The organism is Gordonia crocea (assembly GCF_009932435.1).
GTDB classification, from domain to species: domain Bacteria; phylum Actinomycetota; class Actinomycetes; order Mycobacteriales; family Mycobacteriaceae; genus Gordonia; species Gordonia crocea.
In genome coordinates this window covers 566617-679288 of sequence record NZ_BJOU01000001.1, presented here as the reverse complement: position 1 = coordinate 679288, position 112672 = coordinate 566617, and the positions used below count along the sequence as shown (strand labels likewise).

Below are 112672 nucleotides of genomic sequence, written 5' to 3'. Positions count from 1 at the left end.
ACTGCTCCGAGACGCTGTTCTCTTTCGCGACCGCCGAGATCGGCCGCGAATGCTCGATCACCTCCAACGCGATGGAGGACTTAAACTCAGCAGAATACTTCCGTGGCATACGAATGCTCCCATTCCAGCTCAACCCGACAATAGTCGGGAGACTGTCCAGGAACCGCCGGGCGGGTCAATCACGCTGACTAGGGCGTCGGCGGTGCGTTGGGCCCGGGGACGTGGATCGGGGGAGCCGTCGGGAGCGGGGATCGGTTTCGCCAGGGCGTCTAGCGCGGTGTGGAGTTTCTCCCCAGACAACTGATCCAAATCGGCTTCCAAAGTGACCCGTCCTTCATCAGTCCGGGTGATCGATGCCTGGTTCAACGACGGATTGTCCGCCGGCGGAGTGGATGGCGGATCCAACGGCGCCAACTCGTGGCCCAGTTCGCGGGCCTTCTCCATCACTTGGGCGGGCTGATCGATCCGGGCATGCGCCAACAACGTCGTCGCAGTCTTCTCCCGCATCTCGTCGAAACCAGCGGCACCCATCCGGGTGGCAACGTGGTCGAGACCCCGGATCACCGCATCCGCATGCTCAATACCCAAGTCACCGTCACGGACGTCACGCACCAGGTTCGGCAGATCATTCAAGTGCTGTGCGAGCCGGGCCACCCGGTTGACGGTGGCCGGCGCCAACGGCAACTCCCGCAAGAGGTCCCGGCCGTTCTTCAACCGATGCCGCACCGGGATACCGATGGCCTCGGCGCGAGCGGTCGCCGCGGCCAACAGATACGAGGCGATGTTGCCCATCCGCACCGCGGTGACCATCACCCCCAACAGAGCCTTGTCGTCGGCGATAGCTTCGGCCGAGGCCAACAAGGCACCCACACCGGTACCGGATTCGACCGCGGTCGGCGCCAGGTCATCGGCCAGCGTGGTGACGATGCCAGCGAGTTCGTCGTGGTTCATGAGGCCCCCCATGCGCGGGTTCGCATCATATTGTGCGGACTCGGATTAGAAACTATGTACTGATGATCTTCTATCTACATTCTACACTAGATCAAGAGTCTGACAAGGAGATATTCCGCGGTTGACCTGGTGCGATATAAGATCGCGCCCGCCTTGAACCATGCGCGATTTGTCCGTCTTTGCCTCTCGCGTGACGATCGGTTCGTTCCCAGACAGCCGACGGCGTCCACGGTCCGGCCCAGCGCGCTCTCCGCCTCGGCCGGCGATCCCCCGAGTGGGAGTCTCGGGTGCTAACGTTCCACGCTCGTATCTCGCCCCCTTTCGGGGAATAAGGCACCGGCCCTGGGGGTCGTAACCCGACTATCTGGCGTCTGTGCAGATCAAGCGATACGCAAGGAGTCGGCACCAAGAGGTACGTTGGGCCACGCGGCCTAGATGAGCACGCTGGCGGGCACACTCGCCGAACCCGCGGTATTGCCCGCGGCCCCGAACGGATGACGCGGCCCCCGCCCTTTCACCACCCCGCCGGCGACGGCCGCGTACTCTCCCCGCCCTCTACCGCGAGGACGAACCGGCAGCTCGGCGCATCACACCCCATACCGTCTAGGCGGTCACGGTGTCGTCAGCGGAACGCGTGCGCCGACCCTTGAGGTAATGATCGGCCGCAGCGACCCCCGGCACGGCGAAGCCGACGGCCAGAACCGCGACGGCCAGGACCAAGTTGTACTCCCACCCGTTCTGCTGGATCCAGAATCCGTTCTCGTGATGGCCGTAGTACCCGGCGCCGATCATCGTCGCGGCGAGAAGGACGCCGACGAAGGGCAGCAGCACGCCGACGATGAGCGCGAGTCCGCCGAGGAGTTCGGCCCACGTCGCGAAGTGGGCCGCAGCCGTCGGGAACGGAATGTGCAGATGCTTGTCGAACATCATCGCCGTCTTGTCGACGCCCTTGATGTACAGCTTCTCCCAGCCGTGGGCGACGAAGACGACGCCGAGGGTGATGCGGAACAGGAATTGCGTGATGGTGCGCAGGTTGGTCATCGGATGCCTTTCGGTGATTACCCCTTAGGGCACCCTAACCGGCCTTATCGGGCGGCTACGCACCGGCCTCGTCGACGACGACGGTCCGCGGCTTCCCGACGCGCTTGAACAGGTAGTGGTCGATCGACACGACCCCGGCATTGGCAAAGCCGACCGCGAGAACCCCCGCGGCCAGGGCCAGGACGAACTCGTACCCCTTGTCGGTGTTCCAGAATCCGTTGTCCCAGTGGGCGAAGTGGGCCGCGCCGACCATGTTGAGCGCGAGCAAGGTGCCGAACAACGGCAGCAGCACGCCCAGGATCAGGGCCGCGCCGCCGATGAGTTCGACCCAGGTGGCGAAGAAGGCCGACGCCCGCGGGATCGGTACCCCCATGGCGTCGAAGCCGGCGGTCGTCGCGTCGAGCCCGTTGGAGAACTTCTGCCATCCGTGGGCGATGAAGATGATGCCCAGAATAACGCGGGCAATGAGTAAGGCGGGAGTGCGGAGAAATGCCATCGTCGGTCCTCTCGTCGGGCCGGACGGTCGGCGACCATCCGACTGTCGTCCATCGTGCCAGGTGACGAAGGTTCACACCGGCGCTTGGCACGGTCCGGATCGGGTCCGCCGACGACTCAGCCGGACGGATGAGACGCAGCCGGGTAGCGTTGGGCAGGATCCGGGAACCGCCCGGGATTCGCCGAAGCGAGGGGAGCGCTACGTGCCCGGGAAGTCAGGTGCCCTCCGGCACGGACGACAGGCCCCCGTGCTCGGCAATCCCGACGACATCATCGACGACTACCTGCCGGAGAACGGCAACACCGGCTACCGCGTCTCCCGCTACGATCTCGATCTTCAATACAAGGTGACCACGAACCGGCTGGCCGGAACGGCAATCATCACCGCGACTGCCAAGGCGCATCTGGCCCGTCTTCAGCTGGATTTGGCGCCGACGATGAGCGTCACCCAGGTCCTCGTGAACGGTGCCCGCGCCCGCCACACCCACCGCAAGGGAAAGCTCACCGTCACCCCGACCACCCCGGTGCCGCCGGGCGGCGCCCTGTCGGTGAAGGTGCGCTACGCCGGGAACCCCCGCCCGATCCGCGGACGCTGGGGCGAGGTCGGCTGGGAGGAACTCACCGCGGGTTCGCTGTGCGCCAATCAACCCAACGGCGCACCGTCGTGGTTTCCCTGCGACGACCACCCCGTCTCCAAGGCCAGCTACCGCATCGCGATCACCACCGACTCCCCGTTCTCGGTGGTCGCGAACGGCGTGCTGACCGAGAAACGCACCAAGGCCGCGCAGACACGCTGGGTGTTCGAGCAGACCGAGCCGATGACCACCTACCTCGCCTCGATCCAGATCGGCCAGTACGAGACGGTCTCGCTGGCGAAGTCGCCGGTCCCGGTGGACCTCGTCGCCCCCCGCGCCCTGCGGGCGCAGGCGCGTGCCCGGTTCGAGCCGCAGGTACAGATGCTCGACCTCTTCACCCGGCTTTTCGGCCCCTACCCGTTCCCCCGCTACACCGCCGTCGTCACCGAGGATCCGTTGGACATCCCGCTGGAGGCACAGGGGTTCTCCACGTTCGGGGCCAATCACTGTGAACCGGCAAACGATGCCGAGCGCCTCGTCGCCCACGAATTGGCTCACCAGTGGTTCGGCAACTCGGTCACCCTGGCACGCTGGAAGGACATCTGGCTGCACGAGGGCTTCGCCTGCTACGCCGAGTGGCTGTGGAGCGAGCACAGCGGCGGCCGCAGCGCCGACGAGTGGGCCCACCACTACTACGCCAAACTGGCCGCGTCACGCGGGCGGCGGCCGCTCACCGATCCCGGTCCCGACCTCATGTTCGAGGACTGGGTCTACAAGCGCGGCGCGCTGACCCTGCACGCGCTGCGCTTGCGCATCGGCGACGAATCCTTCTTCGCGCTGCTGCGCCACTGGACCGACAAGTACCGCTACGGCTCGGTCAGCACCGAGGACTTCACGACGTTGGCCGCCGGCCACTCCTCCCAGGCACTCGGCGACCTGTGGCAGGCGTGGCTGCGTGAGCCGGCACTGCCGCCGTTCCCGCTGCGCTCCTAGAGGTAGACAATCTTGCTCACGCAGGGTTTACCCGCGTTGGTACCGATGGTCATGCGACTGACCTGTGCGAAGTACTTCTGTCCCGGCGGCGGAGTCAGACCCAGCGTGCGAGCGACGACGATGACCTCGCCTGGGTTCTTGTCGGGGAAGGCACCGATGACCTCGGTCTTGGTGCCCGGCTGGTGCTGGAGCCGGTCGATCCAGCCAGTGTCTTTCGACTTCTGATATTCCTTCGCGGTTTCCGATCCCGGGCAGGCGGTGGACATGGACTTCTCAAACCACTTCGCGCGCTCGGGCCCCGGCGGGAGCGCATAGACCGGCCCCAGGTCCTGGGTAAAGCCGCGGGCCGCCGCCACCGTGGCCTCCTGCGCCGACTGCTGGGCCTGGATGGAACTCAGCTGGGTCTGGTACTGCGCGCCGTCGTCGGAGGCGCAACCGACCACTGACACGGCCAGGCCCGCGCCGACGGCGGTCACGACCAACGCGCGAACGAGGTGCCGTTGAGACATCGCCCTCACCTCACTGTCGTGTCATGTCTTGCGCGCAGGTGCGACCGCCGTCGGCACCGAGACTGACCCGGATCGCCATGGTCGACTTCTTGGCCTGCGAGTCTTCAGGGAAGCGGTTGGTCGCGACGACCATGACGTTGTTAGGATCCTTCTCGGTCCACGCCCCGACGATCTCGGTCTTCTTGGCCGGGAAGTAGCCGAAGCCCTCCACCTTGCCGTCCGACTTCAGCTTGGCCAATCGCTTCGCGGCCGTCGAACCGGGGCACATCTTGGCGGCCAACGCATCGAACTCCGCCATCCGGGCCGCACCCGCGACGTTGTTGAGGTGCTGGTCCCCCTGGACGATTTCGGTGGCGAACTTCTCGTTGGACTCGGCCGTCGCCTGTTTGGCCTGCACCGAGCTCAACTGGGATTGATAGTTCGCCGCCTCGTCGCTCCCGCAGCCGGTGACAACGGCTCCAGCCGCCACCGCCGCGAGTACCGCCGCCAAACACGCTCCCCTACGGCGCTTTTCGGTCATCGTCATCCTCCTCGACCACCTGCGAGGCCGGGCGCCTACACGGGTAGGCGAACAGTACGCCCGAGACCGACCCAGAGTCTGAACATTCAAGCTTTCAACGGGAAAACTTTCGATAGTGGCGAGACGCAACGAATCCGCCGGTCAGAGCGTCGTCTCTTTCCGCACACAGGTCTTGCCCGCATTCTCGCCTAGTTCCACCCGGAAGACCTTCGACGCCGGCTTCGTCTTCTTAGCCGGATCGACGTCCCGCGCGATCGCGATGACACTGGCGTCCTTCCCTCTCTCCGAGAACACTCCGACAACCTCCGCGTGGACACCGGGGACGTAGGTGAACCGGTCCATCGCCGCCCGGAGGCGGACGAGGTTTTCTGCCGCCGGCGAACCCGGGCACGTCTTGCGGCCGAACTCGTCGACGATCTTTGCCCTGGCGGGCCCGGGCTGCACCGCCGACAACGCCCCGGTCTGCATGTAGTCGCGCATGAACTGCTCGTTGGCCGCCCGTGTGGCCTGGGCAGCCTGCGTGGCGCTCAACGATTCCCGGTACGGTGCAGGGTCCTCCGAGCCACACGCGCCAACAAGGGCCAGTGTCAGCCCCGCGGCCGCCACGCCACCCAAAATCCTCCGACGACGCCTTCCGGCCATGATCGACCTCCACGGTGCGGGTGAAGGCCCACCGCCTCCACGGGTAGGCGAACCGTACGCCCGGGCGACCCCCACCCGCGGTCGATGTCCGAATTGTCGGAATAAGGGCTGCTACTGGTCGAGCAGGGCTCGCTGCGCCAGATAGGCCACGACCGCGTCGTACTCGGGCAACAATCCCTGTTCGCGGGCTTGGGCCAAGGTCGGTGCCGCGGTGTCCTTCGCCGACAACTCGAATGTCAGCCGTGAGCCGTCGCGCGCGGTGGTCGGCCAGTCGATCCCCAGCGCCGGATCCATCGGGTTGACGCCGTGCTCGGCGCCCGGGTTGTAGCCGGTGGAGCACAGATAGGCGACGGTCGAGCCGTCGGCGAGTGAGCAGAACGCATGCCCCAGCCCTTCGGCCAGGTACACCGCGCGGCGGTCGGTGTCGTCGAGGAGAACGGTGTCGTGGTGGCCGAAAGTCGGTGAGCCGACCCGGATGTCGACGATGACGTCGAGCACGGCACCGGCGACGCACGTGACGTACTTGGCCTGTCCGGGCGGCACATCGGCGAAGTGGACGCCGCGCACCGAACCGGCCGCCGACACCGACACGTTGACCTGCGCCAGGTCCAGATCGTGGCCGATCACCTCCGCCAGCAGCGGGGCTTTGAACGCCTCGAGGAACACCCCTCTGCTGTCACCGTGCTGAACCGGCGTGAACTCCCAGGCACCGTTGACGGACAGTTCGCGAATCTCCATGCGCTAGAAGCCTTTTCCCCGTTCCAACAGATCCAGGAGGTAGTCCCCGTAGCCGGACTTGGCGAGGCCGACGGCACGGTGGCGCACCTCCTCGTCGGTGAGCCAGCCCTGGCGCCACGCGATTTCCTCGGGCACGGCGATCTTGAGTCCCTGGCGTTGCTCGACGGTCCGCACAAAGTTCCCGGCGTCGAGCAGCGAGTCGAAGGTACCGGTGTCCAACCAGGCCGTGCCGCGCGGGAGGACCGTCACCTGCAACGCGCCGCGCTGCAGATAGTGCTGGTTGACGTCGGTGATCTCGTACTCGCCGCGCGCGCTGGGCTGCAGCGACCGCGCGATCTCGATGACGTCGTTGTCGTAGAAGTACAACCCGGGGACGGCGAAGTTCGACCGCGGCCGCGCGGGCTTCTCCTCCAACGAGACCGCGGTGCCCGAGTCGTCAAACTCCACCACGCCGTAGGCGCCGGGGTCGGCGACCCAGTAGGCGAAGATGGCGCCGCCGACGAGGTCGCGGTGCGCCGCCAGGCGACTGCCGAGGCCGGGTCCGTAGAAGATGTTGTCCCCCAACACCAGAGCGACCGAGTCACCGCCGATGTGGTCGGCGCCGAGGACGAAGGCCTGCGCCAACCCGTCGGGGGACGGCTGCACCGCATAGTCCAGCGAGATGCCGAACCGGGAGCCGTCGCCCAGTAGGTTTTCGAAGGCCGGCCGGTCCTGCGGCGTGGTGATGATGAGGATGTCGGTGATCCCGGCCAACATCAACGTCGACAGCGGGTAGTAGACCATCGGCTTGTCGTAGACCGGGACCAGCTGCTTGCTCACCCCCTGGGTGATCGGGTGCAGCCGGGAGCCGGTGCCGCCGGCCAGGATGATTCCGCGCATCACCCCAGGCTATCGGCCTACTAGACTGGACCGCGGCAACACTGCCGTCTCGAGCGGGGAGCACCATGCGGGTACTGGTCACCGGGGGCGCCGGATTCATCGGCGTCAACTTCGTGCTCCGCACCCTGGCCACCCGCGACGACGCCGAGATCACCATCCTCGACAAGCTCACCTATGCCGCCGATCCGGGCTCGCTGGATCCGGTTTCCGACCAGGTGCGGCTGGTCGTCGGTGACATCGCCGACGCCGAGCTCGTCGACGGGTTGGTCGGGCAGGCCGACCTCGTCGTGCACTTCGCCGCGGAGTCGCACAACGACAACTCGCTCAACGACCCCTCGCCGTTCGTCACCACGAACCTGGTCGGCACCTTCACTCTGCTGGAGGCCGTCCGCCGCCACGGGGTGCGCTACCACCACATCTCCACCGACGAGGTCTACGGCGACCTCGACCTCGACGATCCGGCCCGGTTCACCGAGGCCACGCCGTACAACCCGTCCAGTCCGTACAGCTCGACCAAGGCCGGGTCGGACCTGCTCGTGCGCGCCTGGGTCCGCTCCTTCGACATCGCCGCGACCATTTCCAACTGCTCCAACAACTACGGGCCCTACCAGCACGTCGAGAAGTTCATCCCGCGCCAGATCACCAATGTGCTGACCGGCGTCAAGCCCCGCGTCTACGGGGACGGGCGCAACGTGCGCGACTGGATCCACGTCGACGACCACAACGACGCGGTGTGGGCGATCATCGACCACGGCCGCATCGGCGAGACCTATCTGATCGGCGCGGACGGCGAGGCGGACAACCGCACGGTGGTCGAAACGATCCTGGAGCTGCTCGGACAGCCGCGCGACGCCTTCGTCTTCGTCACCGACCGGCCCGGGCACGACCGCCGGTATGCCATCGACTCGACCAAGCTGCGCACCGAGCTCCAGTGGCGGCCGCGCTACACCGACTTCACCAGCGGGCTGGCGGCGACCATCGAGTGGTACCGGGAGAACGAGAAGTGGTGGCGTGAGCGCAAAGCCGGGGTCGAGGCGGGTTACGCCAAGAACGAGAAGCTACTCGGCTGACCGACGGCCCGGGTAGCGGATCCACGCGTCCAGCGCGGCCTCCAGCGGCGCGGACACGTCCTTGCCGCCGATTTGGGGCCGACCGTCGAGATATCCAACCTCCGCGTCATCGAAGACGCCGGCCCCGCTCCACAGCGGTGCCCGCGACGGCGAGGGGTCATCGACCACCGGTGGTCGACGCACCGGGATGGCCCGCGCCCCGTCGGTCCACAGGTGTTCGTCGGAGAACACTCCGTGCAGCGTGGGCTCGAACTCGCGGAACGGCAGTTCCGCCGCCGTACACGTCAACCTGGTGACGCAGAAGAACTCGGGCTTGCCGCCCCGGTTGAGCCATCGGGCGAATCCGATCACCGTCGTCGGCCCGATCCATGCCGGGTTGATCCGCGTCTCCTCGCACAGCTCGCGGTTGGCACCGCGCGCGATCACCTCGACGAGCGGCTCCCCCTCGACGACCAGGTCGCGCGGCTCCAACGATCCTGATCCCGACGGTGCCAACAACCCGCGACTGGCCTGCGATTTGCCCGACTGCAGAGTCAGCACCAGGTGGTCGTCGGCGGTGATCGCCAGCGTCGACACGCCGATCCACCCGCTCAGTTGGGACTCACCCAGTCCCCACAACACGCCCCGCCGGTCGACGAGAAAGGTGCGCTGCAACCGCATCGAGTCGCCGCCGTCGGTGACCTCGAAAGCCATGAGTTCGTCAGCGCACATCGACGAGAAGAAGTCGCCGCGCTGCAGTGTCACCGAACCGCCGTCGGCGACCTTGTCGGGGGTGAGGTCGGTCCGCAAACCGAGCAGCGGCCCGTTGAACGGGTGCCGCCCCTTGAACACCTCGTGCAAGACCGACGGCGCCAAGTTGGCCAGGACGTCGGGAACCTCGTAACGACGACGGTCCAGCACCGCGGTGAGCCCCGTGGTCGGTAGCGCCGCATCCACCGCGGGATTGATCAACAGGACTCCGCGCTGGGTCCGCAGCGCCACCGGCAACTCGTCGCAGCGATAAGTGTCGACCACCTCCGGCGGCAATCGTTCGCCGACTTTGCGGCCGGTGAACTGCGTGTAGAGGGCGCCGGTGTCCTTGAGGAAGAGCACGGCACCGAGGACGGCCGCGATCAGCACCACCGGCCCCGACACCCACCATCCTTGGGGCCAGATCATGGGCAGGACACCGACGACGAAGCCGAAGGCGCCCAACGCGTAGGCCCAGACGCTGGTCAGCAGAAAGCGCCAACGGTCCCACAGGCTGCGCAGCCGCGTCCTCATGCCTCGGCGGACCGGTAGCCTTCCGGGTTCCGCTCTTGCCAGCGCCAGTAGTCGCGGCAGGCGCGTTCAATCCCGCATTCGGCCGCCCAGCCCAACTGGGCGTGCGCCTTGTCGGGCAGACAATAGGTGGCCTGGGCGTCCCCCGGCCGACGCGGGGCGTCGACGGTGGGGACGGTCGCCCCGGAGGCGGCCTCGAAAGCCGCGATGAGTTCGAGGACGCTCGACGGCCGCCCGGTCCCCAGGTTGAAGAACGCCATGCCCGGCTCGGCGTTCTCGATGGCCGCGAGGTGGCCTTTCGCGAGGTCGACGACGTGGATGTAGTCGCGCAGCGCGGTGCCGTCGGCGGTGTCGTAGTCGCGGCCGAACACGCTCACCTGCGGCAGGATCCCGGCGGCCACCCGCGCGACGATGGGCATCAGGTTGTTGGGGATACCCTGCGGATCCTCGCCGATCAGTCCGCTGTCATGGGCGCCGATGGGGTTGAAGTACCGCAGTCCGATGAGTCGCTTGTCCGGATCGGTCCGGGCGAAGTCGCGCATGACTTCTTCGCACATCCGCTTGGACTTGCTGTACGGGTTGGGCAGGTCGAGCCCGGTGCGGGAGGTCTCCACAAACGGGAGGTCCTCTTGGTGGGTGTAGACGGTGCCGGTGCCGGAGAACAGGAAGGTGCCGATCCCGTGGTCGCGCATCGCGCCCAGCATGACCAGCGTCGACCCGACGTTGTTCGCGTAGTACTCCAGCGGCATGCTGACCGATTCGCCGATTGCCTTGCGCGCGGCGAGGTGGATGATCGCGTCGAAAGGCCCGGTCTCCTCGATTCCGGCGCGCACGGCGTCGGCGTCGGTCACATCGATCTCGCGGAACGGCACCGTCGTGCCGGTGATCTCGTTGATGCGGCCGATGGCGACCGGACTCGAGCAGGAGAAGTCGTCGAAGATCACCGCCTCATGCCCGGCGGCGACCAATTCGACCGCGGTGTGCGCACCGATGTATCCGGCCCCGCCGGTGAGGAGAACACGCATGGTGGGCAGTCTACGGATTCGTCGCCGCTCGGCGATGGACCCGGCCGCCGACGAGGACGGCAACCAGCCCGACGACGATCATGACCAATCCGAACAGGAAGAACTGCCGGTAGTCCAGCGACGGGTACCGCTGGGCCAGCCAGGCCAGCAGCGCCGGTGAGCCGAAGCCGATGTAGGTGAGCGCGTAGAAGACCGCGGTGAGCCCGCCGAGGTCGTCGGGACCGGCGATGCGCTGCACCTCGAGGAGCCCGCCGATCAGCGCCATCCCGTATCCGCAGCCGAGGACGGCCGCGGCGAACAAGGCGACCGGGATGCTGCGCGTCGCCTCGGCGGCGATCGCCATTCCCAGCCCCGCGGCGAGTACGACCAGCGCCACGACCATGCCGCGCACGCTGTTGGGCCGGTCGATCCGGCGCCCGACGGACTGGATGCCGAATCCGGCGGCCAGCCCGATGACGCAGCACGCCGCGGCGAGCGCGATGGGCATCGAGGTGTGATCGCTCAGCAGGTCGGGCAGGATCGCATACGCGATTGCGCAGGCGCCGAACACCCACGGGGCCACCGGCGCGACGACGAGGAGGAACCGGGCGGTCAGCGCCGAGGGGATCGTCAGGTCGGCGAGGAGGCTGGTGGTCCGCTCCGCGTCGCGGAAACGGGTCTCCGGGACGCGCCACAGCGTTGCGGAGGACACCGCGGCCAGCGCCACGGTCACCATGTAGGGCAGCACCGTCGGCCAGGGGCCCCATTGGGCGGCAACGCCGGCGACGGCGGCCCCGACCCCGAAGCCGGCGGTCAGGCACATCGTGGCGCGGCGGGCACCGACGCCGATCGGGGTGCCGGCGGCGCGGGAGAGCTCGGCCACCCATGATCCGCCGACGGCCATCGCCAGGCCGAGGGCGACACCGCTCAGCAGCCGGCCGATGCTGAGGAGCAGGACCGAGTCGGCGCCCATGGCCAGTGCCACCGACCCGAGGCCGGCCAGGATCGGCGCCGGCAACATCAGCGGCCGCCGTCCCCAGCGGTCCGATGCGGGGCCGCCGATGAGCAACGCCGGCACGATACCGAAGACGTAGACGAAGAGAAGGGTGTCGACGACCACCCCGGACAGGCCGTGCTGCTTGTACATGACCAGCAGCGGGGTGAACTGGTTGCCGCCCCACGCGCTGACGAAGAGCGCTCCGCCGACGGGTACCCAGGCCGCGGCACCGACGGTGCGGGCGGCGGGCGGGGCGGTAGTCGTGGTCACGGCTTTCTATCGTATCGAGCCTCCGAGGACCTGCGGAAATCGTGGTGAGGGCCGTCACCCGCTACCGTCGAGTGGGCCCTCATATCCGCCGAGTGGGCCCTCATATCCGCCGAGTGGGCCCTCAACCCCACCCCGACCACCGGAGGCCGCCATGCCCTTGTTCCACCGCCGCCTCGCTGCCGGCGTCGTCCTCGGGATGGCCCTGCTCGCCCCCACCGCCGTCGCCGCGCCGGCCGGCGCCGCACCGTCCACGACGACCGGCCTGACCCCGCAGTTGGCCACCGCCTACCGGATGGCCAAAGCGCAGGCCACCCGCGAGGGCGTCCCCTTGTGGATCACCTCGGGCAAGCGGTCCTGGGCCGAACAGAACCAGCTGTGGCGCGAGGGCATCGCGACCTACGGGAGTCCGGGGGCCGCGAGCCGATGGGTACTGCCGCCCAACCGGTCGACACATGTGACCGGCCGGGCCATCGATGTCGGACCTCAGCGCGGCGCACTCTGGTTGGCGCGCAACGGCAATCGGTGGGGTCTGTGCCGGACGTATGCCAATGAGTGGTGGCATTTCGAGGTGGCGACCATCCCTCATACCGCTTGCCCGCCGATGCGGCCCAGCGCCGCACATCGTTGACCTGCGAGAAGTGAGGTTCGCTGCCGGGGCCCGGCAGTTGCCCCACCCCGTGGAGACTGGCAAGATCAAACCAGTTGTCTGACACGGGCGGCCCACCACGCCGCCGCAGGCAGGCATGTGGCGCTTGGCAGCTCACCCGCAGCCCCGGCGACCGGACTCCATTCGCACCCATCGTTGTGTGCGTCGGCTTTGATGCGCGCGGGCAATCCCCCAGTACCACCCCGATGACCCCGCGCACGCCCCGCGCAACGAACGAACGATCGGTAAGGAACCATGACCAGCACGGACGAAAGCTCGATGACCACGCCGATCACCGACGAGGAGATCTTCCTCTCCCACGTCGGCGGCAAACTGTCCACGGAGCTCCAATCTCCTCTCAACACCCAGCGCGACCTGTCGATCGCGTATACCCCCGGCGTGGCCCAGGTGTCGCGGGCCATCGCGGCCCAGCCGGAACTGGTCGACCGCTACACCTGGACGAACCGGCTCGTCGCCGTCGTGTCCGATGGTTCGGCGGTCCTCGGCCTCGGCGACATCGGCGCCCGCGCCTCGCTCCCGGTCATGGAGGGCAAGTCGGCGCTGTTCCGCAGCTTCGCCGGCCTGAACTCGATTCCGATCGTGCTGGACACCAACGACCCCGACGAGATCGTCGAGACCCTCATCCGGCTCCGCCCGTCGTTCGGCGCGGTGAACCTGGAGGACATCTCCGCACCGCGCTGCTTCGAGATCGAGCGCCGCGTGATCGAGGCCCTCGACTGCCCGGTCATGCACGACGACCAGCACGGCACCGCCATCGTCGTCCTCGCCGCACTCAAGGGAGCGGTCAAGGTCCTCGACCGCGAGCTGGCCGACTTGAAGGTGGTCATCTCCGGCGCCGGCGCGGCCGGGGTCGCCTGCGCCAACATCCTGCTGGCCTGCGGGATCGGCGACGTCGTCGTCCTCGACTCGAAGGGCATCGTCGCCACCGACCGCACCGACCTCAACGAGTTCAAGGCCGACCTGGCCGGACGCACCAACCCCCGCGCGCTCACCGGCGGGGCCGCCGAGGCCCTCGCCGGCGCCGACGTCTTCCTCGGAGTGTCTGCCGGGACGATCGCCGAGGAACTCATCGCGTCGATGAACGACGGTGCGATCGTGTTCGCGCTGTCCAATCCCGATCCCGAGATCCACCCCGACGTCGCGCGCAAGCACGCCGCCATCGTGGCGACGGGCCGTAGCGACTTCCCCAACCAGATCAACAACGTGCTGGCCTTCCCCGGTGTCTTCGCCGGCGCACTCGACGTCGGTGCTCGGCGGATCACCGAGAACATGAAGATCGCCGCCGCCGAGGCCATCCACTCGGTGGCCGCCGCCGCGCTGGCGCCGGATTACATCGTGCCGAGCCCGCTCGACGACCGGGTGGCACCGGCCGTCGCGAAGGCGGTGGCCGAGGCCGCGCAGGCCGACGGCGTCGCCTGAGGATCGCCTGCTGCCGCGGTCGACCCGGTTTCCCGCAGATCCGGTCGACCGCGGGCACAATGGTGGCCATGCGAATGACCGCCCTCGTCGCCGCCGTCAGCGGTATTGCGGCGTGTGCCGCCCTGTCCGCGGCCCCCGCCTCGGCGGCCCCGTTCCCGGTGACCACCGACGTCCCGGGAGCACTGTCGGCCAACTATCTGGAATCGGCGCAGAGTTCGCCTCCCGGGTCCAACCGGTGGCACTGCCGCTCCGATCGCGACCCGGTGATCCTGCTGCACGGTACGGCGATGAACCAGGCCGCCAACCTCGGCTACCTCGCGCCGATGCTCGCCAACGCCGGCTACTGCGTTTTCAGCGTCACCTACGGGCAGACCAGTTGGAGTGGCAACACCGGCGGGTTGGGTGACAAGGACCGCTCGGCCCGGCAGGTCGCCGGCTTCCTCGACCGGGTCCTGGCCGCCACCGGCGCGCGCCAGGTCGATTTCGTCGGCCATTCCCAGGGCGGCGCCATCGCCCAACTCGTCGCTCAGCTGCGGACGTCGCGCGTCGACACCATCGTCGGCGTCTCCGCCCCCAGCCGCGGCACTAGCCGCATCGGTGGGATCACCGACCGGTTGCCGGCCCGAGCGCCCGGTCAGAACTATTGGGGCCCACGGCAACCCACGGTTCGCTATGTCAACCTGGCGACCCGGAACGACGAGGTGTCCACCCCGTACCCGGTGACCCTCATGCCACCCGGGCCCAACGTCACCAACACCGTCGTCCAGACCGTCTGCCCGCAGTCCCGCGTCGGACACCTCGGCATGGCCTTCTCACCGGTCGTGGGCGCGCTGGTACGCAACGCGCTGGACCCCGCCCATCGTGTGCGCGTCCCGTGTGGGGCACCCGAGTTCAGGGGTTGACGATCAGATTCGACGACCGCGCCGGGGAGTCCGGGCGCTTCCTCTCCCGCATCCACGTCGGCGGCGGACACCCGACCGACGACTACCCCTACACCCTCCCGGTCGTCGAGCACCTGGTGGCGAGCGGCGGGCTGCCCCTCCCTGCCGGCGTCACTTTCTTCGTCGGCGAGAACGGCAGCGGCAAGTCGACGCTGATCGAGGCGATCGCGGTGGCCGCCGGGATGAACGCCGAGGGCGGCAGCCAGAACTACCGGTTCGCCACCCGCCGCTCCGAGTCCAACCTCGCCGAGCACCTGCACCTCACGTGGGGCCCGGTGAAACCGCGCAGCCGCTTCTTCCTGCGCGCCGAATCCTTCTACAACCTGGCCACGGCCTCCGAGGAACTCGGGCCCACACAGCTGGCCGCGGCCTTTGGCGGGGCCTCCCCCCACGAGCGCTCTCACGGCGAGTCCTTCCTGGATCTGATGCGCTCGCGCTTCTCCCCCGGCGGGCTCTACGTGATGGACGAACCCGAGGCCGCCTTGTCCCCGCAGGCATGCCTGGCGGTGCTGGCACTGATGGCGCAGCTCGTCGACAGCGGCACCCAGCTCGTCATCGCCACCCACTCGCCCCTCCTGCTCGCGCTGCCCGGCGCCACGATCTACGAGATCGACGACGAGGGGGCCATCGAGGCGGTCGACTACGACGACGCAATGCCGGTCCGCCTGACCCGCGACTTCCTCGCCGGACCCGAGCGCTACCTGCGCCACATCCTCGCGCCCTCGTAATTGCCGGCGCCGTCGTCGGAACCGGTTTTGGCCTGCCTCCGGTTTGCCGATACACTCGTTCTCGCTGCCCAGCGCGGCACGCCGCCTTAGCTCAGTCGGTAGAGCAATTCACTCGTAATGAATAGGTCAGGAGTTCGATTCTCCTAGGCGGCTCCGATAAGACCAGGTAGACCACCGTTTTTACGGTTGCCTTGAAGTACCCGACGATGGTGCGCTCGCCGAACGGCTGGCCTCAGCTGTGCCGGGGGGAGCGGAGCTGTCGGAGGCCAAGGCCGGCGAGCGACAGGACGGCCCAACAGCCGGGGATCAGGATGTATGAGCCGGCGGCCCAGAAGATCGAAAAGCCGACCACGAACTGCGCTCGCCCGACCCGCTCAGCCCATCCGATACGGCCGGGCATCGCCGTGGCGCATCCCGCCGTCGACGACGACGGTCTCGCCGGTCATCCACGACGACGCGTCCGAGGCGAGGAACTCGACGGCGCTCGCGATATCGTCGGGCTCGCCGATCCGCCCCAGCGCGGTCACGCCGGCGACCTGCGCCTCGTGCTCCTTCCACAGCGCCTCGGCGAGGCGGGTCCGCACCACGCCGGGCGCGACGGCGTTCACCCGGATGCCGGGCGACAGTTCGAGCGCGAGCTGAGTGGTCAGGTAGATAAGCGCGGCTTTGGTCGTGTTGTACAGCCCGATCACCGGTTCGTGGGTCATGCCGCCGATCGAGGCGGTGTTGATGATCGACCCGCCGTGCTCCCCCATCCACCGTTCGGCCACCAGCCGCGTCCACATCAGCGGCGCCCACAGGTTCACCTCGACGATTTTGGTGAAGACGGCGCGGTCCTGCGCGATCAGCGGGCCGTAGGCCGGGTTGGTCGCCGCATTGTTGACCAGGATGTCGACCCCGCCGAAGGTCTCGATCGCGATGTCGACGCACCGCGCCGCCTGCTCCTCCTCGGCCGCGTGCGCCGCGACGCCGAGCGCCGAGCCGCCGATTTCGGCCGCGGCGGCATCGGCGGACTCCTGCTTGCGCGCCGTGACCACGACGTTGGCCCCGGCCGCCGTCAGCGCCCGCGCGCTGGCCAGCCCGATCCCGCGGGAGGCACCCGTGACGATGGCCGTTTTGTTCGTGAGGTCGGTACCGGTCATGTCCGATCATCCCCTTCCAGTCGCGGGCTCTCCGCCCATCCTCCATCGAACTTGATCTTGACGTCAGATTCAAGTTAGGCCACAATGATGGCCACGGGGTGACGCGCGTCACTGCCCCGACATCCGATTCCGCCGTCCGAAAGGGCAATCCCATGAGCACCGTGCAGACCGTCACCGGCCCGGTCGATTCCGCCGACCTCGGCAACGTCCTCGTCCACGAACACATCTTCGTCCTCGGTGAAGAGCACCGGGAGAACTACCAGTTCGACTGGGACGAGGACGAGAAGGTGGCCGACGCGGTCCGCGATCTCAACGAACTGAAGGGGCTGGGAATCGACACGATCTTCGATCCCACCGTCCTCGGCCTGGGCCGCTACATCCCGAGAATCCAGCGGATCGCCGCACAGACCGAGTTGAACATCGTCGTCGCCACCGGGCTGTACACCTACAACGACATCCCCTTCCAGTTCCACTACACCGGCCCCGGCCTGCTCTTCGACTGTCCCGAACCGCTCGTGACCCTCTTCGTCCGCGACCTCACCGAGGGCATCGCCGACACCGGGGTGCGCGCGGCCTTCCTCAAGTGCGCCATCGAGGAGCCGGGCCTCACCCCCGGCGTCGAACGCGCGATGCGCGCCGTCGGGCAGGCCTCGGTGCAGACCGGGGCGCCGATCACCGTGCACACCAACCCGCACACGCAATCCGGCCTGGTCGCCCAACGCGTCTTGCAGGAGGAGGGCGTCGACCTGCGCAAGGTCGTCATCGGCCACTCCGGCGACTGCACCGACATCGACTACCTGATGAAACTCGCCGACGCCGGATCCATCCTCGGCATGGACCGCTTCGGGCTCGACGTCCTCCTCCCCTTCGAGGACCGGATCAACACGATCGTCACCCTGGCCGAGCGCGGCTACGCCGACCGGATGGCCCTGGCGCACGACGCCTCCTGCTTCATCGACTGGTTCGACCCGGGGGCCAAGCGGCAAGCGGTGCCCAAGTGGAACTTCCGCCACATCAGCGAAGACGTCCTGCCGGCGTTGCGCGAACGCGGCGTGACCGACCAACAGATCACGACGATGCTCGTCGACGTTCCCCGCGCCTACTTCGAGTGAGGGCGGAGCGCATGTCGAATCCTGTTGCCGCCCTGTGGCACAACGCCGACGAGGTGCCCGACCGGATCGCGGTCCGCGACGGCGATCGCACGCTGGGCTTTGCCCAGTTGCGCCACCGCGCCGCCGCTGCCGCGGCCCGATTCGCCGACCAGGGGGTCGGAACGGGTGATCGGGTCCTGCTCATCGCCCCGTCGATCCCCGAGTTCGTCATCAACTACTACGGCCTGCACGCCCTCGGCGCGGTCGTCATCACGATGAACGTGATGTCCACCGCCCCCGAGATCGGTTATGTCGTCGACGATTCCGGTACGTCGCTGATCACCGCGTGGGAGGGTTGCGCCGACGCTGCGGAAGCAGTCGCGGCCGATCGCTCGCTGCCCTTCGTCGAACTGGGCGCTTTCGAGGCCGACGCCGACGACGCTCCCGGCGTCGAGGGCTACGCCGAGCGGGACGACGACGACACCGCGGTGATCCTCTACACCTCCGGGACCACGGGCAAACCCAAGGGCGCCCAGCTGACCGTGGCGAATGTGATCGCGGTGCCGGTGGAGTTCCACGACGCCCTGCGACTCGGCGAGCACGAGCGCTGGGCCACCGCCCTACCGCTCTTCCACTGCTTCGGCCAGCTCGTCGTCATGCACGACGCCCTCACCTGGCGCGGCACGCTCTCCCTGTTGAGCCCCTTCTCCCCCGGCGAGTTCATGGACCGGCTGCGCGACGAGCACATCACCATCGCCTGCGGGGTGCCGACGATGTGGAATGCCATGCTGCAGGCCGGCGACGGCCACTCCGCGGCGGACTTCGCCGACCTGCGGCTGGCCTGCTCCGGCGGCGCGTCGCTGCCCGGCGAGGTGATCCGTGCCTTCGAAAACCATTTCGGGGCAACCATTCTCGAGGGATACGGACTCACCGAGACGGCCGGCACCGCAACCTTCGGCAACCTCGCCGTCGACCCCAAGGCGGGCACCGTCGGACGCGGGTTGGCCCACTTCGACGTCGAGATCCGCGACCCCGACGGGAAGCCGTTGCCACCGGACACGGTCGGCGAGGTCTTCCTCTCCGGCCCGACGGTGATGAAGGGCTATTGGAACCGTCCGGAAGCAACGGCGCAGACCCTGCACGACGGTTGGCTCGCGACCGGCGATCTGGGTTCGTTGGACGCCGACGGCGATCTGCGGATCGTCGACCGGAAGAAGGACCTCATCATCCGCGGCGGCTACAACGTCTACCCGCGCGAGGTCGAGGAGGTCCTCTACGGCCACCCCGACATCGTGGAGGCCGCAGTGCTCGGCGTCCCCGACGAACACTACGGCGAGGAGATCGCCGCCGTCGTCGCCCTGCGCACCCCCGACGCCCTCGACGCGGACACCCTGCGACAGTGGTGCAAGACGCAGCTGAGCGCCTACAAGGTTCCGCGGGTGATCGCCTTCGTCGACGAACTCCCCAAGGGGGCGACCGGCAAGATCCTCAAACGGGCGATCGACCGCGACGGCCTCACGGCCGCGGGCCGGTCAGCTTGATGGCGTTGGCCCACAACCGGGTGGCGGTCTCGACCAGTTCGTCCATCTCCGTCTCGTCGCCGAGCGCGAACGCGTTGTAGGCCATCCGGGAGACCATGCCCGACAGCGCCCGCGCCGCCCGGTCCGGGTCGATGTCCGGGTCGGCCAAGCCCCGCGACTGCAACCGCTCGATCTGGCGGGCATTCCGCTCGGAGAACACCTCGCCGCGCTTGCGCCGCCGGTCCCGGAACTCGGGGCTCAACCCGGAGACCTGTTCCAGGACCAGACGCAGTTTGGCGTTGCGCTTGTAGGCCTCGAAGTAGGCCCGGTTGGCCGCTTCGAGCACTGCCACCGGGTCGTCGTCGGAGGCGACGTGCGGCAGTCCCGGATGCAGCATGTCCTCGTGGGCCTTCTCGAATACCGCGTCGAGGATCTCTTCCTTGCTCTGGAAGTAGGTGTAGAAAGTTCCCGTCGAGCAGTTCGCCTCCGCGGTGATGTCGGTCAGCCGGGAGTCGGAGAATCCGTCGCGCTCGAAGACCGTGCGCGCCGCGTCGACGAGGGCCGCACGGGTCCGCTCGCCGCGCGGGGTCAGCGCCTTCTTGCCCGGGGTCTGCGCCTTGTCCATGCGTCGATCATCCCAGCAGGTCCGCAGCGGTGTGCACCCGGCGCGCCGGGCCAACGGCATCGCGCCGGGTGAGGGTCACAGCCCGGCCGAATCGGCGACCTGTGCCGCCTTGGCCACCAGGACGTCGATGACCTCGGGGGTGGGCACACCGGTCCCGGCCCGGTTCTTCGGGTTGTCTTGGGCGCGCCGCAGCACGCCTTCGGCGATGATCGCGACCTTCCACAGACCGAGTGCGTGCCAGTAGCGCAGCGCCCGGGCATCCCGCCCGGTCCGCTCGATGTAGTCGGCGGCCAGGCGGTCGCGGTCGGGGAATCCGTCGAGCAATTCCACCGGCGCCGCCGAGAGCGGCGGGTCCCCGGCGGCCGGCCAGTAGGCCAGGGTGCTGCCGATGTCGGCCAGCGGATCGCCCAGGGTGGACAGCTCCCAATCCAGCACGGCGCGCACCTGTCCCGCCGCCGGGTCGACCATCACGTTGCGGATGTGGAAGTCGCCGTGGACCAGCCGGAGTTCGCGCTGTTCCGGGATCCCGCCGGCCAGGCGGGCGGTCACCTCGTCCAGCGCGGGGATCTCGCGGGTCTTCGACTTCTCCCACTGTGCGCTCCAGCGGCGCAGCTGGCGCTGCGCGTACGGCTTGTGGCTGGCCAGATCGGCGAGGCCGACCTCCTCGAGGTCGACCGCGTGGATCTGCGCGAGGGTGTCGATCATCGACGAGCCCAGGGCGGAGCGCGCCGAGGGCGTCATGGCCTGCGCGGCGGGCAGGTTGTCCAGCACCGTCGCGTCGATGCATTCCATCACCACGAAGGGCACGGGACTGACCGACTCGTCGGCACACACCCCGTACACCTCGGGGACCGGGACGCCGGTGCCGGCCAGCGCCGAGAGGATCCGGGCCTCGCGGGCCACGTCGTGCGCCGACGCCAGCAGATGGCCCAGCGGTGGGCGGCGCAGCACCCAGGCCCCGCCGTCGTCGTCGCTGAGCAGGTAGGTGAGGTTGGACTGCCCGCTTCCCACCCGGCGGGCGCTCAGCTCGCCGGCTGGCTCGATGCCGACACCGGCGAGCCACCCGAGCAGGGCGGCCGGGTCGGTCTCGGGGATCTCCAACTGTCCCGCATCGCCGTCACTCATGGCGCCTCCTCAGTACCGCGCACTGAGCGCGTCGTCGGATACGCCCGCAACCGTCTCCGGCGCCGCGTCCCGGTAGCGCCGCAACTCCCGGCGCGCGATCGCCCGCTTGTGCACCTCGTCGGGGCCGTCGGCCAACCGCAGCGTCCGGATGTGGGCGTAGGCCATGGCCAATGGGAAGTCGTCGGTCACGCCGCCGCCGCCGTGCACCTGGATCGCCCGGTCGATGATCTTCAGTGCGACGTTGGGCGCGGCCACCTTAATCGCGGCGATCTCGGTGGCGGCAGCCTTGTTGCCGACCGTGTCCATCATGTACGCGGCCTTCAAGGTCAGCAGCCGGGTCATCTCGATGTCGATCCGCGATTCGGCGATCCAGTCCTGGATGTTGGCGCGGTCGGCCAGTGGTGCACCGAAGGTCTCCCGACGAGAGGCCCGCTCGCACAACAACTCCAGTGCCCGCTCGGCCATCCCGATGGTGCGCATGCAGTGGTGGATGCGGCCGGGCCCCAGGCGCGCCTGCGCGATGGCGAATCCCTCGCCCTCTCCCTTCAACACATCCTTCGCCGGAACGCGCACGTTCTCGAAGACCAGCTCGCCGTGGCTCTCCCGGTCCACGTAGCCGAAGACCGGCAGGTTCCGCACGACGGTCAGTCCCGGCGCGTCGACCGGGACCACCATCATCGACTGCTGGCGGTGCGTGGGCGCACTCGGATCGGTCTTGCCCATCACGATGAGTACGGCGCAGTCGGGCCGAACGGCGTTGGAGGCGAACCACTTCCGGCCGTTGAGGACATACTCGTCGCCGTCGCGCTCCATTCGTAGTTCGATGTTGGTCGCATCCGAGCTGGCCACCGCCGGCTCGGTCATCGCGAAGGCCGACGCGATCTTGCCGTCGAGGAGCGGCTTGAGGTACTTATCCTTGTGCTCGTCGGTGCCGAACAGCGTCAGCACCTCCATGTTCCCGGTGTCGGGGGCGTTGCAGTTGAAGACCTCCGACGCCCACACGACGCGGCCCATGATCTCGGCCAGGTGGGCGTACTCGAGGTTGGTCAGGCCCGGCCCCCATTCCGGATGGGGATGGAAGAGGTTCCACAGCCCGGCCGCCTTGGCCTCGGCTTTGAGGTCGAGCAGGATCTGCGGCGTCGCATGCGGATTGGCCGACTCGCGCATCTGCTGGTCGTAGACGGCCTCGTTCGGGTAGACCCGGGCTTCCATGAAGTCCAGCAGCCGGCGCCGGTACTGCTCGGCGCGCTCCGAGGGCTCGAAGAGTGAGTCGGTCATCATCGTTCTCCTAGGTCGGGGAGTAGGTCTGTCACATCGGCCGGGTCAGGCGGTGCCGGTGGCGGCGGCGAGGCCCTGCTGGACGCGGCGCATCCCGCGCAACCAGCGGTCGTAGTCGCTGCCCTTCTGCCGGTACATGTCGAGCACTTCCGGGTGCGGGAGGATGAGGAACCGCTCGTCCTCGACGGCATCCAGGACGTCGGCGGCGACCCGCTCGGGGGTCAGCACCTCGCCCGCCGACTCCACCGCGCGCTGCATCAGCTGCGCCTGCGGGTCGTCATCGATGTCGCCCGGGCGCAGCAGCTTGGTGTCCACGCCCATCGGGCACAGGCAGCTCACCCGCACCCCCTGGTCGGCGTAAGTCACGTTGAGCCATTCGGCGAAGCCCACGACGGCGTGCTTGGTGACCGAGTAGGTCGCCGACCCGAGTTGGGTGAGCAGCCCGGCGGCCGACGCGGTGGAGACGAAGTAGCCCTCGCCGCGCTCGACCCACTCGGGCACCAGTCGCCGGGCGGCCCGGATGTGCGCCAACAGGTTCACGTCCAGGGCGGTGGCCCACTCGTCGTCGGTCGCCGCGAGACCGGGGGCGCCCGCGATGCCCGCGTTGGCGAAGTAGAACGCCACCGGACCGAAGCGGTCCTGCGCCAGCGCCACCGCCGCGTCGATGTGGTCGACCGAGGAGGCGTCACCGGCCAGGGCGACCGCGGAGCCCGGGACCCGCGCGGAGAGCGCATCGGCGACCCGCTCGACCGCAACCGCGTCGACGTCGGTGACGACGACCCGCGCGCCCGCATCCACCAGCGCCCGAGCGATGGCCGCGCCGATACCGGCACCGCCTCCGGTCACGATCGCCGTTCGTCCCGCAATCTGCATGCGCTGCCGTCCCTGTCTGTGTCGTCGCCCCGAGGGCCCCCGCCTCGGGGTCATTGCCCCGCTGCCCGTTCCCCTCTCTGTATAGTTGAACCTGGGTTCAAGTTCAAGTGTTGGCGGCAAACGGATACCCGGACAAGGCCCGACGGTTGTTGCGCCGCGCGACTATTTCGTGAGGGACTGGCCGATCTTGGCGACCATCGCGTCGACGGCGAACTTCGGCTTCACGTTGAAATCGAGCACTTCCCGACACTCCAGCACCGCATCCATGCACGCGAGCAATTGGCTGCCCGACGCATAGCCGGCCATCTTTTCCACGAGTTCGACCTGATCGGGATGCATGGCGGTCACGCTTGCCCCCGCCGAGACCACCAGGGCGTCACGGAACAGGCCGGCCAGGTCCATCAGCGCCAGATCCAACACATCGCGGGCGGTCCGCGTGGCCCGGGACTTCTGCCGCTTCTCCAGCTCCTTCAACGCGCCGGCACTGCCCCGCGTCGCCCGGGCGGTGCCCTTGCCGGTCCCACCGGCACCGAAGGCGGTCTTCAGATCCTCGGTCTCGGCCTCGTCGAGCTGCTCGCTGATCGCCTTGGCCGCCGCCTCGGCGGTCCGGACCAACTCTTCGGCCGCCGCATACGCCCGTGCCGGGACGGTCGCCGCCCGCGCGAGCCCGAGGGCGGCGAGGCGTTGATCGCGCGCCCCCTGATCGGCGGCGAGCCGCTTGGCCCGGCCGATGTGGCCGCCGCACACCGAGGCCGCCCAGGCCGCGTTCGCCGGATCGATCCCGTCGCGCTCCACCAACACCCGCTCGATGTCGGCCGCGGGGGCGATCGCCAGCCCCACATGCCGGCACCGCGACTTCAGCGTCACCGAGATGTCCTCGGGATCGACCGACGGCGCACACAGCAGGAAAACCGTGCGCGCGGGCGGCTCCTCGACAACCTTCAGCAAGGCATTCGCCGCCGCCTCGGTCAACCGGTCGGCGTCTTCGACGACGACGATCCGCCACCGCCCGGTCGCCGGGAGCCGGGTGGCCGTTTGCACGAGTTCGCGGATTTCGCCCACGCCGAGGCTGAGTCCCTGTGGCACGACGTGGCGCACGTCGGCGTGGGTGTGATTCATCACAGTCACACAGGCGCGACATTCGCCACAGCCCAGGTCAGACTCGGAATGGCACTGCAAGGCCGCCGCGAAACAGGTCGCGGCCACCGATCGACCGGATCCGGGCGGCCCAGTGAACAGCCACGAATGCGTCATGACGGCACGCTCGGCGGCCCCTGAATCATCATCCTGACCAGCGGATTCACCGAACATGGACACTGCCCCGGCAGCCCGTTCGTCCAGGCGCCGGGCCGTCGCCAACGCCCCGAGCGCCGCCGCCCGCAATTCCTCGACGACGCCGTGCTGCCCGACCAGCCGATCGAATACCCCTGCCACGTGCCCAGCCTAACGGTGCGTTCGGCCGCCCGTGAGACGCAACGAGTGTTTAACAATTGCAAGCACGCCGCTAACCTGGATGTCATGGTCGAAAGACGATCACGATGGTCGCGAGCCGTGCACACCGCACGATGGCTCGCGGGTACCCCGTGGCCGATCCTCGCCCTCGATCTCTTGCGCGCCAACATGATCGGCGCGATCTTCACCTTCGCCTTCCTGCGCTTCGGCATCCCCGCCGACCACGCGCTGACGTTCGGCGACGCCTCGGTGCGCAACCAGATCGTTTTCGCCGTCTATTTGATCGTGGCCGCCGTCGTCGGTGGACTGCTCAGTATCCGGATGTCCATGCCGGTACTCATCTGGCACCGCCGGCGCAGCCGACCCGACAACGGCTTCGCCCGACGCCGCGCACTCGCCCTGCCGCGGATGCTCACCGCCGCCAACATCGGCCTGTGGGTGATCGGCGGAGCACTGCTCACCGTGATGACCGGACTCACCTCGGGTAAGACGGCCATCGTCGTCGCCCTCGGCAGCTGCATCGGCGCCCTGGTCACCGCCGCGCTGAGCTACATGCAGTCGGAGAAGGTGCTGCGCCCGATCACCGTCGCGGCGATGGCCAACGACCCCGACGCCTCCCACGCGCCGAGCGTGTCGACGCGGATCATGCTGTTCTGGGTCATCGTCGTGGTACTGCCCCAGTTCGTCATCATCGGTCTCGCCCTGGCCGTGCCGCTCGGCATCGCCGAGCCCCGAACGGTGATCCGGCCCATCCTGTGGATGGGGTTCGCCGCGGTGGCGTTCGGCATCCTGGCGGTCTACCGACTCGTCAGTGCGATCACCGATCCCATCAAGCAGCTCCGTCGCGCGATGAGCGAGGTCCGCAACGGCAACCTCAACGCCTCGGTGCGCATTTACGACGGCAGTGACGTCGGCCTGCTGCAGGCCGGCTTCAACGGCATGGTCGCCGACCTGCGCGAGCGGAACCAGCTGCGCAACCTCTTCGGCCGTTACGTCGGCGAGGACGTCGCCCGCCGCGCCATCGAGACCGGGACTGAACTCGGCGGCGAAGACCGCTACGTCGGCGTCCTCTTCGTCGACATCGTCGGCTCGACGCGTTTGGCCGTGCAATACGCGCCCCGCGAGGTCGTCGAACAGCTCAACGAGTTCTTCCGCGTCGTCGTCGACGTCGTCGGCCGCCACGGCGGATTCGTCAACAAGTTCCAGGGCGATGCCGCCCTGGCGATCTTCGGGGCGCCCCTCGAGCTGGACAACTTCGCCGGCCGCGCCCTGGCCGCCGCGCGGGAACTGCGCATCGAACTCGAAAGCGCCCTCGGCGACACCGATTTCGGTATCGGCGTCTCCGCCGGGCGCGCCGTGGCCGGCCATATCGGCTCCGAGCAGCGCTTGGAGTACACGGTCATCGGCGACCCGGTGAACGAGGCCGCCCGGCTGACCGAATTGGCCAAGGACGAGCCCACCCGGGTCCTCGGCTCGGCCCGCGCCGTCTTCCTCGGCGACGACGAGGAGGCCGAGCACTGGGAGATCGGCGAGGGCGTCGAACTGCGCGGCCGCGGTATCGAGACGCTGTTGGCCCGCCCGAAGATCGGGCCGATCGCCGAGTTCGCCGACGCGACCACCGAGATCGGCTTCACCGATGACGACGAGGTCGCCGAGGCCGACGCCTGAGCCCCCGCCGCTGCCCGGGTGGTCGGTCCGGGCCGACTACTGTCCGTCAGTCGGCTTGGCGGTCGACTTCTTAGCAGCAGCCTTCTTCGCCGGCGCCTTCTTCGCAGCCGTCTTCTTGGCCGCCTTCTTCGCCGGCGCCTTCTTGGCGGCCTTCTTTGCCGTCTTCTTGGCCGGCCCGCGCGCACGGCGGTCGGCGAGGAGCTCCATCGCCCGCTCCGGGGTGATCGTCGCGACCTCGTCACCCTTGCGCAGGCTCGCGTTGGTCTCGCCGTCGGTCACGTAGGGGCCGAAGCGGCCGTCCTTGATGACCATCGGCTTCTCGCTCACCGAGTCCGCGCCCAACTCGCGCAACGGCGGTGCCGCCGCGGCCCGGCCGCGCCGCTTGGGCTCGGCGTAGATCTTCAGCGCCTCGTCGAGGGTGATCTCGAACAGCTGGTCCTCGGTGGCCAGGGACCGCGAGTCGGCCCCCTTCTTCAGGTAGGGTCCGTACCGGCCGTTCTGGGCGGTGATCTCCTCGTTGGTGGCCGGATCGACGCCGACGACGCGCGGCAGCGACAGCAGGCGCAGCGCGTCCTCCAGCGTCACCGTCGCGATGTCCATGGTCTTGAACAGCGATCCGGTGCGCGGCTTGGGGCCGGCCTTCTTCGCCGCTGCCTTCTTGGCCGCGGTCTTCTTCGCCGGCTTGGTGGCGGTCTTCGTGGAACCAGCCTCGTCCAGCGGGATCGGCGCCTCCCCGCCGTCGAGCGGGATCGGGGCCTCGCCGCCATCGAGCGGGGTCGGCCCGGCCGGGACGGTGAGCGCGGGGGTCTGCCCGTCGTCGCCTTCGTCCTCCTCGGGCAGGACCTCGGTGACGTAGGGCCCGAACCGGCCCTCCTTGACGACGATCTCGTGGCCGGTGGCCGGGTCGACGCCGAGGGTGCGGCCCTCTTGCGGGGTGGCGAACAGCTTCTCGGCCACCTCGAGGGTCAACTCGTCGGGGGTCATGTCTGCGGGCAGGTTCGCGCGCTGCAGTTCCGGTTCGGCGGCGCCGGTCTCGGAGACGGTGCGCTCCAGGTAGGGCCCGAACCGCCCGACGCGCACGTAGACCGGGCGCCCGGCGGAGTCGTCGAAGAGGTGGATCGAGTTCACCGTGCGGGCGTCGATCTCCTCCAGATTCACCCCGACGAGCTTCTTCAGCCCGCCGGCATGGGCGACATCGCCCTTGGATCCGTCGGTCTGGCCGTCATCGCCGAAGTAGAACTCGGTCAGCCACTGGGTCCGGTTCGCCTCGCCGGCCGCGATCTGGTCGAGGTCGTCCTCGAGGGAGGCGGTGAAGTCGTAGTCGACGAGGCTCTCGAAGTAGCCCTCGAGCAGCCCGACGACCGCGAAGGCCACCCAGGAGGGCACGAGCGCGCTGCCCTTCTTGACCACGTAGCCGCGGTCCTGGATCGTGCCGATGATCGACGCATACGTCGACGGACGGCCAATCCCCAAGTCTTCCAACACCTTCACCAGCGACGCCTCGGTGTAGCGCGCCGGCGGATTCGTGGAGTGGCCGTCGGCGGACAGCTCGGCGGCGGTCAGGGTCTGGCCCTCGGTCAGGTGCGGCAGGCGCCGCTCCTCGTCGTCGGCCTGCCCGCCGACCTGCTCGTCGACGGTCTCCACGTAGGCGGAGAGGAAGCCGGGGAACGTGATGGTCCGACCCGACGAGGAGAACGCGACCTGCTCGCCGCCGGTGGCGGTGCCGGTGATCCGGACGCTCATCGTCGTGCCCTTGGCGTCGGCCATCTGCGAGGCGACGGTGCGCTGCCAGATCAGTTCGTAAAGCTTGAACTCGTCGGCGTTGAGCGCCGAGGCGACCTGACCGGGGGTGCGGAAGGTGTCGCCGGCCGGGCGGATCGCCTCGTGCGCCTCCTGCGCGTTCTTGACCTTGCGGTTGTACTGGCGCGGCGACGGGTGCACGTAGCTGTCGCCGTACAGTTCGCGGGCCTGGCTGCGCGCCGCGGTGATCGCCGACTCGCTCAGCGTCGTCGAGTCGGTACGCATGTAGGTGATGTAGCCGTTCTCGTACAGCCGCTGGGCGATCCGCATGGTGCGGTCGGAGGTGAAGCGCAGTTTGCGCCCGGCCTCCTGCTGCAGCGTCGACGTCATGAACGGGGCATACGGGCGCCGCGTGTAGGGCTTCTCCTCCACCGAGGCGACGCTCAGCATGGCCTTGTCCAGGCCGGCGGCCAGCGCCCGGGCCCGCGCCTCGTCGAGGACGACGACCCCGTCGGCCTTGCGCAGCGCCCCGTCGGAGCCGAAGTCGCGGCCGACCGCCACGCGCTGCCCGTCGACGCTGACCAGCCGCGACGCGAAGGTGCGCGGGGAGGCCTCGGCGCCGGCGTCGAGGGTGGCTGCGATGTCCCAGTAGTCGGCGGAGACGAAGGCCATGCGCTCGCGCTCGCGGTCGACGATGATCCGGGTGGCCACCGACTGCACGCGGCCCGCCGACAGCTTCGGCATGACCTTCTTCCACAGCACCGGCGACACCTCGTAGCCGTAGAGGCGGTCGAGGATGCGGCGGGTCTCCTGGGCGTCAACCAGGTCGATGTCGAGTTCGCGCGGGGTTTCCGCAGCCGCCCGGATGGCCGACTCGGTGATCTCGTGGAACACCATCCGTTTGACCGGCACCTTGGGCTTGAGCGTCTCCATCAGGTGCCAGGCGATGGCCTCGCCTTCGCGGTCACCGTCGGTGGCGAGGTAGAGCTCGTCGACGTCCTTGAGGAGGGACTTGAGTTCACTGACGGTGGACTTCTTGTCGGCCGAGACGACGTAGAGGGGCTCGAAGTTGTCGTCGACGTTGACACCCAGTCGCGCCCACGGCTGGCCCTTGTACTTGGCCGGCACGTCGGCGGCACCGCGCGGCAGGTCGCGGATGTGGCCGCGCGACGACTCGACGACGTAATTCGCGCCCAGGTAACCCGCAATCTTGCGCGCCTTGGTCGGCGACTCGACGATGACGAGTCGCCGAATCGGCGATGCGGTGTCGGTCTTAGCCACGGGCGTACCTCGAGTTTCCCTCCGGAGCGCCGGATGCACCCCGATGGTGAGTTTCTACCTTATTAATGGTGTCCGCTGCACATACACGCAAGTCGGCGGGGTGCGCATCGTCGCGGGTTTGTGCGTCGAAAACCGTCGTCACCGCAGGTTATCGGCAACGCACGGGGCATTCAGTCCCTCGGCCAGTTTTCTGCCGCGCCGGGCTCGTCGGGCGGGGCCCCGACCATTTCGACGAAGCGCGCGACCCGACGCTTTCCGGCGATCCGCAGGGCCGGGACGCCGCCGCGCGCACCGGTGAGGATCGGTGCCACCCCCACCCGCATCAGCGCGGTGGCCAACGCCGGATGGGTGTCGGGCGCATGCGGGTCCAGGCCGAGGAAGAACTTGTCCCCGTCGGGCCGGCCGCCGGCGATCGTCCACTGGCGCAGGGCGCGCGCCGTCGGGGTCCAGCCGGTCGGCACGGCCTTGACCGCACCGGTCGACCATTGCGCCCGGAGGTCGTCGAGCAGCGGCGAGGGCATCGTCCGCACCAGCGGCGACCCCTCCTCCGAGCGCGCGATCTCGACGGCGAGACCGATCAGCTCGAGTTCGGCGGCCAGCGCGCGCGCCCGCCACAGCTCGTCGACGACGACCGACACCCGGGTGCCACCGGGCATCGGCACCGCCTGCCCGGTTCCGGCGAGCAGGCCGGCGACATCGGCGACCGAAGGGTCGTCGGTGTCTGCGGAGAAGAACGCGAGCTGGCTCACGCCTGCCATGCTACGGCTCGCCGACAACAAACCGCGCCCGCCGGTCCGGGATGAATCCCAGACGCGACGGGCGCGGCGGTGGTCTCGTTGGTCGCGTTAGCGAAACGAGGTCTTAGACGGCGCGGACGCCGGTAGCCTGCGGGCCCTTGGTGCCCTGGCCGACCTCGAACTCGACACGCTGGTTCTCTTCCAGGGTGCGGAAACCGGATCCCTGGATCTCCGAGTAGTGCACAAACACGTCACCGTTTCCCTCGTCGGGCGCGATGAAGCCGAAGCCCTTTTCCGCGTTGAACCACTTCACAGTTCCCTGTGCCATTACTGCATTCCTTCACATATTTACTGATTGCGACGGGAGGATGTCTCTCGTCGCGGCCGGTTCCGACCGCCATTCCTGCGTGAAAGCCTGCGGTGTTCCGCGAAACCAAACCCAAGTACAACGCTCGCAACAAGATCCGGACTGCGGCGGGGAGATCCCCCGAGACACGGCCAAATCGTGCGACCGCGTTCAGTCAACCACGTTCGGCGGCGAGAGGATAGTCCGACGACCCGATTGGGCATAAGTGTCGGCCGAATGGATAGATTTGTCAGGCAGCAGATTCGACAGCTGCAGGCAGGGTTTGGCGCAATGACCGGTTCGTATGGCGAGGAGCTGTTGCGTGCCGCGCTCGCCGGCACCGACCCCGATTCCTCCCCGGTCACCCACACCGAAGTGATCCCCGCCGCGACCGCGCGCTTCGCCGCGTGGCCCGAGTGGCTCGACCCGCGGATTGTCGCGGCCTACGCCGAAACCGGGCTGTACCGGCCTTGGGAGCACCAGATCGCCGCCGCCGAGCACGCCTTCGCCGGGCGCCACGTGGTCATCGCGACCGGCACCGCGTCGGGCAAATCGTTGGCCTACCAGCTCCCGGTCCTGCAGACCCTGCTGCACGACCACGCGGCCACGGCCCTCTACCTCGCACCGACCAAAGCCCTGGGTGTCGACCAATTACGTTCTCTCACAACCATTCTCGCCACCGATCCGGATTTCACCCGACTCGCCCCATGTACTTACGACGGCGACACCGACGCGCAAATGCGCCAGTGGGCGCGGGCGAACTCGCGGATCCTGTTCACCAACCCGGACATGTGCCACATCGGCATCCTGTCCGGCCACCACCGCTGGCAGCAGTTCCTGCGGCAGCTGCGCTACATCGTCGTCGACGAGTGCCACCACTACCGCGGCGTCTTCGGCGCCCACACGGCGCTGGTGCTGCGGCGCCTGCTGCGGGTGGCCCGCGCGGCGGGGGCCGATCCGGTGGTCATCGCCGCCAGCGCCACCACGGCGGCCCCGGCTGCCACGCTGACCCGGCTGATCGGCGAACCCGCCCACGAGGTGACGCAGGACGCATCGCCGACCGGGGAGAGAACCGTCGCACTGTGGGAGCCGGATTTCCTGCCCGAGGTCACCGGCGAGAACGGCGCGCCGGTCCGCCGCTCGGCCGGCGCCGAGGCCGGGCGCATCCTGGCCGACTTCGTCATCGAGGGGGCGCGCACGCTGTGCTTCGTGCGCAGCCGCCGCGGCGCGGAGATCACCGCCCGCACCGCCGCCGGGCTGTTGGCGTCGACCGCCCCTGAGCTCGCCGGGCGGGTCGCCGCCTACCGCGCCGGGTATCTCGCCGACGATCGGCGGCGGCTCGAGCGGGCCATCGCCGACGGCGAGTTGCTCGGGGTGGCCACCACCAACGCCCTCGAACTCGGCGTGGACATCAGCGGCCTGGACGCGGTGGTCATCGCCGGCTACCCGGGCACGGTCGCCTCGTTCTGGCAGCAGGCCGGGCGCGCGGGTCGGCGCGGGGCCGCGTCGGCGGTGGTCCTCGTCGCCCGCGACGACCCGCTCGACACCTATCTGGTCCACCACCCCGAGGCGCTACTGCGCAAACCTGTCGAGGCCACGGTCTTCGACCCGACCAACCCTTACGTCCTCAAGCCGCACCTGTTGTGTGCCGCCGCCGAACTACCCCTCAAACCCGACGAGGTGGCCCGCCTCGGCGTCGAGGCACAGGTCGACGAATTGACCGCGGAAGGACTGCTGCGCCGGCGGAAGGCCGGTTGGTACCTCGCCGCCGGGGTGGAGCCGCATGCCGACATCGACATCCGCGGCGGGATCGGCGGGCAGATCCTCATCGTCGACACCTCGACGTCGCGCCTGTTGGGCACGGTCGACACGGCGCGGGCCCTCTCCACCGTGCACCCGGGCGCGGTGCACATCCACCAGGGCGCCTCCTACGTCGTCGACGAGTTGGACCTCGACGACGGGCTGGCCCTGGTCCACCCGGAGGAACCGGAGTGGACTACCTCCGCGCGGGACACCACCGAGGTCGAGGTGACCGCGACCGTCGACGCGCAGGACCACGGCCCGCTGCACGTCGCGCTCGTCGAGGCGACGGTGACCTCGCAAGTCATCGGATATCTGCGCAAACTGCCGGGCGGGGAAATCCTCGACTCGGTCCCCCTCGACCTGCCACCGCAGACGCTGCCGACCCGCGCGGTGCAGTACACGCTGACCCCCGAGGCCCTCGCCGAGGCCGGGGTCACCGAGGTATCGCTGCCCGGCGCGCTGCACGCCGCCGAGCACGCGATGATCGGCATGCTGCCGCTGGTGGCGACGTGTGACCGCTGGGACATCGGCGGGCTGTCGACCAACCTGCACGCCGACACCGGCCTGCCGACGGTCTACGTCTACGACGGCTATCCCGGCGGTGCCGGTTTCGCCGATCGCGGCTACGAGGCCTTCGCACAGTGGGTCGAGGCCACCGCGGCGGCGGTGTCGGGCTGCGCCTGCGAGAAGGGCTGTCCCTCGTGTGTGCAGTCGCCCAAATGCGGCAACGGCAACGAGCCGCTGGACAAGGCCGGGGCGATCGCCGTGCTCACGCTGATCGGCCGGACACTGCCGAACCCACCCTGACCGGGTGCCGACCCCCTGGCCGGCGGAATATCAGCGACGGTGGAATATCAGCGATGAGGGGATTGTTGGCCAACGCATGAGCAGCCAACCAGAACTAAGCCCCACCGAGTGGGTCCGCAAGCAGACCGAACAAATCCTCGCCGAGGGCACCACCGACGGCGTGGGCATCAACGGTCGCGCGGTGGTCCTGTTCACCACCACCGGCGCCAAGACCGGCAAGCAGCGGTATGTCCCGTTGATGCGGGTCGAGGAGAACGGCAGCTACGCCATGGTGGCGTCGAAGGGCGGCGCTCCCGACAACCCGTCGTGGTACTACAACGTCAAGGCCAACCCGCGGGTCACCGTTCAGGACGGCGAGCGCGTTTTCGAGTTGACCGCGCGCGAGGTCACCGGCGACGAGCGGGCGCACTGGTGGGAACTGGCCGTCGACGCCTTCCCGCCCTACGCCGAGTACCAGGTGAAGACCGATCGCGAGATCCCGGTGTTCGTCCTGAGCTGACCCGGCATCATCCCGGGCGGAGCGGCGGTCACCGCGGGCGCAGGCGCGTCGCCGGCATCGGCGGCGCGGGCCACGGGGCCGGCTGGTCCGCCGGGTACGGGCCGAACAGCGGCGGCTTGCCGTCGTCGGCCGGGTCGGGGGCGTCGAAGCCGAGTTCGGCCTGATACCGACGGCGGAACTCGACGATCTCGTCGTGGCTGCGACCGACGAAGTTCCACCACATGACGATCTGCTCGTCGAACGGGATCCCGCCCAGGAGGATCACCCGGGCCCCCGCCGGGCCGGCGTCGATCCGCACCGTGTCCGCCCCGGGCGGCACATAGGCCAGCGACCGATGCTCGGCGTGAGCGCCGTTGACGGTGATCGGCGCTGATTCGGCCAGCACCGCGTGCTCGAAGTCGGCGCGCACCGCCAGGCTCACCGACGCCGTCGGCTCCAGCGACAGCTCGGCGCCGAGCAGGTCGGGGGTGCGCGTGCGCACCGGCGACGCCGACCCCAGCAACTCCCCGAGGAACACCAGCGCGGTCAGGCCGGGCGCCTGCACCCTGGGCGGCGCGTAGTGCTCGAAGTGGTTCTCGCTGAACCGCGTCGACTCGGGCAGGGCGTACCAGAGCTGCACCCCGTGCAACGAGCGTGTGTCCGGGGTGCTGATCTCCTGGTGGGTGATGCCGCGCCCGGCGATCATCACGTTCAACTCCCCCGGCCGGACCTCCGCGGCGTTCCCACCGGAATCGAGATGGTCGATGCGGCCGTCGAAGAGCCACGAGACGGTGGCCAGCCCGGTGTGCGGGTGGCGGGGCACCGCCATCCCGCCGGTCTGCGCGACGTCGTCGGGTCCGTAGTGGTCCAGAAAGCACCAGGACCCCACCAGGGGCCGGCGGTGCTGGGGCAGTGTGCGGTAGACGGTCATCGCCCGCGGGCCGCCCAACGGCACCGCGCGGGGCTCGAGGATTTCGGTGGCGGTGCACACCTGCCCCGGCGCCAGGACTGTGACGGCGGGATGGGAATCGGCGTTACTCACCCTTCCAGCATCACCCCGCGGTCACGTTTACGCCGGGGTTCTCACGCAGCCACCGTCTCGGGGTCGTCGAACTGGGTGCGGTAGAGCCGTGCGTAGCGGCCGGCGAGGTCGAGTAGTTCGTCATGGGTCCCCGATTCGACGATGCGCCCGTCGTCGACGACGAGGATCGCATCGGCCTGCCGCACGGTGGAGAGCCGGTGGGCGATGACCAGCGCGGTCCGCCCGTGCAGGGCCTCGGTGAGGGCTTGCGACACGGCGGCCTCCGAGGTCGAGTCGAGGTGGGCGGTGGCCTCGTCGAGGATCACCACCCGAGGTTGGGCCAACAGCACCCGGGCGATCGTCATCCGTTGGCGCTCGCCGCCGGAGAACCGGTAGCCGCGTTCGCCGACGACGGTGTCGAGCCCGTCGGGCAGGGCGACCACGAGCCGGTCGAGCCGGGCCCGCCGCAGAGCGGCCCATAGCTGCTCGTCGGTGGCGTCGGGGGCGCCCAGGGTCAGGTTGGCCCGCACCGTGTCGTGGAACAGGTGCCCGTCCTGGGTGACCACGCCGACCGCGCCGCGCAGCGACTCCGCGCCCAGGTCGCGGACGTCGACGCCGCCGACGCGCACCGACCCGGCATCCACGTCGTACAACCGCGGCACCAGGGCCGCGATCGTCGACTTGCCGGCACCCGAGGCACCCACCAGCGCGACGGTCTGACCGGCGCGCACGGTGAACGAGACATCGTCGAGGACCGTGCTGCCCGCACGGGGGTCCAGCACCGCGACTTCTTCCAGGGACGCCAGCGAGACCCGATCGGCGGCCGGATAGCCGAAGGACACCCCGTCGAACTCGACGTCGAGCGGACCGGGCGGCACGTCGCGGGCATCGGGGGCCTCCCGGATCAGCGGGGGCAAATCGAGGACTTCGAAGACCCGCTCGAAGCTGACCATGGCGCTCATCAACTCCACCCTTGCGTTGGCCAGGGCGGTCAGCGGCGCGTACAGCCGGGTCACCAGCATCGCCAGGGCCACGACCGTCCCGGCCTGCAGGTGGCCGTTGAGGGCGAAGACGCCGCCGAGCCCGTAGATCAGTGCCAGGGCGAGGGCGGAGACCAGCACGAGCGTGACGTAGAAGGTCTCCTGGACCATGGCGCTGCGCACACCGATGTCGCGGACGCGCCCGGCCCGCGCGGCGAACTCCGCCGACTCCCGCCGGGGGCTGCCGAAGAGTTTGATCAGCGTCGCGCCGGGGGCCGAGAAGCGCTCGGTCATGCGGTTGCCCATCGCCGCGTTGTGGCCTGCCTTCTCCCGCTGCAACCCGGCCAGCCGCGCCCCGATCCGACGGGCGGGCAGCAGGAAGACCGGCAGCAGCACCAGCGCCAGCACGGTGATCTGCCAGGACAGGGCGAGCATTGCGACGAGGGCGAGCACCAGCATGACGACGTTGCTGACCAACCCGGCGAAGGTGTCGCTGAAGGCGCGCTGCGCGCCGATGACGTCGTTGTTGAGCCGACTGACCAGGGCACCGGTGCGGGTGCGGCTGAAGAAGGCCACCGGCATGGTCTGGACGTGGTCGTAGACCGCGGTCCGCAGGTCGAAGATGAGCCCCTCCCCGATCGTCGCCGAGAGGCGGCGCTGGAAGAGGCCGAACCCGGCTTCGGCCAGCGCGACCACCGCGATGACCGATGCCAGGACGACGACCGCCGACGGAGCGGCGGCCCGGGTGATGGCGTCGACGACGCGCCCGGCCAGCAGCGGCGTCGCGACGGCCAGGACGGCGACGAGGATGCTCACCGCCGAGAACCACAGGAGGCGGCGGCGATGGGGGCGGGCGAATCCGGCCACCCGCCGCAGCGTCGCGCCGTTGACCGGGCGCCGGTCTTGTTCGGCGTGCATCGCCGCATACATCGAGTTCCACGCGGTGGTTTCCATGCTCATGACCCCACTGTGAAACATCAAGTAAGGTTGAGGTCAAGTGAGAGGATGTCCGGTGGCCGAGAACCCGAAGTGGAACCAGCGCGAACTCACCGTCGGCGAGCTCTCCGCCCGCAGCGGCGTGGCGGTCTCGGCCCTGCATTTCTACGAGCGCAAAGGCCTGATCACCGCCCGCCGCACCTCGGGGAACCAGCGCCGCTATCGCCGCGACACGCTGCGCCGCGTCGCGTTGATCCGCATCGCCCAGCGCGTCGGCATCCCGCTCACCGAGATCGGCGCTGCCCTGGACAAACTGCCCGACGGGCACATCCCCACCGGCGAGGACTGGCAGCGGCTCTCGGCGAGTTGGCGCTCCGAACTCGACGAGCGCATCCACCGACTCCAGCAGCTGCGCGACGAATTCGACGGCTGCATCGGCTGCGGCTGCCTGTCTCTGGAACGCTGCGCCCTGGCCAACCCGCACGACGCGGCCGCCCAACACGGCCCGGGCCCGCGGCGGTTGCTGGAGTCCTGAACCCGCTCAGCGGGGTGTGAGCCCGGGCAGCCCCGGGACCGCCGCGACGAGGGCGCGCGCCTCGTCGTCGTCGAGGTCGATGTCGAAGACGTCGGCCAACAGCTGCGGCAACTCCTCGACGGCGACGGTGCGCGTCTCGACGATGCGCCCGTCGGGGGCGATCGTCGTGACGGTGTCCCCGTCGAGGGTGTCGTGGCGCTCGGGCGTGAACCGCTGCACGAAGGGGCGCATGGTGAACGGCGAGCGCGGCGAGGTGGACACGAAGTGGCTGGCGACGGCGAAATCGATCGGGAACTTGGGCGCCAGCGGGAAGCGGTGGCGGTCGACCCACCCCACCTCGCCGTCGACGCTGGTGCGCTGCCACAGGGCCCAGTCCGCGACGGGCAGCACGGCCGCGGCGTCGTCGCCTGTTTGGGGGCCGGTCAGCCGCAACCGCCACCCGTCTTGGTCCACGGTGGCCCCGTCGACCAGTTCCAGTGGTTCCAGCGGTCCCCGGCCGAATCCGACGTCGCAGAGGTAGCGCGCGCCGTCGGCGAATTCGACGAGCAGCAGGGCGTGGGTGGCCGGCCGGTTGTGCGGCGGTGCTCCGAGGGTGACCCGGCCGATGAGGGCGCTGAACCGGTACCCCAGCGACTCGAGGAGCGCGGCGAACAGTGCGGCGTGCTCAAAGCAGTAGCCGCCGTGGCGCCGGTGAATCATCTTGTCCTGCAACGACTCCACGTCGAGGCGGATGGGGCGGTCGATCAGGATGTCGAGGTTCTCGAACGGAATCGACGTGGCGTACGCGCGGTGCAGCGCCGCCAACGTCGCCGGTGTGGGCGCGGTGTCACCGGTGTACCCGATGCGCGCCAGTACCGCGTCGCGGTCGAGTTCGTCGCCGTGCCAGTGCCCCACCGAAATCCTCGATTCTCATCGCCACATGTGTCATCGTCGTGTCTATCGCACAACGCCGGTCGGGACCGAGAGATTCCGGCTCGCACGATCACCCATCAGATGATTCACCATGAGGAATCGTGGTCACGTTTGCCGAGGCGGGCGCCGCCAAGGATCTCGACGCGGTCGAGGACATGCTCGCCGACGACGTGGTGTTCATCAGCCCGGTCGCCCACAAGCCCTACCCGGGCAAAGGCATCACGATCTCGATTCTGCGCGCGGTGGTCGAGGTCTTCGAAGACTTCACGTACATCCGAGAGATCCACGACGACCGCGAGCACGCCTATGTCTTCACCGCGACCGTCGACGGCCTGTCGCTGACCGGCTGCGATTTCCTGACCCTGGACGAGGACGGCAAGATCGTCGAGTTCATGGTGATGGTCCGGCCACTCAAGGGCGCCCAGGCACTTGCCGCAGCAATGGGCGACCGCTTCGCCGACATCCAAGCATCGGCGATCGCATGGGCCCAGGAGCACGGCCAAGGCTAGGCGCGGCCAGAGACAGCCGCCTTCACGACACCGGTCCGGCGAGCGCGACGCCGGTGGCGGTGTGCACACCGAATCGGCCCAACCGGACCGGGACGCTCACCCGCACCGTGACCCGCTCGCCGTCGACCTCGCAGCCGTCGAATCGCAATCCCTCGACGCCCTGCGCGCGGACCAGGCGCTCGGCGGTCGGGCAGGGCTCGCCAGTCCCGGTCAACAGCACCGAGGCCGCGGCCAGTGCCGCCAGGTCGGCCGCCGACACCGCACGGTGCCGGGCCAGTAGGGCCGAGCCGAGGGCGACGACGGCCACCGTCACGGCCGTCAACACCGCGACGACGGCCACCCCGAGGACCGTGGCCGATCCGGCGTCGTCACCGATCAACCGGGGCTGCCGCATCGGCGCCGTCCTCCCCAGCGGGTTCGCGCAACGCGACGGCCGTCCCGCTCACGGTGAGCATGGGGAGCAGCGGGGCGTCGGCGTCGACCCGGACCCGCACCTCGTCGCCGATCAGTTGCACCGAGATCCGCGCGCCACGGGGTGCGGTGGCGGCTCCGACCGACCGGGCGCGGGCGTCCCCGGCGGCGGTCAGTCGGGCCACCTCCCGCGCCGCGTCGGTGCACCGCAACGACGACGACATCGCCGCCAGCCCGCCGAGGCACGCGATCAGCACGATGCTGATCGCGGCGATCGCATACGCCGCCTCCACGGTCGCCATCCCCGATTCGTCGCGCCACCAGCGCCCCGGCCGACGGCGACCGCTCACCCGACCGTCGTCGACAGCGCCTTGGCGATGATGTTCGTCAACGCCCCCACAACGTTGTCCCCGGTGACGACCGTGTACAGCAACGCCCCGAAGCCAGCGGCAGCGACCGTCCCTATCGCGTATTCCGCGGTGCTCATCCCGGATTCATCGGCCAACGCTCCCCGAACGAACCGGATCATCCTCGTGATCATCGCACTCCCCCTTCCTGCGGCCCGGCCTTCGGACCGCCCCATCCCTTCGGCTCACATCTGCCCGAGTACCGACGACGCCAGCCCGATCACCACGGGCACGATTCCGAGACACACGAATGCGGGCAGGAAGCACAGGCCCAGCGGGCCGCTGATCCGCACCCCGGCCTGCTCGGCGTGGGCCAATGCATCGTCGTTCGCGGAGTCGCGGCGCTGCTGCGCCAGTTCGGCCAGGCCGTCGGCGAAGGCCGCTCCCGACGACGCGGTGCGGCGAACGAGGGCGGCCAACTCCACGAACCCGCGCTCGGCCGCCTGCCGCCACGCGGTACCCGCATCGGTCCCGAGTACGAGGAGGTCGGCCACGCGGCCCAAGGAGGCCGCCAACTCACCCGGAAGCGCGGCCGCGACTGCGGCCGCGGCACCGGCGATTGAGAGTCCGCTGCGCAGGCAGACGGCGAAAAGGTCATAGGCGGCCGCCTCGGCGAAGGGCCCGGTCTCGCCCGGGGCGACACTCGGAACCGCGGCCTCACCCGGACGCAGGCGGCGTAGCGGCCACCCGCCGGGCGGCAAAGCGAGCAGCCATCCCGCCGCCAGGACCAGAGCCATGCTCATCGGAGCACCCGCTCGACGATGCGCTCGGACCAGACGACTCCGACGGCGGCGAGCCCGGTGCCGAGCACGAGCAGGACAGATCCGGCACCCGGGGCGAGCAGTACCCGCAGCGGATCGGCGCCGATGCCCTGTCCGAGTAGCAGCCCGAACATCGGCAGCACCGCGAGCACGCGTGCCGTCGCACGCGGGCCGGCCAGACCTGCCCGGGTGTGGGCGGCGAAACGCAGCCGGGCCGACAGATCGGTCCGGCTCGCCGCCACCAGCTCGCCGAGCGGCAGCCCGTGGTGGGCGGCCACCGTCCACAGCGCGGCGATCCGCCTCGCCTCCCCGGCACCGGATGCGCCGGCCTCGCCGCCCAAACGGACCCGTGCGGCCAGCACTTCGAGATCGCGGCCGACCCGCGACGACGGATCGTCGAGGAGGATCTCCGCGCCGGCGCGCGCACAGGCGTCTGCCGTCGGCGACCCGATGGAGAGTTCGGCGACGATGGTCCCCATCGCCCTCATCACGGTCTCGTCGCGCTCCCGCGCGGCCCGGTCCCGAACACCCCGGTGCAGCAGCCACAATCCGGTCCCGCCGGCGACTCCGAGGGCGACGGCAAGGCCCACTGCTCCGGCCAGCAGGGCGACTGTCACGACGACGGCGACCACCAGCGGCGCCCAGCGTCGGGGGTCGTCGCGCGCGGGCCGCCGCCCACCGGTCGGCGCAAGGACGGAACGAAACCGGAAGTGTCCCCGGGGCGGTGGCCCGATCAGGGTCGCCCCGGCTAGCAACACCATGGCGGCGGCACTCATGCGCGCTCCGTCAACCGGTCGAGAAGCTGTGCATACGACGGCTGAAACCCGCTGTCGCGCAACCAGACCGGGATGATCTCGACGAATCCCGCACTGTTGCGCGAGACCAATCCGATCTGTGTCAGCCCCCGCGCACCGTCGCCGCCACGGCTGACGAGGAACACCACGTGGAAGGCGGCGGCGAGCTGGCTGTGCAGCGCGGCCCGCTCCAGGCCGCCGAGCGCGGCGAGGGCCTCCATGCGCGCGGGTACCTCCGCCGCCGAGTTCGCGTGCACGGTTCCCGCCCCGCCGTCGTGACCGGTGTTGAGCGCCGCGAGCAGGTCGACGACCTCGGCCCCGCGCACCTCGCCGACGACGATCCGGTCCGGGCGCATGCGCAACGCCTGGCGGACCAGGTCGCGCAGCGCGACTTCCCCGGCCCCCTCTGCGTTGGGCGCACGCGCGACCATCCGGACGGCGTGTGGGTGTTGGGGCCGCAATTCCGGCGCGTCCTCCACGCAGACGATGCGTTCGGCCGGGTCGACCAGCCCCAGCAGGCTGTTCAACAACGTCGTCTTGCCCGCGCCGGTCCCGCCGGCGACCAGGAAGGCCAGCCGCTGGGTGACGATCTGCGCCACCAGGTCGCGCACCTGTACCGGGAGTGCGCCGCAGGCGACGAGCGAGGAGAAGTCCTGTCGGACCGGGCGGAGCACCCGAAGCGACAAGCACGTCCCGTCGGCGGCGACCGGCGGGATGACCGCGTGCAACCGGACCCCCGCCCCGTGCCGCCCGATGTCGCAGAGTTGGCCGTCGACCCACGGCTGGGCGTCGTCGAGCCGACGGCCGGCACCGAGCGCAAGCCGGGTCGCGAGTCGGCGAACCGACTCCTCGTCGGGAAATGCGACCGGCACGCGGCACAGTCCGCTACCGCGGTCGACCCACACCGCCGTCGGCCCGACGACGAGGATGTCGGTGGTGTCCGGATCGGCGAGGAGGTCTTCGAGTGGACCGGCGCCCACGAACTCGGTCTGCAGGTAACGCAGGGTGGCGAGCAGGTCGGTATCGCCCAGGACACCGTCGGCCTCCGCCCGAATCGCCGCGGCCATCGCTTCCACGGTCGGGACACCGCGTCCCCCGAAGTCCCGCGCCAGCCGTTCCCGGACTCGGTCGACGATGCCGGAGTCCACCGGCCCGGCGGCCACCCCGGGTTTCGCCGCGGTCACGGCGCGACCTCGGCGAGCCGGGCGCAGATCCGGGCGGCAACGGCCCCCAGCGGGCTGCGGGACGACGGCCGCAACGGCTGGGTGTCCAGCCGCGACGGGAGAGACGGGTCCGCCCGATAGGACGCGAGCAACTCGGCTCCGACCGCCCAGGCCAGTTCGGGCAGCGCGATCCCCGACGGCACCGGACCGCGCACCACGACACCGAGCTCGCCGCGGACGTGCTCGGCGATGTCGGCACACGTGGCCCGCGCCGCCCACAACGACGGTAGAAAGGCCCGGGTCACCACCACGACCAGGTCGGCGCGGGCGACGAGCTCATGACGCAGACGCGCCTGGGTGCGCGGCGCATCGAGGACGACCACGTCACCGCCGGCCCTGCCCGCGTCGGCCGCCGCGGCCACCGACTCGATTCGGACCCCGCCGGGCGATCCACGGCCGGCCGCGAGCACGGAAAGCCCCCGGCCGGCTTGCGGCAGGGCGTCGTGAAGCGCAGTGTGGCTCAACCGCCCCGCATTGGCCACCAGGTCACAGGCCCGCGGCCCGCCCGCCGCTTCCACCCCCAAGACCAAATCGATCCCGGCGCCGAGTTCATCGGGGCCGATGAGCAGCACGCGGCGCCCGTCCGCCGACTGCGCGGCGGCCAACGCCGTCGCCGCGGCCAGCGTCGTCGCCCCCGCCCCGCCATGCCCGCCGACGATGGCCACCACCCGACCATCGGACCGGGCCGGAACCCGCAGCTCGCTGAGGGCAGCGACGAGGCGCTCCTCCTCATCCGGCAACACGAATCCGTCATCGGCCCCGAGGGTCATCGCCTCCTGCCACGCCTGGGCCGACGCTTGCGCGCCGCACACCAGAAGCACCCCGCGCCGCCGCGAAACCCCGCTCTGCACAAGCGGAGTCACCGCGTGGTCATCCACGACGACCACATCCGCGCGCAACCAATCACCGGTGCCGTGATCGCCCGCGGTGACCGTGTAGCCGGCCGCCACCGCACATCGGCACACATCGTCGGCCAGGTCGGTCCCGACGTGCATCAGCAGTTCGCTCATGCACCGAGTCTCACCCCGTACCCCGACGTCAGAACTGGATCAGCGCCGTCGTGCAGAGATCCCTGGGGATGCCGCGAAATTGTGGAGAACCTCGGTGACCGTCGTGCGAGAACCGATCTGTTCCATGACCACGCGGTCCACGCTACTGTTCTCAGGTGGTCACTCGCTGGCCTCTGACGGGGCGGGACAACGATTTGGCGGCGCTGATCAACGCGCGGCGATCCCACGCGCCCGGGGTCCTCGTGACCGGCGACGCCGGTGTCGGGAAGTCCCGCCTGCTGGCCGAGTTCATCGGCACCGAACCCGACCGCCCCATCATCCGGATCACCGGCTTCACCGCGATGCGCGACATCCCGTTCGGCGCCGTTGCGGCCTGGTTGGACGCCACCCCCGCCGATCCGGCCACCCTGATCGAGTCGACCGTCGCCGCCATCGTCGGCAATGCGCCGGCGAATCGGGCGCCGCTGGTGATCGTCGACGACGCGCACTGGCTCGACGAGGCGTCGGCGATGGTGGTCAACCAGCTGGCGTCGCGGCGGCACGTCTTCGTCCTCATCGCCCTGCGCACCCTCGACGACGCGCCGACGCCCATCGGCGACCTCCACCGCGACGACGTCGTCGACCACCTTCCGTTGCAACCCTTGACCTTCGACGAAACGCGCGACCTGCTCGAGGCGGTGCTCGGTGGGCGCCTGCACCGCCAAAGCGCCGAGGACCTGTGGGCCCTCACCGCGGGCAACCTGCTCTACATCCGCGAGATCGTCACCGCCGACTTGGCGTCGGGCAATCTGACCACCGACGGCGACGAATGCCTCTGGCACGGACAACCCGGCGTCACCGAGACCCTCACCGAACTGATCGACAAGCAGTTGGGGCGTGTCGCGGACGCGATGGCCGATCTGATCGACGTCCTGGCCATCGCCGGTTCACTCCCGATCGACGCATTGACGGCTATCAGCACCGTGTCACCGGAGCTGGTCGCCGATGCCGTCGCCGCCGACCTCATCGTCGTGACCGGTGATCCCCCGACCGCCCGCCTGGTCCACCCGCTCTACTCCGAAGTCCGCCTGCAGCGGATGGGGCAGCTCCGACGGGCCCGACTGCAGGGCGAGCTCGCCGATGCGATGGGGGCGCATCCCAGTGGCAACCCGCGCGACATCATGTTGCGCGCCGTCCTGGCGATGGAGTCCGGCGCCACCGAGGACCCGGTGCCCTTCCTCGCCGGCGCGGCGGCGGCCGCAGCCTGGTGCGACATCGACCTCACCCTCGCCCTGGACCGCGCCGCCGTCGAGGCCGGCGGCGGCCTGACCGCCGAAGTGGCCTATGCCTATCACCTCACCGTGGCCAACCAGGGCCGCGCCGCCGACGAGGCACTCGCGGCGATCCTGGCCAAACCCGGGCTCCCCGAAGACCAAACGGCCCTGCTGACGTTCGTGTACGCCGGCAACAGCTTCTGGGACCTGCAGCGGCCCGACCGCTCCGAGGAGATCCTCGCCGAAGCGTTGGACCACATCGACGGCGAGGCCGCGCGGGCGACGCTCATCGGGCTGCGCGGCGCGATCGCCTGCTATCAGGGCCGCCACTCCGACGGATTGAGGCTCACCGCCGACGCCCTGGCCGAGCCGACCCTGGCCGGCGTGCCGCACATCTTCACCGCCATGGGCCGCACCATCAGCCTCGGCGCCACCGGCCAGTACACCCGGATCGACGAGTACCGGGCACGCGCCCACGACGACGCCGCGATCAGCGTCCCCGGTTCCATCCGCTACAGCCTGCTCACCCTTGAACTGCAGGCCGCCGCCATCGCCGGCGACTTGGCGACCGCCGACGAGATCGCCCAGACCTACAGCACCGAGGCCAGCCTGCTGCCCGGTTTCGCCCGCACCCTCACCACCTACATGCGCGGCTACTCCGCCTATTTCCGCGGCCAGGTCACCGAGGCTGCCGATTGTATCCGCGGCGTCGTGGCCCGCCTCGCCGCCGACGAACGCGCCACCCCGGGGTGGGAATACGCCTGCCGCAACCGGCTGGCCACCCTCTACGCCCTCGGCGGGCAACCGGAAAAGGCTGCGACCCACCATGATTGGATGACCGATCACCCCCACCCGTCGTTGCGCTACGTGGACTCCGAGATCCTGCTGTCGCGCGGATGGGTCAGCGCCGCGACCGGCGAAACCTCCCGCGCCCTGGAGTTCGCGGCGCAGGCGGTGGAGCTGACCCGCGAACGAGGCGAGCCCGGCAACGAGGTCCTCGCCCTGCAGGCCGCCACCCAGTGGGGCGACGACACGACCCACGTCCGCCTCGCCGAGCTGACCGACATCGTCGACGGCCCGCGTGCAGCCCACGCCGCCGCCCACGCCCGTGCGCTGGCCGACCACGACGCCGATGGGCTGTGGGCGGCCTCCACCGCCTGGGCACAGCTGGGCGACCAACTCGCCGCGGCCGATGCCGCCGCCCAGTCCGCCGTCGCGTTCGCCGCGGCAGGCAAACGCGGCCGTGCCCAACTCGCCCGCGACAGCGCCCGCCGCATCGCCCGCACCCACGGCTTCACCACCCCGGCCATCCGCGCGATGGCCGCCCCGGCAGAGCTGACCCGGCGCGAATGGGAGATCGTCGAACTCCTCGCCCAGGGGTTGACCAGCCGTGAGATCGCCAATCGGCTCGGCGTCGCCACCCGCACCGTCGAAGGCCACATCTATCGGGCGATGACGAAGACGAATTCCCGCGACCGCACCGAGCTCGGCGCGTACGCCTCCGGCAAGGTACGGGGCGCGGGCACCTGACCAGCCGGACGGCCAGTGCTACCCGGTGAACGGGGGCACGACCATGCACGGCACCCGGACCGGATGTGCGGGGTCCAACGCGTTGAGGACCAGATAGGCGGCGCGGCGCGAACCGGCGATGGCCATGTGGTCGCTGTAGTCGCTCGCGCAGGTGTCTTGCACGACGATGTTGCGCACCTTCTCCCCCTTGCGGCGCGCCGGCAGTTGGCCGCTGGTGGCGGGCACCACCAGTTCGTCGTAGCGCGTGGAGATGTTGGTGTACTCGATGCCCGTCACGTACGGCGAGCCTCCGCGCCACAGCTTGTCCATGAAGGCCGCCCCCGGCAACATCTGGCTACACGCCTGACAGAGCGGCACCCATCGGTCCTGAACTCCCAAGGCGCCCATGAACTTTGAGATCGGCACCATCATCGACCCCATCGTCCCCTGCCACAGCGGGGCCAAAGAGACGTACTTCGTCACCTTCTTCGCCCCGCCCAAGTATTTCAGGTAGTAGCCCGGCATCAGGGTGCCCTGCGAGTGCCCGACGAGGTCGACGGTCTGGGCTCCCGTGCGCTTCAGCACCGAGTCGATGAAGACCTTCAGCTGCCGCGCCGACTGCTCGATCGGCAGCATGCCGCCGACGGCGGTGAAGGGCCACGGCAGCGGCAGCGCGCCATAGGTCAGCGCGTAGACGCAGAAACCGCGGTTGGCGAGCAGCGCACCGTAGGCACCCCAGTTGGTCTGCTGCCCGCCGCCGGTGCCGTGCACGAGGACCACCGGGCGCGGGTGTTGCGGCGACGGCCGGCAGACGGGCTTGTTCGTCCCCGGCAACGAGCCACCCGGGTGCGTCAGCTCGTCGGGGATCCCGGCGAAGAAGTTGAAGTTCTCCGGATAGTGCGGTGCGGCGGTCGCGGCCGGCGCACCGCCGACCGCGACGGCCATGCCGACCAACACGGCGACGACGGCGCCGCGCAGCAGGCCCCGACGGCACGACGATTCCCGATGTTTCTCCACGATGATTCCCCTCCGGCGCGCGCTCGCGCCTGGGCGGAAATATACGGTAGCCGCGTATCAGTGTTCGGGGTTTTGGCGTTTCCCGACCCGGCCGACGCCGGGCCCGAGGATCGACGGAAGCGGTCGCCAAAGAAATGTGCCGACCGAGGGAACCGTTCCGGCGTGCGCTGCGTCTAAGTAATCGTGGACGACGAAAAGCCGTGCGTACGCCGCACAGGGAAGCGGACCGAGGTCCAGGGATTCAAACGGACCGGAGTCCAAAACCTCCCGTAGACAGAGGACGACCCCGGCCAATGGGGGGAGAAGGCCGGGGTCATCGCGTTTCAGCCCCGGGGGGTCGGGCTGAAAGGACCCGGTTTGCACCGGGTAACCGTCACTATACGCACGTTTGGTCAACGTTTGCAACAGCAAGTAATTGGACGTTTGACCAGGTCATTTCTCCGGGCATCCCGCCACAGAAGCAGCGTTGCCCGTAGGCTCGTGGACGTGACCTCCGCAGGCAGGACCACGACCTCTCGGCGCGCGCCGAACCACAGCATCGCCGCCTTCTTCGACTTGGACAAGACGGTGATCGCCCGCTCGAGTGCGCTCGCCTTCACCCGGCCCTTCTACTCGGGCGGGCTCATCAACCGCCGGTCCATGATCAAGTCGGCCTACGCCCAGCTGTTGTTCACCCTCAGTGGCGCCGACGAGGACCAAGTCGAGAAGCTACGGGCCCACGTCACCGACATGTGCCGCGGGTGGCCGGTCGACCAGATCACCTCGATCGTCAACGAAACCCTGCACGACATCGTCGAGCCCCTCGTCTTCGCCGAGGCCACCGAGCTCATCACCAACCACCAATCGCGCGGCCACGACGTCGTCCTCATCTCCGCGTCGGGGATGGAGATGGTCGAACCGATCGGCGCGATGCTCGGCGTCGACGCGGTGCGGGCCAGTCGGATGGCCGTCGTCGACGGCCACTACTCCGGCGAGTTGGAGTTCTACTGCTACGGCGAGGCCAAGGCCGACGCCATTCGCGAACTCGCACAAGAGCGCGGCTACGACCTCGCCGAGTGCTACGCCTACTCCGACTCGATCACCGACCTGCCGATGCTCGCCGCGGTCGGGCACCCGACCGCCGTCAACCCCAATCGCGCCCTCCGTAAAGAGGCCGTCGACCGCGGGTGGCCGATCTTGTCCTTCGACCGCCCTGTCGGCATGGGCGACCGGCTCACCCCGTCGCCCCGGACCGTCGCCGTGTCGGCGGCGGCCGGCGCCGGCGTCGCGGCGATCGGCGCCGCCTTCTACTACGGCTGGTTGCGCAACCGGCTCGCACACCACTGACGCCACCGCGACTGACGACACCGCGACACGGCCGGGCCGGACGCCCATCTAACCGGTCGACGACGCCGGATCCCACTGGAGACGGGCACAGATTCCGGTACACAAATCTGTAACCCGGAGACCCTTGATGTGACGTGGGTCACGGTGTAGAAATGGGGGTACGGAAGACCGGAAGGCCAAGTCCGAGCCGGAAGAGAAGGACCGAACTCCCAACCGGAATTCCCAGCACGGGCGGCAAGCACCCACGCGGAGCGCGCCGCACAGAGGCAGAAGCGTTGTGCACCTGCGAATTGCGGGCAACGGCCGACAGGACGCTCGTCCGCAGTACATTCGCCGAGGTGATCCCACAACCCACCTTGCACGCTTGGTAACTTGGGTCCGTGCTATGCGGGCGGTGACTATTCAGTCGCCGCCCGCAGCGCTGTCTGCACCCTTTTTGTTGGATCGCCTTAGGTGGATCGCTTTTGTTGGATCGCCCCGCCCGACTATTTCGAAGCGCGCGGGCGGGCCGCATCGGCGATCGATGCCGCCTCGGCCGCACCGGCCTCGAAGGCGGCACAGCAGAGCAGGATCCACTCGGCCACGCCGTCGGGCGTCCCCTCCCCGAAGCGCGAGGCAGCCCGGTGGTACTCGCCGACGCGTTTGAGCCAGCCGACCTCGGGGACCCCGAGGTTGTGCGGGTCCAGACCGGTGGCGACGCAGGCCAACCGCGACGCCCCGCGCGCCACGATCCCGTTGGCCTCGGCGAACGGGGCGAGGGCGAGCAACTCGCCGTGGACCACCGCGGCGACGATCGGAGCCGGCACGTTGGGGCCCGCGGTGATCACCTGGCCGAGGAGGTCCAGTCGGGCCGACACCTCCGGTCCGCTGCGCGGCCGGCCCAGATCGTCGGGATTCTCGACAAGATCCGCGGCGGCGAGCACGTGCAACCGGGCCAGCGCCTGCGCGGGGGCGCGTCGGTACACGCCGACCAGCTGCTCCAGCGAGTCACCGTCGAGCGCCTGCGCGACGCGCATCGCACCCGCCAGCAGTGGATCGTCGTAATCGCCGTCGCGGCGCAGTTCGACGCTGCCGCCGTCGATCGCCGCGGACGAGCGGCCGCCCCGCCAAGACGCCTCCATCGCCGTCGACGGCCAGCCGCGCAGATTGGCCGGGTGGCGGTGGACGGCGGCGACCGCATCGCGCGCCCGATCGGCGGCGGCGGCGACCCCGGGCAACTCGACCAGCGGGGCCAGCGGATGGTCGGACATGGCCTTCAGGGTACGACCTTCCACCCCACACCCATCCAAGTTAGGGTGGCCTCATCAGCCGCTTTCCGTTGGGAGCATTCCATGACAGTCGACGGCAACACCCTGCAGGGAGTCTCGGCCACCACCCTGTGGACCCTGCGCAACCGGGCGGTCGAGGCCCGGCGCCCCGACACCTTCCTCGACGACCCGCTCGCCGTCGAACTCTTCGACACCATCGACTACGACTACGACAAGTTCGGCAAACCCAGCCAGACGCACCCGCTGCGCGCCCTCGTCGCCGACGACACCGCGCGCCGCCACCTCGCCGCCCACCCGGGCGCCGCGGTGGTCAACCTCGGCGAGGGGTTGCAGACCAGTTTCTGGCGGCTCGGCGACCCGACGGTGCTGGGTCAGCGTCGACCTGGAACCGGTCATCGGGGTGCGCCGCCAACTGCTACCCGCCGACGACCAGATCGTCGAATGCCCGGTGTCGGCGCTGGACCGGTCCTGGTTCGACTGGGTCCCCGACGCCCAACCCGTGCTGATCATCGCCGAAGGCCTGTTCATGTACTTCGAACCCGAGGAGGTCTGGTCACTGATCGGCGATCTGGCCGCGCGGTTCCCCGGCGGCTCACTGCTGTTCGACTCGATTCCCGGCTGGTTCTCCCGCAAAACGCTCTCCGGCCTCAAGCTCACCGACCGGTACGAGGCGCCGCCGATGCCCTTCTCGCTGACCGTCGACGCCGCGGCGCGGATCCCCGAACGCATCACCGGCATCACCCGCGTCGACGACGTCATGCTCCCGACGGGTCGCGGCGTGTGGGCCAACCCGCTTCTGCGCGCGTCGTCGAATTGGCGACCGCTGCGCAACCTGCGACCCTCGATCACCCTGGCGCACTTCGCCCCGTAACCGCCGGTGCGCAGCCCACCCGGTCTGCGCGCGTTGCATCCGCGTTGCAGTGTGGCGCCTATCTCGACGGCAACCGATGTGTATCGCCGCTCACATGACTAGGCTCACACCCATGTCTGATACCGCCGTCTACCCGCCCTCGCCCGAGTTTGTCGCACAGGCCAACGCCGGGCCCGAGATCTATGAGCGCGCCGACGCCGACCGTCTCGAGTACTGGGCCGAGCAGGCCCGCCGACTCGACTGGGAGACGCCGTTCACCGAGGTCCTCGACTGGTCCAACGCCCCCTTCGCCGAGTGGTTCCCCGGCGGCAAGCTCAACGTCGCGGTCAACTGCGTCGACCGCCACGTCGACGCCGGCAAGGGCGACCGCGTGGCACTGCACTGGGTCGGCGAACCCGGCGACTCCCGCGACATCACCTACGCGCAGCTCAAGGACGAGGTCTGCAAGGCCGCCAACGCCTTCACCAACCTCGGTGTCCGCGCCGGCGACCGGGTGGCCATCTACATGCCGATGGTCCCCGAGGCCATCATCACCATGCTGGCCTGCGCCCGCCTCGGCGCGACCCACTCGGTCGTGTTCGCCGGCTTCTCCTCGGCCGCGCTGCGCTCCCGCGTCGACGACGCCGAGGCCAAGCTCGTCGTCACCACCGACGGCCAATACCGCCGCGGCGAACCCGCCCCCCTCAAGAGCGCCGTCGACGAGGCACTGGGCAGCGGCGACGACGCCGCGAAGTCGGTCACGCACGTCGTCGTCGTGCGGCGCACCAACCACGACCCGGACCTGCCCTGGGTGCAGGGCCGCGACGTGTGGTGGGAGGACACCGTCGACGAGGCGTCCCCGGTGCACGAAGCCGAAGCCTTCGACTCCAACCACCCGCTGTTCCTGCTCTACACCTCCGGCACCACCGGCAAGCCCAAGGGCATCGTCCACGGCTCCGGCGGGTACCTGACCCAGACCAGCTCGACCTTCCACAACGTGTTCGACCACAAAGAGGGCCGCGACGTGTTCTGGTGCGGTGCCGACATCGGCTGGGTCACCGGCCACACCTACATCGTCTACGGGCCGCTCTCCAACGGCGCGACGGAGATCCTCTACGAGGGCACCCCCAACACGCCCAACGAGCACCGCCACTTCGAGGTCATCGAGAAGTACGGCGTGACCATCTATTACATGGCGCCGACCCTGATCCGCACCTTCATGAAGTGGGGCCGCGAGATCCCCGACGCCCACGACCTGTCCTCGCTGCGCCTGCTCGGCAGCGTCGGCGAACCCATCAACCCCGAGGCGTGGCGCTGGTACCGCGACGCGATCGGCGGCAACCGCTGTCCCATCGTCGACACCTGGTGGCAGACCGAGACCGGCTCCTGCATGATCTCGCCGCTGCCGGGCGTCACCGCGACCAAGCCCGGCGCGGCCATGCGCCCGATGCCGGGGATCAGCGCCCGCATCGTCGACGACAACGGCAAGGACGTGCCGCGCGGCGAGCAGGGCTACCTGGTCCTCGACGAGCCGTGGCCGTCGATGCTCCTGGGTATCTGGGGCGACGACGACCGCTACCGGGAGACCTACTGGTCGCGCTTCGCCGATCAGGGCTGGTACTTCGCCGGCGACGGCGCGCGCTACGACGAGGACGGGGCGCTGTGGGTGCTCGGCCGCGTCGACGACGTCATGAACGTCTCCGGCCACCGCATCTCCACCTCGGAGGTGGAGTCGGCACTGGTGAGCCATCCCGACGTCGCCGAGGCCGCCGTCATCGGCGCCGCCGATGCGACCACCGGGCAGGGGATCGTGGCGTTCGTGATCCTGCGCGAGGGCATCACCGCGACCGCGGAGACCTTCGAGCAGGACCTGCGCAGCCACGTCGCCGTCGAGATCTCGCCGATCGCCAAACCGCGCGAGGTCAACATCGTGCCGGAGCTGCCGAAGACGCGGTCCGGCAAGATCATGCGACGCCTCCTCAAGGACGTCGCCGAGGGGCGCGAACTCGGCGACACCTCGACGCTGGTCGACCCGAGCGTTTTCGAGAACATCCGCAGCCGCCGACGGTAGGTCTCCACTCTATGAGCCCAGCATGGCAACATAGGGCCCCGGACACCGATCATCGGAGGACTACGTGACCCGCAGAAGTCAGCGCACCCGATCGGCACACTCGGCTCCCGGGCCGACCGGGCCGGTTCCGGCGATCCCGCTGCAGGATGCCAACAACGGTTCGCACGGCGAGCCGACCATCGGCAACCTCGTCAAGGACGCCACCTCACAGGTGTCGACCCTGTTCCGCGGCGAGATCGCCCTGGCGAAGGCCGAACTCACCCAAGAGGCGAAGAAGGCCGGCGCGGGTACCGGGTTGCTCGCGGTCGCGGGTGTGATGCTGCTGTACACCAGCCTGTTCTTCTTCATCTTCCTCGGCGCGCTGCTGATGATCTGGCTGCCCGCCTGGGCGGCGTTCGGCATCGTCTTCCTGCTCCTGCTGTTCATCACGATCGCCGCGGCCGTACTCGGCTACGTGGTGTTCCGGCGCATGCGGGCGCCGAGTAAGACGATCGAGTCGGTCACCTCGCTCAAGACCGTCTTGCCGGGCCAGCAACAGCTGGATCCGATCGGCAGCGAGCACCCGCAGCTGCCACCGGTCGCCGGCCGCTGACGGCACAGGGACGTGGCACCCCCCGATCCCTCCATCGTCCGGCTTGAGGGACCGTGGCGTCACCTCGACGTCCGCGCGAACGGACTGCGCTTCCACGCGGTGGAATCCGATGTCGGCGTACCCGCCGACCGACCGCTGGTGCTCATGCTGCACGGCTTCGGGGAGTTCTGGTACTCGTGGCGCCACCAGCTGACCGCCCTGGCACAGGCCGGCTACCGCGCGGTGGCGGTCGACCTGCGCGGCTACGGCGACTCCGACAAGCCGCCGCGCGGCTACGACGGGTGGACCCTGGCCGGTGACACCAACGGCCTGATCCGGTCCCTGGGCCACTCCAGCGCGACCTTGATCGGCCACGCCGACGGCGGATTGGTGTGCTGGGGAACCGCCACGCTGCACCCCCGCGTCGTGTCGCGGATCGCCGTGCTGGCCTCCCCCCACCCGCGCGCACTGCGGTCCGCGGTTCTGCGCGACCGCCGTCAGCGCGACGCCTTCCTCGGCGGCTTCCTCTACAAACAGTTGCCCCGGTTCGGCGAGCGGACGCTGACCCGCAACGACGGCGCCTTCCTCGTCGACTACTTCCGCCAACGCGCCGGCGCGCGCTGGCGGGAGTCGCGCGACTTCGACGAGGCGCTGGGCCTCAACCGCCAGGCGGTGCAGATCCCCGGCGTCGCCCACTGCACGCTGGAGTACCAGCGCTGGGCCTACCGGTCGCAGTTCCGCCCGGACGGGGCGCGCTTCATGGAGTTGATGGACAAGCCGGTCGGCGTGCCGGTACTGGCCCTGCGGGGTCGCGACGACACCTACATCGCCGAGCCGACGATGACCGCGAGCCGGGAGTGGGCCCCTCGCTTCGACTACCGCGACGTGCCCGGCGCCGGCCATTTCGTCCACGAGGAGCAGCCGGAGCGGACCACCGCGCTCCTGCTCGACTGGTTGGCTGCCGACGCCTGACCCGATCCCCGACGGTCCGTCCCGCTCAACTCGCGACGCAGGAACCGGTGCCGACGGCGGACTCGGCGTCGCCGCCGCGCGCGACGTGGTCGCGCAACTGGGCCGCGGTGAGTGCGAAGCCCGTCTCGTCGGAGGCTTTGTCGCTGGCGCCGAAGATCATTCCGGCCACCTCGCCCTCGGGGGTGATCAGCGGTCCGCCGGAGTTGCCCGGGAGGATCTGTCCGCGCACGGTGTAGGCCTCGCGCCGGCTCGGCGTGCCGCCGTAGATGTCGGGCGAGGCGAGGTTGATCCGGCCGCGGACCCGCAGCGGCGTCGCCCGGAACGGCCCGTCCTCGGGGTAGCCCAGTCCGATCGCGTCGGCGCCGGTGGACAGGGGTCGGTCGACGAACCGCAGCGGCTGCGCGTCGAGGCCGGGGACGTCGAGTACGGCGACGTCGGTACGCGGGTCGAAGTGCACGACGCGGGCCGGCAGGACGGCCGAACCGGCGCGCACGGTCAGCGTGGTGGTCCCGGCCAGCACGTGGGCATTGGTCATGACGCGCTCGGGGGCGAAGACAAAGCCGCTGCCCTCCAGCGCCCGTTGGCACGCGGGCGCCTCGCCGCGGATCTTGACCACCGAACCGCGCGTCTGCGTGACGGCGGGAACCCGGGACAACTGCGGGTTGGGCGGGTCGACCGGGGTGATGGTGGCGCGACCGTAGGGCCCGATCGCATCGGGGAGCCCCGACTCGTTGAGCAGGGTGCGGAACTGGTCGGGCACCCCGCGCAGCCACGAGGGCGCTAGGTCGCCGACCGTCGTCAACACCCGCGAATCCTCCACCGCGTCGGCCGCCGCCGACAAGGACGAGTCCCGGATCGGGGTGGCGAGCAGCCACGCGGCGACGATCACCGCCAATGCCTGCAGCACCATCCCGACGATGCTGTCGAGCACGCGTACCGGCGTCGAGCGGAGCCGCTCGCGCAACGAGCGGCCGATGACCATTCCGGCGATTTCGCCGATCACCACCAACCCGACGAGCACGGCGATCCCGACGATCATCCGCACTTGCGGGTCGGTGATCCCGGAGATGACGCGCGGGGCGACGAGGATGCCGGCCACCGCGCCGACGACCAGACCGACCAGCGACATCGCCGAGGCGAGCATCCCCTGCCGGTATCCCGACACCGCGGCCACCACGACCACCACCAAGACGACGATGTCGATGACCAACCCGGCGGTCACCGCCGGTCACCACCGGCGTCGAAGTCGTTGAGATCCGGCGGGAACGGCAGGTCGAGCGGGAGGCCGTGGTCCTGCTCCGATTTCGCCGCGGCGATCGCGTCGTCGAGGGGCCGCACGTCGTCGGTGTCCCACGGGAGGTCCCACCCGCTGGCGTGGCTGATGGCGGCGACGAGCCCGCCGGTGAACCCCCACACCAGCAGCCCGTCCACCTGGAAGGCCGGGCCCTGGTAGATCCGCCCGCCCATGAAGTTGCGCCGGACCTGGAACCGGTTGGCCGGGTCCAGCAGGTCGGCGACCCGGATCCGGGCCACCCGCGCGGTCTCCCCCGGATCAACGGCACGCACCGGGCTCGGCGTCTCCCAGTAGCCCAGGACGGGGACGACTTCGAACGGGCTGGGCAGGGTGGAGAAGGACGGCAGGTTCGCCAAGACGCGCACCCCGTCGGGCTCGAGTCCGGTTTCCTCCTGCGCCTCGCGCAGCGCGGTGCGCACCGGGAAGGGCTCGCCCTCGTCGTGGGCGCCGCCGGGGAAGGCCACCTGGCCGCTGTGCTGGCGCAGCGTGGTGGCGCGCTCGAGGAGCAGGATCTCCGCGTCGTCGGGGAGGCCGCCGGGCGCCGACGGGGAGGACTCGAAGCTGCCGGAGAGTAGGACCAACACGGCCGCGGCCCGTCGGTTGCGGATGTTCTTGATCATCCGCGCCATCTTCGCGCGGTCCCCGCCGCGGCTGTTGACGATGTCGGTGAGCCGGTCGACATCGGCGGTGAGGGTGCGCATCCACGGCGGGATCTGCGCCTCGTCGACGAGGGGGCCGGTCGGATGGCCCGTCGGCAGTCCGTTGCCGCTCATGACGCCACCCCCAAGTATTTCTGTGTGTCGGCGGCCAACTCGTCGACGGTCCGGTAGAGCCGGATCGGCGCGGCGGCGATCGTCCCGTCGGCGCGCACGAACACCGTGGCCGGCAGGACCGGGCGCACCCGCAGCGCCTTAGCCATGGCACCGGTGGTGTCCAGCACGGTCGGCAGGTGGACGTCGATCTCGGTCAGCAGTCGCAGCGCGAGGAGTTCGTCGGCGCCCTGGTCGTCGTGGACGGCGAGGACGGTGGCCCGCTCGCCCAGCCGCGCGGCGAAGTCGCCGAACACCGGCAGCTCCGCGCGGCACGGACCGCACCAGGTCGCCCACACGTTCACAATCAGCGGCTTGCCGGCCGTTGCCGCACCGATGTCGATCGGCCGGCCGTCGGCAAGACAGGTGACGGTGACCCCGGCCAGCACCGACCGCGGTCCGACCGGCGCGGTCGGCGTCGGGCACGGCGCCAGCGCGGCACGGGTGCGCGCCGCGGCGAGTTCGGCGGCATCGGGCGTCGAGGAGGGCAGCGGCCGCGGGGACGCACTCGGATCGGACAGCGGATTGTCGGGGACCGTCGACCGCGGCCAGATCGCCACCACCACCGCAATCACGGCGACCCCGAACACGATGGTCCACCGGAAGACCGGCGCGCGCAGCGCCTCCCGGGTGGTGTCCTTCACGACGCCAGCCCGGCGAGTGCGAGGATGTGTTCGGTCTCCGGACCCTTCACCAGCTTGGCGGCCACTTCCTTCTCCACCGGCCCCTCGCCGTAGGACGGGCAGTCGCGGGCGACGATGCACACCCCGCACGCGGGTTTGCGGGCATGACACACCCGGCGGCCGTGAAAGATGACCCGGTGCGAGTAGTCGGTCCACTCCCGGCGCTCGATGAGCTCGCCGATCACCCGCTCCACCTTCACCGGGTCGGTCTCGGTGGTCAGCCCCCACCGGCGCACCAGGCGGCCGAAATGGGTGTCGACGGTGAGGCCTGGGACGCCGAACGCGTTGCCCAGGACGACGTTGGCCGTCTTGCGGCCGAATCCGGGGAGGGTGACCAGTTCTGCCAAGGTGTGCGGCACTTCCCCGTCGAACCGTTCGACGAGGGCCTGGCCGAGGCCGATGAGCGAATTCGTCTTGTTCCGGTAGAAGCCGGTCGGGCGGATGAGCTCCTCCAACTCGGCGCGGTTGGCGCCCGCATAGTCTGCGGCGGTCCGGTACCGGGCGAACAACGCCGGCGTCGTCTGGTTCACCCGCACGTCGGTGCACTGCGCCGACAGGATCGTCGCCACCGACAACTCGAGCGGATTGGTGAAATCCAGCTCGCAGTAGACGTGGGGAAACGCCACCGCCAGCGATCGGTTGATCCGCCGCGCACGGCGCACCAGCGCCAGGTGCGTTTCGGGTTCGCGTGACTTGCCCACCAATCCAGGTTACTGACTTCTCACTCCACTGTGGCCATCCCGCCCCACCGGTAACGATGCTGTGACGACCCCCGCCGTTTCCTAGAGGGTTCACGCGAACTGTTGTTTACTGGTCGGCATGCAAGGACTGGCGGCCATCCTCTTTCCTCTGGGTCTGATGCTCGTCGCCCTCGCCATGGAGAAGTTGGAGAATCTGGCGGTGCGCGGCTCCAGTGCCGTCAGCCCCGACCAAGTGGACTCGATGTTGAGCAACACCCGCTCCGTCGAGTCGGACCCGCCCGGCGTCGCCGAGGTGTCCGTCCTGCCGACCACCGTGGAGTCGCCCGCCGAGGGCAGGCGTCGCGCCAGCTGAAAAAGCTCGCGCCAAACGTGACCCATCCAACAATTCCCCACGTCTTTCCAGTAGCCTTGTGGCTTGATGAATGGGGGACATCCCCCAAGGGTTGAGAAGGTAAGTGGAGAGAGGTTGATTGTGGACGAGGTTCTGGCCCGGGCCGGCATTTTCCAGGGTGTCGAGCCCAGCGCGGTCGCGGCGCTGACTCAGCAGCTGCAACCCGTCGAATTCCCGCGCGGCCACGTGATCTTCCACGAGGGCGAGCCCGGCGACCGGCTCTACATCATCCAATCGGGCAAGGTGAAGCTCGGCCGCCGCTCCCCCGACGGCCGTGAGAACCTGCTGACGATCATGGGCCCGTCGGACATGTTCGGCGAACTCTCCATCTTCGACCCCGGACCCCGCACCTCGTCGGCGACGACCGTCACCGAGGTGAAGGCGGTCTCGATGGACCGCGACGCACTCAAGGCCTGGATCAAGGACCGCCCGGAGATCGCCGAGCAGCTGCTGCGCGTGTTGGCCCGCCGCCTGCGCCGCACCAACAACAACCTGGCCGACCTCATCTTCACCGACGTCCCCGGCCGTGTCGCCAAGCAGCTGCTGCAGCTCGCCCAGCGTTTCGGGACGCAGGAGAACGGGTCGCTGCGCGTGACCCACGACCTCACCCAGGAAGAGATCGCCCAGCTCGTCGGCGCCTCGCGCGAGACCGTCAACAAGGCGCTGGCCGACTTCGCCCAGCGCGGCTGGCTGCGCCTGGAGGGCAAGAGCGTCCTGATCGCGGACTCCGAGCGCCTCGCACGCCGCGCCCGCTGACCGGACTCACTCCTCGCGCAGGAACTCCAGCTGCGCCTTGACCGACATGCGCGCGGCCGGCCACAGCTTCTTGTCGACGTCGGCATACACCTTGCGGACGACCTTCATCGGTTTGACCTCGGCGGGCTTGACCCCCATCGAGTCCAGCACCGCCCGGATCTGGTCGATGCGCTCTTCGCGGTGCTGCTTGTAGAAGCGCGCCACCGGCACCAGATCGGGATGGTCGGGTCCGTGCCCGGGCAGAAGTGCGGTCGCCGACTCCATCGGCCCGCTGCCCTCGACGATGAGCCGGTTCACCGAATTGAGGTAATCGCGCAGCCCGCCGTCGCGGGGGTCGAGCACGGTCGTGCCCGAGCCGAGGATCGTGTCCCCGGTGAGGATCGCGCGCTTGCCCTCGCACTCCACCAGGAAGCTCACCGAGTCCCCGGTGTGCCCGGGCGTCGCGAGCACGGTGATCCGCAGCCCGGCCGCCTTGATGACTTCCCGGTCGACGAGGGGCTTCGCGTCGCGGCACAATCCTTCGCGCTTGGCCCGTACCGGAGCGCCGGTGCGCTTGTAGAGCGCGCCGATCGCACCGATGTGGTCGTGGTGGCGGTGGGTGATCAGCGTGAGGACCACGTTGCCCGCGGCCGCGACCGCCTTCACATGCTTCTTGTGTTTGCGGGGTCCCGGATCGACGACGACGCAGTCCTCGTGGCCCGGCGCGCGCAGGATCCACGTGTTGGTGCCGTCGAGCTCCATCGTCCCCGGGTTGTCGCACAGCAGGACTGAGGCGAACGGCGTCACCTCGCGCAGCACACCGTAGGCGGGGTGGCTCGGGTTGACCGCGTCGCCCGACTCGTCGGCACTCACCGGTCGACCTCGACGATCAGCTCGACCTCGACCGGGGCGCCGAGAGGCAGCTCGTTGACCCCGACGGCCGAGCGGGCGTGCTTGCCGGCCTCCCCGAAGATCTCGCCGAGCAACTCCGAGGCGCCGTTGACGACCCCGGGCTGGCCGGAGAATCCGTCGGCCGAGGCGACGAAGCCCACCACCTTGACCACGCGCACCACCGCGTCGATCCCGACCAGGTCGTGCACCGCGGCCAGCGCGTTCAGCGCCGCCTGCCGGGCCGCGGCCTTCGCCTGATCGGGCGAGACGATGCCCTCGGCCCCCTCGGCGACCTTGCCGCGCACGACCAACTCACCGTCGACCATCGGCAACTGACCGGCGGTGTAGACGAGATTGCCCGTCCGCACCGCGGGTTGGTACGCCGCCAGCGGGGGCACGACCGGCGGCAGCGCCAGTCCCAACTCGGCCAGTCTCGACGTCCACGTGCCGCTGCCCGACCCGGTCACGGCCTCAGTCCTTCGTGCGCTTGAGGTAGGCGACGTGCTGCTCGCCGGTCGGGCCCGGCAGCACGCTGACGAGCTCCCACCCGTCGGCTCCCCACTGATCGAGGATCTGCTTGGTCGCATGGGTCAGCAGCGGAACGGTGACGTACTCCCACGCCGGACGGGAAACAGAAGATGTGTCGCTCATGGAGTCCAGCGTATCGGTCCGTGGCTTCGTCGCTAGGCTTTACCTCGTGGTCACCAAATCCAACAGCGATGTGGACACCGATTCCGGGCATACCTGGCCGACACCGGCCAAGCGCGCGCGGCTTCATTTCATCTCCGGGAAGGGCGGAACGGGCAAGACGACCGTCGCGGGCGCACTCGCCCTCGCCCTCGCCCAGGGCGGGAAGCGCGTCTTGCTCGTCGAGTGCGAGGGGCGGCAGGGCATCGCCCAGCTCTTCGACCGGCCGCCGCTGCCGGCGACCGACGAGCTGATCGCCACCGTCTCCGGCGGCGAGGTCCACGGACTCGCGATCGACATCGAGCACGCGCTCCTGGAGTACCTAGAGATGTTCTACAACCTGGGCTTCGCGGGACGGGCGATGAAGCGGATCGGCGCCATCGACTTCGTCACGACGGTGGCACCCGGCCTCCGGGATGTCATCCTCACCGGCAAGATCAAAGAACGAATCATCGCCACCGACAAGAGCGGCCAGCACATCTACGACGCGGTCGTCGTCGACTCCCCGCCCACCGGGCGGATCGGCAACTTCCTCGACGTCACCCAGGCCATGGCCGACCTGACCAAGACCGGGCCGATCCGCAAGCAGTCCGACGGGGTGACCCAGCTGCTGCACTCGGCCGACACGGCCGTGCACCTGGTCACCCTCTTGGAGGCCATGCCTATCCAGGAGACCATCGAGGCCGTCGAAGAGCTCCAACGCAAGGACCTGCGGGTCGGCGCGATCTTCGTCAACCGGGTGGTCCCGGCGCTGCTGCCCGAAAGCGAGATCGACGAGATCGCCGAGGGCAACATCGACGCCGCCCGGATCAAGACCAACCTCGAAGCCGCCGGCATCGATTTGGGCCAGGACGAATTCGCCGGCCTGTTGACCGAGGCGATCGAGCACGCGATCCGCTATCAGGCCCAGCAGGTCGCATCCGGCCAACTCGACACGGTCGAGAACAAGGAGGGGACGCCGGTGGCAACCGTCGAACTGCCGAACCTCAACAACGACGTGGCCTCGGTTTACGAACTGGCCCAGGTGCTGCGAAAGGCGGGCGTCTGATGACCGAAGTGCTGAAGATGGGCGAAGTCCTGCGCTCGCCGAAGACCCAGGTCGTCATCTGTTGTGGCGCCGGCGGTGTCGGGAAGACCACGACCGCTGCCGCAATGGCGCTGTACGCCGCCGAGCACGGGCGCAAGGTCGCGGTGCTGACGATCGACCCGGCCAAGCGACTCGCACAGTCGCTCGGCGTTGACTCGCTCACCAACGAGCCACAACCGGTGCCGTTGACCGACGAGAACGGCAAGCCGATCAGCGGCGACGGTTCGCTCGACGCGATGATGCTCGACATGCGCCGGACCTTCGACGAGATGGTCATCGAGCACTCGACCCCGGAACGGGCCGAGGCCATCATGGCGAACACCTTCTATCAAACGGTGGCGTCGTCGTTCTCCGGCACGCAGGAGTACATGGCGATGGAGAAGCTCGGCAAGCTCCTCGAGGAGCAGCGCTGGGATCTGATCGTCGTCGACACGCCGCCGTCGCGCAACGCCCTGGACTTCCTGGACGCCCCCAAGCGACTCAGTTCGTTCCTGTCCGGCCGGTTGAGCAAGATGCTCATCGGCGGCGGGCGCGGTGTGGGCCGTGTCGTCACCGGGGCGATGGGCCTGGCGATGCGCGGCGTCTCCACCGTCGTCGGCGGCGACACCCTGCGCGACGTGGCAACGTTCGTGCAGTCGCTCGACTCGATGTTTGGCGGATTCCAGGAACGGGCCGCGCGCACCTACGAGCTGCTCAACCAGCCGGGTACGAAGTTCGCGGTGGTCGCCGCACCCGAACCCGACGCGCTGCGCGAGGCGGCCTTCTTCGTCGACCGGCTCTCCACCGAGCAGATGCCACTGGCCGGTCTGATCGTCAACCGGACGCATCCGAACCTGACGTCGATCACCGAGGCCACCGCCGTGGCGACCGTCGACAAGGTCGACGACGAGCTGACGCGCGGCGTCTTGGAGATGCACGCCTTGCGGGCGGCAACCGGACGGCGGGAGTTGGACTTGCTCGGCCGGTTCACCACCGTGCACCCGGCGGTGCCGCTGGTCGGCGTACCGGCGCTTCCGTTCGAAGTCGCCGACGCCAAGGCCCTGCGCGCGGTGGCCGAACAGATCACCGCGCGGGGCTGACGCCCGAGGGCGCCCGTCAGCCGACATCGGCGCGCTGGCGGCGCCGCTGTGCCTCGAAGAAGGCGGCCCACGAGGTCACCTCGGGGTGCTGGCGCAGCAGCGCACGGCGCTGGCGCTCGGTCATTCCGCCCCACACACCGAACTCCACGCGGTTGTCCAGTGCGTCGGCACCACATTCAAGCTGGACCGGGCAATGCCGGCAGATCGTCGCCGCCTTGCGCTGCGCCGCACCGCGGACGAACAGCTGGTCGGGATCCTCGGCTCGACACTTCGCTTGCGACACCCATGCCTGTCGCGCCTCGGATTCGCCTACCGTCGGTGCCGTCGGAGTCATACCAGCCCCTATCTGCCTAGAAGACCAAAATCTGCACAACGTATTCCAGACCACTCATTGACCTGTTCTGTTGTGTAGATCACACCCGACGTCAAATCTATGTACGGGCGCGCCAATAAAGCAAGACCCTCCCGGAAAAACTGGGACATTCGTGCTAACCGAGAGCAAACGCCGCAGTTCAGGCATTTTTTCGGGCCACCCTGGAAGGTCACGGGACGGTCACGGCGCGCTCCTGAACGGTCTTCTTAGAAATCCCCCGTATCCTGTGATGCGTGCCTCCCAACCCCACCCGTCTGTCTGCGGCGAGCAAGACCGCGCTCGGAAAGCTCGCCGGCGCCGTGTTCGTCGCGGGGATCCTGGTCGCCGGATTGCTGTTCCCGGTCGCCGCGGGTGTGGGCGTCGCGTCCAACCGGGCCGCTGCCGCGGTGGAGAACGTCTCGTCGGAGTTGCTGAACGGAACCGTCCCCGAGGTCACGACGATGACCGACGTGACCGGCCGCCCAATCGCACTGCTGTACGACCAGTACCGCTATCAGGTGGGGTTCAACGACATCGCCCCGGACATGGTCCGCGCCATCGTCTCCATCGAGGACCGGCGCTTCTTCGACCACGACGGCGTCGACTGGAAGGGCACGATCCGCGCCGCGCTGAAGAACTCGTCCAGCGGTGAGGTGCAGCAGGGCGCCTCGACCCTGGACCAGCAGTACATCAAGAACTACCAGCTGTTCGTCCTCGCCCGCACCGAGGCGGAGAAGCAGGCCGCCACCGAGACCACCCCGGCGCGCAAGCTCCGCGAGGTCCGCATGGCCCTGACGCTGGAGCAGACCCTCACCGAGCAGGCCCGCCGGGAACGCCACCTCGACCAGGCCGGCGCGAAGCAAGAGGCCAAGAAGCAGATCATCACGCGCTACCTGAACACCGTGCCGTTCGGCAACAACGCCTTCGGCATCGAGGCGGCGTCGCAGACCTACTTCGGCGTCCCGGCCAAGGCGCTGCGCGTCGAGCAGGCGGCGCTACTCGCCGGCATGGTGCAGTCCAGCTCCGCGCTCAACCCGTACACCAATCCGAGCGGGGCCCTCGAGCGGCGCAACCTCGTCCTCGACACGATGATCGCGAACTTCCCGGCCCGCCGTCAGGAGCTGGAGAACGCCAAGAAGCTCGGCATCGGCACGCTGCCGCAGCCGAGGGTGGCCCAGCAGGGCTGCATTTCGGCGCGCAACGACGGCTTCCTCTGCGACTACGCGTTGAAGTTCCTCGCCGAGAACGGCATGTCCCGCAACACCGTCCTGCGGGGCGGCTACACGATTCGCACCACCCTGGACCCCGTCGTCCAGCGGTCCTTGGTGCGGTCGCTGCAGACCTTCGCCGATCCGCACGCCGACGGGGTCGCCGAGGTGGGCAGCCTGATCCGCCCCGGACGCAAGTCCCACGACATCGTGGCGATGGGCTCGTCGCGTAACTACGGCCTGCGGTTGAACGCCGGCGAGACCGTGCAGCCCCAGCCCTTCTCCCTCGTCGGCGACGGCGCCGGATCGGTGTTCAAGATCTTCACCGTCGCGGCCTCGCTGGAAAAGGGCCTCGGCACCAATGCGGTGATCCCCGTCCCGGCCAGCCTGCAGGTCACCGGCATGGGTAACAGCGGTGGGGTCAACGGCTGTCCGGTCAACCACTACTGCGTGAAGAACGACGGCAAGTACCCGGCGTCGATGACGATCACCAACGCGCTCGCCCAATCACCGAACACCGCGTTCGTGAAGCTGCTGCAGCGCACCGGCGTCAAGCCGACGGTCGACATGGCGGTTCGCCTGGGTCTGCGCAGCTACACCATCCCGGGCAGCTCCGGATTCGGCGACAAGTCCATCGCGACCTATGTCAAGGACGGCAACCTCGGTTCGTTCACCCTCGGTCCGTTCGCGGTCAACGGTCTCGAACTGTCCAATGTGGCGGCCACCCTCGCCTCCGGCGGTACCTGGTGCCCGCCGAACCCGATTGCCTCGATCACCAAGATCAAGCGCGACCGCTACGGCAACGTCATCGTCGGGCCGGACGGCAAGCCCGCGCAGGCCGTCGTCCCGTTCGCGCCCCCGAAGTGCGAGCAGGTCGTGGAGCGTGGTTTGGCCAACGCGATGGCCAACGCGATGAGCAAGGACGACGTCGGTTCCGGTACCGCCGCCGCGGCGGCCCGCTCGGCCGGCTGGACGTTGCCGACCTCGGGTAAGACCGGCACCACCGAGGCCCACCGCTCGTCGGCCTTCGTCGGGTTCACCAACAACCTGGCCGGCTCGGTCTACGCGTACAACGACGGTCCGCGCCCCTCCGAGCTGTGCTCCGGTCCCCTGCGCCAGTGTGGTTACGGCAACCTCTACGGCGGTAGCGAACCCGCGCGGACGTGGTTCACCGCCATGAGTCCGATTGCCAACAAGTTCGGTCCCACCTACCTGCCGCCGAACCCGTCCGAGTACGTCAGCGGTTCGCCGCGCGGACGCGTCCCCAACGTGACCGGGCTCCCCGCGAGCGAGGCGACGTCCCGGTTGCAGCGCTCCGGTTTCCGGGTGTCCCAGCTCGAGGTGTCCAGCTCGCGCCCGCAGGGGTCGGTCGTGTTCACCGCCCCGTCGGACTCGGCGATGCCGGGCAGCACGATCACGATCTATGTCTCCAACGGCAAGCGCAGCGGTAGTTCCGGGCCGACCCAGACCACCGTCGAGGTGCCCGGCGTCGGACCGGTCGTCATCGAGATCCCCGGCTGATCCGCCGACTGGGCCCTCATCCCCGCCGACTGGGCCCTCGATCCCGCCGACTGGGCCCTCGATCCCGTCGACTGGGCCCCCATTCTCGTCGAGTGGGCCCAACCGGCTCGTCGGCGGGCGGCCCGGGTCATCCGGCGTATCCTGGATCGCATGTCTGAACGTGCATTGCCCCGCGGTGTGGCCTCGCTCGTCTCCACCCGCGCCGGTCGCCTCGCGGCGGCCGCGGTCGGGACCGGTGCGGCCGGCCTGTTCTATGCGACGGTGATCGAGCGCAACGCCTTCGCCTTGCGGCACGTGACCATGCCCGTTCTCGAACCGGGTTCGACACCGCTGCGCGTCCTGCACATCAGCGACCTCCACATGATGCCCAACCAATACCTCAAGCAGGCCTGGGTGTCCGAGCTGGCGAGCCTGGAGCCCGACCTGGTCGTCAACACCGGCGACAACCTGGCCCACCCCGGTGCCGTTCCCGCCGTGATCCAAGCACTCGACGGCCTCCTCACCCACCCGGGGCTGTTCGTCTTCGGGTCCAACGACTACTTCGGCCCGACGCCGAAGAACCCGTTCAAGTACTTCGACTCCGAACACGAGCGCAAGCACGGCGAACCGCTGCCGTGGCGCGACCTGCGGGCCGCCTTCATCGAACGCGGATGGCTCGACGCCACGCACCGCACCCACGAGATCGAGGTGGCGGGAACGCGGATCGTGGCAGCCGGCGTCGACGACCCGCACCTCGACCGCGACCGCTACGACACCGTCGCCGGGCGGCCGAACCCGCTCGCCCAGTTGCGCCTCGGGCTCACGCACTCCCCGGAACCGCGCGTCCTCGACCGCTTCGCCGACGACGGCTACGACCTGGTGATGGCCGGCCACACCCACGGCGGGCAGTTGTGCCTGCCGTTCGTCGGGGCGCTGGTGACCAACTGTGAACTCGACCGGTCCCGGGTCAAGGGTCCGTCGCGGTGGGGCGCCCACATGCGCCTGCACGTCAGTGCCGGGCTCGGCACGTCGCCCTACGCGCCGGCCCGCTTCTGCTGCCGCCCCGAGGCGACGCTGTTGACGCTGACCCCGGTCTCGCACGGTGGTGGCGACGACGCCGGTATCGAATCGCTGCCCCAGCTCGCCGAGGACCGGGTCTAGGGCCCGTCCCGCAGAAACGAGGAGGCCCTGACCGGGTTAACCCTGGTCAGGGCCTCTTCTGCAATCTCAACCTTGCGTCGGGGTAGCGGGATTCGAACCCACGACCTCTTCGTCCCGAACGAAGCGCGCTACCAAGCTGCGCCATACCCCGTATTCAAAACCTGGATCAGCTTACCGCGTCTGAACTCCGGGGTGAAATCGGCCCACCCCGACCCGGCTCACTGATACGAGACGAACCACGGTGCCGGTCGCACGGCCATCGTCTGCTGCGGCGAGAACGTCGGATGGTCCTCGGTGTAGAAGTTCTTCCAGCCCATCACGATGCCGGGCTGCAGGCCTGTCAGGAGCCGGTTCCACGTCGACATTTTGACCGGCGGCGTGCCGTGTCCGTCGGCGTGGATCATCACGGCGAGCTCGGGGTTGGCGGTGGAGATCCGGTTGCGGTTGGCGAGCATGTCCGAGTCGAACTGGTGCAGGACGAACAGCTTCTGCGGGAGCCGGTTGTCGCGGACCAGGGCCGCCAACCAGTCGGCGACGCGGTTGACCTCCGCCGCCTCCACCGAGCCGATCTGCGTCAGGTGCACCTGGTTCGGCTTGAGACGCCATTCCGAGTCGAGCGCCAACCCGACATGCGGGTACTTGAGCAGCTCGGTGTACATCTTGGCCTGGCTGAGGAAATCCGCGCGCCCCGGCTGCAGGTCGAGGGTCACGTACACGCCGGCCTTGCCCGCCTCGACGACCCACGGGAGGATCGTCTTGGGGTCGATGACATTGGTGTATTTGTTGCCCACCCCCGGCGACGCCGAGGCGACGGTCACGATGATCTCGAAGGCCGGGATCACCTTCTCCTTGCTGAACGGCTGGTAACTCTGCGCCAGCCGCTGGGCCCGGGCGATGGACGCGGGGAGGTTTTGACGGCCCAGCGGACCGAGGGCCGGGGCGCCGGGCGATCCGTACAGCGCGACCATCCGCCGCCCCGGGAACAGCGTGTAGCCGCCACCGGGCAGTTCCGGCGCATGCCGGGCGGCCTCGACATGCGACGAGAGCAGCGCGGGCGTGCCGAACTGTCCACCGATCCCGATCACCCGTCCCGGGTTGTGGCGCTTGACGAAGTCGACGGCGTCACCGTTGGTCAGCAGGTCGGTGCCGTTCACCACGGCGGCCACCGCACCCGCCGCGACCGCCGTCGCCCGCGCGGGCTCACTGCCGCGGCCGGCGGAGATCAGGACCAGCGTCGGATCGGTGATCGGCGCCGACGAGGGGCTGCGCAATCCGTCCAGGCCGCTGACGCCGACGCCGACGTCGGGGATGGTAGCCGGGTCGATCGCGGCGACCGAGGTCGCGCCGAGGCGGGCGAGTTCGTTGCGCACCGGCTGGACCGACGTCGGTCCGACGTCGAGCAGCGGCACCCGCCGCTCCTGGGCCGCCTGCGCACTGCGGGCGAGGACGTCGGGTGCCGCGTCGTCACGGACCAGGATCGCCGAGGACGAGGCCGGGAAGGTCGCCCGGCTGGTGAGGACGGCATCGGGTTCGTTCGGGTTGCCCAGCGCCGTCGAGTACGGCCCCGATCCGGCGGTACTGGCGGGCCGGTCGGCGGAATCGCCGACCAGCGTCCACGCCACGACGAGGATGGCGACGACGACCACCGCGCCCAGGACCACGAACTCCCGTGGTCGGCGCGACACTCTCGACCACAGCGGGCCGTCGTCGATCATGGTCTATTCGTCGTCGTCTGCGTCGGCGTAGGACTCGGCGAAGGAGACCCGCGGGGTGCTCACCGCGTGGTAGACCGCCCACGCTGCGAACGCGACGGTGGCGAGGCCGAATCCGACGGCGAGCACGGCCGCGATGGTTTTCGCGGTGGTGGCGGTGAACCCGTCGAGCGGCGCGAGGACGACGGCCAGGCCGAGCGAGAGCGCGAGGCCCAGCAGCGAGAAGGCCGACGCCCGGATCTTCGGTCCGACCGTCGAGGCGTAGAACAGCCGCTGATAGATCGCGGTTTCGAATTCGTCGACCGCGGCCAGGCGGACGGCGTCGCCACCGGCCGCATCGCGCAGGTCTCGCGCCAGCGCGGCGTCACGGGTCAGGGCCTTCGACTCACGGCGGCGGTAGGCGATGAACGCCAGGACGGCGATCGTCACCGCCACCAGCAGCAGCGGCAGTCCACCCGAGATCAGATTCGCTTGGTTCACGAGACATCACGGTACCGCAGGCGGCGCAAGCCGCCTGCGGCCGATCGAGATGTGGCTCACACCGTGGCGGTCACCGTGTGCGCGATATTGCCCTTGGTGGCCTTCGAATACGGGCAGAAACCATGCGCGGCCTGCGCCAATTCATCTGCCTGCGCCTGATCCAGACCCGGCAGCGCCACGGCGATATCGGCGACGAGGCCGAACCCGTTGTCCTCGAGGTCCTTGCCGATGCCGGCGGTCACCGTGACCGTCGTCGCGTCGGGGATGGCGACCTTCGCGTTCTTCGCGACGAGGCGCAGCGCCCCGAGGAAACAGGCGGCGTAGCCGGCGGAGAACAGCTCCTCCGGGTTGGCGCCGTTGCCGCTGCCGCCGAGCTCGACGGGCGGTTGAAGATCAAGATTGATACGACCGGGTTCGGACGCCACGTGGCCGTCGCGTCCGCCGCCGGTGGCGGTCGACGAAACTCGGTAGGCAACCTCAACACTCATTCTTCATTCCTCCATCTATCGGTGGACATCTGTCGGTGGACGTCCATGTGGTGGGTTTCTGACGCGCAAGGTTGGCAGCGGCATCCTCGTCGTCTCGGTCAAACGCCGCCTTGGCGCACCATCTTCGACGGGAGCAGCGAACGCCCGGTCGGCAACCACCGGTTGACCACCGGGCGCAGCGTGCACAACCCGGCCAGCAGCAGGGCGCCGAACTGGATCCATCCGATGATCACCATCGTCGGGGCGGCGTTGGCGAAGTCCAGCAGATCCATCCCGGTGGGGATGCACACCAGCGTGATCAACACCGTGGCCAGGAAGATGTTGCGCGAGTTGCGGCTGTGGTGGACCGAGACCGCGCGCAGCAGCAGGAACTGGACGACGAGCAGGAAGACCAGCGCGACGAGCATCACCGGCGGCAGGAAGTGGGCCAGGCCGTGGAACTCGTCGGGCGGCATCTTCGGCGGGTTGGAGACCTTGTCCACCCGGGACGCCGCCTCGGCGATCGCCTGTTCCATGTCGGCGCGCAGGCGGCCCTGCAGCGCGTCGGAGAGCGATCCGATGTTGAGCAGCAGGTACACCGCCGAGGCGATCCCCGCGGCCGCGCTGATCCACCAGCACACCCAGGCGTCTCGCGCCAAGGCGGCCGGTGCCGCTCCGGGCTCGTCGTCGGGCAGCGGGTACCGGATGTCGGACTCGCCTGAGGATCGGGTCATCTCGGCCAGGTCCATGGCGTCCAGTTCGGCCTGGGTGGGGATCCGGTCCGGATCGTCGTCGGGGACGGTCATGCCTTCGATACTGCCACCGACGCCGCGTCGGCGGGTGGGCGATACCGGGCTATCCTGAGATCCATGACGACTCCGACCCCGACGACCCGCCGTGCGCGCGGCGCGGTGGCCGGGGTCGTCTGCTCGGGTGCGGCCGTCCTTGCGCATGTCAGCGCGGGTGCCTCCCTGCCCTCGTCGGGGTCGTTGATCCTTCTGGCCGGCTTCGGTGCGACGGTCGGCGTGTTGGCGGCCCGCGCGTCGGGTCGCCTCCCCGGCCTCATCGCCGGATTATTGGTAGGGCAGTTTTTCGGCCACCTGCTGTTGGCCGCCACCGCCGGGCACAGCACGGCCTGGACGCCGACCATGGCGGTGCACCACACCGCGGCCGCCGTCGCCGTGGGGCTGTCGCTGTGGCTGGGTGAACGCCTCGTCGCGCTGATCGGTTCGACGGCCGACGCACTGGTGGGCCCGACCGCAGTCCCCGTCGCCGCCGACCCCGACGACCAGCCGCGCGGCTGGCCCACCCCCACCGGCCTGGCGCAGTTCCTCCTCGGCACCCGACTGCCGACACGCGGCCCACCGGCCCTGCCCGCGCACTGACGCATCCGCCACACCTTTCCGCCCGGCACCGCCGTCCCACCGGGGTCGGCACCGCCGGCATACCCACCAGCCCTTGGGAAGTGACTTCCGCATGTCTTCATCAATCCTGTCCACCCCCCGTCGACGCCGATGGGCGGCGACTGTCCTCACCGCCGTCGCGACGGCGGGCATCCTCGCCGGCTGCGGCAACGACGATGCCGCGCCGTTGACCATCACCGACCAGTGGGTCAAGGCCGCCCCGTCGGGAATGACCGCGGCCTTTGGCACCCTGACCAACAACGGAACGCAAACCGTCCGCGTCGTGTCGGCCTCCTCGCCGTCGGCCGGGCGCACCGAGATCCACGAGGTGGTGCCGGTGGCCGGCGCCATGCAGATGCGGCCCAAACAGGGCGGTCTGGCGATCCCGCCGGGCGGCACCGCAACCCTCAAACCCGGCGGCGACCACATCATGCTGTTCGACCTGCCCAAGCCCGTCACCGCGGGCCAGAACGTGTCGATCACGCTCGTGCTCGGCGACGGGACGTCGGTCGACTTCACCGCGCAGGCCCGGGACTTCCCCGGCGCCAACGAGAGTTACGGGCACTGACGTGTCCGACTCGACCGCACCGCGGTCGGGTCTGAGCCGGCGGCGACTCCTCACCGGGAGCGCCGCCGTGCTCGGGGCGGCCGGGGTCGGTGCCGCGGCCGCCTCGGCCGCGAGCCGACCCGACCACCACTCCCCGACCGTCCCCTTCTTCGGCACGCACCAGGCCGGCGTGGCGACCGCCCCGCAGGCCCACGCACAGTTCCTCGCCCTCGATCTGCGGCCCGGCCTGGGTGCCGACGAGGCGATGGCGCTGCTGCGGCTGTGGACCACCGATGCCGCCCGCCTGACTGCCGGGACACCCGCCCTCGCCGACACCGAACCGGAGTTGGCGCACGCCCCGGCGCGCCTGACGGTGACGGTGGGATTCGGCCCGACCTTTTTCGACCGGGTCGGCCGGGCCGACCGCCGGCCCGCCTCGGTCACGCCGCTCCCGCCGCTGCGCATCGACCGACTCGAGCCGCGCTGGAGTGGCGGCGATTTACTGCTGCGCGTCGGCAGCGACGACCCGGTGACCCTCGCCCACGCCGTGCGGGTGTTGGGCAAAAACGTGCGCACCCTGGCGACGCTGCGCTGGTCGCAGCGGGGATTCCGGCACGCCGTCGGCACGCATCCGTCCGGCCAGACCATGCGCAACCTCATGGGCCACCTCGACGGGACGGTCAACCCGGCGCCCGGCCCCGACCTGGACGGCCTCGTCTGGCACGACGGCACCGCCCAGCCCTGGTTCGCCGGGGGCACGACGATGGTGGTGCGCCGCATCCGAATGTTGCTGGACACCTGGGACGAGCTCGACCCCGACGCCCGCGACCTGACGATGGGGCGGCGGCAGGACAACGGGGCGCCGCTGACCGGCACGTCCGAGCACGACGAACCCGACTTCACCCGGACCCGCGAAGGGATCCCGATCATCCCCGCCAACGCGCACATCGCGCGCGCCCACGCGCGAACCCCCGCCGAGCGCTTCCTGCGGCAGGCCTACAACTACGACGACCCGCCGCCGCCCGGCCGGACCAGCGAGGCCGGACTGATTTTCGTCGCCTACCAGCGCGACGTCGTAGAGCAGTTCCTGCCGGTGCAACGGCGCCTCGCCGAGGCCGATGCGCTCAACACCTGGACGACGCCGATCGGGTCCGCGGTGTTCGCCATCCCGCCGGGGGTGCGCTCCGACGACGAGTACCTGGGGCAGACGCTGTTCGAGTAGCGGTGCGGCTCAGCGCCGGCTGATCCGCAGCATCCGGCCCAGGGTGGCCTGCCACAGCGTCCCCTGGGGCGTGATGGTGCCGGTCAACTCCATCGGCTCGTCGATCGGGCCGTCGCCCACCGGCAGCGTGACCACGCGCCGCCCCGTCGCGAAGTCGCTGCCGATCAGATAGACCGGCCCGACCTGTTGCGGGACGCCGGGCACGACCGGGCCGTAGCCCAACGCGTAGACCACCCCGTCGCCGCGGGCCAGACGCGGGAGCGTCGCGATGCGGTCGCCGTTCTCCCACACCCGCCGACACCCCGTCGCGGAGACGTCGACGCGGGTCGATCCGCCGACGAAGGTCGCCGACGACGGGTTCGCCGGACCCGTCACCGCCTGCGGCGGGTACTGGTAGCCGTAGGTGCTGGGGATGACCAACGAGTTGCCGCGGGCGAGGATCGAGTTCTCGGTGCCGGGGCCGCTGCGGACGAAGGCCCGCATCCGGCAGACCGGCGCACCGTCGTCGCTGCGGTAGACCAGCAGGTGGGGCGCGTGGTCGGCGTTGTCGACGATGGCGACCCATTGGCTTCCGCCGGGCCCGAAGTAGGTGGGGGTGGTGCCCGATCCCCAGGTCAGCTGGCCGGGCTTGCGCGCCGACCCGCGGTCATAGGCCCGGCGCCACCGGGTGCGCGGCACCCCGTCGGCCGCCGCCGTCATCTCGTAGAGCGCATGGGTGGTCAGCACCGACACGCCCTGCGGACGCACCGACAGCCCGTTGCCGAGTTGTTCGCCGCGCGGCAGCCGGACCGACGCCACCCGGGGGCGTCCGCGGACCGTCGTCACCGTCCCGACGACGCCGTGGGTGGTGACGAACCAGACGCGGCCCTGGTAGTCGGGCGCCAGGCCGGTGACGGCGTCGCCGTGCGGCAGGTGCCCGGCCAGCGAGACCCGGTCGGCGACGAACAGCCGCGGCGCAACCAGGCCGCCCCGGTGGGCGACGCGCACGATGGCCCCCGACCCGTCGGCGACGACGACCCGGTCCTGGGCGTCGAGGTATCCGTACACCCCGCCGAGCAGCCCACCCTTGGTCAGCGGCAGCCGCGCCAGCACCGCTGCGGTGCGCGGATGGAACAGGGTGACGGTCCGAACGGCGAAGCCGCCCGCCCCGAGGAACTGGGTGCACAACGACACCGGGATGCCGTCGCGGCCGACGAAGGTCGCCGCGCAGGCACCGCCGGGAACCGAGGAGCCGGTGAGGCGGGTCCCTCGACCCGGACCGCGGAACGGTGTCGAGTCGGTCGACGCCAAGTCGCCGTGCATGAGGGAGGTGCCCGGGGGCCCGACGTCGACGCCCGGGGTGGCGTGGCCGTGCGGGGCCACCGGCACGGCGAGGACGAGCAGTCCGGCGAGGACTGCGAGGAGTGATGCCCGCACGGTCAGCTCTCTGCCTTCGGGTCGTCGGTCTGCGGCCCCACCGGCGCCGACCGCGCGCGACCGCGGCCGACGACCCACAGCACGATCCCGACGAGCAGGAGGACCACGCCGATGATCCCGGCGAAGACAGCCAGGAAGATTCCCCCGACACCGCCGAGGATGCCGACCGAGGACAGCGGCGGGGCGATGGTCACGCCGCTCTGGTCGCAGGTGAACCGGTACTGCCCCGACTGTTCGACGACGAACGAGGCGAACGAGATCCTGGACCGCTGGTTGACCGTCACCGAACTGACGACCGAGCTCCCCGGCTTCAGGGGTGCCGGACCGGTGACGTCGCATTTCGGCGTCGGCCCGACGTAGACGCCGTTGGCTCCGTAGGTGTACAGCGCGATCTTCTCCCCGGCGTCGAAGTGATGGGTGATCGAGTTGCCCGGCCCGTTGACCTTGATCTCCTCGTCCTCGAATGCCAAGACCGACCGGAAGCCGTTGACCGCGAGGAGCACCCCGCCGACCACACCCGCGACGAGGATCACCGCACCGACGGCGGTAAGCCATTTTCCAGCCCGTGTCATGGACGGAATCCTCCCACAACGGACACGCACACAAGCCCGGTTGCGGGCTCGGCTACCCCGCGAACGCCGACAGGATGTAGTTGGCGCCGGGGACCAGGTTGGGCGGCATCGCCAGGATGTGCGTGGCACCGGTTCCGGGCAGTATCGGCGGCGTGCCGTCGGTCAGGATCGTCACCGCCGCACCCTTGGCGCGCCACTCGTCGTAGAGCCGTCGCACCTGCCCGTAGGGCACCACGTCGTCGGCCGGCGCCCCCTCCAGCAGCACCGGCGCGGTGGGCCGCTTGGTGCCGATGCGCTGGTCGTCGAAGGCTTTGAGCAGCGCCGGGGTCCGCATGACGAGGTCGCCGATGGACAGTCCCGATGTCGTCCAGAGGTTGCTCCGGCGGAATCCGTAGGCGTTGCCGGTATCGACCACGCACTGGTTGGCGACGGCGGCGAGCATCGCCTTGCCGGCCGGGTTGAGTTCGCGGTCGAGGATGGGCCCCAGCTTCGGGTAGCGCACCGCCAGCCCGTTCAACACGTAGCCGATCGACCCGGCGTTGCGACCGCCGTCGAACTTACGAATCACGCTGATCAAATCGGCAGTCGGGGCGCCGGCATAGGTGGCGCGCACGTCGAGTTCGGGGGCATAGGCGCCGACGAGTTCGGCGGCCGCGGCGGCCGCCCCGCCGCCCTGCGAGTAGCCGGAGAATCCGATCGGCGCATCTCCGGGCGCGTTGGCCAGTTTCAGGGCCGCCCGCGCGGCGTCGATCATCGCGTATCCCTGCTCGGCGCGGTTCAAGTACGTGTGCACGCCGGGGGTGCCCATCCCGATGTAGTCGACGATCACGACCCGCACACCGTTGTTCAGGTAGAGCAATGCCTCCGGCGCGACGTAGTTGAGCGCGACACTCCGCTTGCCCGGGTCGATCCCGATGGGGCTGCCCATGTTTTTCGACGGGGCGCACTGGTCGCCCTGGCCGGACGTGCCCGGACCGATGACCACCGTCGGGCGCGGTCCGCCGCCGCCCCACGGCACGCCGGGTTCGACGACGACGCCGGTCGCGGCCACCGGGTCCTCGTCCTGGTAGCTGGTCATGTACATGATCCGGGTCGCCCGTCCCGGGAGGATGCTGGGCATCGGCTGGGTCCGGACGAGTACGCCGGGTTGCGATGCCGCCGGCCCCACCTGGGCGGGCGGTGTGTAGAAGTCTGCGGCCTGCGCGAACGGCAGGGTGGCCGTCACCGCGGCGGCGAGCACCGTCGACGCAACGGTCGCGAGAGCGACCCGGCGAACACGGCGGGGCGCACGGACAACGATCTGGCGCATATCGGCACGTTAACCGGGGATTCTCGCGTTTCGAAAGCACCGTGCCGCGATCGTCACCGGGCGTGCCCCTATTGCAACCCGCTCGACGGCCTGGCGTTATGTGCTGGCGCCGTCAATCTTCGCCGACGGCGGAGCCGTCAATCGTCGCCGACGGCGGAGCCGTCAGTCTTCGCCGACGGCGGAGCCGTCAATCTTCATCGTCGGCCGCGTCGGCGGCTTCATTGCGCTCCCGGGCGATCTCCAGCGCGCGACGCGCGGTCGCCTCGTCGGGGTAGGGCCCCATGCGGTCGAGCACACTGCCCTGCTTGCCGCGGGTCACCTTGCCGGTCGAGATCTCGTAGAACCACTGGTCGTCATCGCTCATGCAGCCAGCTTAGTGTCCTACCGGGCTCACCGCGGCCGAGCCCGTAACCACCTCCCGTCTGCTCCGAGACGACAGAACATTTAGGTTGGTACACATGGGGTGGAAGACATCGTTGGGCATCGTCGCTGATACCCACTTGGACGAACTGGGCGTCGGCGGTCCCACCGTGCTGTTCAACCTGATTGCACCGGGCCAAGCAGGTTTCGCCCAGGTGGGCCGCGACGTCGTCGTCGAACCGATGACGATGGACCCCTGCGTGATGTCCATCGGCGCCCGGCTGGGACGGCGAGGGCCGGCGACGACGAGACCGCGCACATCACCGTGTTCGACGAACTACTCGGCGGGGAAACCTTCGATGGACTGATCGACCGGGAATTCGTGGTGGTCGCCCTGTCCGTCCCCACCACTGCCGCCCCACCATCAGCGCCGCAACCGCTGTTCGTGCCGCAACCGACCTACCCGCGCGACATCTCGCTACCGGACGGGGCCGATTTCGACCGGCACAGCAAGTGGCTGCGGCTGGAAATGCGCAACGACGACCTACTCCCAGCTGGGGCGAGCGACGCCGCCGTCCTCGACCTCTTCCACCGCCGCCTCCACGGGTTCGACATGCGCATGCGGACGGGCTTCATCCGCCGCGATCTCCGGAAAGCGGGGATCCGCAACTACAAGGCGGTGGAGATCGTCGTGTTGAGTACCGCACCGGCGTCGTCGGGCATGATTGCCGCCATCGACCACGCGAACGCCGCGTTCGAGGCGCGCCGGGTCATGGTGAGCTACCGGCAGGTTCCCTGAGGAGAGTCGCCCGACTCAGACCAGCAGTTCGGCGATCTGAATGGTGTTGAGGGCAGCGCCCTTGCGGAGGTTGTCGCCGGAGACGAACAGGGCCAGGCCCTTTCCGTCGGGAGCGCCCGGGTCCTGCCGGATCCGGCCGACCAGCGACACGTCCTTGCCGGCCGCGGCCAGCGGGGTCGGCACGTCGACGAGCTCGACGCCCGCGGCGTCGGCCAGAATCGTGCGGGCCTGGTCGGGACTGATCGACTGGTCGAACTCGGCGTTGATCGACAGGGAGTGCCCGGTGAACACCGGGACCCGCACGCAGGTGCCGCTCACCAGAAGCTCGGGAAGCCCGAGGATTTTGCGCGACTCGTTGCGCAGCTTCTGGTCCTCGTCGGTCTCCTCGGACCCGTCGTCGACGAGCGCCCCGGCCAGCGGGATGACGTCGAACGCGATCGGCGCGACGTACTTCACCGGTTCCGGGAACTGCACCGACGACCCGTCGTAGACGAGCTTCTCCGCCTCGGGCGCCACCGCCCGCACCTGGGTGGCCAACTCCGCCACCCCGGCCAGGCCACTGCCGGACACCGCTTGGTAGGACGAGACGATCAGTCGGCGCAGGCCGACCGCGTCGTGCAGCGGCTTGAGGACCGGCATCGCGGCCATCGTCGTGCAGTTCGGGTTGGCGATGATGCCCTTGGGCGGGTTCTTCGCCAACTCGCCGTTGACCTCGGAGACCACCAGCGGAACGTCGGGGTCTTTGCGCCACGCCGACGAGTTGTCGATGACGGTGACACCGGCCGCGGCGAAGCGGGGTGCCTGCTCGCGCGACATCGTCGCGCCCGCGGAGAACAGCGCGATGTCCAGACCGCTGGGGTCGGCCGTCGACGCGTCTTCGACGACGATCTCGCCGTCGCCCCACGGCAGCTTCTTGCCCGCCGACCGTGCCGACGCGAAGAAGCGGACCTCGTCGGCCGGGAAGCCCCGCTGCGCCAGCAGGGTCCGCATCACGCCGCCGACCTGCCCGGTCGCGCCGACCACACCGATCTTCGCACCCATGGCTATCGCCCCGTTCCGGCGTAGACGACGGCTTCCTCGTCGCCGCCTAGGTCGAAGGCCTCGTGCAGGACGCGCACCGCGTCGTCGAGGTCGGTGTCGCGGATGAGGACCGAGATGCGGATCTCCGACGTGGAGATCAGCTCGATGTTGATCCCGGCCTTCGCCAGCGCCTCGCAGAAGGTGGCGGTGACGCCGGGGTGCGAGCGCATGCCGGCGCCGACGAGCGACACCTTGCCGATGTGGTCGTCGTAGAGCACCTCGGAGAAACCGATGTCGTTGCGCAGCCCGTTGAGGCGCTCCACGGCCACCGGGCCCAGCTCGCGCGGCAGGGTGAAGGTGATGTCGGTCTTGCCGGTCTCCACCTTCGAGATGTTCTGCAGCACCATGTCGATGTCGATCTCGGCGTCGGCAACGGCGCGGAACACCTTGCCGGCCGAACCGGGGGTGTCGTCGAGTCCGACGACGGTGACCTTGGCCTCGCTGCGGTCGTGTGCGACGCCGGTGAGAATCGCTTCTTCCACGGGAATGTCCTCCATCGATCCGGTCACCAGGGTGCCGGGCTTGTTCGAGTACGACGAGCGCACGTGAACGGGAACGTTGTAACGCCGCGCGTATTCCACGCAGCGCAGCATGAGCACCTTGGCCCCGGCGGCCGCCATCTCCAGCATCTCCTCGAAGGAGACGTGCTGCAGGTGGCGCGCGTTGGGCACGATGCGCGGGTCGGCGGTGTAGATGCCGTCGACGTCGGTGTAGATCTCGCAGACGTCGGCGTTCAAGGCGGCGGCCAGGGCCACGGCGGTGGTGTCCGAGCCGCCCCGGCCCAGTGTCGTGACGTCCTTGGTGTCCTGGGCGACGCCCTGGAACCCGGCGACGAGGACGACCTTCCCCTCGTCGAGGGCATTGCGGACGCGCCCCGGCGTGACGTCGATGATCTTGGCCTTGCCATGGCTGCTGGTCGTGATGACGCCGGCCTGGGAGCCGGTGAACGACTGCGCCTCGGCCCCCAGGGAGGCGATGGCCATCGCGACCAGTGCGTTGGAGATGCGCTCACCCGAGGTCAGCAGCATGTCCATCTCGCGCGGCGGTGGCGCCGGGTTCACCTGTTCGGCGAGATCCAGCAGCTCGTCGGTGGTGTCGCCCATCGCGGACACGACCACGACGACGTCATCGCCGCGGCGCCGCGTCTCCACGATGCGCTCGGCGACCCGGCGGATCCGCTCGGCCGTTGCGACCGAGGATCCGCCATACTTCTGCACTACGAGCGCCACCGGAGTTTGCCTCTCTTCACCTGGGGAGTTGCCGACAGCCGAGTCTACCGGTCCAGCGTTGGCGCTCCGCATGCCCACCTTCGCCGATACGATCGCCGTAATGTCCATCACACGACCCGGCGACCTCGATTCCGACGAGAAGGCCCCGCCCCCCGGCCGTATCGCGCCGCGCGACGCCGTCACCGACTGGGCCATGCCGATTCTGACCTTCTTCGCGATCCGGTTGATCGGGGTGGCCGTGTTGGCCAGATTCGCCGATCTGCACGGGACGTCGCTGCCCACCACCCTGCAGTTGTGGGACGGCAGATGGATGGTGGCGATCGCCCGGTACGGATACGGCGCGGTGCCGTCGTCGCACACCGACGCCTACGGCATCCACACCCCCGACACCGCATATGCCTTCTTTCCCGGCTATCCGTATCTGGCCGGCGCGGTGGCCAAGCTTCCCGGCCTCAACGCCTACGGGGGCGCCATCATCGTGACTCTCGCCTCGGGGGCACTGGCGGCGGTCGCGGTGACCCGGATCGGGCGGTGGGCGGCCGCGACGATGATGGGGCGCGACGCCGACGAGGAGCGGGTCGCTGCGGCCGGTTACGCCTTGCTCGTGCTGTTCGCCGCCGCCCCGATGGCGGTGGTGTTGTCGATGGCCTACACCGAGGCGCTGTTCTGCGCGTTGGTGGCATGGGCGCTGGTGGGAGTGATCGAGAAGCGGTGGTTGCTGGCGGGGTTCACCGCCTGCGCCGCCGGGTTGGTCCGGCCCACCGGAATCGTGATCATCGCCGTCGTCATGCTCGCGGCATTCCTGGCGGCCACCGGAATCCCCCGCGGCAAGACCGGTGCGGCCGGCATCGAGCGCGGTGGCTGGCCGGCATGGGCGGCGATCCTCGTCGCACCACTGGGGTATCTGGGCTACCTCGGCGTGGTGTGGCGGCACACCGGTTCCCCGCTGGGGTGGTTCGAGATCCAAACGGCCGGGTGGGGCACCCAGTTCGACTGGGGCCGCGCCACCTTCCGCTTCGTCAACTACAGCTTGACCAAGTCCGGTGAGGTCGCCCCGGTGGCCACGTCGTTGATCGTCGTCGCGACCCTGGTCCTCGTCGCGGTCAACGTCGCGTCGCGCACGCCGTGGCCGCTGCTGCTCTACGGCACGCTGGTGACCGTGTCGATCTGTGCCTCCAGCGGCCTGATGATGAGCCGGGCCCGGCTGCTGCTGCCGGCCTTCGTCCTCCTCGTCCCGGTGGCGAACGTGCTTGCCCGCCAGACACCGGCGGTGCGCAACACCGTGCTGGTCGGCGTCATCGCGCTGAGTTCGTGGTTCGGTGCGCACATGCTGACCGTCTATCCGCACGCGATGTAGCGAAGCGTCGAGCACCGTCTACCCTCGGCCCGGTGAGCAGCAACCGACGATGGTGGGGCCTGGGGGTGCTCCTGCTGCCCGTCCTGTTGGTGTCGATGGACGTCTCGGTCCTGTTCCTCGCGATGCCGCAGCTGACCAAACATCTGGACCCGTCGCCGACGGCCGCACTGTGGATCCTCGACTCGTACAGTTTCGTGATCGCCGGGCTCCTGATCACGATGGGCGCACTCGGCGACCGCCTGGGTCGGCGGCGCCTGCTGCTCGTCGGCGCCACGGTGTTCGGCGCCGGTTCGATGCTCGCCGCCTTCGCGCAGGGACCCGCGATGCTGATCGCGGCACGGGCGCTCATGGGGTTCGGCGGCGCGACCCTGCTCCCGTCGAGCCTGGCGATCATCTCGACGATGTTCGCCGAGGAACGCGAGCGCTCCCGGGCGATCGGCGTGTGGACCGCGGCCTTCTCCGGTGGCGCGGCGGTGGGTCCGATCGTCGGCGGGCTGCTGCTGCACCACTACTGGTGGGGCTCGGTCTTCCTCATCAACGTGCCGGTCGTCGTCGCACTGTGGCTCGCCGCACCGCTGCTACCCGCCGACTCGCGCGCCCCCGACGCCGGCAACGCCCCCTTCGACCTGGTGGGTGTCGGATTGTCGGTGGGCGGAATCCTCGGTGCCGTCTATACCGTCAAGCACGCCGCCCTCTCGGGGGTGAATGCGACGGCGGTCGCCGTCGGCGTCCTCAGTCTTGCGCTGCTGGTCGGTTTCGTGGTGCATTGCATCCGCGCCGAGCATCCCCTCGTCGACATCCGGCTGCTCCGCAACCCGACCTTCGCCGTCGCGATCTGCACGACCCTGGCCGCGATGATGTCGCTGGCGGCCACGACCTATCTGATCAACGAGTACCTGCAGTCGGTGACCGGGCGCGATCCCCTCAACGCGGCCCTGCTCGGCATCCCGATGGCCGCCACGGTGTGCGCGTTCTCGCTCGGATCGGCACGGATCGTCACCCGCCTCGGGGTGCGCGGGGCGTTCATCACCGCGCTCGCCGTCTGCGCCACCGGCATGGCCGTGCTGCAGTGGACCGGCGTCCACGACGGGTTGTGGGCGTTCCTGGCGGGCACGACGATCGCCGGCATCGGTTACGGCACCGCCTTCAGCCTCGTGTCGGTGGTCGCCGTCGGATCGGTGCCACCCGAGCGCGCCGGCGCCGCGTCGGGCATCTCCGAAACCGCCTTCGAACTCGGCCAGGCACTCGGGTTGGCGTTGCTGGGCTCGTTGGCCGCCGTCGTCTTCGCGCGGACCCTTCGCCCCGACGATTCTCCCTACCGCGGCACCCTGACCGATGCGATCGCCGAAGCCGGTGGCAACACCGAACTCGTCGAGACGGCGAAATCGGCGTTCATGACCGGGATGCACACCGCCCTGGGGACCGCCGCGGTCATCCTCGTCATCATGGCCGTCGTGACGACGATGGTGCTGCCCCGGCGGACCGGAACAGCACCATCGACGAGTTGATCGCCAGGATCAACACCACTGAGATCAGTACTTCGAGCAGGTCGCCTTGACCTTCTCCATGGTGGCCTTGCGCTCGGCCTTCATCTTCGCCTTCTCCTGCGGGGAGTGCATCGAGATGTTGTTGTCCTTGAGGAACTGCACAATGCCGGCCTCGGTCGGGTGGGCGCGCTTCCACTCCGCCTTCTTCTCCTTGCGCTGCTCCTTGGTCAGGACGACCATCTGCTCGAACCGGGCGCGGTGCTGCGGGTTCTTGTTGATCTTCTTCCACGCGGCCGGGTCTTCCTTGGCCAACGCCTTCTCCACCTGGCCGAGGGTGCAGTTGGTCTCCGGGACCGGGGTGGACTTCGGCACCGGCTTGGGCGCGGGGCCGTGGACCGGGGCCGCGTTGGCAACGCCGGTGGCGAGCACCGAGACGGCACCGACACCGACGATGGCGGCGGCGACCTTGTGACGCAGAGCAGTCATGGGAGTCTTTCCTTTCGGGGGCTGCCGCCGCGCCGAACGCGCGGCGGACCGGACTGACACCGCCACGATCCTCGTCGAACCTGACAACCAGCTGAGGATGCGGTGCCAGCGTCGCGATTAGAACTGTGCGCAGGCGGCCCGAGCTCGGTCGATCGCGGCACCGAACTCTTTGCGCTCCTTCGCCGATTTCACCGGATCGCCGAACACCCCGGCGTTCTCGGCGGTCTCCAGCGCGGCCGTCTCGACCGGGTGAACCTTTCGCCACTGCGCGTCACGCGCCGCACGCTGCTTGGCGGTGAGTTGGATGTCCTGCTGGAAGTGACCCCGAAGATGGTTGTCGGTCGTGATCTTCTTCCACACCGCGGGGTCCTGTGCGGCGATGGCCTTCTTGGCCTGGCCGTAGGTGCAATCGGTGCCCTTCACCGGAGCGGAGTCGGGGATCTTGGTGGCCGGCGGACCATGGACGGGGATCGGCGCGGCCACCGCGACGCCGGCCGAGACGATCGTTGCCGCTCCCGCGCCGAGGACACCGAGTACAAAGGTGCGACGGGCCGAGTTGCTCATGGTTGGTGGTCCTTTCGACGGATGGTTTTGGCTGCTGGGACTTTGCCGCAGACCACGCTAGTCCTGTCCGTTTTCGACCCCCGCAACCGGCACACCCCGACCCCTTTGTGCCGACCCACGGCGACGGAGTACGCTGTCCCCATGCAGCGCGCACTCCTTCTCGGTTGCCGCGGCGGGGTCTGATTCGACCGGCCCTCCGTCGCGGGCCAATTCGCGCGCCGGTCATCTTCCACCAACCTCACGGAGATTGACCACCATGACTTCTTCCGACTCTTTCGTCGCCCGTCAGGGCACCCGCATCGTCGAGCCCGCGGGTCCCCGCGCCGACGGACAACCGGCGTGGAACCCGCAGCGCGGGTCGGCCATGCCCGCCCACCGCTACCGATCCTTCGCCGACGAGGTCGAGAAGGTATCGCTGTCCGACCGCACGTGGCCCGACAACGTCGCCACCCGCGCCCCGCTGTGGTGTGCGGTCGACCTGCGCGACGGCAACCAGGCGCTCATCGACCCGATGAGCCCGGCCCGCAAGCGCCGCATGTTCGACCTGCTGGTCCGCATGGGCTACAAGGAGATCGAGGTCGGCTTCCCGTCGGCGAGCCAGACCGACTTCGACTTCGTCCGCGAGATCATCGAGGACGACGTCATCCCCGACGACGTCACCATCCAGGTGCTGACGCAGTGCCGCGACGAGCTGATCGAGCGGACCTTCGAGGCCTGCCAGGGCGCGCCCCGGGTGATCGTGCACTTCTACAACTCGACGTCGGTGCTGCAGCGCCGCGTGGTGTTCCGCGCCGACAAGGACGAGATCACCGCCATCGCAACGCGCGCCGCGCACAAGGTGCTCGAGGAGGAGAAGAAGTACCCCGACACCCAGTGGCGCTACGAGTACTCGCCGGAGTCCTACACCGGGACCGAGCTGAGCTACGCCAAGCACGTCTGCGACGCGGTCAGCGAGATCATCGCGCCGACGCCGGACAAGCCGCTGATCATCAACCTGCCGGCCACGGTGGAGATGGCGACCCCCAACGTCTACGCCGATTCGATCGAGTGGATGCACCGCAACCTGGCGCGCCGCGACTCGATCCTGCTGAGCCTGCACCCGCACAACGACCGCGGCGAGGCCGTCGCGGCCGCCGAACTGGGCTACCTGGCCGGTGCCGATCGCATCGAGGGCTGCCTGTTCGGCAATGGTGAGCGCACCGGAAACGTCTGCCTGGTGACCCTGGGCATGAACCTGTTCTCCCGCGGCATCGACCCGCAGATCTCCTTCTCCGACATCGACGAGATCCGTCGCACGGTGGAGTACTGCAACCAGCTGAACGTCCCCGAGCGCCACCCGTACGGCGGCGACCTGGTCTACACCGCGTTCTCCGGCAGCCACCAGGACGCCATCAACAAGGGCCTGGACCAGATGAAGGTCGACGCCGACGAGGCCGACGCCGATGTCGACGACATCCTGTGGCAGGTGCCCTACCTGCCGATCGACCCGAAGGACGTCGGGCGCACCTATGAGGCGGTCATCCGCGTCAACAGCCAGTCCGGCAAGGGCGGCGTCACCTACATCATGAAGGCCGACCACGGCCTGAACCTGCCGCGCCGGCTGCAGATCGAGTTCAGCCGCGAGATCCAGAAGCTCACCGACGGCGAGGGCGGCGAGGTGTCGCCCAAGGAGATGTGGGACGTTTTCGCCGAGGAGTACCTCAACCCGATCCGCCCGCTGGAGCGGATGCGCCAACGCGTCGACGCGTCGGAGGTCGACGGCGGCGAGGACACCATCACCGCGGTCGTGAAGATCGACGGCGTCGAGAAGGAGATCGAGGGGCAGGGCAACGGTCCGCTCGCCGCCTTCGTCCACGCGCTGTCCACCGTCGACTACGACGTCCGCGTCCTGGACTACTCCGAGCACGCGCTGACCGCCGGCGACGACGCGAGTGCTGTCGCCTACGTCGAGGCCGAGATCAACGGTGAGACCGTGTGGGGCGTGGGTATCGCCCCGTCGATCACGACGGCCAGCCTGCGTGCCGTGGTCTCCGCGGTCAACCGCGCCCACCGCGCCGCCGCCCCCGAGGACGGCGAACAAGCCGAGCGCACCTGGGCTCCGTAACCCTTCCCACACTGTGCACCAGCCTCCGACGCGGATCCGCGTTGGAGGCTGTTGTGCACCGTCGGATCTGCCGCGCCGGGATCTCCCGCAGACTCAGCGGGTCGCGGCCGCCAACTGCTCACCGTCGACGCGGTCCAAGTCGGCCAAGTCGATTCCGACCGTCTCCTTGGTGAACGCCAACGCCACCAACGTGATCACGCAGGCGCCGGCCAGATAGATCGCGATCGGGACCGACGAGTGGTAGACGTCGAGCAGTCGGACCGCGATGATCGGTGCCAGCGATCCGGCGACGATCGCGGTCACCTGATAGCCCAGGGATACGCCGGAGTAGCGCATCCGGGTCGGAAACATCTCCGACATCAACGCCGGCTGCGGCGCGTACATGAACGCGTGCGCCACCAGGCCGATGGCGATCGCCGACATGATGACGAAGTAGTGCTTGCTGTCCATCATCGGGAAGGCGACGAAGCCCCAGGCGGCGGTCAGCAACACGCCGACGAGGTACACCGGTCGGCGTCCGACGCGGTCGGACAGCCTGCCCACCAACGGGATTGCCAGCAGGTGTACCGCATGCGCCACCAGCAAGTACCAGAGGATCGACGTCGTGGCGACGTGTGCGTGCACCTTCAGATAGGTGATCGAGAAGGTCACCACCAGGTAGTACATGATGTTCTCGGCGAACCGCAGTCCCATCGCGGTGGCCACCTTGCCCGGGTAGCGCCGCAGTACCTCCACGACGCTGAGTGAGGATGCGGCGAACTCCTCGGCCTCCCGTTGCGCGGCGAGGAAGATCGGCGCGTCGGTCACCTTGGTCCGGATGTAGTAGCCGACCAGTACCACCACCGCCGAGAGCCAGAACGCCACCCGCCACCCCCACGACAGGAACGCCGCTTCCGACAAGGTGGCCGTCAACGTCAGCAGCACGACCGTGGCCAGGATGTTGCCCACCGGGACACCCGCCTGCGGCCAACTGGCCCAAAACCCGCGGCCGCGCGGGGGGCTGTGCTCGGCCACCAGCAGCACCGCGCCGCCCCACTCCCCACCGACGGCGAAACCCTGGATGAACCGCAGTACCACCAGCAGCGCCGGGGCCCAGTACCCGATCTGCCCGAACGTAGGCAGACAACCCATGAGGAAGGTCGCCACACCGACCAGCAACAATGAGAACTGCAGCAGCTTTTTACGGCCATACTTGTCGCCGAAGTGGCCGAACACCACCCCGCCGAGCGGTCGGGCGACGAAGCCGACGGCGTAGGTGACGAAGGCCGCCAAGATCGCGTCGAGGTCGCTGCCGCTCTGCCCGAAGAAGACCTTGGAGAACACCAGGGTGGCGGCGGTTCCATAGAGGAAGAACTCGTACCACTCGACGACGGTGCCGGCCATCGAGGCCGCCACCACGCGGCGCAATCCGGCCGAGGCTGCGGTCATGCATTGGGTCCTTCGTCGTTGATGCCGGCCAGCGCGTCCATCTCCTCCAGCGTCTTTCCCTTCGTCTCCGGGATGAACCGGAGCACGAACAAGAAGGACAAGAACGCGAAGGCCGCGTACATGAAGTAGCCGAAGACGAGGCTGAAGTCCTTGATCGCCGGGAAGGTCATGGTGATCGTCCAGTTCGCCGCCCACTGACCCGCGGCGGCCAGCGACAGCGCCGCGGCGCGGAAGCGGTTGGGGAACATCTCCCCCAGCAGCACCCACACGACCGGCCCCCAGCTCATCCCGAAGAAGACGACGAAGAGGTTGGCCCCGATGAGCGCGATGATGCCCCATGAGCCCGGCAGGGTCTTGGTGATGTCGCCGTCGTCGTTGAGGATCGGATGGCCCAGCGCGTCGAGCTTGTCGGTGAGTTGGCTGAAGCAGATGGCCACCGTCGCGAGGGTGACCGTCATCCCGATCGAGCCGACGAGCAGCAGTGGGCGGCGGCCGACCCGGTCGATCAGCAGGATCGCCACGATCGTCGTCGCGATGTTGACCACCGAGGTGAAGGTCGACGTCAAGAACGCGCTGCCCTCGCCGAATCCGGCCGCCTCCCACAGCACGTTCGAGTAGTAGAAGACGACGTTGATGCCGACCAGCTGCTGGAAGACTGACAGCACCAGGCCGATCCACACGATCGGGTAGACGCCGCCACTCGGGCGCACCAGATCACGCCACGACGACTTCTCCTCGTCGGCCATGCTGGTGCGGATCCGGTTGATGGTGATGTCCAGGTCGCGCTCGCCGAGCAGCCGTTCCAACACCGTGCGCGCCTCGGGGATCCGGTGGCGGCTGATGAGGTAGCGCGGCGACTCGGGGATCGTCGTGGAGAGCGCGCCGTAGAGGACCGCGGGCACCGCCATCATCAGGAACATCCACCGCCAGGCGTCCATCCCGAACCACAGTTCGCTGTTGGCGCCGTCGACGGCGAGGTTGCGCAATGCCAGGTTGACCAGGAACGACGCGAAGATGCCGATGACGATGGCCAGCTGCTGCAACGATCCCAACCGGCCGCGCAACCGGGCCGGCGAGGTCTCGGCGATATAGGTGGGCGCGATCACCGACGCGATACCGACGGCGAGGCCGCCGATCACCCGGAAGACCACGAATACCGCGAGCCCGCCGTTACCCCAGGATTCGGGCGCGAAAGCGCAACCGAGGGCGCTGATGAAGAACAACACGGCTGCGATCTTCATGACCATCAACCGGCCGATCCGGTCGGCGATCCGGCCGGCGGTCAGCGCACCGGCGGCAGCGCCGAGCAGGGCCGACGCCACCGCGAATCCCAAGACCCCGGCGTTGACGTGGAAGTCCTGCTCGATCGCCTTGGTCGCACCGTTGATGACCGCAGTCTCGTACCCGAACAACAGGCCGCCCAGCGCGGCGACCGAGGCGATGCGGACCACGCCGCGCGTGGAGCCGCCCTCATCGTCGTCGAAGACCGATTCCACCGCCGGACCCGCACCACCCTCGCTCATGGGCACACCCTAAATCGGCGACGAGTCCGAACACCCGCGAAACGCGCGATCAGCCCAAAGCATCCGCCACGGCCCGGGCCGCGCGCTGCACCGAATCCCGCGCCGCGGGCGAGAGTGCGCTCATGTTGAAGAACCCGTGGATCATGGCGCCCGCCCGGTCGAGGGTGACCGGGACCCCGGCCTCGCCCAGCTTGGCGGCATACGCGAGCCCCTCGTCGCGCAGCGGGTCAAAACCCGCGACGACGACGTGTGCCGGCGGGAGTCCCGACAGGTCGTCGGCCCGCAGCGGCGAGGCCAACGGCTTCTCGCGGTCGGCCGGGTCGGGCAGGTAATTGTCGATGAACCAGTCCATGTGCTCGCGGGTGAGGAAGCGCCCGGTCGCGAACTCGCTCATCGATTCGGTCTGCCCCGCCAGGTCGACCGCCGGGTAGATGAGGAGCTGATGTGCGGGCACGATGTCGTCACCCTTGGTCTGCTGGGCGACCACGGCGGCAAGGTTGCCGCCCGCACTGTCCCCGGCGACGCCGATCTTGGCGGGGTCCAGGCCCCACGACCCGGCGTGTTCGACGGCGTAGCGCCATGCGGCCAGTGCATCCTCCGCGGCGGCCGGGAACGGGTTCTCCGGCGCGAGGCGGTAGTCGATGCTCAGCACGTCGACGCCGGCGTTCACCGCCAGCGCCCGAGCCGTGGAGTCGTGGCTGGCCCGGCTGCCGATCGTCCACCCGCCGCCGTGGAAGTAGACGACCACACCGCGGGACACCCCGCCGGCGCGGTACCGCGTCGCCGGGATCGGACCATCCGAACCGTCGATGACCAGGTCCTCGTCCACGCTGAACGACGGGAACACCGGGGCCATCATCGCCGCGGCGCCATCCATTTTGCGCCGGGCCGCGACCGGATCATCGTCGTGCATGTCCAGGGACGGGATCGTCGAGGCCGCAAAGGCGGCCGCCGCCATGAACGGGTCGAGGCGGTCGCCGGCGGCATTCGTCGGCCCGATCCGCCGCAGCGCGCCGTAGAAGGGCCCGGTCGCCTTCCCGATCCCGCGCAGGAACACCCGCTGCGCTTTCGCGGCGACGGGCAGTGCAACTTTCGTGGATTCGCTCACAGTCACCAGACCCTACCCAGGACGGCCCAGCACCATAAGTGTCCCGTGTGCGAAACTCGATCCCATGTCGCACGAGCCGGGCCTGCCCGCCCGAACCCGTCTGGCGCTCGCCGCAGCCGCCTCCGCCCGTTGGGCGTCGCGCGCGGCCGGGCGCGGCAAGGGCTCGATGATCGGCGGCCTCGTCGCCGCCAAGGTCGACCCGTCGATCATGTCTCGTCTCGGCGTCGGACGCCGAACCGCACTGGTCACCGGCACCAACGGCAAGTCGACGACCACGCGCATGTTGGCCTCCGCGCTCGCCGGGATCGGCCCGGTCGCGACGCAGGCCGACGGCGCCAACATGGACGCCGGAATCATCGCCACCCTCTCCTTGACGCGCGGCCGCCCGTTGGCCGCCCTGGAGGTCGACGAGCTGCACGTGCCGCATGTGTCCGACGCGCTGGACCCCGAGGTGCTGGTGCTGCTGAACCTGTCGCGCGACCAGCTGGACCGGGTCGGCGAGATCAACATCATCGAGCGCCGACTGCGCGAAGGCATCGCCCGCCACCCTTCGATGACGGTCATCGCCAACTGCGACGACGTGCTGGTCACCTCCGCGGCCTTCGACGCCCCCAACGTCGTGTGGGTGGCGGCCGGGGCGAGCTGGGTCGGCGACTCGGTCTCCTGCCCCCGGACCGGCGAGCCCATCGTGCGGTCCGCCGACGGGCAGTGGCGCTCCACCGGTGACGACACCTTCCGCCGCCCGACGCCGGACTGGTGGTTCGACGACGAGAACGTCTACGGCCCCGACGGATTCACCGCCCCGTTGAAGCCCGCGGTCCCCGGTCGCGCGAACCGCGGCAACGCGACGCAGGCGGTGGCCGCGGCCGTCGCGATGGGGGCCGATCCGGCCGCCGCGGCGCAGGCGGTCGGCACCGTCGAGGAGATCGCGGGACGCTACGGCGTCACCGAGTACGGCAACCACACGGTGCGCATGCTGCTGGCCAAGAACCCGGCCGGCTGGCAGGAGGCGCTGTCGATGATCGACCAGGACGCCCCCGGCCTGGTGATCGCAGTCAACGGGCAGGTCCCCGACGGTGAAGACCTATCCTGGCTGTGGGATGTCCGCTTCGAGGCCTTCGAGTCGATGAAGGTGGTCGCCGCCGGCGAGCGCAGTGCCGACCTCGGGGTCCGCCTGCTGTACGCCGGCGTCGAGCACACGACCATTCCCGATCCGTTGCGCGCGATCGAGTCCTGTCCGCCGGGCCGGGTCGAGGTGCTGGCCAATTACACCGCGTTCCGCGATCTGGGAACCGCGCTGGAGCGGGAGGCGAAATGACCGAATCGACCTTGCGCGTCGGACTGGTCCTGCCCGACGTGATGGGCACCTACGGCGACGGCGGCAACGCACTCATCCTGCGACAACGCGCCCGGATGCGCGGAATCGACGCCGCGATCACCGAGATCACCCTCGACGACCCGGTGCCCGAGTCGCTCGACGTCTACGTGCTCGGCGGCGCCGAGGATTATGCGCAGCGCCTGGCCACCCGCCACCTCACGCGTTACCCGGGGCTGCAGCGCGCCGCCGAGGCCGGACGACCGGTCCTCGCCATTTGTGCGGCCATCCAGGTCCTCGGCCACTGGTACGAGACCAGCTCCGGCGAGAAGGTCGAGGGCATCTCGATGCTCGACCTCACGACCGCCCCGCAGGCCAAGCGCAGCATCGGCGAGTTGATCACCACGCCGCAGATCGAGGGCCTGACCCAACCGCTCTCCGGTTTCGAGAACCACCGCGGCGGCACCACGCTGGGCGCCGACGCCCGACCGCTCGGCTCGGTGCGCCACGGTGACGGCAACGTCGTCGGGCGGGGAATCGAAGGCGCCGTACAGGGTTCGGTGATCGGGACGTACATGCACGGCCCGGCGTTGGCCCGCAATCCCGAGCTCGCCGACTTCCTGTTGGCGAAGGCCGTCGGCCGCACCCTCGAACCACTCGACCTGCCCGAGGTCGACCAGCTGCGCAAGGAGCGCTTGGCCGCCGGTCGCTGATCGCCTTCGGCCCTTATGCCGAGGTTTGCTGTCGCTATATGGTCACAGACCTCGGCACAGTGCAGTTCTCACATGCCACCGCGTTCCCCATGTCGCGGTCGCGCGAGCGAGCATCGTCGTGCGCGAAGCGGCCGTCGAGTTCCACAACCAAGCCCCACCGGTCGTACTCCACGTCGCGAAAGCCCCGTCGGCCGACAATCGTGGGTGCCTGGCGCCGCGGCTTCGGCAGACCGTGGGCCCGCTCGACGCGGGTGAGGTAGCCGCGCTCAAGAACCGAACAACTCCCGTCGGCGATGTCGGCCAGCACCCGGGCCACGAAGGCGCGGTACTTGAAGCGCTCGCGCGTCGACAGCGCCGCGCCGAGCCTCACCGCCGTCGTCACCCGCGCCCCGACCGCATCGGACAGGCACGCCACGACGTCGAGTTCGGCCGATGACTCGGCGGCAACGTCGAGCACCGCGTGTTCGACACGAACCCTGGGCGGCCGGGCATTCCAACTCACCCGGTCATCGAGGGCGCTGTACCGGTGCACGACCACCCCGTCGCGCCGCGGGGCGAACCGTTTTCGGCCCACCGCAAGGTGGATCGGACCGGCCGCCGCCCTGGCGCGCAGCCCGACCGCGGCCAGCGCCGATTGATGGCTCAGGGCGGCACGCGGGAGACCCAGCACGGCGGCCCAGGCGCGCTGGTGCCAGGTGGGAGTTCCGGTGTGGGTGAGGTACACCCCCTCGTGCACCCGCACCCATTCCCGCCGGCGAAGTTTCGTGCGCAGGCTCGCCTCGCTGACCCCGCAATCAATCGCCTGCCTTCGGGTGATCACCCCGTCCTGGTGAACGAGGGTCTGCGCCAGTCGATCCATACCCGGAGTGTGCCCGGGGAACCAAGAAAACCCGACCGCCTCACTGCGCGACCACGGACAAGCCTGTGCGTACGCGAGAACTGGCGATAACGCGCTCGCCTAGCGCCTGTGCCGAGGTTTGCTGTCAGACGAGAACCCGTCAGGCGAGAACCCGGCGCCCGGACAGGGCGCGCCCCAGGGTCAGCTCGTCGGCGAATTCGAGGTCGCCGCCCATCGGCAGACCGGAGGCCAAGCGCGTGACCGAGAGCCCGGGGAAGTCCTTGAGCATCCGCAGCAGGTAGGTCGCGGTCGCCTCGCCCTCGGTATTGGGATCGGTCGCGACGATCACCTCGGTGACGTCGACACCGTCCTCCTGGTTGCCCAGCCGGCGCAGCAGCTCTCGGATCCGCAGCTGGTCGGGGCCGATCCCGGACAACGGATCGAGCGCGCCGCCGAGGACGTGGTAGCGCCCGGTGAACTCCTTGGTCCGCTCGATCGCGTTGACGTCCTTGGGCTCTTCGACGACGCAGATCTTGGTCGCGTCGCGACGCGCGTCCGAGCAGATCCGGCACCGCGTGTTGGCCGCGACGTTGCCGCATTCGGTACAGAACGTCACGTCGTCGCGGACGCGCTGCAACGCCGCGGTGAGTCGGTCGATGTCCGACTTCTCCCCCGCCAGCAGGCTGAAGGCGATCCGTTGAGCACCCTTGGGACCCAACCCGGGCTGCTTGGCCAGCTCGTCGATCAGGTCCTGGATCGGTCCCTCGTACATCGGTGTCGCTCCGCTCGGTGACTACGTTGGCTGCGCCGCGGCGTCAGCCGAGCCCGGGCAGCCCGCCGCCCAACCCGGCCGACAGCGGACCCATCTTCTCCGCGGCCAACGCGTCGCGCTGGGCGTCGAGGTCGGCAAGCGCGCCGACGATCAGGTCCTGCAGCGTGTCCACGTCGGCGGGGTCGACGACCTTCGGATCGACGGTGACGGCGGTGACGCCGCCCGCCCCGGTGCCGGTGACCGTGACAAGGCCGTTGCCCGCCGAGCCGGTCAGCACCGTCTGGGCGATCTCGTTCTGGGCGTTGACGAGTTGCTCCTGCATCTGCTGGGCCTGGGCCAGCAGGCCGGAGAGCGCGTTGGGGTCGCCGCCGCCGAGGAGGCCACCCAGGTCTGGGGTATCAGTCACGGACCCCAGGGTAGTCGACGTATCCGACGATATCCCGGGACGCCGCGACCACCAGCAAGAGCAGGTAGCCGACGACGATCCACAACCCCAGGGCGACATAGGCCGCCGCGGAACCGGCGCCGTCGAAGAAGACCGCCGACCGCAGCGCCGTCCCGGTCGCACCGAGTGGCAGCCACTGGCCGACCGCGCCCCAGATCGACGGCAGGAACTCCGGCGGGGAGGCGATACCCGCCAACGGCATGCCGACCAGCATGAACAGCAGGGCGGCCACGCCCACCCCGGCGGGCCCCATCAAGGCGACCAACCCCGCGACGGCTGCGCTGATCGCCAGAATCCCGATCGACATCGCCAACCACTGGCCCCAGAAGCCGCCGCTGAGTACGCCGATCCACATGGCCACCCCCACCGTCGTCGCCCCGACGACGGCGGCGCCGACCGGGAGCAGCACGGCGGTGATCTCCCGGCGGCCCACCACCATGGTCAGGGCCAGGCCGAGCGCCGCGCCCGCCAGGAAGACCGGCATCACCATGGAGCCGAACCCGGCACCGCGCGGATCGTTGGGCGCCGGCGCGGCCACGTCGCGGACCTGTGGCTGGGGACCCGGCATCTGCGCACCGATCTGCGTGAGCATCGTCGCCACCGCCGGGCTGGCGCCGCTGGCGATGATCGTGGCCGGAGCCGCGCCGAGGACGAAGCCGCCGTAGATGTCGCGGTTCTTGACGGCCTGCGTGAGCTGCGCCTCGTCGGCGTAGGCGTGGACCTCGAAGGCCCCGGGCTGCTTGGCCTCGAGGGCCGCTTCGACCTGCTGCACGGCGGGCGCCGGGCCGGCGACACCGATCGGGAGTTCGTGCGGGGTTCCCCGCGAGGCGGGGCCGATGAACATCAGCAGGATCAGCGGGACGACGACGGCCAATCCGAGGAGCAGGGCCGCGACCTTGCGGCCGGAGGGGGATTCCATGGGGATTCCTTCGATTTCAACGATTGTTGAACCCAACGGTAAAGCGACCTGCCAATAGATGTCAACAAGTGATGAATTCAGCTAGATTGGAGCTGTGGCACACAAAACCGGCCGACGGCCCGCACAGGAGAGCACCGCGCGCGAGGACATCCTGCGCGCCGCCCGCGAGATGTTCGGACAGGCCGGCTTCAACGCCACCACGCTGCGCGCCATTGCCGCCAAGGCCGACGTCGACGTGGCCCTGATCCCCTACTACTTCACCAACAAGCGGGGATTGTTCGTCGCGGCGTTGGCGTTGCCCATCGACCCGGTCGACCGCATCCGCCTGGTCGCCGACGGCCCCCGCGGCGAACTCGGCCGTCGGATCATGCAGACCTTCGTCGGCGCCTGGGAGGACGAGGCCACCGGCCCGCCGCTCCAGGGGTTCTTCCGCTCGGCGGCCACCGACCGCGACGTGGGCCAGGCCTTCGGCGGGTTCATCACCGACGAGATCCTGCCGCTGGTCACCGCCGAAACGGGCCTGAGCCACGACACCGCACAGGTCGTGATCAGCCTGCTGTTCGGCATGGTCACGATGCGCTACCTCGTCGAGATCCCCGCCTTCGCCGCCTTGTCCACCGACGAGGTGATCGAGCGCTACGCACCCCGCATGCAGGCGCTCATCGACGCCGACTGAGGGCTCAGCGCAGCAATCGCTCGAGGTGACCGGCGATCTCCTCGACCGTCGTATCGGTGGCGGACACTTCGAAGGAGAGGACGTCGTCGCCGAACAGCCGACCTGCGCGCGGCACCAGCTCGAACTCGAAGCGGTCGTCGACGCGGCGCCACTGCTTGACCGCGTTGTAGACCGGCGCGCTGGCACCAGTGGTGACGCAGTACTCGTCGGCGCGCGGTCCGCCCACCAGGTCGCGCTGGATCTGGAAACACGCGCCGCTCTCGTCGTCGAGGAAGACGACGGCCTCGCACCCGAGGTCGGGGTGGCGCTCATAAGACCCGTGGATCGTCACGCCGCCGAGTTTAACCGGCGGGCAACCGGGCCCGGAGCGAACGAGAACCGCGTCGCGTCAGAAGAGCGTCGACCAGTAATCCCAGAACCGGTCGAGGATCGCACCGGCGATGAGCAGGTACCAGACGCCGATGATGATCGGCGCGTACGTCGCGACGACGCTGAGCGCGCGCGAGGGCGACCGCGTCGACACCATGAGGTTGCGGACCGTGATGACCACCGCGAGCGCGATCGTCACCGCCCACACGACCATGCAATAGACGCAGAGCTTCCCGATGTCGTAGAGGCTCGAGTAGATCAGCCAGTGCACGAAGATCAGCGCCAAGACGATGGCGACCTGCATGCCGATCCACATCCACTTGGCGTAACGCGCCCCGGCCAGCACGCCGATGCCCATCGTGATCGCCACCGCGAACGCGGCGATGCCGATCAGCGGATTCGGAAACCCGAAGAGGCTGGCCTGCCAGGAGCTCATCACCGGGCTGCAGGCCATCACCGGGTTGAGGCTGCACGAGGGCCGGTAACCGGGATCGGCGGCAAGCCTCAGCTTCTCGATGGTGAGGATGCTCGATGCGGTCAACCCGATGGCACCGCCGATCACCATCAGCCACGCGGCCGCACGGGTCCAGAACTCGCCGCGGTCGGACTGGGCGGTTTCCAACGCGTTGTCGACCTCTGGGACGCTCTCGACTTCAGTCACGCGGACGAGGATACCGCCGACACCTGAGCCGACGATGTGTCGCCGACGACACCGCCGCGGTCAGGATCGTCGGGAAACGAAGCGGCGATCCTGACCGGTGATCGGATCGGTGAACGCCAGTACCGCGGCGACCAGGCGCAGCGGACGGGAGAAATCGCCCTGATCCGGCATCGCGGCCAGCTCGGCGCGTACCTGCGGATAGAGCGGATCGTCGACGATGGGCACGCCGAGACCGGCCATGTGGACCCGCAACTGGTGGGTGCGCCCGGTTTCGGGGACGAGGTGGAAACCGTCGGCGACGCGGGTGATGTGGCTGATCGCGTTGACCGGACCGTCGACGACGCGGGCGCGCAACTCACCGGCGCGCTTCTCGATCCGGTTGGCCACCCGGGTCCCGCCGCGCAACCCCTCGCCGGGCGATGCGCTCTGCGCCCGGTACTCCTTGTGCACCCGCCGGGCGGCGAACAGCTCCTGGTAGGCCGCGCGCACCGGGGGGCGCCGGGTGAACATCAGCACCCCGGCGGTCAGCCGGTCGAGCCGGTGCACCGGGGCGAGGTCGTCGTTGCCCAGCTCTCGGCGCAGCCGCACCAACGCGGTCTGGGTGACGTGGCGCCCGCGCGGCATGGTCGCGAGGAAATGCGGCTTGTCGATGACGACGAGGTTCTCGTCGTCGTAGAGGATCTCCGGATCGAACGGGACGGCCACCTCGTCGGGAAGGTCGCGGTAGAGGAAGACCGAGCCGTTGCGCGATGTCGGCGCGTCGAGTGCGACGGGGAGTCCGTCGATGTCGACGAGTTCACCGGCGTCGGCACGCGCGGCCAGGCCGGTCAGCCCGACCTCCGCGCCGACCGGGGTGGCCAACAGGGCGTCGGCGATCGTGCCGCCCTCGGCGCGCAGCACGACGCACGTGGCATCCACTCCCTCCCGTGGCGGGAGGGGCGAGGGGCGACGGCGGCGGCTCAGCTCTCCAACCGCGACTTCAGGTTGCCCAGCAGTTCGGCCTGGATGCGGCCGAGCCCCTTGGGGGCGAAGGTCTTCTCGAAGAAGCCGCCGATGCCGCCAGCCCCCTGCCAGGTCGTCGTGGTGGTGACCCGGCTGCCCGCACCGGCCGGGGCGACGGTGTAGGTGGTCACCATCGACGAGTTGGCGTCGGTCTCGGTCACCGTCGTGTCGGTGACGCCGACGGTGGCCTTCACGTCGCGCTGGCGCTTCTCGGTGGCCTGCAGGATCCAGTGCACGACGGTGCCCTCGCCGGTGCCGCCGGAGAGGACGTCGTAGTCGCGGTAGTTGGCCGGCAGGATCGCCGGGCGCACCGTCGAATAGTCGGCGAGAGCCGCGACCACCGCGTCGGCGGGAGCATTGATTTCAACGGTCTGAGTAGCGGTAACCTGCGCCATTTCGGTCTCCTCGGTGTCGTCATCGCGGTAAGCACTCGCGGCCACCGCGTTTCGAACCTAGGCTAGTTGGTAATGGTTACGAGCGTGGCGACGGGTCCTTCGGTGCACGAGCAGGGCGTGACACGACTGCTTGAGAGCTATCGTGCGATCCCACCGGGAGCGACGGTCCGACTCGCCAAGAAGACGTCCAACCTGTTCCGCCGCCGCGAGCGCAATCCCCATCCGGGACTGGACGTGTCGGGGTTGGGCGGGGTCATCTCGGTGGATCCGGAGTCCCGCACCGCGCAGGTCGCCGGCATGTGTACCTACGAGGACCTGGTCGCGGCCACCCTCCCGTACGGTCTGGCACCGCTGGTGGTGCCGCAGCTCAAGACCATCACCCTGGGCGGTGCGGTCACCGGCCTCGGTATCGAGTCGACCTCGTTCCGCAACGGACTGCCCCACGAGTCGGTCCTCGAGATCGACATCCTCACCGGCAGCGGCGAGATCATCACCGCCACCCCCACCAACGAGTACGCCGATCTCTTCTTCGGCTTCCCCAATTCCTATGGAACGCTGGGATATTCGGTCCGGTTGAAGATCGAGCTGGAACCGGTGAAACGCTACGTCGCCCTGCGCCACGTCCGGTTCACCGACCTGGCCGCGCTGACCGAGACCATGACCGCGATCGTCGAGACGGGCGCCTACGCCGACGAGCAGGTCGACTACCTCGACGGCGTGGTGTTCACCGCCGACGAGTCGTACCTGATCCTCGGCCGGCAGACCGACGAGGCGCCGACGCCGCCGAGCGACTACACCGGCGAACACATCTACTACCGGTCCATCCAGCACGATCGCGCCGCCACCCCGAAGACCGACGTGCTGACGATCGAGGACTACCTGTGGCGGTGGGATACCGACTGGTTCTGGTGTTCCCGGGCGTTCGGCACGCAGAATCCGACGGTCCGCCGCTTCTGGCCACGGCGGTGGCTGCGCAGCAGCTTCTATTGGAAGCTGATCGCGCTCGACCACCGGTTCAGCATCGGCGACAGGCTCAACGCGCGGAAGGGTTTGCCGCCGAGCGAGCGCGTCGTCCAGGACATCGAGGTGCCGATCGAGCACACCGTCGAATTTGTCGACTGGTTCCTCACCAACGTCCCGATCGAGCCGATCTGGTTGTGCCCGCTGCGCCTTCGCGCCGACGACGCGACCGGTACCGCCCCGCGACTGAAGGCCGCCGATCCGACGCGGCCGTGGCCGTTGTATCCGTTGGAACCCAACCGCACGTATGTGAACGTCGGCTTCTGGTCGGCGGTCCCGATCACCCCCGGGCAACCGGGGTACACCAACCGGCTGATCGAGCAGCAGGTCGCCACCCTCGACGGGCACAAGTCGCTCTACTCGGAATCCTTCTACTCCCCCGACGAGTTCGCCGAACTCTACGGCGGACAGCGGTACGAAGAACTCAAGTCGACCTACGATCCGCAGTCGCGGTTCCTCAACCTGTATGCCAAGGCGGTGAAGAGTCAATGACCACATTCAAGGAATCCGTCACCTCAACCGATCACCTCCCCCTTGCGAAGGTCTTCGAGACCTTCCTCGGCGGTGACCTGAAGGTGCGGCTGACGGCGTACGACGGCAGTGTCGCCGGCCCCGCCGACGCCCGATTCGGCGTCGACCTGAAAACCCCGCGCGGGACCACCTACCTGGTGACCGCACCGGGCGATCTCGGTCTGGCCCGCGCCTACATCGCCGGCGACCTCGACTTCGTCGGGGCACACCCCGGCGACCCGTACGAGGCGCTGCGCACCCTGGCCGACGACGCCTCGTTCACCAAACCCTCCCCGCTGGAGATGGCACAGATCGCTCGCGGGATCGGCCTCGAACACTTCAAGCCGATCGCCCCGCCGCCGCAGGAGGCGCTGCCGCGGTGGCGCCGGTTCACCGAGGGGCTGCGGCACAGCAAGACCCGCGACGCGGAGGTCATCCACCACCACTACGACGTGTCCAACGCCTTCTACGAGTGGGTGCTGGGACCGTCGATGACCTACACGTGTGCGGTGTACCCCGACGCCGACGCCAGCCTGGAGACCGCCCAGGAGAACAAGTACCGCCTGGTCTTCGACAAACTGCGCCTGAAGCCGGGCGACCGGCTGCTCGACATCGGCTGCGGCTGGGGCGGCATGGTACGGTACGCGGCCCGGCGCGGCGTCTCGGTGATCGGCGCGACGCTCTCCGCCGAACAGGCGCAGTGGGCGCAGCAGGCGATCGCCGACGAGGGTCTCGGCGACCTCGCCGAGGTCCGCCACGCCGACTACCGCGACGTCGCCGAATCGGGATTCGACGCGGTGTCGTCCATCGGGCTGACCGAGCACATCGGGGTGCACAACTACCCGGCGTACTTCACCTTCATGCGCGACAAGCTGCGCGACGGCGGGCTGCTGCTCAACCATTGCATCACCCGGCCCGACAACACCAAGCCGAACAAGGCCGGCGCCTTCATCGACCGCTACGTCTTCCCCGACGGGGAGTTGACCGGGTCGGGCACCATCATCTCCAAGCTGCAGAACGTCGGCGGCCTGGAGGTGGTCCACACCGAGAACTTCCGCGAGCACTACGCGATGACGCTGCGCGATTGGAATGCCAACCTCGTCGAGCACTGGGACGAGGCGGTCGCCGAGGTCGGCGAGGGCACCGCCCGCCTGTGGGGGTTGTACATGGCGGGCTGCCGGATCGGGTTCGACCGCAACGTCATCCAACTCCACCACGTCCTGGCCACCAAGCTCGACCAGTCCGGCAAGTCCACGCTGCCGCTGCGGCCGTGGTGGGACGCCTGAGCGGTTACTGCTCCAGGGGGCGTGCCCCCAGGTGGTTCTGCAGCAGTTCGAGGGCGACCTCGTCGGGATCGCGCACCTGGGTTTCCGGTGTGTCCTCCTGGGCGGCGGCGACCATTTCGTCGCGCTCCGCGTCGGAGATCTCCTCGTCGGGCCTAGGGGGCGGCGGAGAAGGCTCCTCGGGCTCGGGGGGCAATTCCTCCGAGCTTGGGCCCGCCCCGCGGCTGGGCCGACGGTAGGTCTGCCGCGGCTGCTGGGCGGCCCCCGCGGTGGCGGGTCCCCCGGCCGGCGGCCCGGCGGTGGGCTGGGTGTGGATGACCCGGATCTCGAGGTCGGTGCCGAAGACCTTGACGAACGATGCCCGCAGCGCCCGGGCGCGCTCCTCCTCCGACAACCGCGCCGCGACCTGCTCGACCGAGTGCCCGAGCGTCACCACCGCACCCCCGACGTGGTGGACGAAGGCGCTGCTGAGCATCGCCTCGAAGACCGGGGAGTGTTCCCGGATCGCCGCACGGACCTCGCCGAAGCGGCGTTGGACCTCGGCCAGGTCCAGTCCCGACACCTCGGCGACAGGTTCGTCGACGGCAGGTTCGTCAGCGACAGGTTCGTCGACGGGCTCCGGTTCAGGGGGCAGCTGGTCCTCTGGCTCGGGGACGGGCTCGTACTCGGGTTCGGGCGGCAACGGATCTTCTTGCACGACAACCGGTTCCGGTTGGGGCTCGGGTTCCGGTTGCGGCGCCGGTTCCGGTTGCGGCTCGAGCTCCGGTTGCGGCTCGGGCTCCGGTTGCGGCTCGGGCTCGACCACGGCAACCGGCTCGGGCTCGGGCGCGGGGTCGGGTTCGGGCGCGACCGCCGGGGTCGGCTCGGGCGTCGGGGTCGGCTCGGGCGTCGGCGCCGCCGTCTCCTCCTGCTGCTTGCGCTGCGAGGGCCTGGTGAATCTGAGCGGCGTGTCGCCCTGTGGCGCGGGTGGCTGGGGGGCGGGTGGCTGGGGGGCGGCAGCGGGCGTCGCGGATGCCGAAGACTCCGCAGATCCTGCGGATGCCGGGGCGGGCGCCGGAGCAGCCGACGCCGCACCCGATCCCGAACCCGAACCGACACCGGCTTCGAGGCGCTCGATCCGGGCGAGCAGGGCGGCGTCGTCGGCCGATGCCTGCGGCAGCAGGAGCCGGGCGCACATCACCTCGAGGAGTAGACGCGGCGACGTCGTGCCCCGCATCTCGCCAAGTGCGGCGTGGACCTGCTCGGCCGACCGGGCCAGCATGGCCGGACCGAGGCGCTCGATCTGGCCGCGCATCGTGGCGACCTCGTCGTCGGGCGCCTCGACGAGCCCTCGCTGCGCGGCATCGGGCACCGCCTGCAACAGGATCAGGTCGCGCAGCCGTTCCAACAGGTCCACCGCGAACCGGCGGGGATCGTGTCCGGCGTCGACGACCGCCTCGACGGTGCCGAACAACGCGGCGCCGTCGGCAGCGGCCAGCGCGTCGACCGCTTCGTCGATCAGCGCGACGTCGGTGACGCCCAACAGCGACATCGCCCGCTCGTAGGTCACCCCCTCCTCGCCGGCCCCGGCCAGCAGCTGGTCGAGGATCGACAGCGAATCGCGCGGCGAGCCGCCACCGGCGCGGATGACCAGCGGGAAGACCTCGGGGGCCACGGTCACGCGTTCCCGCTCGCAGATCCGCTCGAGCAGTCCCCGCATCACCGGCGGGGCCAGCAACCGGAACGGGTAGTGGTGGGTGCGCGACCGGATCGTCGGCAGTACCTTCTCCGGCTCGGTCGTGGCGAAGACGAAGATCAGGTGCTCCGGCGGCTCCTCGACGATCTTGAGCAGCGCGTTGAACCCCGCGGTGGTCACCATGTGCGCCTCGTCGACGATGAACACGCGATAGCGCGACTGGGAGGGCGCGTAAAACGCCCGGTCGCGCAGTTCGCGGGTGTCGTCGACGCCACCGTGGCTGGCCGCGTCGAGTTCGATGACGTCGAGGTTGCCGGGCCCGCCCGGTGCCAGCGCGACGCAGGAGTCGCAGGTCCCGCACGGCGTCGACGTCGGGCCCTGCTCACAGTTCAGCGAGCGCGCCAGGATGCGCGCCGACGAGGTCTTGCCGCAGCCGCGCGGACCGGAGAACAGGTACGCGTGGTTGATCCGGCCGGAATCGAGGGCCCGGCCCAACGGGTCGGTGACATGGTCCTGACCGACGACGTCGGCGAAGGTTGCCGGGCGATAGGTGCGATACAGAGCCACGCCGATGAGCCTACCGGTGTCCGCCTCGGCCCGGGTGGGCCGTCACCGTCAGCCGAGGTCCTCGCGCAGTTTGAACTTCAGCACCTTGCCCGAGGCATTGCGCGGCAGCGCGTCGACGAACTCCAGGCGCAGCGGCAGCTTGTAAGAGGCGAGTTGGTCGGCGGCGAAGGTGCGCAACTCTTCCAACGTGACCGACTGCCCCTCCGCGATCGCGACGACGGCGGTCACCGCCTCGCCCCACTTCTCGTCGGGCAGGCCCAGGATGGCGACCTCGGCCACCGCCGGGTGGCTGTAGAGGACGCTCTCCACCTCCGCCGGATAGACGTTCTCCCCGCCACTGATGACCATGTCTTTGACCCGGTCGACGATGTAGACATAGCCGTCGTCGTCCTCGCGCCCGACGTCACCGGTGTGGAACCAGCCCTCGTCGTCGATCGCCGCGGCGGTGGCGCCCGGATTGTTCCAGTAGCCGGCCATCACCTGCGGGCCCCGCACGCACACCTCGCCCGGTTCACCGACGGGCACCTGGTTGTTCGACGCGTCGACCAGCCGGACCTCCGACAGCGGCAGCACTTTCGATCCGGCCGAACCGATTTTGGCCGCCGACTCGTCGATGCCGATGACCAGGGCCAGCGGCGCGGTCTCGGTGAGTCCATACCCCTGGGCGAACGGCAGTCCCCGCGCCGCGTAGGTCTTCATCAACGGTTCGGGCACCGGCGCGCCGCCGCACACGAAGAAGCGCATGCTCGACAGGTCAACGGTGGCGAAGTCGGGCACCTGGCTCATAAACAAGAACATCGCGGGAACCCCGAACATCGTTGTCACGCGGTGCTTCTCGATCAGCTGACATGCCGCCGACGGGTCGAAAGCCGGCATCAGGACGATGTGGCCGCCCTTCTGCAGGGTGATGAGGGTGGTGACGTTGAGTCCGCCGATGTGGAACAGCGGGGCGCACACCAGGCTGATGTCCGAGGAGTTCGTGTCGAAGCTGAGGAGCGCGTTGACGTTGTTCCAGAACATGTTTCCGTGGGTGAGCATCGCACCCTTGGGCCGCCCGGTGGTCCCCGACGTGTACATGATCAACGCGGTGTCGGTGGGGTCCGGCGTCGCGGCGCGCGCCAGCGGCTGCGCCCCGTCGACGAGCTCGGCGAAGGACTCCCACCCGTCGACCGGGGTGACGGCGATCCGCCGGCTCACGTGCACGTCGCCGGCGGCCGAGTCGATGACTGCGGCCAACGCCTCGTCGGCGATGAGGGTGCCGACACCGGCATCGTCGAGGATGTAGGCGAGCTCGGCGCCGGTCAGACGGAAGTTGAGGGGGACGAACACCGCGCCGAGCCGCGCACAGGCGAACAGGGTCTCGAGGAAGGCCGGGTGGTTGGTCCCCGCGTAGCCGACGCGGTCGCCGGTACCGACCCCGCCGTCGGCCAGCACCGAGGCCAGCCGGTTGATCCGATCGTCGAATCGGCCGTAGGTCATGGTCGAGTCGCCGAATGTGAGGGCCGGGCGGTCGGGGCTGATCGCCGCCCGCCGCGAGATCCAGGACCCGAGATCCATTCCGACCGGATATGAGGTTGACGGGGATTGGGCCACCGGGGGCCTCCTTTGCGCGGGGACGAAGCGACACCGCCACCGTAAACAGGTGTGCCCGGTCAGTCGGCCGGATTCACCGCCATCGATCCACGGCGTACCGCCACCGCGCGCCCGGCACCGGCGATGAGCACCACCAGACACGTCACGGCGAAGATCCACACGTAGGGCTCGTAGACGAACCAGTCGAGCCCGCCGATCCGACCGTGCTTGAAGAACAGGCCGATCAAGTAGGCGTCGTCGCGGCTCTGGTTGAACTGCCAGGTCGCATACCCCAAGTAGGTCCGCCAAGAGAAGGCGGCGGCGAAGCCGCCCAGCGCGAGCAGGCCGACGCCGATCCGGGTGGGCACGGTACGGCTCGCATCGGCCACCCAGTTCACCGCGAACACCAACAGCGGGACGAACCACACCCAGTGGTGTCCCCAGGCCATCGGCGACACCGCGCACGAGGTCATGCCCACCACCGACAGGGCCAGCAGTTCCTGCCCGGCGCGATGTGCGACGACGGCGGCGCCCAACCCCAGCGCGAGACCGGCAACGGCGAGCAGGATCCACCCCGCCGACGACGGGGTGTTGGTCTCCCCCAGGTTCGCCAACCAACCGCGGATGGACTGGTTGCCCGGGGTCTGCGGAGTTCCCACCCGGTCGGGGTCCCGCAGCTTGTTCGTCCAGTAGTCCCACGACGTCGACGGCAGGATGGCGAAGCCGATCAGCACCGACACCGCGAACCCGACCACCACCCCGACCGCGGCCCTGGTCTTGCGGATGGCGAGGAGGTACACCGCGAACAGCATCGGGGTCAGCTTGATCCCGGCGGTGAAACCGGTCGCGACGCCGCGCAGCCGGGCGTCCTCGCCGCGCAGCAGGTCGGCGAGGATCACGACCATGAGGAACACGTTGATCTGGCCATACCAGATCGTGGTCCGCACCGGTTCGAGCAACATCATGACGGCGACCAGGGCCACCGCGACGGCCCGCAGCGGCCAGGTCACCGCGCGCCCGAGGCTGCGGAAGCTGATCATGATCGTCAGGTAGAGGGCGACGAGGATGCCGGCGCTCCACACCACCCGGGCGGCCGCCATCGGCATGAGCGCGAACGGGATGAACCCGATGATCGAGAACGGCGTGTACGTGTAGTCCATCTGGCCGAGCAGCTTCGCGTCGTAAAGCCGCTCGCCGTCGAGCACCGTCTGCGCCCCCGCACGGTAGACGCCGAGGTCGAGTTGGTTGTCGAACAGACCCCAAAACGGCTTGGAAAACGGGACGATCGCGTTCTGGATCCACAGCGCGACCAACCCGACGACGACGGCGGCCACGACGATTGCGACGCTGCGCCAGCGCACCACCGAGTTAGTCACGCTCTCACCGTGCCACGTCCAGGACAAACCGGTTCACCGAACCCGGTGACGGTCCTCAGGACTCCTCGCTGAGCAGCACCTCGGTGGCGGCGAGCAACGCACAGGTGGCGAAACCGTCCATCGCCACGGTCAACTCGTCGGTGCCGGGGTAGCTCGGCGCGATCCGGATGTTCTCGTCGTTGGGGTCACGGCCATACGGGAAGGTGGCACCGGCGGCGGTCAGCGCGATCCCGGCGTCCTTGGCCAGCGCCACCGTGCGCGCAGCCGTCCCGTCGAGGACGTCGACGCTGATGAAGTAGCCGCCCTCCGGCCGGGTCCAGGACGCGATCTTCGAGGAGGCGAGCCGGTCGTCGAGGATGTCGAGCACCAACTGGAACTTCGGCGCCAGGATCTCGCGGTGCCGCGCCATGTGTGCGCGCACCGACTCGGTGTCCGGGAAGAACTGCAGGTGGCGCAGTTGGTTGATCTTGTCCGGCCCGATGGTCTTGAGTGACAGGTATTTGACGAACCAGTCGAGGTTCGCCTTCGACGCACCGAGGAAGGCCACCCCCGCCCCGGCGAAGGTGATCTTCGACGTGGAGCCGAGGGCGTACACGCGGTCGGGGTGCCCGGCCTCGGCCGCCAATTCCAGGATGCGCAGCGGCTGGGGCGGCTCGTCGACGAGGGTGTGCACGGCGTAGGCGTTGTCCCAGTAGATGCGGAAGTCATCGGCGGCCGCCATCGACACCAGCCCGCGCGCCACCTCGTCGGAGACGGTCACGCCGGTCGGGTTGGAGTAGGTCGGCACCAGCCACATGCCCTTGATCGACGGATCGCGCGCGACGAGCTCGGTACACACGTCGACGTCGGGGCCGTCCGGGCGCATCGGCACCGGGATCATCTCGATGCCGTAGCTCTCGGTGACGCCGAAGTGGCGGTCATACCCGGGGACCGGGCACAGGAACTTGACCGGTCCCGACGACCAGGGCTTCTCCGCCCCGACCGGGCCGTGCAGCAGGCCGAAGACGGTGAGGTCGTTCATCAGGTCCAGGCTCGAGTTGCCGGCGGCGATCAGGTTCGCCGGGTCGATGCCGAACAGCGGGGCGAAGACCTCGGAGAGCTCGGGCAGGCCGGACACGCCGCCGTAGTTGCGGCAGTCGATGCCGCTGGGACCGCGGAACTCGTCGCCCGGCAGGTGCAGCAGGCCGTTGGACAGGTCGAGCTGCTCCGGCGACGGCTTGCCCCGGGTGATGTCCAGCTTCAGTCCGGCAGCCTGGAGCTCGCGGTACTTGACGCGGAGGTCGTCGCGGATATCGCGGAGTTCGGCGGGACTTTTCGAGTGGTAGTTCACGGCCGCAGCCTCTCGCATGGAGTCGGCAAAAGTAGAGGACCCCGCGCACCCGAGAGAGCCCGTTGACCCTTGCTGCCTTCCGGCCCTGGGGGAGTTCACAGGATGCACGCCGCGCGGGATCCGCCGTCAAGTGTAGACGGTGGGCGTCGGGCCTTCGACTTGAGGCTCTCGCCGACGCGGGTTTTGGGTTTCCCCTGTGCCCCCCGCTATCATCTGCTGAGCACTGGAGACATCTCCAGTCCCTGGAGGATTCGCCTAGTGGCCTATGGCGCTCGCCTGGAACGCGGGTTGGGTTAACAGCCCTCAGGGGTTCGAATCCCCTATCCTCCGCCATATCGGGTGAAAGCCCAGTTAGCAAGGGGTCTGAGTCGTCGTGACTCACGCCCCTTCTCCCGTGAGGTCCTCAACTCCATTGAAGGACAGAGCAGTCCCAGACCTTTCCAGTGATCTGCCTTAGGACGACCGGATCACCAAACTCGATCACCCCGGCGATGACGGTCGTGAAGTCGTCGGGCACCGGGTGCTTGTTCTTCCGCCACCAGTTGCTCCACTTCGTAGCCGTTCCAGGCGGGAACCCTTCCAAAACGTCGCGCAGTGACATGAGCGTCGCTTGACGGTGGGTGGCTATTACGTCCACAGCTTTCAGCACTACGTCACCGTCGAGGTCGTGGTTGCGAGAGAGCGTCCAGACGTCCCCGAAGTCGCGCCACCGAGTCGAGGCAGTACCGCGCTGGACCGCCGTGACCAGCTTCTCAGCGATGACCATTGGGATCGGGTAGCCGCGCAGACGAATCAGGCCGGCGGTGGACAGGGTGGGAGCGACCGCGATCTCCTCCGGCTCGGGTTCGATCGGATCGCCCACATTGATGTCGATGTGAGGGTGTGTCTCCGCGTTGTGAACCTTCGCTTTGAACGTCACGCGCACCCCCGCGTACTCGTCCTCATCTCGGATCGCCTCTGCTCTGATCGAGTCCAGATCGAAGGCCACTCCGTCATCTGCCGGAGTGCTCAGAATCTCCCGAACCACACGGGCCATCTCTTCGGGATCGTTGTCTAGGTCGAGCGCCGCGACGTCCACGTCGCGCGTCGGCCTACGGTTTCCGAAGGCTGCGAGGAGGACGCCACCCTTGAGGACGAACTGGTCCCGGTAGCTGCTGGCTGCCAGCCGGACGAGAATCCCGTCGAGCACATGGAGCTCAACCTCGGCGAGGGTCGTACGTCCGTTCGCCATGGCCTGCTTCTGTAACGCCCTGAACACCTTGGCGGGATCACTCAAAGAAGAATCTCCATCGTCCGCGAGAGCGCCGGGTAGGCACGCGGAAAGTGCCTGGCCATGCGCAGCAGCTTCGAGGGCTGACCTCCGCCCCGCAGCCAGGACTTCAAGGCTGCGATAGCCATGTCCTCGCCCTCGCGGTCTCGCATACGGAAAGCGTCGACAATGCTGCGCTCCGGCGAGTACAGACCAATGGAACGACCCGGCCCCAGTTCGATCTTGTCGCGCCCGAGGTCGAACGTCTTGGGGTCGAAGCGGTGCCAGGTAATCGGGACGGAGAGACTGCGCGGTGCCCAGGTGCCCCGGGGGAGGGCGATGTCGTACTCGAAAGGGATGTCGTCAATGAGACTGTGCCGCGACAGGGCACTGGACAACGCCAGGGTGGCCTGGGGTGCACGCAAAACAATCTCGTGCAGCTCCCCATCGCCGCTCTCGCCCACGGCGTCGGCCCACTGGTAGAGGCCGCGCGAGAGCTTGGTGATCTCCCCAGCGCCGAGCAGGCTGCGGAACTTCCGCTCATTCATCTGCGCACGCGCGTCTGAGTAGGTGAACGGGTTGCGTTCGATGCTGGTCATGGTTGTCCCTCCTCACCGGTGTCCGTAGGAAATACTATACAGATAGGCCATAAGTGTACAGTATTTCCTACATCCCTCGGCAGACTTGCCCTGGCGCCCCAAGCGCAGTTCAACACGCCGCGATTTCCAGGCGTGTCGAGCAACTGCGCCGGTCCTCGCGCTCACTGGTCAAGCGGCCGGCGCCTCCGCCCTGCGATCGACTCTCGATCCACCACCGGCACGACATCGTCTGACACCAATCGGGGTTGGAAGACGCCGTGCCGTGGTGGATTCAGCGACCAGTGCGGTAGCTTCACAGACGCGAGATCTCCCACCATCTGCGAAGGGCCGTGAACGTACTCATGCGCAAGTTCCTCTCCGCCATCGTCGCCACGACCGCGCTGAGCGGCGTGCTGCTGGTCGCCGAACCGGCCTCGGCATACACCCCGCCGACGGTGACCTTCAGCGTGAACCACAACCACCGGATCGTCGGCAAGGCCACCACGCTGCCCGCCGGGGTCAAGACCTGCGGCTTCGAGCGCAGCAACCCCAATCCGGGCCCGATCATCGGCTCCTTCGGCAACGACATGGTGACCGTGGGCAACAAGGTCACCGCGGGAGACAAGGTGACGCTGTACTCGCGCCGGCTCCCACCGGGCCGCTACCTGGCGCGCATGTCCTGCTTCATCAAGAACCGCAAGTCGGGGATGTACGAGATCGTCGCGGTCAACGAAGAGTGGATCACCGTCGGCGCCGGCCGCCATCACTGACGCCGGAGTTTTCCCACGCGCCCGCCAACGCGGCGTCGGTGCGGTAATTTCGAGGCGTCATTGCGGGGAGGGAGTATCCATGAAGGTCTTTTCCATGCTGGCCGCCGCCGGCGCGGCCGCGGTCTGTCTGGGGTCGGCCCTCGCACCGGCAGCCGACGCGAAGCCGCGGCCGATCCCGCCGCCGGCATTTCCGATTCCGCACACCAAGCCCCACGTGAAATTCTCCACCGAACAGTCGCGCCTGGTGTTCACCGTGACCGACCTGCCGCGGGGCGAGAAGGTGTGCCTGTTCGAGGGCTACTTCGGCGACCCGTGGTTCGGTTCACTCGGGGTGAACGCCTGGCAGGCGCTGTACGAGCGGTACGAGCTGGGCACCACCGCCAAGGCCCGCTCGGTGCCCAAGCCGCCGGGTGTTTACCCGGTTCGCCTGACCTGCCGCATGCAGGAGCACCTGCTGGTGTACCGCACCGGGACCGTGCGCATCCCGAACGGCGGCTGAGGCACTCGGCCCGGCGGCGGGTCAGCGGTTGAAGACCCGACCGCTCTGGAGGACCTCCGGCCGGTCGAACCCGTGGTCGCGATAGCTGCAGACCAGCATGGTGTTGTACCAGCCGGGCGGTAGCCGCTTCGACCGCAACGTGATCTGGGCGCCACCGGTATCGCCGCGCGCCGCGGTGACCATCCCGCCGTCGTTGGAGTAGGTGCTCAGCGGACCGTCGACGTCGACGCGGACCTGCCGGTCGAGCCGGCACGTCTTGGGCACGTGCCGCATTCCGGTGGCGGTCCCCACGATCTGCCCGTGCGAGGACGAGAACACAGCGCGCGGCGCCGCCTGGGCGTCGGGGGCGGCGACGGCGAGTCCGCCCGCAACCGCAACCGCGGCGAACAGCGCGGACAGGTGCAGCCTGGACGAGTACGGGGCTTTCATGATCGATCAGTCCTCCGGTCGGGGAATCGGGACAAACCGAACGTAAGGCGCCCGACCGTCCCGATCACGAGTAGTGGACTACTCGAAAGCGGGGTGTGGCGCCGACCACGGCCCCGTTGACAAGACGTCGACCCCTCTAGTTAGGCTTGCCTAATAGCCGGGATGTCAGCCCGGACGTGAATCCGAGGAGGGGGTCCCCATGGCGATCGTTGAAGCCCGCGGCCTACAGAAGTCATTCGGCGAGGTCGCCGCCCTGCGCGATCTGAGCCTGTCGGTCGAGGAGGGGGAGATCCTCGGCGTGCTCGGCCCCAACGGCGCCGGCAAGACCACCACCATCAATATGCTCACCACGTTGATGCGCCCCGACGCCGGCAGCGTGGAGGTGGCCGGCATCGACGTCCTCAACAACCCGACGGCGGTCCGCCCGCTCATCGGCCTGACCGGCCAGTTCGCCGCGCTCGACGGCAACCTGACCGCCCGCGAGAACCTGGTGCTGTTCGGTCGGCTGTTCAAGCTCGGCCGGTCCGCGGCCACCACCCGGGCCGCCGAACTGCTCGAGGAATTCGATCTGACCGACGCCGCGGACCGGCGCACCGCGAACTTCTCCGGCGGCATGCGTCGGCGCCTGGACCTCGCCGCCTCGATGATCGGCAACCCCAAGGTGCTGTTCCTCGACGAGCCGACCACCGGGCTCGACCCCCGCAGCCGGTCGATGCTGTGGGACGTCGTGCGGCGCCTGCGTGACGAAGGGGTCACCGTCTTCCTCACCACCCAGTACCTCGAGGAGGCCGACCAACTGGCCGACCGCATCGTCGTCATCGACCACGGCACGGTGATCGCCGAGGGCACCCCCGCCGAACTCAAGACCCGCATCGGCGGCGCCGTCTGCCACCTCACCGTCGACGACGAGGCCCAGCGCGACCGGGCCGCGGAGATTCTCGGCGCGCGGTGGCCGGTCAGCCGCAGCGGCGACGAGCTGACCGTGCCCAGCGAGGGATCGTCGACGCTGTTCGCCGCGGTTAGGATCCTCGACGAGGCCGGCATCGTCCCCGACGACATCGGGTTGCGGAACCCGACCCTCGACGACGTGTTCCTCGCCCTGACCGGGCAGTCCACCACCGACTCCGAATCCGACGAGCAGGCCGTGGAGGCCTCGGCGTGAGCGCGCCCACCGCCCCGCCCGTCGCGGCGGGCCCCGCTACCTCGGCTGCGGGCACCCCGCGCCCGTCGGTGGTCCTCGACAGCCTGTCGTTGGCCGGACGCCACCTGCTGTTGATGGTGCGCCGCCCGTCGTCGATCATCGGCGCGATCGTGCTGCCGATTATGTTCGCGCTGCTCTTCTTCACCATCTTCGGCCGCATCATGGAGCGCGCTGGAATGGACTTCGCGCAGTACCTGCTGCCGGCGATCATCATGCAGGCGGTGTTCTTCTCCGCCATGTCGGGCTCGGTCTGGGCCGCCGAGGACGCCTCGTCGGGGATGGCCGCGCGCCTGCGGGTGATGCCGATCTCGCGGTCCGCACCGGTGGCCTCCCTCATCGTCGGCGAGACGACGCGCGGGCTGCTCGGGTCGGCGATCCTCGTCGGGATCGGCTACACCTTCGGCTTCCGCTTGGAGACCGGGTTCACCGGCGCGCTGGCCATGATCGGGCTGATCATCGCCGCCTCGGTGGCGATCATCCTGCCGTTCCTGGTGTTGGGCTATGCCACCGCCGACCCGGAGCCGGCGCAGGCCATCGGCGGCCTCATCTACTTCCCGCTACTGCTCGTCTCCACCCTGTTCGTCCCCAAGGGGGCCTACCCGGGCTGGATGCAGCCCATCGTGGAGAACCAGCCGCTGTCGCGGATCACCGAGGCGTTGCGCGCGGTGTCCACCGACGCGGCCACGGTCGCGACCAATGCCGGCCACCCGGTGAACACCACGCACGCGGTCCTCATCGCGCTCGCCTGGTGCGCTGGTTCGATCATCGTTTTCGGGGCCCTGGCTCCGCGCGTCTTCGGGAGGACGGCATGAGCGACATCGCAGTGATGACGCGGCGGGGGCTGGTGCTGATGGCCCGGTCGCCGATGACGGTGGCGACGGCGGCGGCGATGCCGACGATCCTGTTGCTGCTCATGTCGGTCTCCTTCGGCAAGATGGTGATGCCGCAGGCCGGCCTGGCCGAGTACGTGCAGTACGCGGCGCCGGTGTTCGCGACGATGGGCGTGCTGTTCGGCTCGCTGTCGACGGCGATCGCCGCCCACCAGGACCGCACCTCCGGGTTCGACGACCGGTTGCGCACGCTGCCGATCTCGCCGATCGCCCCGCTCGCCGGGCGCATCGTCGCCGACATCGCCCGCAACGCGCTGACCCTCGCGGTGATCACGGTGGTCGCCGTCGCGCTCGGGTTCCGGTTCCAGAACGGGCTACTCGGCGGCGTCGTCTACTTCGCGATCCCGCTCGCCGTCGGGTTCGGCGTCGCCTGGTTCATGGTGGCG

113 protein-coding genes, 3 tRNA genes, 1 other RNA gene and 1 pseudogene (2 of these 118 running past the window's edge) are annotated in these 112672 nt (G+C 69.2%); 45 read left to right on the top strand and 73 right to left on the bottom strand.

The window, feature by feature from the left end; translation table 11 throughout:
* The 4 genes from nbrcactino_RS03205 to nbrcactino_RS03190 all read right to left on the bottom strand — a co-directional run.
* Nucleotides 1-109, bottom strand: the start of a protein-coding gene (locus tag nbrcactino_RS03205) for a transposase (RefSeq protein WP_161926047.1). 176 nt of this gene lie to the left of the window's left edge; 109 of the gene's 285 nt are visible here — the first part of the coding sequence; its start codon is at nt 107-109; its stop codon lies off the left edge, out of view.
* 20 nt (nt 110-129) lie between these two features.
* Nucleotides 130-951: a DUF222 domain-containing protein gene (locus nbrcactino_RS03200; protein ID WP_161926046.1), complete on the bottom strand. Its 822-nt coding sequence runs from the start codon at nt 949-951 to the stop codon at nt 130-132.
* Between the two features lie 603 nt (nt 952-1554).
* The gene (locus tag nbrcactino_RS03195) at nt 1555-1992 is read right to left on the bottom strand and encodes a DoxX family protein (protein ID WP_161926045.1); all 438 of its coding nucleotides are present in this window, start codon (nt 1990-1992) and stop codon (nt 1555-1557) included.
* Between the two features lie 55 nt (nt 1993-2047).
* Nucleotides 2048-2488, bottom strand: a complete 441-nt coding sequence (locus nbrcactino_RS03190) for a DoxX family protein (protein WP_161926044.1) — start codon at nt 2486-2488, stop codon at nt 2048-2050.
* A gap of 202 nt (nt 2489-2690) precedes the next feature.
* Between nbrcactino_RS03190 and nbrcactino_RS03185 the strand changes: the two genes are divergently transcribed.
* Entirely contained in the window at nt 2691-4055 is a 1365-nt protein-coding gene (locus nbrcactino_RS03185; RefSeq protein ID WP_161926043.1) for a M1 family metallopeptidase, read from the top strand.
* Here the strand turns inward: nbrcactino_RS03185 and nbrcactino_RS03180 are convergent.
* The 5 genes from nbrcactino_RS03180 to rfbA all read right to left on the bottom strand — a co-directional run bounded on the left by nbrcactino_RS03180 (nt 4052) and on the right by rfbA (nt 7343).
* Nucleotides 4052-4531, bottom strand: a complete 480-nt coding sequence (locus nbrcactino_RS03180) for a hypothetical protein (protein WP_161926042.1) — start codon at nt 4529-4531, stop codon at nt 4052-4054. The two genes, nbrcactino_RS03185 and nbrcactino_RS03180, sit on opposite strands and share 4 nt — an antisense overlap.
* Before the next feature lie 43 nt (nt 4532-4574).
* Nucleotides 4575-5084 (bottom strand): hypothetical protein, encoded by a 510-nt coding sequence (locus tag nbrcactino_RS03175; protein WP_161926041.1) that lies wholly within the window; start codon nt 5082-5084, stop codon nt 4575-4577.
* A 141-nt stretch (nt 5085-5225) separates the two neighbouring features.
* A complete protein-coding gene (locus nbrcactino_RS03170; protein ID WP_161926040.1) occupies nt 5226-5615 on the bottom strand; it encodes a hypothetical protein in 390 nt (129 codons plus the stop codon).
* Between the two features lie 222 nt (nt 5616-5837).
* The gene (locus tag nbrcactino_RS03165; protein ID WP_161926039.1) at nt 5838-6464 is read right to left on the bottom strand and encodes a dTDP-4-dehydrorhamnose 3,5-epimerase family protein; all 627 of its coding nucleotides are present in this window, start codon (nt 6462-6464) and stop codon (nt 5838-5840) included.
* Between the two features lie 3 nt (nt 6465-6467).
* Entirely contained in the window at nt 6468-7343 is an 876-nt protein-coding gene (rfbA, locus tag nbrcactino_RS03160; protein ID WP_161926038.1) for a glucose-1-phosphate thymidylyltransferase RfbA, read from the bottom strand.
* Between the two features lie 65 nt (nt 7344-7408).
* Here rfbA and rfbB point away from each other — a divergent pair, with 65 nt between their 5' ends.
* Nucleotides 7409-8413 carry a dTDP-glucose 4,6-dehydratase gene (gene rfbB / locus nbrcactino_RS03155; RefSeq protein ID WP_161926037.1) on the top strand — a complete coding sequence of 335 codons (1005 nt, stop codon included), beginning with the start codon at nt 7409-7411 and terminating at the stop codon, nt 8411-8413.
* Here the strand turns inward: rfbB and nbrcactino_RS03150 are convergent.
* Genes nbrcactino_RS03150 through nbrcactino_RS03140 form a run of 3 tightly spaced genes read right to left on the bottom strand, consistent with a single transcriptional unit; the run spans nt 8402 to nt 11944 of the window.
* Complete coding sequence (locus nbrcactino_RS03150) at nt 8402-9676, bottom strand: hypothetical protein (RefSeq protein ID WP_161926036.1); 1275 nt, start codon at nt 9674-9676, stop codon at nt 8402-8404. The genes rfbB and nbrcactino_RS03150 overlap by 12 nt on opposite strands.
* Entirely contained in the window at nt 9673-10698 is a 1026-nt protein-coding gene (gene galE / locus nbrcactino_RS03145; RefSeq protein ID WP_161926035.1) for a UDP-glucose 4-epimerase GalE, read from the bottom strand. The genes nbrcactino_RS03150 and galE overlap by 4 nt, the downstream gene beginning before the upstream one ends.
* Before the next feature lie 10 nt (nt 10699-10708).
* Nucleotides 10709-11944: an MFS transporter gene (locus nbrcactino_RS03140; protein WP_161926034.1), complete on the bottom strand. Its 1236-nt coding sequence runs from the start codon at nt 11942-11944 to the stop codon at nt 10709-10711.
* A gap of 151 nt (nt 11945-12095) precedes the next feature.
* On the opposite strand from nbrcactino_RS03140, the gene nbrcactino_RS03135 reads away from it, so the two are divergent.
* The 5 genes from nbrcactino_RS03135 to nbrcactino_RS03115 all read left to right on the top strand — a co-directional run bounded on the left by nbrcactino_RS03135 (nt 12096) and on the right by nbrcactino_RS03115 (nt 15852).
* Nucleotides 12096-12572 carry a M15 family metallopeptidase gene (locus tag nbrcactino_RS03135; protein WP_161926033.1) on the top strand — a complete coding sequence of 159 codons (477 nt, stop codon included), beginning with the start codon at nt 12096-12098 and terminating at the stop codon, nt 12570-12572.
* 273 nt (nt 12573-12845) lie between these two features.
* The gene (locus tag nbrcactino_RS03130; RefSeq protein WP_161926032.1) at nt 12846-14030 is read left to right on the top strand and encodes an NAD(P)-dependent malic enzyme; all 1185 of its coding nucleotides are present in this window, start codon (nt 12846-12848) and stop codon (nt 14028-14030) included.
* A gap of 59 nt (nt 14031-14089) precedes the next feature.
* Nucleotides 14090-14932, top strand: a complete 843-nt coding sequence (locus tag nbrcactino_RS03125) for a lipase family alpha/beta hydrolase (RefSeq protein ID WP_371864469.1) — start codon at nt 14090-14092, stop codon at nt 14930-14932.
* Nucleotides 14929-15699 (top strand): AAA family ATPase, encoded by a 771-nt coding sequence (locus nbrcactino_RS03120; RefSeq protein WP_228460655.1) that lies wholly within the window; start codon nt 14929-14931, stop codon nt 15697-15699. The genes nbrcactino_RS03125 and nbrcactino_RS03120 overlap by 4 nt, the downstream gene beginning before the upstream one ends.
* A gap of 80 nt (nt 15700-15779) precedes the next feature.
* Nucleotides 15780-15852 (top strand) — tRNA-Thr (locus tag nbrcactino_RS03115).
* Between the two features lie 221 nt (nt 15853-16073).
* Here nbrcactino_RS03115 and nbrcactino_RS03110 read toward each other — a convergent pair.
* A complete protein-coding gene (locus nbrcactino_RS03110; RefSeq protein WP_161926030.1) occupies nt 16074-16841 on the bottom strand; it encodes an SDR family oxidoreductase in 768 nt (255 codons plus the stop codon).
* A gap of 152 nt (nt 16842-16993) precedes the next feature.
* Here nbrcactino_RS03110 and nbrcactino_RS03105 point away from each other — a divergent pair, with 152 nt between their 5' ends.
* Nucleotides 16994-17953 carry a phosphotriesterase family protein gene (locus tag nbrcactino_RS03105; RefSeq protein WP_161926029.1) on the top strand — a complete coding sequence of 320 codons (960 nt, stop codon included), beginning with the start codon at nt 16994-16996 and terminating at the stop codon, nt 17951-17953.
* Between the two features lie 11 nt (nt 17954-17964).
* Nucleotides 17965-19473, top strand: a complete 1509-nt coding sequence (locus nbrcactino_RS03100; RefSeq protein ID WP_161926028.1) for an AMP-binding protein — start codon at nt 17965-17967, stop codon at nt 19471-19473.
* Here the strand turns inward: nbrcactino_RS03100 and nbrcactino_RS03095 are convergent.
* From nbrcactino_RS03095 to nbrcactino_RS03075, 5 genes are all read right to left on the bottom strand, one after another.
* Nucleotides 19448-20077 carry a TetR/AcrR family transcriptional regulator gene (locus nbrcactino_RS03095; RefSeq protein WP_186343295.1) on the bottom strand — a complete coding sequence of 210 codons (630 nt, stop codon included), beginning with the start codon at nt 20075-20077 and terminating at the stop codon, nt 19448-19450. The two genes, nbrcactino_RS03100 and nbrcactino_RS03095, sit on opposite strands and share 26 nt — an antisense overlap.
* A gap of 75 nt (nt 20078-20152) precedes the next feature.
* Complete coding sequence (locus nbrcactino_RS03090) at nt 20153-21202, bottom strand: phosphotransferase family protein (RefSeq protein WP_161926026.1); 1050 nt, start codon at nt 21200-21202, stop codon at nt 20153-20155.
* 9 nt (nt 21203-21211) lie between these two features.
* Nucleotides 21212-22480: an acyl-CoA dehydrogenase family protein gene (locus tag nbrcactino_RS03085; protein WP_161926025.1), complete on the bottom strand. Its 1269-nt coding sequence runs from the start codon at nt 22478-22480 to the stop codon at nt 21212-21214.
* Between the two features lie 45 nt (nt 22481-22525).
* A complete protein-coding gene (locus nbrcactino_RS03080) occupies nt 22526-23353 on the bottom strand; it encodes an SDR family oxidoreductase (RefSeq protein ID WP_161926024.1) in 828 nt (275 codons plus the stop codon).
* Between the two features lie 162 nt (nt 23354-23515).
* On the bottom strand, nt 23516-24787 hold the full coding sequence (locus tag nbrcactino_RS03075; RefSeq protein ID WP_161926023.1) for a DNA polymerase III subunit delta': 1272 nt from the start codon (nt 24785-24787) through the stop codon (nt 23516-23518).
* Between the two features lie 84 nt (nt 24788-24871).
* Between nbrcactino_RS03075 and nbrcactino_RS03070 the strand changes: the two genes are divergently transcribed.
* Nucleotides 24872-26473, top strand: coding sequence for an adenylate/guanylate cyclase domain-containing protein (locus tag nbrcactino_RS03070; RefSeq protein WP_161926022.1), 1602 nt, complete (start codon nt 24872-24874; stop codon nt 26471-26473).
* A 36-nt stretch (nt 26474-26509) separates the two neighbouring features.
* On the opposite strand, the gene topA is transcribed toward nbrcactino_RS03070, so the two are convergent.
* The 3 genes from topA to nbrcactino_RS03055 all read right to left on the bottom strand — a co-directional run bounded on the left by topA (nt 26510) and on the right by nbrcactino_RS03055 (nt 30559).
* Nucleotides 26510-29494, bottom strand: a complete 2985-nt coding sequence (gene topA, locus nbrcactino_RS03065) for a type I DNA topoisomerase (RefSeq protein WP_161926021.1) — start codon at nt 29492-29494, stop codon at nt 26510-26512.
* Nucleotides 29495-29664: 170 nt separating this feature from the next.
* The gene (locus nbrcactino_RS03060; RefSeq protein ID WP_161926020.1) at nt 29665-30243 is read right to left on the bottom strand and encodes a hypothetical protein; all 579 of its coding nucleotides are present in this window, start codon (nt 30241-30243) and stop codon (nt 29665-29667) included.
* A 112-nt stretch (nt 30244-30355) separates the two neighbouring features.
* Nucleotides 30356-30559 (bottom strand): cold-shock protein, encoded by a 204-nt coding sequence (locus tag nbrcactino_RS03055; protein ID WP_007321539.1) that lies wholly within the window; start codon nt 30557-30559, stop codon nt 30356-30358.
* A 309-nt stretch (nt 30560-30868) separates the two neighbouring features.
* On the opposite strand from nbrcactino_RS03055, the gene nbrcactino_RS03050 reads away from it, so the two are divergent.
* Nucleotides 30869-33187: a DEAD/DEAH box helicase gene (locus nbrcactino_RS03050; protein WP_161926019.1), complete on the top strand. Its 2319-nt coding sequence runs from the start codon at nt 30869-30871 to the stop codon at nt 33185-33187.
* A 76-nt stretch (nt 33188-33263) separates the two neighbouring features.
* The gene (locus nbrcactino_RS03045; RefSeq protein WP_161926018.1) at nt 33264-33686 is read left to right on the top strand and encodes a nitroreductase family deazaflavin-dependent oxidoreductase; all 423 of its coding nucleotides are present in this window, start codon (nt 33264-33266) and stop codon (nt 33684-33686) included.
* A 28-nt stretch (nt 33687-33714) separates the two neighbouring features.
* Here the strand turns inward: nbrcactino_RS03045 and nbrcactino_RS03040 are convergent, their stop codons facing one another.
* Both nbrcactino_RS03040 and nbrcactino_RS03035 read right to left on the bottom strand, forming a co-directional pair.
* Nucleotides 33715-34707 carry a pirin family protein gene (locus nbrcactino_RS03040; protein WP_161926017.1) on the bottom strand — a complete coding sequence of 331 codons (993 nt, stop codon included), beginning with the start codon at nt 34705-34707 and terminating at the stop codon, nt 33715-33717.
* 41 nt (nt 34708-34748) lie between these two features.
* The gene (locus tag nbrcactino_RS03035; protein WP_161926016.1) at nt 34749-36626 is read right to left on the bottom strand and encodes an ABC transporter ATP-binding protein; all 1878 of its coding nucleotides are present in this window, start codon (nt 36624-36626) and stop codon (nt 34749-34751) included.
* A gap of 52 nt (nt 36627-36678) precedes the next feature.
* On the opposite strand from nbrcactino_RS03035, the gene soxR reads away from it, so the two are divergent.
* On the top strand, nt 36679-37137 hold the full coding sequence (gene soxR / locus nbrcactino_RS03030) for a redox-sensitive transcriptional activator SoxR (RefSeq protein WP_228460654.1): 459 nt from the start codon (nt 36679-36681) through the stop codon (nt 37135-37137).
* Between the two features lie 6 nt (nt 37138-37143).
* On the opposite strand, the gene nbrcactino_RS03025 is transcribed toward soxR, so the two are convergent.
* Nucleotides 37144-38031, bottom strand: coding sequence for an arylamine N-acetyltransferase family protein (locus nbrcactino_RS03025; protein WP_161926014.1), 888 nt, complete (start codon nt 38029-38031; stop codon nt 37144-37146).
* A 119-nt stretch (nt 38032-38150) separates the two neighbouring features.
* Between nbrcactino_RS03025 and nbrcactino_RS03020 the strand changes: the two genes are divergently transcribed.
* Nucleotides 38151-38558, top strand: coding sequence for a nuclear transport factor 2 family protein (locus nbrcactino_RS03020; protein WP_161926013.1), 408 nt, complete (start codon nt 38151-38153; stop codon nt 38556-38558).
* Between the two features lie 22 nt (nt 38559-38580).
* Here nbrcactino_RS03020 and nbrcactino_RS03015 read toward each other — a convergent pair whose 3' ends face one another.
* The 7 genes from nbrcactino_RS03015 to ssd are packed head-to-tail and all read right to left on the bottom strand — an operon-like array spanning nt 38581 to nt 43164.
* A complete protein-coding gene (locus nbrcactino_RS03015; RefSeq protein ID WP_161926012.1) occupies nt 38581-38952 on the bottom strand; it encodes an Rv3654c family TadE-like protein in 372 nt (123 codons plus the stop codon).
* Nucleotides 38927-39319 carry a TadE family type IV pilus minor pilin gene (locus tag nbrcactino_RS03010; RefSeq protein ID WP_308470329.1) on the bottom strand — a complete coding sequence of 131 codons (393 nt, stop codon included), beginning with the start codon at nt 39317-39319 and terminating at the stop codon, nt 38927-38929. Before nbrcactino_RS03010 ends, nbrcactino_RS03015 begins: the two co-directional genes overlap by 26 nt.
* Nucleotides 39316-39552, bottom strand: a complete 237-nt coding sequence (locus tag nbrcactino_RS03005; RefSeq protein ID WP_371864468.1) for a DUF4244 domain-containing protein — start codon at nt 39550-39552, stop codon at nt 39316-39318. Before nbrcactino_RS03005 ends, nbrcactino_RS03010 begins: the two co-directional genes overlap by 4 nt.
* Before the next feature lie 9 nt (nt 39553-39561).
* The gene (locus tag nbrcactino_RS03000) at nt 39562-40119 is read right to left on the bottom strand and encodes a type II secretion system F family protein (RefSeq protein WP_161926010.1); all 558 of its coding nucleotides are present in this window, start codon (nt 40117-40119) and stop codon (nt 39562-39564) included.
* On the bottom strand, nt 40116-40913 hold the full coding sequence (locus nbrcactino_RS02995) for a type II secretion system F family protein (RefSeq protein ID WP_161926009.1): 798 nt from the start codon (nt 40911-40913) through the stop codon (nt 40116-40118). The genes nbrcactino_RS03000 and nbrcactino_RS02995 overlap by 4 nt, the downstream gene beginning before the upstream one ends.
* Nucleotides 40910-42115 carry a TadA family conjugal transfer-associated ATPase gene (locus nbrcactino_RS02990; protein ID WP_161926008.1) on the bottom strand — a complete coding sequence of 402 codons (1206 nt, stop codon included), beginning with the start codon at nt 42113-42115 and terminating at the stop codon, nt 40910-40912. Before nbrcactino_RS02990 ends, nbrcactino_RS02995 begins: the two co-directional genes overlap by 4 nt.
* The gene (gene ssd / locus nbrcactino_RS02985) at nt 42112-43164 is read right to left on the bottom strand and encodes a septum site-determining protein Ssd (RefSeq protein ID WP_161926007.1); all 1053 of its coding nucleotides are present in this window, start codon (nt 43162-43164) and stop codon (nt 42112-42114) included. The genes nbrcactino_RS02990 and ssd overlap by 4 nt, the downstream gene beginning before the upstream one ends.
* A 155-nt stretch (nt 43165-43319) precedes the next feature.
* On the opposite strand from ssd, the gene nbrcactino_RS02980 reads away from it, so the two are divergent.
* The gene (locus tag nbrcactino_RS02980) at nt 43320-45947 is read left to right on the top strand and encodes a LuxR C-terminal-related transcriptional regulator (RefSeq protein ID WP_161926006.1); all 2628 of its coding nucleotides are present in this window, start codon (nt 43320-43322) and stop codon (nt 45945-45947) included.
* 18 nt (nt 45948-45965) lie between these two features.
* On the opposite strand, the gene nbrcactino_RS02975 is transcribed toward nbrcactino_RS02980, so the two are convergent.
* Nucleotides 45966-46871 carry an esterase/lipase family protein gene (locus nbrcactino_RS02975; protein ID WP_161927562.1) on the bottom strand — a complete coding sequence of 302 codons (906 nt, stop codon included), beginning with the start codon at nt 46869-46871 and terminating at the stop codon, nt 45966-45968.
* A gap of 558 nt (nt 46872-47429) precedes the next feature.
* Here nbrcactino_RS02975 and nbrcactino_RS02970 point away from each other — a divergent pair.
* Nucleotides 47430-48269, top strand: a complete 840-nt coding sequence (locus tag nbrcactino_RS02970; RefSeq protein WP_161926005.1) for an HAD family hydrolase — start codon at nt 47430-47432, stop codon at nt 48267-48269.
* A 485-nt stretch (nt 48270-48754) separates the two neighbouring features.
* Here the strand turns inward: nbrcactino_RS02970 and nbrcactino_RS02965 are convergent, their stop codons facing one another.
* The gene (locus nbrcactino_RS02965; RefSeq protein WP_161926004.1) at nt 48755-49519 is read right to left on the bottom strand and encodes a Fic family protein; all 765 of its coding nucleotides are present in this window, start codon (nt 49517-49519) and stop codon (nt 48755-48757) included.
* A 45-nt stretch (nt 49520-49564) separates the two neighbouring features.
* On the opposite strand from nbrcactino_RS02965, the pseudogene nbrcactino_RS02960 reads away from it, so the two are divergent.
* The 4 genes and pseudogenes from nbrcactino_RS02960 to nbrcactino_RS02945 all read left to right on the top strand — a co-directional run bounded on the left by nbrcactino_RS02960 (nt 49565) and on the right by nbrcactino_RS02945 (nt 54001).
* A pseudogene (locus tag nbrcactino_RS02960) lies at nt 49565-50408 on the top strand (class I SAM-dependent methyltransferase).
* Between the two features lie 112 nt (nt 50409-50520).
* Nucleotides 50521-52458, top strand: coding sequence for an acetate--CoA ligase (gene acs, locus nbrcactino_RS02955; RefSeq protein ID WP_161926003.1), 1938 nt, complete (start codon nt 50521-50523; stop codon nt 52456-52458).
* A gap of 64 nt (nt 52459-52522) precedes the next feature.
* Nucleotides 52523-53050: a phage holin family protein gene (locus nbrcactino_RS02950; protein WP_161926002.1), complete on the top strand. Its 528-nt coding sequence runs from the start codon at nt 52523-52525 to the stop codon at nt 53048-53050.
* 12 nt (nt 53051-53062) lie between these two features.
* The gene (locus nbrcactino_RS02945) at nt 53063-54001 is read left to right on the top strand and encodes an alpha/beta fold hydrolase (protein ID WP_161926001.1); all 939 of its coding nucleotides are present in this window, start codon (nt 53063-53065) and stop codon (nt 53999-54001) included.
* A gap of 25 nt (nt 54002-54026) precedes the next feature.
* On the opposite strand, the gene nbrcactino_RS02940 is transcribed toward nbrcactino_RS02945, so the two are convergent.
* Genes nbrcactino_RS02940 through nth form a run of 4 tightly spaced genes read right to left on the bottom strand, consistent with a single transcriptional unit; the run spans nt 54027 to nt 57488 of the window.
* The gene (locus nbrcactino_RS02940) at nt 54027-55223 is read right to left on the bottom strand and encodes a MarP family serine protease (protein WP_228460653.1); all 1197 of its coding nucleotides are present in this window, start codon (nt 55221-55223) and stop codon (nt 54027-54029) included.
* Complete coding sequence (locus nbrcactino_RS02935) at nt 55220-56068, bottom strand: NUDIX hydrolase (RefSeq protein WP_161926000.1); 849 nt, start codon at nt 56066-56068, stop codon at nt 55220-55222. Before nbrcactino_RS02935 ends, nbrcactino_RS02940 begins: the two co-directional genes overlap by 4 nt.
* Nucleotides 56065-56748 carry a TlpA family protein disulfide reductase gene (locus nbrcactino_RS02930; protein WP_161925999.1) on the bottom strand — a complete coding sequence of 228 codons (684 nt, stop codon included), beginning with the start codon at nt 56746-56748 and terminating at the stop codon, nt 56065-56067. Before nbrcactino_RS02930 ends, nbrcactino_RS02935 begins: the two co-directional genes overlap by 4 nt.
* Nucleotides 56745-57488: an endonuclease III gene (gene nth, locus nbrcactino_RS02925; RefSeq protein WP_161925998.1), complete on the bottom strand. Its 744-nt coding sequence runs from the start codon at nt 57486-57488 to the stop codon at nt 56745-56747. The genes nbrcactino_RS02930 and nth overlap by 4 nt, the downstream gene beginning before the upstream one ends.
* Before the next feature lie 118 nt (nt 57489-57606).
* Here nth and nbrcactino_RS17995 point away from each other — a divergent pair, with 118 nt between their 5' ends.
* Both nbrcactino_RS17995 and nbrcactino_RS02920 read left to right on the top strand, forming a co-directional pair.
* Nucleotides 57607-57840 carry a hypothetical protein gene (locus nbrcactino_RS17995; RefSeq protein ID WP_186343294.1) on the top strand — a complete coding sequence of 78 codons (234 nt, stop codon included), beginning with the start codon at nt 57607-57609 and terminating at the stop codon, nt 57838-57840.
* A 120-nt stretch (nt 57841-57960) separates the two neighbouring features.
* Nucleotides 57961-58635 carry a Crp/Fnr family transcriptional regulator gene (locus nbrcactino_RS02920; protein WP_161925997.1) on the top strand — a complete coding sequence of 225 codons (675 nt, stop codon included), beginning with the start codon at nt 57961-57963 and terminating at the stop codon, nt 58633-58635.
* A 6-nt stretch (nt 58636-58641) separates the two neighbouring features.
* Here the strand turns inward: nbrcactino_RS02920 and nbrcactino_RS02915 are convergent, their stop codons facing one another.
* The 3 genes from nbrcactino_RS02915 to sp36 are packed head-to-tail and all read right to left on the bottom strand — an operon-like array spanning nt 58642 to nt 60156.
* Complete coding sequence (locus nbrcactino_RS02915; RefSeq protein ID WP_161925996.1) at nt 58642-59487, bottom strand: MBL fold metallo-hydrolase; 846 nt, start codon at nt 59485-59487, stop codon at nt 58642-58644.
* The gene (locus nbrcactino_RS02910; protein ID WP_161925995.1) at nt 59484-59972 is read right to left on the bottom strand and encodes a RidA family protein; all 489 of its coding nucleotides are present in this window, start codon (nt 59970-59972) and stop codon (nt 59484-59486) included. Before nbrcactino_RS02910 ends, nbrcactino_RS02915 begins: the two co-directional genes overlap by 4 nt.
* 4 nt (nt 59973-59976) lie before the next feature.
* On the bottom strand, nt 59977-60156 hold the full coding sequence (gene sp36 / locus nbrcactino_RS02905) for a Sp36 family protein (RefSeq protein WP_161925994.1): 180 nt from the start codon (nt 60154-60156) through the stop codon (nt 59977-59979).
* 46 nt (nt 60157-60202) lie between these two features.
* Between sp36 and bagA the strand changes: the two genes are divergently transcribed.
* Nucleotides 60203-61240 carry an ATPase BagA gene (gene bagA / locus nbrcactino_RS02900; RefSeq protein ID WP_371864467.1) on the top strand — a complete coding sequence of 346 codons (1038 nt, stop codon included), beginning with the start codon at nt 60203-60205 and terminating at the stop codon, nt 61238-61240.
* Nucleotides 61240-62358, top strand: a complete 1119-nt coding sequence (bagB, locus tag nbrcactino_RS02895) for an ArsA family ATPase (protein WP_161925992.1) — start codon at nt 61240-61242, stop codon at nt 62356-62358. Before bagA ends, bagB begins: the two co-directional genes overlap by 1 nt.
* A gap of 16 nt (nt 62359-62374) precedes the next feature.
* Here bagB and nbrcactino_RS02890 read toward each other — a convergent pair whose 3' ends face one another.
* A complete protein-coding gene (locus nbrcactino_RS02890) occupies nt 62375-62692 on the bottom strand; it encodes a WhiB family transcriptional regulator (RefSeq protein ID WP_161925991.1) in 318 nt (105 codons plus the stop codon).
* A gap of 272 nt (nt 62693-62964) precedes the next feature.
* On the opposite strand from nbrcactino_RS02890, the gene nbrcactino_RS02885 reads away from it, so the two are divergent.
* Together nbrcactino_RS02885 and nbrcactino_RS02880 are read left to right on the top strand one after the other, a co-directional pair.
* The gene (locus nbrcactino_RS02885) at nt 62965-65439 is read left to right on the top strand and encodes a penicillin-binding protein (protein WP_371864466.1); all 2475 of its coding nucleotides are present in this window, start codon (nt 62965-62967) and stop codon (nt 65437-65439) included.
* 150 nt (nt 65440-65589) lie between these two features.
* Nucleotides 65590-66579: a metallophosphoesterase gene (locus nbrcactino_RS02880; protein ID WP_228460652.1), complete on the top strand. Its 990-nt coding sequence runs from the start codon at nt 65590-65592 to the stop codon at nt 66577-66579.
* Nucleotides 66580-66656: 77 nt separating this feature from the next.
* Here the strand turns inward: nbrcactino_RS02880 and nbrcactino_RS02875 are convergent.
* The 5 genes from nbrcactino_RS02875 to nbrcactino_RS02855 all read right to left on the bottom strand — a co-directional run bounded on the left by nbrcactino_RS02875 (nt 66657) and on the right by nbrcactino_RS02855 (nt 70044).
* A tRNA-Pro gene (locus nbrcactino_RS02875) sits at nt 66657-66730 on the bottom strand.
* A 67-nt stretch (nt 66731-66797) separates the two neighbouring features.
* The gene (locus tag nbrcactino_RS02870) at nt 66798-68294 is read right to left on the bottom strand and encodes a hypothetical protein (RefSeq protein ID WP_228460651.1); all 1497 of its coding nucleotides are present in this window, start codon (nt 68292-68294) and stop codon (nt 66798-66800) included.
* A 3-nt stretch (nt 68295-68297) separates the two neighbouring features.
* Nucleotides 68298-68771 carry a hypothetical protein gene (locus tag nbrcactino_RS02865; RefSeq protein WP_161925990.1) on the bottom strand — a complete coding sequence of 158 codons (474 nt, stop codon included), beginning with the start codon at nt 68769-68771 and terminating at the stop codon, nt 68298-68300.
* 56 nt (nt 68772-68827) lie between these two features.
* Complete coding sequence (locus tag nbrcactino_RS02860; RefSeq protein ID WP_161925989.1) at nt 68828-69259, bottom strand: organic hydroperoxide resistance protein; 432 nt, start codon at nt 69257-69259, stop codon at nt 68828-68830.
* A gap of 98 nt (nt 69260-69357) precedes the next feature.
* A complete protein-coding gene (locus nbrcactino_RS02855) occupies nt 69358-70044 on the bottom strand; it encodes a hypothetical protein (RefSeq protein ID WP_161925988.1) in 687 nt (228 codons plus the stop codon).
* Between the two features lie 63 nt (nt 70045-70107).
* On the opposite strand from nbrcactino_RS02855, the gene nbrcactino_RS02850 reads away from it, so the two are divergent.
* From nbrcactino_RS02850 to nbrcactino_RS02840, 3 genes are all read left to right on the top strand, one after another.
* The gene (locus tag nbrcactino_RS02850) at nt 70108-70623 is read left to right on the top strand and encodes a hypothetical protein (protein WP_161925987.1); all 516 of its coding nucleotides are present in this window, start codon (nt 70108-70110) and stop codon (nt 70621-70623) included.
* A 91-nt stretch (nt 70624-70714) separates the two neighbouring features.
* Nucleotides 70715-71209, top strand: a complete 495-nt coding sequence (locus nbrcactino_RS02845; protein WP_161925986.1) for a copper chaperone PCu(A)C — start codon at nt 70715-70717, stop codon at nt 71207-71209.
* Between the two features lies 1 nt (nt 71210).
* On the top strand, nt 71211-72410 hold the full coding sequence (locus tag nbrcactino_RS02840; RefSeq protein ID WP_161925985.1) for a Dyp-type peroxidase: 1200 nt from the start codon (nt 71211-71213) through the stop codon (nt 72408-72410).
* Between the two features lie 9 nt (nt 72411-72419).
* Here nbrcactino_RS02840 and nbrcactino_RS02835 read toward each other — a convergent pair whose 3' ends face one another.
* From nbrcactino_RS02835 to nbrcactino_RS17990, 4 genes are all read right to left on the bottom strand, one after another.
* Nucleotides 72420-73826: a hypothetical protein gene (locus nbrcactino_RS02835; protein WP_161925984.1), complete on the bottom strand. Its 1407-nt coding sequence runs from the start codon at nt 73824-73826 to the stop codon at nt 72420-72422.
* A 2-nt stretch (nt 73827-73828) separates the two neighbouring features.
* Nucleotides 73829-74398, bottom strand: coding sequence for a hypothetical protein (locus nbrcactino_RS02830; protein ID WP_161925983.1), 570 nt, complete (start codon nt 74396-74398; stop codon nt 73829-73831).
* 52 nt (nt 74399-74450) lie between these two features.
* Nucleotides 74451-75707, bottom strand: a complete 1257-nt coding sequence (locus nbrcactino_RS02825) for a lipase family protein (protein ID WP_161925982.1) — start codon at nt 75705-75707, stop codon at nt 74451-74453.
* A 187-nt stretch (nt 75708-75894) separates the two neighbouring features.
* Entirely contained in the window at nt 75895-76071 is a 177-nt protein-coding gene (locus nbrcactino_RS17990) for a hypothetical protein (RefSeq protein ID WP_186343293.1), read from the bottom strand.
* 94 nt (nt 76072-76165) lie between these two features.
* On the opposite strand from nbrcactino_RS17990, the gene nbrcactino_RS02820 reads away from it, so the two are divergent.
* A complete protein-coding gene (locus nbrcactino_RS02820; protein ID WP_161925981.1) occupies nt 76166-76435 on the top strand; it encodes a hypothetical protein in 270 nt (89 codons plus the stop codon).
* Nucleotides 76393-76866: a lysozyme family protein gene (locus tag nbrcactino_RS02815; RefSeq protein WP_161925980.1), complete on the top strand. Its 474-nt coding sequence runs from the start codon at nt 76393-76395 to the stop codon at nt 76864-76866. Before nbrcactino_RS02820 ends, nbrcactino_RS02815 begins: the two co-directional genes overlap by 43 nt.
* 15 nt (nt 76867-76881) lie before the next feature.
* Here nbrcactino_RS02815 and nbrcactino_RS02810 read toward each other — a convergent pair whose 3' ends face one another.
* A complete protein-coding gene (locus nbrcactino_RS02810) occupies nt 76882-77907 on the bottom strand; it encodes an aspartate-semialdehyde dehydrogenase (RefSeq protein ID WP_161925979.1) in 1026 nt (341 codons plus the stop codon).
* 2 nt (nt 77908-77909) lie between these two features.
* Entirely contained in the window at nt 77910-79175 is a 1266-nt protein-coding gene (locus nbrcactino_RS02805; protein WP_161925978.1) for an aspartate kinase, read from the bottom strand.
* A 100-nt stretch (nt 79176-79275) separates the two neighbouring features.
* Here nbrcactino_RS02805 and nbrcactino_RS02800 point away from each other — a divergent pair, with 100 nt between their 5' ends.
* Both nbrcactino_RS02800 and nbrcactino_RS02795 read left to right on the top strand, forming a co-directional pair.
* Nucleotides 79276-80532, top strand: coding sequence for a putative hexosyltransferase (locus nbrcactino_RS02800; RefSeq protein WP_228460650.1), 1257 nt, complete (start codon nt 79276-79278; stop codon nt 80530-80532).
* Nucleotides 80533-80627: 95 nt separating this feature from the next.
* Nucleotides 80628-82040, top strand: coding sequence for an MFS transporter (locus nbrcactino_RS02795; RefSeq protein WP_186343353.1), 1413 nt, complete (start codon nt 80628-80630; stop codon nt 82038-82040).
* 24 nt (nt 82041-82064) lie between these two features.
* Here nbrcactino_RS02795 and nbrcactino_RS02790 read toward each other — a convergent pair whose 3' ends face one another.
* Nucleotides 82065-82505, bottom strand: coding sequence for a hemophore-related protein (locus nbrcactino_RS02790; protein WP_161925977.1), 441 nt, complete (start codon nt 82503-82505; stop codon nt 82065-82067).
* Between the two features lie 117 nt (nt 82506-82622).
* On the bottom strand, nt 82623-83069 hold the full coding sequence (locus nbrcactino_RS02785) for a hypothetical protein (protein WP_161925976.1): 447 nt from the start codon (nt 83067-83069) through the stop codon (nt 82623-82625).
* Nucleotides 83070-83325: 256 nt separating this feature from the next.
* Here nbrcactino_RS02785 and leuA point away from each other — a divergent pair, with 256 nt between their 5' ends.
* The gene (leuA, locus tag nbrcactino_RS02780) at nt 83326-85173 is read left to right on the top strand and encodes a 2-isopropylmalate synthase (protein WP_161925975.1); all 1848 of its coding nucleotides are present in this window, start codon (nt 83326-83328) and stop codon (nt 85171-85173) included.
* Between the two features lie 93 nt (nt 85174-85266).
* Here the strand turns inward: leuA and nbrcactino_RS02775 are convergent, their stop codons facing one another.
* From nbrcactino_RS02775 to nbrcactino_RS02765, 3 genes are read right to left on the bottom strand one after another with little or no spacing between them, the layout of a single operon-like run.
* The gene (locus nbrcactino_RS02775; protein ID WP_161925974.1) at nt 85267-86601 is read right to left on the bottom strand and encodes an MFS transporter; all 1335 of its coding nucleotides are present in this window, start codon (nt 86599-86601) and stop codon (nt 85267-85269) included.
* Nucleotides 86598-88124: a sugar porter family MFS transporter gene (locus tag nbrcactino_RS02770; protein WP_161925973.1), complete on the bottom strand. Its 1527-nt coding sequence runs from the start codon at nt 88122-88124 to the stop codon at nt 86598-86600. The genes nbrcactino_RS02775 and nbrcactino_RS02770 overlap by 4 nt, the downstream gene beginning before the upstream one ends.
* Before the next feature lie 49 nt (nt 88125-88173).
* Nucleotides 88174-89232: an alpha/beta hydrolase gene (locus nbrcactino_RS02765; protein WP_161925972.1), complete on the bottom strand. Its 1059-nt coding sequence runs from the start codon at nt 89230-89232 to the stop codon at nt 88174-88176.
* 64 nt (nt 89233-89296) lie between these two features.
* Here nbrcactino_RS02765 and nbrcactino_RS02760 point away from each other — a divergent pair, with 64 nt between their 5' ends.
* Both nbrcactino_RS02760 and nbrcactino_RS02755 read left to right on the top strand, forming a co-directional pair.
* Nucleotides 89297-90550: a Mur ligase family protein gene (locus tag nbrcactino_RS02760; RefSeq protein ID WP_186343292.1), complete on the top strand. Its 1254-nt coding sequence runs from the start codon at nt 89297-89299 to the stop codon at nt 90548-90550.
* Entirely contained in the window at nt 90547-91260 is a 714-nt protein-coding gene (locus tag nbrcactino_RS02755) for a type 1 glutamine amidotransferase (RefSeq protein WP_161925971.1), read from the top strand. Before nbrcactino_RS02760 ends, nbrcactino_RS02755 begins: the two co-directional genes overlap by 4 nt.
* A 34-nt stretch (nt 91261-91294) precedes the next feature.
* Here nbrcactino_RS02755 and nbrcactino_RS02750 read toward each other — a convergent pair whose 3' ends face one another.
* The 4 genes from nbrcactino_RS02750 to nbrcactino_RS02735 all read right to left on the bottom strand — a co-directional run bounded on the left by nbrcactino_RS02750 (nt 91295) and on the right by nbrcactino_RS02735 (nt 94234).
* Nucleotides 91295-92119, bottom strand: coding sequence for a type IV toxin-antitoxin system AbiEi family antitoxin domain-containing protein (locus nbrcactino_RS02750; RefSeq protein WP_161925970.1), 825 nt, complete (start codon nt 92117-92119; stop codon nt 91295-91297).
* A gap of 139 nt (nt 92120-92258) precedes the next feature.
* Complete coding sequence (recR, locus tag nbrcactino_RS02745) at nt 92259-92870, bottom strand: recombination mediator RecR (protein WP_161925969.1); 612 nt, start codon at nt 92868-92870, stop codon at nt 92259-92261.
* Between the two features lie 43 nt (nt 92871-92913).
* Nucleotides 92914-93276: a YbaB/EbfC family nucleoid-associated protein gene (locus tag nbrcactino_RS02740; protein ID WP_228460649.1), complete on the bottom strand. Its 363-nt coding sequence runs from the start codon at nt 93274-93276 to the stop codon at nt 92914-92916.
* The gene (locus nbrcactino_RS02735) at nt 93269-94234 is read right to left on the bottom strand and encodes an ABC transporter permease (RefSeq protein ID WP_186343291.1); all 966 of its coding nucleotides are present in this window, start codon (nt 94232-94234) and stop codon (nt 93269-93271) included. The genes nbrcactino_RS02740 and nbrcactino_RS02735 overlap by 8 nt, the downstream gene beginning before the upstream one ends.
* A 94-nt stretch (nt 94235-94328) precedes the next feature.
* On the opposite strand from nbrcactino_RS02735, the gene nbrcactino_RS02730 reads away from it, so the two are divergent.
* Entirely contained in the window at nt 94329-94910 is a 582-nt protein-coding gene (locus nbrcactino_RS02730; protein ID WP_228460648.1) for a TetR/AcrR family transcriptional regulator, read from the top strand.
* A gap of 4 nt (nt 94911-94914) precedes the next feature.
* On the opposite strand, the gene nbrcactino_RS02725 is transcribed toward nbrcactino_RS02730, so the two are convergent.
* Genes nbrcactino_RS02725 through nbrcactino_RS02710 form a run of 4 tightly spaced genes read right to left on the bottom strand, consistent with a single transcriptional unit; the run spans nt 94915 to nt 97337 of the window.
* Entirely contained in the window at nt 94915-95241 is a 327-nt protein-coding gene (locus nbrcactino_RS02725; protein ID WP_161925967.1) for a hypothetical protein, read from the bottom strand.
* A gap of 57 nt (nt 95242-95298) precedes the next feature.
* The gene (locus nbrcactino_RS02720) at nt 95299-95940 is read right to left on the bottom strand and encodes a vitamin K epoxide reductase family protein (RefSeq protein ID WP_228460647.1); all 642 of its coding nucleotides are present in this window, start codon (nt 95938-95940) and stop codon (nt 95299-95301) included.
* A 60-nt stretch (nt 95941-96000) separates the two neighbouring features.
* Nucleotides 96001-96858 (bottom strand): pseudouridine synthase, encoded by an 858-nt coding sequence (locus nbrcactino_RS02715; RefSeq protein WP_228460646.1) that lies wholly within the window; start codon nt 96856-96858, stop codon nt 96001-96003.
* Nucleotides 96859-96899: 41 nt separating this feature from the next.
* Entirely contained in the window at nt 96900-97337 is a 438-nt protein-coding gene (locus nbrcactino_RS02710; RefSeq protein WP_161927551.1) for an SRPBCC family protein, read from the bottom strand.
* Between the two features lie 72 nt (nt 97338-97409).
* Between nbrcactino_RS02710 and nbrcactino_RS02705 the strand changes: the two genes are divergently transcribed.
* Together nbrcactino_RS02705 and nbrcactino_RS02700 are read left to right on the top strand one after the other, a co-directional pair.
* Nucleotides 97410-98849: an FAD-binding oxidoreductase gene (locus nbrcactino_RS02705; protein ID WP_161925966.1), complete on the top strand. Its 1440-nt coding sequence runs from the start codon at nt 97410-97412 to the stop codon at nt 98847-98849.
* Nucleotides 98846-100153, top strand: coding sequence for a class I SAM-dependent methyltransferase (locus nbrcactino_RS02700; RefSeq protein ID WP_161925965.1), 1308 nt, complete (start codon nt 98846-98848; stop codon nt 100151-100153). Before nbrcactino_RS02705 ends, nbrcactino_RS02700 begins: the two co-directional genes overlap by 4 nt.
* Before the next feature lie 4 nt (nt 100154-100157).
* On the opposite strand, the gene nbrcactino_RS02695 is transcribed toward nbrcactino_RS02700, so the two are convergent.
* The 5 genes from nbrcactino_RS02695 to ffs all read right to left on the bottom strand — a co-directional run bounded on the left by nbrcactino_RS02695 (nt 100158) and on the right by ffs (nt 106795).
* Entirely contained in the window at nt 100158-102392 is a 2235-nt protein-coding gene (locus nbrcactino_RS02695) for a DNA polymerase III subunit gamma and tau (protein ID WP_161925964.1), read from the bottom strand.
* Between the two features lie 48 nt (nt 102393-102440).
* Nucleotides 102441-103949 carry an acyl-CoA synthetase gene (locus nbrcactino_RS02690; protein ID WP_161925963.1) on the bottom strand — a complete coding sequence of 503 codons (1509 nt, stop codon included), beginning with the start codon at nt 103947-103949 and terminating at the stop codon, nt 102441-102443.
* A 95-nt stretch (nt 103950-104044) separates the two neighbouring features.
* On the bottom strand, nt 104045-105340 hold the full coding sequence (locus nbrcactino_RS02685) for a glycosyltransferase 87 family protein (RefSeq protein WP_228460645.1): 1296 nt from the start codon (nt 105338-105340) through the stop codon (nt 104045-104047).
* A gap of 55 nt (nt 105341-105395) precedes the next feature.
* Nucleotides 105396-106670 (bottom strand): aspartate aminotransferase type Ic, encoded by a 1275-nt coding sequence (locus nbrcactino_RS02680; protein ID WP_161925962.1) that lies wholly within the window; start codon nt 106668-106670, stop codon nt 105396-105398.
* Nucleotides 106671-106700: 30 nt separating this feature from the next.
* Nucleotides 106701-106795, bottom strand: an RNA gene (ffs, locus tag nbrcactino_RS02675) — signal recognition particle sRNA small type.
* A gap of 119 nt (nt 106796-106914) precedes the next feature.
* On the opposite strand from ffs, the gene nbrcactino_RS02670 reads away from it, so the two are divergent.
* Nucleotides 106915-107003 (top strand) — tRNA-Ser (locus nbrcactino_RS02670).
* Nucleotides 107004-107073: 70 nt separating this feature from the next.
* On the opposite strand, the gene nbrcactino_RS02665 is transcribed toward nbrcactino_RS02670, so the two are convergent.
* On the bottom strand, nt 107074-107946 hold the full coding sequence (locus tag nbrcactino_RS02665) for a nucleotidyl transferase AbiEii/AbiGii toxin family protein (RefSeq protein ID WP_161925961.1): 873 nt from the start codon (nt 107944-107946) through the stop codon (nt 107074-107076).
* Nucleotides 107943-108518, bottom strand: coding sequence for a type IV toxin-antitoxin system AbiEi family antitoxin domain-containing protein (locus tag nbrcactino_RS02660; RefSeq protein ID WP_161925960.1), 576 nt, complete (start codon nt 108516-108518; stop codon nt 107943-107945). Before nbrcactino_RS02660 ends, nbrcactino_RS02665 begins: the two co-directional genes overlap by 4 nt.
* A 329-nt stretch (nt 108519-108847) precedes the next feature.
* Between nbrcactino_RS02660 and nbrcactino_RS02655 the strand changes: the two genes are divergently transcribed.
* A complete protein-coding gene (locus tag nbrcactino_RS02655) occupies nt 108848-109267 on the top strand; it encodes a hypothetical protein (RefSeq protein ID WP_161925959.1) in 420 nt (139 codons plus the stop codon).
* A 79-nt stretch (nt 109268-109346) separates the two neighbouring features.
* Nucleotides 109347-109766, top strand: a complete 420-nt coding sequence (locus nbrcactino_RS02650) for a hypothetical protein (RefSeq protein WP_161925958.1) — start codon at nt 109347-109349, stop codon at nt 109764-109766.
* A 21-nt stretch (nt 109767-109787) separates the two neighbouring features.
* On the opposite strand, the gene nbrcactino_RS02645 is transcribed toward nbrcactino_RS02650, so the two are convergent.
* A complete protein-coding gene (locus tag nbrcactino_RS02645) occupies nt 109788-110195 on the bottom strand; it encodes a hypothetical protein (protein ID WP_161925957.1) in 408 nt (135 codons plus the stop codon).
* Nucleotides 110196-110394: 199 nt separating this feature from the next.
* On the opposite strand from nbrcactino_RS02645, the gene nbrcactino_RS02640 reads away from it, so the two are divergent.
* The 3 genes in view from nbrcactino_RS02640 to nbrcactino_RS02630 are tightly spaced (each overlapping or abutting the next) and all read left to right on the top strand, a layout consistent with a single transcriptional unit that may run on beyond the window.
* The gene (locus tag nbrcactino_RS02640; protein WP_161925956.1) at nt 110395-111357 is read left to right on the top strand and encodes an ATP-binding cassette domain-containing protein; all 963 of its coding nucleotides are present in this window, start codon (nt 110395-110397) and stop codon (nt 111355-111357) included.
* Nucleotides 111354-112208, top strand: a complete 855-nt coding sequence (locus nbrcactino_RS02635) for an ABC transporter permease (RefSeq protein ID WP_228460644.1) — start codon at nt 111354-111356, stop codon at nt 112206-112208. The genes nbrcactino_RS02640 and nbrcactino_RS02635 overlap by 4 nt, the downstream gene beginning before the upstream one ends.
* Nucleotides 112205-112672, top strand: the 5' portion of a protein-coding gene (locus nbrcactino_RS02630) for an ABC transporter permease (protein ID WP_161925955.1). 291 nt of this gene lie beyond the right edge of the window; the window shows 468 of its 759 coding nt (coding positions 1-468); the start codon lies at nt 112205-112207; its stop codon lies beyond the right edge, outside the window. Before nbrcactino_RS02635 ends, nbrcactino_RS02630 begins: the two co-directional genes overlap by 4 nt.

Bases quoted from the DNA above. Each gene is read 5' to 3' on its own strand.
- nbrcactino_RS03200 (WP_161926046.1), bottom strand. From the start codon at position 951: ATGAACCACGACGAACTCGCTGGCATCGTCACCACGCTGGCCGATGAC.
- nbrcactino_RS03195 (WP_161926045.1), bottom strand. From the start codon at position 1,992: ATGACCAACCTGCGCACCATCACGCAATTCCTGTTCCGCATCACCCTC.
- nbrcactino_RS03190 (WP_161926044.1), bottom strand. From the start codon at position 2,488: ATGGCATTTCTCCGCACTCCCGCCTTACTCATTGCCCGCGTTATTCTG.
- nbrcactino_RS03175 (WP_161926041.1), bottom strand. From the start codon at position 5,084: ATGACCGAAAAGCGCCGTAGGGGAGCGTGTTTGGCGGCGGTACTCGCG.
- nbrcactino_RS03165 (WP_161926039.1), bottom strand. From the start codon at position 6,464: ATGGAGATTCGCGAACTGTCCGTCAACGGTGCCTGGGAGTTCACGCCG.
- rfbA (WP_161926038.1), bottom strand. From the start codon at position 7,343: ATGCGCGGAATCATCCTGGCCGGCGGCACCGGCTCCCGGCTGCACCCG.
- rfbB (WP_161926037.1), top strand. From the start codon at position 7,409: ATGCGGGTACTGGTCACCGGGGGCGCCGGATTCATCGGCGTCAACTTC.
- nbrcactino_RS03150 (WP_161926036.1), bottom strand. From the start codon at position 9,676: ATGAGGACGCGGCTGCGCAGCCTGTGGGACCGTTGGCGCTTTCTGCTG.
- galE (WP_161926035.1), bottom strand. From the start codon at position 10,698: ATGCGTGTTCTCCTCACCGGCGGGGCCGGATACATCGGTGCGCACACC.
- nbrcactino_RS03135 (WP_161926033.1), top strand. From the start codon at position 12,096: ATGCCCTTGTTCCACCGCCGCCTCGCTGCCGGCGTCGTCCTCGGGATG.
- nbrcactino_RS03130 (WP_161926032.1), top strand. From the start codon at position 12,846: ATGACCAGCACGGACGAAAGCTCGATGACCACGCCGATCACCGACGAG.
- nbrcactino_RS03125 (WP_371864469.1), top strand. From the start codon at position 14,090: ATGGTGGCCATGCGAATGACCGCCCTCGTCGCCGCCGTCAGCGGTATT.
- nbrcactino_RS03110 (WP_161926030.1), bottom strand. From the start codon at position 16,841: ATGACCGGTACCGACCTCACGAACAAAACGGCCATCGTCACGGGTGCC.
- nbrcactino_RS03105 (WP_161926029.1), top strand. From the start codon at position 16,994: ATGAGCACCGTGCAGACCGTCACCGGCCCGGTCGATTCCGCCGACCTC.
- nbrcactino_RS03100 (WP_161926028.1), top strand. From the start codon at position 17,965: ATGTCGAATCCTGTTGCCGCCCTGTGGCACAACGCCGACGAGGTGCCC.
- nbrcactino_RS03095 (WP_186343295.1), bottom strand. From the start codon at position 20,077: ATGGACAAGGCGCAGACCCCGGGCAAGAAGGCGCTGACCCCGCGCGGC.
- nbrcactino_RS03090 (WP_161926026.1), bottom strand. From the start codon at position 21,202: ATGAGTGACGGCGATGCGGGACAGTTGGAGATCCCCGAGACCGACCCG.
- nbrcactino_RS03085 (WP_161926025.1), bottom strand. From the start codon at position 22,480: ATGACCGACTCACTCTTCGAGCCCTCGGAGCGCGCCGAGCAGTACCGG.
- nbrcactino_RS03080 (WP_161926024.1), bottom strand. From the start codon at position 23,353: ATGCAGATTGCGGGACGAACGGCGATCGTGACCGGAGGCGGTGCCGGT.
- nbrcactino_RS03070 (WP_161926022.1), top strand. From the start codon at position 24,872: ATGGTCGAAAGACGATCACGATGGTCGCGAGCCGTGCACACCGCACGA.
- nbrcactino_RS03055 (WP_007321539.1), bottom strand. From the start codon at position 30,559: ATGGCACAGGGAACTGTGAAGTGGTTCAACGCGGAAAAGGGCTTCGGC.
- nbrcactino_RS03050 (WP_161926019.1), top strand. From the start codon at position 30,869: ATGACCGGTTCGTATGGCGAGGAGCTGTTGCGTGCCGCGCTCGCCGGC.
- nbrcactino_RS03045 (WP_161926018.1), top strand. From the start codon at position 33,264: ATGAGCAGCCAACCAGAACTAAGCCCCACCGAGTGGGTCCGCAAGCAG.
- nbrcactino_RS03035 (WP_161926016.1), bottom strand. From the start codon at position 36,626: ATGAGCATGGAAACCACCGCGTGGAACTCGATGTATGCGGCGATGCAC.
- nbrcactino_RS03015 (WP_161926012.1), bottom strand. From the start codon at position 38,952: ATGCGGCAGCCCCGGTTGATCGGTGACGACGCCGGATCGGCCACGGTC.
- nbrcactino_RS03005 (WP_371864468.1), bottom strand. From the start codon at position 39,552: ATGGGGCGGTCCGAAGGCCGGGCCGCAGGAAGGGGGAGTGCGATGATC.
- nbrcactino_RS03000 (WP_161926010.1), bottom strand. From the start codon at position 40,119: ATGAGCATGGCTCTGGTCCTGGCGGCGGGATGGCTGCTCGCTTTGCCG.
- nbrcactino_RS02995 (WP_161926009.1), bottom strand. From the start codon at position 40,913: ATGAGTGCCGCCGCCATGGTGTTGCTAGCCGGGGCGACCCTGATCGGG.
- ssd (WP_161926007.1), bottom strand. From the start codon at position 43,164: ATGAGCGAACTGCTGATGCACGTCGGGACCGACCTGGCCGACGATGTG.
- nbrcactino_RS02975 (WP_161927562.1), bottom strand. From the start codon at position 46,871: ATGGCCGTCGCGGTCGGCGGTGCGCCGGCCGCGACCGCCGCACCGCAC.
- nbrcactino_RS02965 (WP_161926004.1), bottom strand. From the start codon at position 49,519: ATGTCCGACCATCCGCTGGCCCCGCTGGTCGAGTTGCCCGGGGTCGCC.
- acs (WP_161926003.1), top strand. From the start codon at position 50,521: ATGTCTGATACCGCCGTCTACCCGCCCTCGCCCGAGTTTGTCGCACAG.
- nbrcactino_RS02935 (WP_161926000.1), bottom strand. From the start codon at position 56,068: ATGAGCGGCAACGGACTGCCGACGGGCCATCCGACCGGCCCCCTCGTC.
- nbrcactino_RS17995 (WP_186343294.1), top strand. From the start codon at position 57,607: ATGCAAGGACTGGCGGCCATCCTCTTTCCTCTGGGTCTGATGCTCGTC.
- sp36 (WP_161925994.1), bottom strand. From the start codon at position 60,156: ATGAGCGACACATCTTCTGTTTCCCGTCCGGCGTGGGAGTACGTCACC.
- bagB (WP_161925992.1), top strand. From the start codon at position 61,240: ATGACCGAAGTGCTGAAGATGGGCGAAGTCCTGCGCTCGCCGAAGACC.
- nbrcactino_RS02890 (WP_161925991.1), bottom strand. From the start codon at position 62,692: ATGACTCCGACGGCACCGACGGTAGGCGAATCCGAGGCGCGACAGGCA.
- nbrcactino_RS02880 (WP_228460652.1), top strand. From the start codon at position 65,590: ATGTCTGAACGTGCATTGCCCCGCGGTGTGGCCTCGCTCGTCTCCACC.
- nbrcactino_RS02870 (WP_228460651.1), bottom strand. From the start codon at position 68,294: ATGATCGACGACGGCCCGCTGTGGTCGAGAGTGTCGCGCCGACCACGG.
- nbrcactino_RS02860 (WP_161925989.1), bottom strand. From the start codon at position 69,259: ATGAGTGTTGAGGTTGCCTACCGAGTTTCGTCGACCGCCACCGGCGGC.
- nbrcactino_RS02855 (WP_161925988.1), bottom strand. From the start codon at position 70,044: ATGACCGTCCCCGACGACGATCCGGACCGGATCCCCACCCAGGCCGAA.
- nbrcactino_RS02850 (WP_161925987.1), top strand. From the start codon at position 70,108: ATGACGACTCCGACCCCGACGACCCGCCGTGCGCGCGGCGCGGTGGCC.
- nbrcactino_RS02845 (WP_161925986.1), top strand. From the start codon at position 70,715: ATGTCTTCATCAATCCTGTCCACCCCCCGTCGACGCCGATGGGCGGCG.
- nbrcactino_RS02830 (WP_161925983.1), bottom strand. From the start codon at position 74,398: ATGACACGGGCTGGAAAATGGCTTACCGCCGTCGGTGCGGTGATCCTC.
- nbrcactino_RS02825 (WP_161925982.1), bottom strand. From the start codon at position 75,707: ATGCGCCAGATCGTTGTCCGTGCGCCCCGCCGTGTTCGCCGGGTCGCT.
- nbrcactino_RS17990 (WP_186343293.1), bottom strand. From the start codon at position 76,071: ATGAGCGATGACGACCAGTGGTTCTACGAGATCTCGACCGGCAAGGTG.
- nbrcactino_RS02820 (WP_161925981.1), top strand. From the start codon at position 76,166: ATGGGGTGGAAGACATCGTTGGGCATCGTCGCTGATACCCACTTGGAC.
- nbrcactino_RS02810 (WP_161925979.1), bottom strand. From the start codon at position 77,907: ATGGGTGCGAAGATCGGTGTGGTCGGCGCGACCGGGCAGGTCGGCGGC.
- nbrcactino_RS02800 (WP_228460650.1), top strand. From the start codon at position 79,276: ATGTCCATCACACGACCCGGCGACCTCGATTCCGACGAGAAGGCCCCG.
- nbrcactino_RS02795 (WP_186343353.1), top strand. From the start codon at position 80,628: ATGGACGTCTCGGTCCTGTTCCTCGCGATGCCGCAGCTGACCAAACAT.
- nbrcactino_RS02790 (WP_161925977.1), bottom strand. From the start codon at position 82,505: ATGACTGCTCTGCGTCACAAGGTCGCCGCCGCCATCGTCGGTGTCGGT.
- nbrcactino_RS02785 (WP_161925976.1), bottom strand. From the start codon at position 83,069: ATGAGCAACTCGGCCCGTCGCACCTTTGTACTCGGTGTCCTCGGCGCG.
- leuA (WP_161925975.1), top strand. From the start codon at position 83,326: ATGACTTCTTCCGACTCTTTCGTCGCCCGTCAGGGCACCCGCATCGTC.
- nbrcactino_RS02775 (WP_161925974.1), bottom strand. From the start codon at position 86,601: ATGACCGCAGCCTCGGCCGGATTGCGCCGCGTGGTGGCGGCCTCGATG.
- nbrcactino_RS02770 (WP_161925973.1), bottom strand. From the start codon at position 88,124: ATGAGCGAGGGTGGTGCGGGTCCGGCGGTGGAATCGGTCTTCGACGAC.
- nbrcactino_RS02760 (WP_186343292.1), top strand. From the start codon at position 89,297: ATGTCGCACGAGCCGGGCCTGCCCGCCCGAACCCGTCTGGCGCTCGCC.
- nbrcactino_RS02755 (WP_161925971.1), top strand. From the start codon at position 90,547: ATGACCGAATCGACCTTGCGCGTCGGACTGGTCCTGCCCGACGTGATG.
- nbrcactino_RS02750 (WP_161925970.1), bottom strand. From the start codon at position 92,119: ATGGATCGACTGGCGCAGACCCTCGTTCACCAGGACGGGGTGATCACC.
- recR (WP_161925969.1), bottom strand. From the start codon at position 92,870: ATGTACGAGGGACCGATCCAGGACCTGATCGACGAGCTGGCCAAGCAG.
- nbrcactino_RS02735 (WP_186343291.1), bottom strand. From the start codon at position 94,234: ATGGAATCCCCCTCCGGCCGCAAGGTCGCGGCCCTGCTCCTCGGATTG.
- nbrcactino_RS02710 (WP_161927551.1), bottom strand. From the start codon at position 97,337: ATGGCGCAGGTTACCGCTACTCAGACCGTTGAAATCAATGCTCCCGCC.
- nbrcactino_RS02705 (WP_161925966.1), top strand. From the start codon at position 97,410: ATGGTTACGAGCGTGGCGACGGGTCCTTCGGTGCACGAGCAGGGCGTG.
- nbrcactino_RS02700 (WP_161925965.1), top strand. From the start codon at position 98,846: ATGACCACATTCAAGGAATCCGTCACCTCAACCGATCACCTCCCCCTT.
- nbrcactino_RS02690 (WP_161925963.1), bottom strand. From the start codon at position 103,949: ATGGATCTCGGGTCCTGGATCTCGCGGCGGGCGGCGATCAGCCCCGAC.
- nbrcactino_RS02660 (WP_161925960.1), bottom strand. From the start codon at position 108,518: ATGACCAGCATCGAACGCAACCCGTTCACCTACTCAGACGCGCGTGCG.
- nbrcactino_RS02650 (WP_161925958.1), top strand. From the start codon at position 109,347: ATGAAGGTCTTTTCCATGCTGGCCGCCGCCGGCGCGGCCGCGGTCTGT.
- nbrcactino_RS02645 (WP_161925957.1), bottom strand. From the start codon at position 110,195: ATGAAAGCCCCGTACTCGTCCAGGCTGCACCTGTCCGCGCTGTTCGCC.
- nbrcactino_RS02640 (WP_161925956.1), top strand. From the start codon at position 110,395: ATGGCGATCGTTGAAGCCCGCGGCCTACAGAAGTCATTCGGCGAGGTC.